95 protein-coding genes are annotated in these 101,458 nt (G+C 69.4%); 38 read left to right on the top strand and 57 right to left on the bottom strand.

Annotated features, from left to right (window positions below):
- Window positions 1-1,586 (top strand): acyl-CoA dehydrogenase family protein (locus ACRC20_RS16365; protein WP_438687454.1); only part of this gene is annotated, 1,586 nt, incomplete at its 5' end.
- 1 nt (window position 1,587) lies between these two features.
- Here the strand turns inward: ACRC20_RS16365 and ACRC20_RS16370 are convergent.
- From ACRC20_RS16370 to steA, 7 genes are all read right to left on the bottom strand, one after another.
- On the bottom strand, window positions 1,588-2,034 hold the full coding sequence (locus ACRC20_RS16370) for a GNAT family N-acetyltransferase (protein ID WP_438687455.1): 447 nt from the start codon (window positions 2,032-2,034) through the stop codon (window positions 1,588-1,590).
- Window positions 2,035-2,047: 13 nt separating this feature from the next.
- Window positions 2,048-2,212, bottom strand: coding sequence for a hypothetical protein (locus tag ACRC20_RS16375; protein ID WP_438687456.1), 165 nt, complete (start codon window positions 2,210-2,212; stop codon window positions 2,048-2,050).
- Window positions 2,213-2,254: 42 nt separating this feature from the next.
- On the bottom strand, window positions 2,255-3,277 hold the full coding sequence (locus tag ACRC20_RS16380; RefSeq protein ID WP_438687457.1) for a site-specific tyrosine recombinase XerD: 1,023 nt from the start codon (window positions 3,275-3,277) through the stop codon (window positions 2,255-2,257).
- Window positions 3,232-3,861 (bottom strand): NUDIX domain-containing protein, encoded by a 630-nt coding sequence (locus ACRC20_RS16385; protein ID WP_438687458.1) that lies wholly within the window; start codon window positions 3,859-3,861, stop codon window positions 3,232-3,234. The genes ACRC20_RS16380 and ACRC20_RS16385 overlap by 46 nt, the downstream gene beginning before the upstream one ends.
- A complete protein-coding gene (locus ACRC20_RS16390; RefSeq protein ID WP_438687540.1) occupies window positions 3,854-5,506 on the bottom strand; it encodes a CTP synthase in 1,653 nt (550 codons plus the stop codon). The genes ACRC20_RS16385 and ACRC20_RS16390 overlap by 8 nt, the downstream gene beginning before the upstream one ends.
- A gap of 193 nt (window positions 5,507-5,699) precedes the next feature.
- A complete protein-coding gene (locus ACRC20_RS16395) occupies window positions 5,700-6,626 on the bottom strand; it encodes a copper transporter (RefSeq protein WP_438687459.1) in 927 nt (308 codons plus the stop codon).
- A gap of 9 nt (window positions 6,627-6,635) precedes the next feature.
- Window positions 6,636-7,817, bottom strand: coding sequence for a putative cytokinetic ring protein SteA (gene steA / locus ACRC20_RS16400; RefSeq protein ID WP_438687460.1), 1,182 nt, complete (start codon window positions 7,815-7,817; stop codon window positions 6,636-6,638).
- Between the two features lie 78 nt (window positions 7,818-7,895).
- Here steA and ACRC20_RS16405 point away from each other — a divergent pair, with 78 nt between their 5' ends.
- Window positions 7,896-8,372, top strand: coding sequence for a MarR family winged helix-turn-helix transcriptional regulator (locus tag ACRC20_RS16405; protein WP_438687461.1), 477 nt, complete (start codon window positions 7,896-7,898; stop codon window positions 8,370-8,372).
- An 85-nt stretch (window positions 8,373-8,457) separates the two neighbouring features.
- Here the strand turns inward: ACRC20_RS16405 and ACRC20_RS16410 are convergent, their stop codons facing one another.
- Window positions 8,458-8,985, bottom strand: coding sequence for a YceI family protein (locus tag ACRC20_RS16410; protein ID WP_438687462.1), 528 nt, complete (start codon window positions 8,983-8,985; stop codon window positions 8,458-8,460).
- 250 nt (window positions 8,986-9,235) lie between these two features.
- Window positions 9,236-10,399, bottom strand: coding sequence for an ABC transporter ATP-binding protein (locus ACRC20_RS16415; RefSeq protein WP_438687463.1), 1,164 nt, complete (start codon window positions 10,397-10,399; stop codon window positions 9,236-9,238).
- 217 nt (window positions 10,400-10,616) lie between these two features.
- Between ACRC20_RS16415 and ACRC20_RS16420 the strand changes: the two genes are divergently transcribed.
- The 3 genes from ACRC20_RS16420 (at window position 10,617) to ACRC20_RS16430 (ending at window position 14,181) form a co-directional block, all read left to right on the top strand.
- Window positions 10,617-12,041: a C2 family cysteine protease gene (locus ACRC20_RS16420; protein ID WP_438687464.1), complete on the top strand. Its 1,425-nt coding sequence runs from the start codon at window positions 10,617-10,619 to the stop codon at window positions 12,039-12,041.
- Between the two features lie 58 nt (window positions 12,042-12,099).
- Entirely contained in the window at window positions 12,100-12,726 is a 627-nt protein-coding gene (locus tag ACRC20_RS16425) for a LysE family translocator (protein ID WP_438687465.1), read from the top strand.
- An 81-nt stretch (window positions 12,727-12,807) separates the two neighbouring features.
- Window positions 12,808-14,181: a styrene monooxygenase/indole monooxygenase family protein gene (locus tag ACRC20_RS16430; RefSeq protein WP_438687466.1), complete on the top strand. Its 1,374-nt coding sequence runs from the start codon at window positions 12,808-12,810 to the stop codon at window positions 14,179-14,181.
- A 23-nt stretch (window positions 14,182-14,204) separates the two neighbouring features.
- Here ACRC20_RS16430 and ACRC20_RS16435 read toward each other — a convergent pair whose 3' ends face one another.
- Window positions 14,205-14,597, bottom strand: a complete 393-nt coding sequence (locus ACRC20_RS16435; protein ID WP_438687467.1) for a sterol carrier family protein — start codon at window positions 14,595-14,597, stop codon at window positions 14,205-14,207.
- Window positions 14,598-14,705: 108 nt separating this feature from the next.
- Here ACRC20_RS16435 and ACRC20_RS16440 point away from each other — a divergent pair, with 108 nt between their 5' ends.
- On the top strand, window positions 14,706-15,341 hold the full coding sequence (locus ACRC20_RS16440) for a TetR/AcrR family transcriptional regulator (RefSeq protein ID WP_438687468.1): 636 nt from the start codon (window positions 14,706-14,708) through the stop codon (window positions 15,339-15,341).
- Between the two features lie 3 nt (window positions 15,342-15,344).
- Here the strand turns inward: ACRC20_RS16440 and ACRC20_RS16445 are convergent, their stop codons facing one another.
- The gene (locus ACRC20_RS16445; RefSeq protein ID WP_438687469.1) at window positions 15,345-16,046 is read right to left on the bottom strand and encodes a hypothetical protein; all 702 of its coding nucleotides are present in this window, start codon (window positions 16,044-16,046) and stop codon (window positions 15,345-15,347) included.
- Here ACRC20_RS16445 and ACRC20_RS16450 point away from each other — a divergent pair.
- Both ACRC20_RS16450 and ACRC20_RS16455 read left to right on the top strand, forming a co-directional pair.
- Window positions 16,036-17,448, top strand: a complete 1,413-nt coding sequence (locus ACRC20_RS16450) for a GntP family permease (protein ID WP_438687470.1) — start codon at window positions 16,036-16,038, stop codon at window positions 17,446-17,448. The two genes, ACRC20_RS16445 and ACRC20_RS16450, sit on opposite strands and share 11 nt — an antisense overlap.
- 11 nt (window positions 17,449-17,459) lie before the next feature.
- On the top strand, window positions 17,460-17,990 hold the full coding sequence (locus tag ACRC20_RS16455; RefSeq protein WP_438687471.1) for a gluconokinase: 531 nt from the start codon (window positions 17,460-17,462) through the stop codon (window positions 17,988-17,990).
- Between the two features lie 27 nt (window positions 17,991-18,017).
- Here ACRC20_RS16455 and ACRC20_RS16460 read toward each other — a convergent pair whose 3' ends face one another.
- The 4 genes from ACRC20_RS16460 to ACRC20_RS16475 all read right to left on the bottom strand — a co-directional run bounded on the left by ACRC20_RS16460 (window position 18,018) and on the right by ACRC20_RS16475 (window position 26,687).
- Window positions 18,018-20,873 (bottom strand): beta strand repeat-containing protein, encoded by a 2,856-nt coding sequence (locus tag ACRC20_RS16460; protein ID WP_438687472.1) that lies wholly within the window; start codon window positions 20,871-20,873, stop codon window positions 18,018-18,020.
- A 251-nt stretch (window positions 20,874-21,124) separates the two neighbouring features.
- On the bottom strand, window positions 21,125-23,419 hold the full coding sequence (purL, locus tag ACRC20_RS16465) for a phosphoribosylformylglycinamidine synthase subunit PurL (RefSeq protein ID WP_438687473.1): 2,295 nt from the start codon (window positions 23,417-23,419) through the stop codon (window positions 21,125-21,127).
- A gap of 56 nt (window positions 23,420-23,475) precedes the next feature.
- Window positions 23,476-25,437 (bottom strand): ArnT family glycosyltransferase, encoded by a 1,962-nt coding sequence (locus ACRC20_RS16470; RefSeq protein WP_438687474.1) that lies wholly within the window; start codon window positions 25,435-25,437, stop codon window positions 23,476-23,478.
- On the bottom strand, window positions 25,434-26,687 hold the full coding sequence (locus ACRC20_RS16475) for a glycosyltransferase (protein ID WP_438687475.1): 1,254 nt from the start codon (window positions 26,685-26,687) through the stop codon (window positions 25,434-25,436). The genes ACRC20_RS16470 and ACRC20_RS16475 overlap by 4 nt, the downstream gene beginning before the upstream one ends.
- A 299-nt stretch (window positions 26,688-26,986) precedes the next feature.
- Between ACRC20_RS16475 and ACRC20_RS16480 the strand changes: the two genes are divergently transcribed.
- A complete protein-coding gene (locus ACRC20_RS16480; RefSeq protein ID WP_438687476.1) occupies window positions 26,987-27,688 on the top strand; it encodes a sensor domain-containing protein in 702 nt (233 codons plus the stop codon).
- An 18-nt stretch (window positions 27,689-27,706) separates the two neighbouring features.
- Here the strand turns inward: ACRC20_RS16480 and ACRC20_RS16485 are convergent, their stop codons facing one another.
- The 5 genes from ACRC20_RS16485 to ACRC20_RS16505 form a co-directional block, all read right to left on the bottom strand.
- Window positions 27,707-29,329, bottom strand: coding sequence for an alkaline phosphatase D family protein (locus tag ACRC20_RS16485; protein WP_438687477.1), 1,623 nt, complete (start codon window positions 29,327-29,329; stop codon window positions 27,707-27,709).
- Between the two features lie 44 nt (window positions 29,330-29,373).
- Complete coding sequence (locus ACRC20_RS16490) at window positions 29,374-30,372, bottom strand: bile acid:sodium symporter family protein (RefSeq protein WP_438687478.1); 999 nt, start codon at window positions 30,370-30,372, stop codon at window positions 29,374-29,376.
- An 83-nt stretch (window positions 30,373-30,455) separates the two neighbouring features.
- A complete protein-coding gene (locus ACRC20_RS16495; protein ID WP_438687479.1) occupies window positions 30,456-31,052 on the bottom strand; it encodes a cytochrome b in 597 nt (198 codons plus the stop codon).
- Window positions 31,049-32,080, bottom strand: a complete 1,032-nt coding sequence (locus tag ACRC20_RS16500) for a catalase family peroxidase (RefSeq protein ID WP_438687480.1) — start codon at window positions 32,078-32,080, stop codon at window positions 31,049-31,051. The genes ACRC20_RS16495 and ACRC20_RS16500 overlap by 4 nt, the downstream gene beginning before the upstream one ends.
- 9 nt (window positions 32,081-32,089) lie before the next feature.
- On the bottom strand, window positions 32,090-33,526 hold the full coding sequence (locus ACRC20_RS16505) for a DNA polymerase IV (RefSeq protein WP_438687481.1): 1,437 nt from the start codon (window positions 33,524-33,526) through the stop codon (window positions 32,090-32,092).
- A 71-nt stretch (window positions 33,527-33,597) separates the two neighbouring features.
- Between ACRC20_RS16505 and ACRC20_RS16510 the strand changes: the two genes are divergently transcribed.
- The gene (locus ACRC20_RS16510) at window positions 33,598-34,689 is read left to right on the top strand and encodes a DNA cytosine methyltransferase (protein WP_438687482.1); all 1,092 of its coding nucleotides are present in this window, start codon (window positions 33,598-33,600) and stop codon (window positions 34,687-34,689) included.
- Window positions 34,690-34,744: 55 nt separating this feature from the next.
- Window positions 34,745-35,182, top strand: coding sequence for a nitroreductase family deazaflavin-dependent oxidoreductase (locus ACRC20_RS16515; RefSeq protein WP_438687483.1), 438 nt, complete (start codon window positions 34,745-34,747; stop codon window positions 35,180-35,182).
- Here the strand turns inward: ACRC20_RS16515 and ileS are convergent.
- The 8 genes from ileS to ftsZ all read right to left on the bottom strand — a co-directional run bounded on the left by ileS (window position 35,179) and on the right by ftsZ (window position 43,485).
- Window positions 35,179-38,319, bottom strand: a complete 3,141-nt coding sequence (gene ileS, locus ACRC20_RS16520; protein WP_438687541.1) for an isoleucine--tRNA ligase — start codon at window positions 38,317-38,319, stop codon at window positions 35,179-35,181. The two genes, ACRC20_RS16515 and ileS, sit on opposite strands and share 4 nt — an antisense overlap.
- Window positions 38,320-38,559: 240 nt before the next feature.
- Complete coding sequence (gene wag31 / locus ACRC20_RS16525; RefSeq protein WP_438687484.1) at window positions 38,560-39,330, bottom strand: DivIVA-like cell division protein Wag31; 771 nt, start codon at window positions 39,328-39,330, stop codon at window positions 38,560-38,562.
- Between the two features lie 135 nt (window positions 39,331-39,465).
- Entirely contained in the window at window positions 39,466-39,876 is a 411-nt protein-coding gene (locus tag ACRC20_RS16530; protein WP_438687485.1) for a DivIVA domain-containing protein, read from the bottom strand.
- Between the two features lie 49 nt (window positions 39,877-39,925).
- Window positions 39,926-40,204, bottom strand: a complete 279-nt coding sequence (locus ACRC20_RS16535) for a YggT family protein (RefSeq protein WP_438687486.1) — start codon at window positions 40,202-40,204, stop codon at window positions 39,926-39,928.
- A 12-nt stretch (window positions 40,205-40,216) separates the two neighbouring features.
- The gene (locus ACRC20_RS16540) at window positions 40,217-40,795 is read right to left on the bottom strand and encodes a cell division protein SepF (RefSeq protein WP_438687487.1); all 579 of its coding nucleotides are present in this window, start codon (window positions 40,793-40,795) and stop codon (window positions 40,217-40,219) included.
- 26 nt (window positions 40,796-40,821) lie between these two features.
- Window positions 40,822-41,511 (bottom strand): YggS family pyridoxal phosphate-dependent enzyme, encoded by a 690-nt coding sequence (locus ACRC20_RS16545; protein ID WP_438687488.1) that lies wholly within the window; start codon window positions 41,509-41,511, stop codon window positions 40,822-40,824.
- Window positions 41,495-42,169, bottom strand: coding sequence for a peptidoglycan editing factor PgeF (pgeF, locus tag ACRC20_RS16550; RefSeq protein WP_438687489.1), 675 nt, complete (start codon window positions 42,167-42,169; stop codon window positions 41,495-41,497). The genes ACRC20_RS16545 and pgeF overlap by 17 nt, the downstream gene beginning before the upstream one ends.
- Window positions 42,170-42,321: 152 nt before the next feature.
- Window positions 42,322-43,485, bottom strand: coding sequence for a cell division protein FtsZ (gene ftsZ / locus ACRC20_RS16555; RefSeq protein ID WP_438687490.1), 1,164 nt, complete (start codon window positions 43,483-43,485; stop codon window positions 42,322-42,324).
- A gap of 269 nt (window positions 43,486-43,754) precedes the next feature.
- On the opposite strand from ftsZ, the gene ACRC20_RS16560 reads away from it, so the two are divergent.
- Window positions 43,755-44,702 (top strand): DMT family transporter, encoded by a 948-nt coding sequence (locus tag ACRC20_RS16560; protein ID WP_438687491.1) that lies wholly within the window; start codon window positions 43,755-43,757, stop codon window positions 44,700-44,702.
- A 3-nt stretch (window positions 44,703-44,705) separates the two neighbouring features.
- On the opposite strand, the gene ACRC20_RS16565 is transcribed toward ACRC20_RS16560, so the two are convergent.
- The 10 genes from ACRC20_RS16565 to ACRC20_RS16610 form a co-directional block, all read right to left on the bottom strand.
- The gene (locus tag ACRC20_RS16565) at window positions 44,706-45,206 is read right to left on the bottom strand and encodes a YybH family protein (RefSeq protein ID WP_438687492.1); all 501 of its coding nucleotides are present in this window, start codon (window positions 45,204-45,206) and stop codon (window positions 44,706-44,708) included.
- Between the two features lie 98 nt (window positions 45,207-45,304).
- Window positions 45,305-45,985: a cell division protein FtsQ/DivIB gene (locus tag ACRC20_RS16570; RefSeq protein WP_438687493.1), complete on the bottom strand. Its 681-nt coding sequence runs from the start codon at window positions 45,983-45,985 to the stop codon at window positions 45,305-45,307.
- A complete protein-coding gene (murC, locus tag ACRC20_RS16575; RefSeq protein ID WP_438687494.1) occupies window positions 45,982-47,433 on the bottom strand; it encodes a UDP-N-acetylmuramate--L-alanine ligase in 1,452 nt (483 codons plus the stop codon). The genes ACRC20_RS16570 and murC overlap by 4 nt, the downstream gene beginning before the upstream one ends.
- On the bottom strand, window positions 47,417-48,541 hold the full coding sequence (gene murG / locus ACRC20_RS16580) for an undecaprenyldiphospho-muramoylpentapeptide beta-N-acetylglucosaminyltransferase (RefSeq protein ID WP_438687495.1): 1,125 nt from the start codon (window positions 48,539-48,541) through the stop codon (window positions 47,417-47,419). Before murG ends, murC begins: the two co-directional genes overlap by 17 nt.
- Window positions 48,538-50,058, bottom strand: a complete 1,521-nt coding sequence (gene ftsW, locus ACRC20_RS16585; RefSeq protein ID WP_438687496.1) for a putative lipid II flippase FtsW — start codon at window positions 50,056-50,058, stop codon at window positions 48,538-48,540. Before ftsW ends, murG begins: the two co-directional genes overlap by 4 nt.
- Complete coding sequence (gene murD, locus ACRC20_RS16590) at window positions 50,055-51,428, bottom strand: UDP-N-acetylmuramoyl-L-alanine--D-glutamate ligase (RefSeq protein WP_438687542.1); 1,374 nt, start codon at window positions 51,426-51,428, stop codon at window positions 50,055-50,057. The genes ftsW and murD overlap by 4 nt, the downstream gene beginning before the upstream one ends.
- 55 nt (window positions 51,429-51,483) lie before the next feature.
- On the bottom strand, window positions 51,484-52,563 hold the full coding sequence (mraY, locus tag ACRC20_RS16595) for a phospho-N-acetylmuramoyl-pentapeptide-transferase (protein ID WP_438687497.1): 1,080 nt from the start codon (window positions 52,561-52,563) through the stop codon (window positions 51,484-51,486).
- Window positions 52,564-52,643: 80 nt separating this feature from the next.
- Complete coding sequence (locus ACRC20_RS16600) at window positions 52,644-54,107, bottom strand: UDP-N-acetylmuramoyl-tripeptide--D-alanyl-D-alanine ligase (RefSeq protein WP_438687498.1); 1,464 nt, start codon at window positions 54,105-54,107, stop codon at window positions 52,644-52,646.
- 94 nt (window positions 54,108-54,201) lie between these two features.
- A complete protein-coding gene (locus ACRC20_RS16605) occupies window positions 54,202-55,743 on the bottom strand; it encodes a UDP-N-acetylmuramoyl-L-alanyl-D-glutamate--2,6-diaminopimelate ligase (RefSeq protein WP_438687499.1) in 1,542 nt (513 codons plus the stop codon).
- A 60-nt stretch (window positions 55,744-55,803) separates the two neighbouring features.
- A complete protein-coding gene (locus ACRC20_RS16610) occupies window positions 55,804-56,613 on the bottom strand; it encodes a DUF3298 domain-containing protein (protein ID WP_438687500.1) in 810 nt (269 codons plus the stop codon).
- Between the two features lie 145 nt (window positions 56,614-56,758).
- Between ACRC20_RS16610 and ACRC20_RS16615 the strand changes: the two genes are divergently transcribed.
- Complete coding sequence (locus ACRC20_RS16615; RefSeq protein WP_438687501.1) at window positions 56,759-58,186, top strand: class II fumarate hydratase; 1,428 nt, start codon at window positions 56,759-56,761, stop codon at window positions 58,184-58,186.
- A gap of 27 nt (window positions 58,187-58,213) precedes the next feature.
- On the opposite strand, the gene ACRC20_RS16620 is transcribed toward ACRC20_RS16615, so the two are convergent.
- Window positions 58,214-59,542 (bottom strand): NAD(P)/FAD-dependent oxidoreductase, encoded by a 1,329-nt coding sequence (locus ACRC20_RS16620; RefSeq protein WP_438687502.1) that lies wholly within the window; start codon window positions 59,540-59,542, stop codon window positions 58,214-58,216.
- A gap of 178 nt (window positions 59,543-59,720) precedes the next feature.
- Here ACRC20_RS16620 and ACRC20_RS16625 point away from each other — a divergent pair, with 178 nt between their 5' ends.
- Window positions 59,721-61,166, top strand: a complete 1,446-nt coding sequence (locus ACRC20_RS16625) for an amidase (protein WP_438687503.1) — start codon at window positions 59,721-59,723, stop codon at window positions 61,164-61,166.
- Between the two features lie 106 nt (window positions 61,167-61,272).
- Window positions 61,273-62,346 carry an AraC family transcriptional regulator gene (locus ACRC20_RS16630; RefSeq protein WP_438687504.1) on the top strand — a complete coding sequence of 358 codons (1,074 nt, stop codon included), beginning with the start codon at window positions 61,273-61,275 and terminating at the stop codon, window positions 62,344-62,346.
- 176 nt (window positions 62,347-62,522) lie between these two features.
- On the opposite strand, the gene ACRC20_RS16635 is transcribed toward ACRC20_RS16630, so the two are convergent.
- From ACRC20_RS16635 to glyA, 5 genes are all read right to left on the bottom strand, one after another.
- Complete coding sequence (locus ACRC20_RS16635) at window positions 62,523-63,875, bottom strand: flavin-containing monooxygenase (protein WP_438687505.1); 1,353 nt, start codon at window positions 63,873-63,875, stop codon at window positions 62,523-62,525.
- Between the two features lie 94 nt (window positions 63,876-63,969).
- Window positions 63,970-64,785 (bottom strand): polysaccharide deacetylase family protein, encoded by an 816-nt coding sequence (locus ACRC20_RS16640; protein WP_438687506.1) that lies wholly within the window; start codon window positions 64,783-64,785, stop codon window positions 63,970-63,972.
- A complete protein-coding gene (locus tag ACRC20_RS16645) occupies window positions 64,772-66,088 on the bottom strand; it encodes a PhoH family protein (protein ID WP_438687507.1) in 1,317 nt (438 codons plus the stop codon). Before ACRC20_RS16645 ends, ACRC20_RS16640 begins: the two co-directional genes overlap by 14 nt.
- A gap of 25 nt (window positions 66,089-66,113) precedes the next feature.
- Window positions 66,114-67,001 carry an acyl-ACP desaturase gene (locus tag ACRC20_RS16650; protein WP_438687543.1) on the bottom strand — a complete coding sequence of 296 codons (888 nt, stop codon included), beginning with the start codon at window positions 66,999-67,001 and terminating at the stop codon, window positions 66,114-66,116.
- Window positions 67,002-67,192: 191 nt separating this feature from the next.
- The gene (glyA, locus tag ACRC20_RS16655) at window positions 67,193-68,503 is read right to left on the bottom strand and encodes a serine hydroxymethyltransferase (protein ID WP_438687508.1); all 1,311 of its coding nucleotides are present in this window, start codon (window positions 68,501-68,503) and stop codon (window positions 67,193-67,195) included.
- Window positions 68,504-68,643: 140 nt separating this feature from the next.
- Here glyA and coaA point away from each other — a divergent pair, with 140 nt between their 5' ends.
- From coaA to ACRC20_RS16710, 11 genes are all read left to right on the top strand, one after another.
- Window positions 68,644-69,567, top strand: a complete 924-nt coding sequence (coaA, locus tag ACRC20_RS16660; RefSeq protein WP_438687544.1) for a type I pantothenate kinase — start codon at window positions 68,644-68,646, stop codon at window positions 69,565-69,567.
- Window positions 69,568-69,919: 352 nt separating this feature from the next.
- Window positions 69,920-70,882: an MlaE family ABC transporter permease gene (locus ACRC20_RS16665; RefSeq protein WP_438687509.1), complete on the top strand. Its 963-nt coding sequence runs from the start codon at window positions 69,920-69,922 to the stop codon at window positions 70,880-70,882.
- Between the two features lie 38 nt (window positions 70,883-70,920).
- A complete protein-coding gene (locus tag ACRC20_RS16670; RefSeq protein ID WP_438687510.1) occupies window positions 70,921-71,823 on the top strand; it encodes an MlaE family ABC transporter permease in 903 nt (300 codons plus the stop codon).
- A gap of 2 nt (window positions 71,824-71,825) precedes the next feature.
- On the top strand, window positions 71,826-72,953 hold the full coding sequence (locus ACRC20_RS16675; protein WP_438687511.1) for an MlaD family protein: 1,128 nt from the start codon (window positions 71,826-71,828) through the stop codon (window positions 72,951-72,953).
- Window positions 72,950-73,966 carry an MlaD family protein gene (locus tag ACRC20_RS16680; protein ID WP_438687512.1) on the top strand — a complete coding sequence of 339 codons (1,017 nt, stop codon included), beginning with the start codon at window positions 72,950-72,952 and terminating at the stop codon, window positions 73,964-73,966. Before ACRC20_RS16675 ends, ACRC20_RS16680 begins: the two co-directional genes overlap by 4 nt.
- The gene (locus tag ACRC20_RS16685; RefSeq protein WP_438687545.1) at window positions 73,963-74,991 is read left to right on the top strand and encodes an MlaD family protein; all 1,029 of its coding nucleotides are present in this window, start codon (window positions 73,963-73,965) and stop codon (window positions 74,989-74,991) included. The genes ACRC20_RS16680 and ACRC20_RS16685 overlap by 4 nt, the downstream gene beginning before the upstream one ends.
- A gap of 1 nt (window position 74,992) precedes the next feature.
- The gene (locus ACRC20_RS16690) at window positions 74,993-76,225 is read left to right on the top strand and encodes an MlaD family protein (RefSeq protein WP_438687513.1); all 1,233 of its coding nucleotides are present in this window, start codon (window positions 74,993-74,995) and stop codon (window positions 76,223-76,225) included.
- Window positions 76,222-77,292, top strand: a complete 1,071-nt coding sequence (locus tag ACRC20_RS16695; RefSeq protein ID WP_438687514.1) for an MlaD family protein — start codon at window positions 76,222-76,224, stop codon at window positions 77,290-77,292. The genes ACRC20_RS16690 and ACRC20_RS16695 overlap by 4 nt, the downstream gene beginning before the upstream one ends.
- Window positions 77,289-78,326 (top strand): MlaD family protein, encoded by a 1,038-nt coding sequence (locus ACRC20_RS16700; protein ID WP_438687515.1) that lies wholly within the window; start codon window positions 77,289-77,291, stop codon window positions 78,324-78,326. Before ACRC20_RS16695 ends, ACRC20_RS16700 begins: the two co-directional genes overlap by 4 nt.
- Window positions 78,327-78,335: 9 nt before the next feature.
- On the top strand, window positions 78,336-79,151 hold the full coding sequence (locus ACRC20_RS16705) for a hypothetical protein (RefSeq protein ID WP_438687516.1): 816 nt from the start codon (window positions 78,336-78,338) through the stop codon (window positions 79,149-79,151).
- Between the two features lie 26 nt (window positions 79,152-79,177).
- Window positions 79,178-79,699, top strand: a complete 522-nt coding sequence (locus ACRC20_RS16710) for a hypothetical protein (protein ID WP_438687517.1) — start codon at window positions 79,178-79,180, stop codon at window positions 79,697-79,699.
- Between the two features lie 21 nt (window positions 79,700-79,720).
- On the opposite strand, the gene ACRC20_RS16715 is transcribed toward ACRC20_RS16710, so the two are convergent.
- Window positions 79,721-80,245 carry an Rv0361 family membrane protein gene (locus tag ACRC20_RS16715; protein ID WP_438687518.1) on the bottom strand — a complete coding sequence of 175 codons (525 nt, stop codon included), beginning with the start codon at window positions 80,243-80,245 and terminating at the stop codon, window positions 79,721-79,723.
- Between the two features lie 86 nt (window positions 80,246-80,331).
- The gene (locus ACRC20_RS16720; protein ID WP_438687519.1) at window positions 80,332-80,871 is read right to left on the bottom strand and encodes a hypothetical protein; all 540 of its coding nucleotides are present in this window, start codon (window positions 80,869-80,871) and stop codon (window positions 80,332-80,334) included.
- Window positions 80,872-81,151: 280 nt separating this feature from the next.
- Between ACRC20_RS16720 and ACRC20_RS16725 the strand changes: the two genes are divergently transcribed.
- Together ACRC20_RS16725 and ACRC20_RS16730 are read left to right on the top strand one after the other, a co-directional pair.
- Window positions 81,152-82,405, top strand: a complete 1,254-nt coding sequence (locus ACRC20_RS16725; RefSeq protein ID WP_438687520.1) for an acyl-CoA dehydrogenase family protein — start codon at window positions 81,152-81,154, stop codon at window positions 82,403-82,405.
- Complete coding sequence (locus ACRC20_RS16730; protein ID WP_438687521.1) at window positions 82,402-83,826, top strand: LLM class flavin-dependent oxidoreductase; 1,425 nt, start codon at window positions 82,402-82,404, stop codon at window positions 83,824-83,826. Before ACRC20_RS16725 ends, ACRC20_RS16730 begins: the two co-directional genes overlap by 4 nt.
- On the opposite strand, the gene ACRC20_RS16735 is transcribed toward ACRC20_RS16730, so the two are convergent.
- Together ACRC20_RS16735 and ACRC20_RS16740 are read right to left on the bottom strand one after the other, a co-directional pair.
- The gene (locus ACRC20_RS16735; protein WP_438687522.1) at window positions 83,823-84,272 is read right to left on the bottom strand and encodes a nitroreductase family deazaflavin-dependent oxidoreductase; all 450 of its coding nucleotides are present in this window, start codon (window positions 84,270-84,272) and stop codon (window positions 83,823-83,825) included. The genes ACRC20_RS16730 and ACRC20_RS16735 overlap by 4 nt on opposite strands.
- 90 nt (window positions 84,273-84,362) lie before the next feature.
- The gene (locus ACRC20_RS16740; RefSeq protein WP_438687523.1) at window positions 84,363-84,662 is read right to left on the bottom strand and encodes an MGMT family protein; all 300 of its coding nucleotides are present in this window, start codon (window positions 84,660-84,662) and stop codon (window positions 84,363-84,365) included.
- 194 nt (window positions 84,663-84,856) lie between these two features.
- Here ACRC20_RS16740 and ACRC20_RS16745 point away from each other — a divergent pair, with 194 nt between their 5' ends.
- A complete protein-coding gene (locus ACRC20_RS16745; RefSeq protein ID WP_438687524.1) occupies window positions 84,857-86,452 on the top strand; it encodes an adenylate/guanylate cyclase domain-containing protein in 1,596 nt (531 codons plus the stop codon).
- Here the strand turns inward: ACRC20_RS16745 and topA are convergent.
- Together topA and ACRC20_RS16755 are read right to left on the bottom strand one after the other, a co-directional pair.
- Window positions 86,400-89,216, bottom strand: a complete 2,817-nt coding sequence (gene topA, locus ACRC20_RS16750) for a type I DNA topoisomerase (RefSeq protein WP_438687525.1) — start codon at window positions 89,214-89,216, stop codon at window positions 86,400-86,402. The two genes, ACRC20_RS16745 and topA, sit on opposite strands and share 53 nt — an antisense overlap.
- A 120-nt stretch (window positions 89,217-89,336) precedes the next feature.
- On the bottom strand, window positions 89,337-89,570 hold the full coding sequence (locus ACRC20_RS16755) for a cold-shock protein (RefSeq protein WP_438687526.1): 234 nt from the start codon (window positions 89,568-89,570) through the stop codon (window positions 89,337-89,339).
- Here ACRC20_RS16755 and ACRC20_RS16760 point away from each other — a divergent pair.
- The 3 genes from ACRC20_RS16760 to ACRC20_RS16770 are packed head-to-tail and all read left to right on the top strand — an operon-like array spanning window position 89,564 to window position 91,625.
- Window positions 89,564-89,827 carry a hypothetical protein gene (locus ACRC20_RS16760; RefSeq protein WP_438687527.1) on the top strand — a complete coding sequence of 88 codons (264 nt, stop codon included), beginning with the start codon at window positions 89,564-89,566 and terminating at the stop codon, window positions 89,825-89,827. The genes ACRC20_RS16755 and ACRC20_RS16760 overlap by 7 nt on opposite strands.
- 49 nt (window positions 89,828-89,876) lie before the next feature.
- Window positions 89,877-90,842 carry an oxygenase MpaB family protein gene (locus ACRC20_RS16765; protein WP_438687528.1) on the top strand — a complete coding sequence of 322 codons (966 nt, stop codon included), beginning with the start codon at window positions 89,877-89,879 and terminating at the stop codon, window positions 90,840-90,842.
- Window positions 90,843-90,854: 12 nt separating this feature from the next.
- Window positions 90,855-91,625: a thioesterase family protein gene (locus tag ACRC20_RS16770; protein WP_438687529.1), complete on the top strand. Its 771-nt coding sequence runs from the start codon at window positions 90,855-90,857 to the stop codon at window positions 91,623-91,625.
- Here ACRC20_RS16770 and ACRC20_RS16775 read toward each other — a convergent pair.
- The 7 genes from ACRC20_RS16775 to ssd form a co-directional block, all read right to left on the bottom strand.
- On the bottom strand, window positions 91,603-91,947 hold the full coding sequence (locus tag ACRC20_RS16775; protein ID WP_438687530.1) for an Rv3654c family TadE-like protein: 345 nt from the start codon (window positions 91,945-91,947) through the stop codon (window positions 91,603-91,605). The genes ACRC20_RS16770 and ACRC20_RS16775 overlap by 23 nt on opposite strands.
- 56 nt (window positions 91,948-92,003) lie before the next feature.
- Window positions 92,004-92,321: a TadE family type IV pilus minor pilin gene (locus ACRC20_RS16780; RefSeq protein ID WP_438687546.1), complete on the bottom strand. Its 318-nt coding sequence runs from the start codon at window positions 92,319-92,321 to the stop codon at window positions 92,004-92,006.
- A gap of 23 nt (window positions 92,322-92,344) precedes the next feature.
- Entirely contained in the window at window positions 92,345-92,506 is a 162-nt protein-coding gene (locus tag ACRC20_RS16785; protein WP_438687547.1) for a DUF4244 domain-containing protein, read from the bottom strand.
- A 125-nt stretch (window positions 92,507-92,631) separates the two neighbouring features.
- Window positions 92,632-93,228: a type II secretion system F family protein gene (locus ACRC20_RS16790; protein ID WP_438687531.1), complete on the bottom strand. Its 597-nt coding sequence runs from the start codon at window positions 93,226-93,228 to the stop codon at window positions 92,632-92,634.
- Window positions 93,225-94,076 carry a type II secretion system F family protein gene (locus tag ACRC20_RS16795; RefSeq protein WP_438687532.1) on the bottom strand — a complete coding sequence of 284 codons (852 nt, stop codon included), beginning with the start codon at window positions 94,074-94,076 and terminating at the stop codon, window positions 93,225-93,227. The genes ACRC20_RS16790 and ACRC20_RS16795 overlap by 4 nt, the downstream gene beginning before the upstream one ends.
- A gap of 5 nt (window positions 94,077-94,081) precedes the next feature.
- Window positions 94,082-95,185, bottom strand: a complete 1,104-nt coding sequence (locus ACRC20_RS16800) for a TadA family conjugal transfer-associated ATPase (protein ID WP_438687548.1) — start codon at window positions 95,183-95,185, stop codon at window positions 94,082-94,084.
- A 5-nt stretch (window positions 95,186-95,190) separates the two neighbouring features.
- Window positions 95,191-96,252, bottom strand: coding sequence for a septum site-determining protein Ssd (ssd, locus tag ACRC20_RS16805; RefSeq protein ID WP_438687533.1), 1,062 nt, complete (start codon window positions 96,250-96,252; stop codon window positions 95,191-95,193).
- Window positions 96,253-96,707: 455 nt separating this feature from the next.
- Between ssd and ACRC20_RS16810 the strand changes: the two genes are divergently transcribed.
- The 6 genes from ACRC20_RS16810 to ACRC20_RS16835 all read left to right on the top strand — a co-directional run bounded on the left by ACRC20_RS16810 (window position 96,708) and on the right by ACRC20_RS16835 (window position 101,406).
- Complete coding sequence (locus ACRC20_RS16810) at window positions 96,708-97,652, top strand: ABC transporter substrate-binding protein (RefSeq protein ID WP_438687534.1); 945 nt, start codon at window positions 96,708-96,710, stop codon at window positions 97,650-97,652.
- 34 nt (window positions 97,653-97,686) lie between these two features.
- Window positions 97,687-98,853 (top strand): ABC transporter ATP-binding protein, encoded by a 1,167-nt coding sequence (locus ACRC20_RS16815; protein WP_438687535.1) that lies wholly within the window; start codon window positions 97,687-97,689, stop codon window positions 98,851-98,853.
- Between the two features lie 8 nt (window positions 98,854-98,861).
- Window positions 98,862-99,626, top strand: a complete 765-nt coding sequence (locus ACRC20_RS16820; RefSeq protein WP_438687536.1) for an ABC transporter permease — start codon at window positions 98,862-98,864, stop codon at window positions 99,624-99,626.
- Window positions 99,627-99,629: 3 nt separating this feature from the next.
- Entirely contained in the window at window positions 99,630-100,316 is a 687-nt protein-coding gene (locus ACRC20_RS16825; RefSeq protein ID WP_438687537.1) for an ABC transporter permease, read from the top strand.
- An 11-nt stretch (window positions 100,317-100,327) separates the two neighbouring features.
- Window positions 100,328-100,921 carry a putative glycolipid-binding domain-containing protein gene (locus ACRC20_RS16830; RefSeq protein ID WP_438687538.1) on the top strand — a complete coding sequence of 198 codons (594 nt, stop codon included), beginning with the start codon at window positions 100,328-100,330 and terminating at the stop codon, window positions 100,919-100,921.
- A gap of 95 nt (window positions 100,922-101,016) precedes the next feature.
- A complete protein-coding gene (locus tag ACRC20_RS16835; RefSeq protein ID WP_438687539.1) occupies window positions 101,017-101,406 on the top strand; it encodes a CD225/dispanin family protein in 390 nt (129 codons plus the stop codon).
- The last annotated feature ends 52 nt before the right edge of the window (window positions 101,407-101,458 follow it).

Consider the following 101,458-nt stretch of genomic DNA (forward strand, 5'->3'; position numbering starts at 1 on the left):
TCGCCGAGCACCCCGTGCTCGGCGAGGCCCTGCACCGTGAGAACGCGCAGGCCGCGCAGGCCGAGATCCACCGTCTCGGCGAGCTGGCGGGCAGCCCCGAGGCCCAGGAGTGGGGCGATCTCGCCGAAGCGCATCCGCCACAGCTGAAGAACTACGACCGATACGGCAACCGGGTCGACGAGGTGGTGTACGACCCGAGCTACCACCGGCTCATGGACGTCGCCGTCACGAACGGGATACACGGAGCGCCGTGGGCGGATCCGAGGCCCTTCGCGCACCTCGCGCGGGCCGCGAAGATGGTCGTGTGGGGCCAGGCGGACCCTGGCCACCTGTGCCCTGTCTCCATGACGTACGCCGTCGTCCCCGCCCTGCGGGCGAACCCCGAGATCTCCGCGGCGCACGAGCCGAAGCTCGCCGCGCGGGTCTACGACCCCTCCTCGCGCCCGGCCGCCCAGAAAGACGGCCTCATCGCGGGCATGTCGATGACGGAGAAGCAGGGCGGCTCCGACGTGCGCGCGAACACCACGCAGGCAGTCCCGCAGTCGGACGGCAGCTACCGGATCACCGGCCACAAATGGTTCACGTCCGCGCCGATGTCCGACCTCCTCCTCGTCCTCGCGCACGCGCCGGGCGGGCTGTCCTGCTTCTACTTGCCGAGGATCCTGCCGGACGGCAGCCGCAACAACATGTCCGTGCAGCGGCTCAAGGACAAGCTCGGCAACAAGTCCAACGCTTCGAGCGAGGTGGAGTACGACGAGGCGACCGCCTGGCTCGTCGGCGAGGAGGGCAAGGGGGTCAAGACCATTGTCGAGATGGTCAATATGACCCGCCTCGACTGCACGCTCGCCACCTCCACCGCGATGTCCCTCGCGACCGCGCAAGCCGCACACCACGCCACGTACCGCAGCGCGTTCGGCTCGCACCTGGTGGACCAGCCGCTGATGCGCAACGTGCTCGCGGATCTCGCAGTCGAGGCGGAGGCCTCGCTGACCACGGCCCTCTGGCTCGCGGCCCTGGTGGACAAGTCCGTCGCCGGGGACGAGCAGAAGAAAACCCTCCTCCGGATCGGCCTCGCGGTCAGCAAGTACTTCATCTGCAAACGCGGACCCGCCCATGCGGCGGAAGCCTTGGAATGCCTCGGCGGCAACGGCTACGCCGAGGAGTCCCGGATGCCCCGCATCTACCGGGAGGTCCCGCTGCTGTCGATCTGGGAGGGCTCGGGCAACGTCGCAGCACTCGACGCGCTGCGCGCCATGGCCAAGCAGCCGGAGTCCGTTGCGCTGCTCTTCGCCGAGTTCGACGCGGCGCGTGGCGCGGACGCCCGGTACGACAGCGCCGTCGCGGCCCTCAAAGCCGAGTTCTCCGACGGAGGCTTCGACACGATCCAGCACCGGGCCCGCAGAATCGTGGGCGGCCTGGCGCTCGCGCTGCAAGGGTCGCTCCTGATCCGCCACGGGCACCCGGCCGTCGCGGACGCGTTCGCGGCGAGCCGTTTCTCGCAGGACGGCTTCGGCTGGACTTTCGGGGCGCTCCCCGCAGGAGTCGACCTCGCGCCGATCCTGGAGCGCGCCGTCCCGAAGGCGTGAGTTACGGCCGCCACATCATCAGGCCACGATCCGCCCTGAACCCAGAGCGCTCATACAGCGGTATGGACTCCTCGGTCGGCGACAGCACGACCTTGGAGTAGTTCCGAGACCGCGCCTCCGCCAACACTGCCGCCACCAACTGCGCGCCCATTCCCCTGTCTCGGAACTCCGCACGCACATAGAGATGGCCGAGATAACCCCAGCAACCGCTCGCCATCGGAACAGGGCTCGGCATCCGCCGAAACTCCGTGAGACAGACCATGCCCGCCACACGGCCATCCGTCTGGACGGTCCAGACGGCGCGGGCATCGGACGACATCCACCTCGCCACATCAGCGATAAAGGCTTGATCGGGCTCAGTCTGCGCCACCTCCTCGCCCGCTCGCTCCAAGGCCCAAGCCCAGCGAAGCACAGCGACATCCGCTGGATCCCCGAATCCGATCATCATGCGACGAGAGTACTCAAGAACACCACTTCCAACAGGCCCGCGTCTCGGGGTCGATCAGGCCGGTGAGCGCGCTCGTCTTGTCCACGCCCCGCAACCCCAACCGGACGAAGGACTTCCTGCGCCGGTCCCGTTCGTCCTCCGACGACCCGCCCGGGTCCACACAGGACAGCAGCCGCACCGCAAGGGGCCGTGGCCGATCGGGCCGCAAGCTCGTCAGGAACTACGCCCTCGGATGCGCCGTCGCATAGACCTCGCGCAGCGTCGTCGCGGAGACCATCGTGTAGATCTGCGTCGTCACGACGCTCGCATGGCCGAGCAGCTCCTGCACCACACGCACATCCGCGCCGCCTTCGAGGAGATGGGTGGCGCAGGAGTGGCGCAGCGTGTGCGGGGAGATCTCCGCCTTCACTCCCGCTTTCGCCGCAGCGCTGCGCAGCGAGGCCCATGTGCTTTGTCGGGAGAACCGCTCTCCCCTCGCGTTGAGGAACAGCGCGTTCGTCGCTTTGCCTGGGGGTACCTCCCGCGGATACGATCGGCTTGCCGATCCGCGGGGGATGCGCGCGGCGAGCAGCGCGGGCCTTCCCCGCACGAGGTACGCCTCCAGTGCCGACACGGCAGGGCCGCCGAGCGGCACGAGCCGTTCCTTGTCGCCTTTGCCGAGCACTCGCGCCGAGCGGACCTGGAAGTCCGCGTCGGGGACGTTGAGGCCGACCGCCTCGCTCACCCGGCACCCCGTGCAGTACATGAGCTCCAACAGCGCCTGGTCGCGCAGCGCCCGAGGGATGTCTGCCTCGGAGTCCGCCGCCCCCGAAGCCTCGATGATCGCGATCACCTGGTCCACCGGCAGCGCTTTCGGCAGCCTGCGCCCAGGCTGCGGGGGCTTCACCCCATGCGCCGCGTCTTGTTGCGTCATTCCTTCGAGCGCCGCGAATTTGTGCAGCCCGCGCACAGCGGAGAGGCCTCGTGCGGCGCTGGACTGGGCGAGGCCCATCCCCTCGGGGTCGCGGGACCAGGCGAGGAACTCGGCGACCTGGGCGCTGGTCACATGCCCGAGGTCGGACACCGAACGCCCGCGAAGGAAGTCCATGTACCGATGCAAGTCCCGCCGGTACGAGGAGATCGTGTGCTTCGAGGCTCCTCGTTCGACAGTCAGATGGTCGAGGTACGACTTGACCTGCTCGGAAAGCTTGTCGCTCGTCAGTGGCCCTTCCGCTGCGCGAACGCGGTGGGCTGCTGCGGCCACGGGGCGTCGCCGGGGCGCGGCGTCCCCTCCCCGCTGAGCGCGAGCTTTGCCGCGAGGATCCCCGTCGCCGAGGTGGCGTTCTCGATGTCGCCGGAGAAGACCCGCGCGACCGCCTCGTCCAGCGGGACCCACGCCAGGACTACGTCGAGCTCCTCGTCGTGCGCGGGCGGGCGCTCCCCTGGCGCGATGCCGGTCGCGAGGAACACGCGGACGACCTCGTCGGTGAACCCCGGCGAGAGCGCCACGTCGGCGAGCACGGACCATGTCGCGGCGGTGAACCCGGTCTCCTCCAGCAGCTCCCGCGCGGCGGCGGGCTGCGCGGGCTCGCCCGCGAGGTCCATGAGCCCGGCGGGCAGCTCCCACAGCCTGCGGCCCATCGGATGGCGGTACTGGTGGATCAGCGCGACCCGGCCTTCCGCGTCCACGGCGGCCACGGCGACGGCGGCATGGTGCTCGACGACCTCGCGCGGCGCCACGTTGCCGCCGGGCATCCGGACCTTGTCCTTGCGCAGCGCGATGATGGCGCCCTCGAACACGAGCTCGGAGGACACCAGCTCGAAATCGTGCGTGCCGGGCTCAGTCATCGGAGCCCGCCTCGGCCTGGACCGGTCCGGACCGGTGCGCCAACGCCGCCTCGACGAGCGCCGCGAAGAGCGGGTGCGGCCGGGTCGGCCTCGACTTCAGCTCGGGGTGCGCCTGCGTGGCGACGAGGAACGGGTGGTCCGAGGCGCGGTACTCCACGAACTCGACGAGCGAGCCGTCTGGCGACGTCCCGCTGAACACCAGGCCCGCCTCGGCGATCTTGTCGCGGTAGGCGTTGTTCACCTCGTAGCGGTGGCGGTGGCGCTCGTCGACGCGGGTGGCGCCGTACGCCTTCGCGACCAGGGACCCGTCGGCGAGCACCGCCGGGTACGACCCCAGCCGCATCGTGCCGCCGAGGTCGGCCTCGCCGGAGACCGCTTTCACCTGGTCCGCCATCGTCGCGATGACCGGGTCCGGGGTGTCCGGGTCGAACTCCGCCGAGCTCGCCTGCGACAGGCCCGCGGAACGGGCCGCCTCGATGACCACGCATTGCAGCCCGAGGCACAGGCCCAAGAGCGGCAGGCCGTGCGCCCTGGCGTATCGGATCGCCCCGATCTTGCCCTCGATGCCCCGGATGCCGAACCCGCCGGGGATCACCACGCCGTCCACGTCGGCGAGCGCCGTGGCCGCGCCCTCGTCCGTCTCGCAGTCGTCGGAGGCGACCCAGCGCACCAGCACTTTGGACCGGTTCGCGAAACCGCCCGCGCGCAACGCCTCGGTCACCGAGAGGTACGCGTCGGGCAGGTCGATGTACTTGCCGACGATCGCGATCGCCACCTCGCTCTTCGGGTGGTGGACCCGGTCGAGCAGCTGGCCCCATTCGGTCCAGTCCACGTCGCGGAACGGCAGGCCGAGCTTGCGGATCACGAACGCGTCGAGGTGCTGGCCGTGGATCACCTTCGGGATGTCGTAGATCGACGGCGCGTCCGGGCAGGCCACCACGCCGTCGGACTCCACGTCGCACATCATCGCGATCTTGTGCTTGACCGACTCGGGCAGCTCGCGGTCGCAACGCAGCACCAACGCGTCCGGAGTGATGCCGATGGCCCGCAGCGCGGCCACGGAGTGCTGCGTCGGCTTGGTCTTGAGCTCGCCGGACGGCGCGAGGTACGGGACGAGCGAGACATGCAGGAAGAACACGTTCTCCCTGCCCACCTCGCGGCGCAACTGCCGCGCCGCCTCGAGGAAGGGCTGGGACTCGATGTCGCCGACGGTGCCGCCGATCTCGACCACCACCACGTCGGGGTTCTCCGACTGCGTCTTGCCGTGCGACATGCCGACGATCCGGCGCTTGATCTCGTCGGTGATGTGCGGGATGACCTGCACCGTGTCGCCGAGGTACTCGCCACGGCGCTCCTTGGCGATCACCGTCGAGTAGACCTGGCCCGTCGTGACGTTCGCGAATCCGGGCAGGTCGCGGTCCAGGAAGCGCTCGTAATGCCCGATGTCGAGGTCGCACTCCGCGCCGTCCTCGGTGACGAAGACCTCGCCGTGCTGGAACGGGTTCATCGTGCCAGGGTCGACGTTGAGGTACGGGTCGAGCTTGGTCATCGTGACCCGCAGGCCGCGCCGGGTGAGCAATTGCCCGAGGCTCGACGCGGTCAGGCCCTTGCCCAAGGAAGAAGCCACCCCGCCGGTGACGATGATGTATTTCGCCGGAGACCGGCCTGAAGATCGAGACCCGCTCGCAGAGGCAGAGGGGGAGGAAAAGGCACCGGTCACGGATCTTCACTGTAACAGGGGCTGGGGGCTGCGGCGCGACATACCGGGCCCCAAGCTCCGTGGCGCGGGAAAACAGCAGCTCAGGACCGTAGCGCGCGGAGCGTCCACGGCACGGCGTTCACCCCACAGCGGGGACGATGGCGGACGCGCCCGCGCCAGTCCCGTACTGGCCCGCGTGGCCCTGCGTCTGCTCGACGAGCGCGAGGGCGGCGGCGATTTGGCCGACCGGGCTGCCCACGTTGTCGATCGTGCTCAACTGCGTCCCTTTGTCCGCGCGGACGAGCGCCACCGGCGCGGAGCCGTCCGCCGATCCGGATCGGCCCGCGAGCACCGCACCGCCGAGGCGGGCCCGAAGCGCCTTGGCGAACCTGGCGGTCGCAGGCCCTTGGTCGCCAGAGTCGGCGGGGAGCGCGCCACCGGTCACAAGCACAACCGCTGTGGCCGGAGCGGGCTCCTGCGCGACCGAGAGGTACCCGTTCTCACGGAGCAGGTTGACCGCGTTGGCCCGCTCCTCGGGCTTGACCTTGTCCTGCGCCTGTTGCGAGAGGACCGCGCCGAGGAGGTCGCCGACCCGGCTCTGCTGGTCGAAGTTCTTCGGGTCGAGCGGAGCGCCCGCAGGGATGATGTTGTCCACGACAGTGCGCAACTTCTCCTCGTTCGCAGTGCTCACGAACGCGTCCGTCACGCCGATGTGCCCGGCCAGTTGCGCCCCCGCCTTGCCGAGGTACTCCTTCACCGCGTCCACATCGCCCTGGTCTGCCCCCGGAACCGTGACCACGACGACGCTCTGGCCGGTGAGGATCCCCGCCACCGCACGGCCGCCGACCGCTCGGGCGAACGCGTCCACCTCCCCTTGCCCAGCCGCCGCTTTCTCGCCCGTCCGAGCCGCGGGGGCGGTCGCGCCTGCCGTCCCGATCGCTTTCGGCGAATCGCCGGACAGCCGAAGGGGCGAGCCGACGAGGACGCCCGAGCCCAGCACCGCCCCAATGATCACAGCGATCAGGACGGCGAGCAGCGATGCGGCGAAATTCCGGAAGGAGACCATGCGAGACGCCTACGTGAGCCAGCCCTGAATCGACTGCGCCACGGAGTGCCACAGCGACTCGACGCCCTCAACAAGGTGGAACTGCTGGCCGAAGGCCATGAAGAGCACCACGCCCGCGACGATCAGCATCATCACCAGGAAGGCGACGAGGCCGCCGGTGTGCTTGGTCGCGTAGAGCGAGGCGAGCGCTTTCGCGTCGACCAGCTTCTGCCCCACTTTCAACCGGGTGAGGAAGATCGACGGGCTCGAGCCGCGCTGCGCCGGGTCGAAGAAGTCGCCGAGCGACGCGGTGTGGCCCGCCGTGACGAGGATCGACGCGCCGTGGTGGTGCGCGAGGATGAGCGCGAGGTCGGCGGGCTCGAGCGAGGCGGGGAATGTCACCGCGCCGATGCCGAGGTCCTGGATGCGCTCAAGGCCGGGGGCGGTGCCGTCGAACTCGGCGGGCAGGATCACCTGCGCGCCGCTCTTGAGCGCCTCGGCGGAGATGAGCTCCGGGTTGCCCACGATGAGGTCGGGGCGCAGCTTCTGCCGGACGATCGTCTCCGCGCCCTTGCCGACGCCGATGAGCACCGGGAGGAACTCCCGGATGAACGGACGCAGCGCCTTGAGGTCCTCCTCGTGGTCCTCGCCGTCCGCGACGACCACGACGTGGCGGCCTTCGATCCGCACGTCCACGTCGGGGATGCCGACCGAGTCGATGAGGAGGGGGCTCTCGGCCCTGATGAACTCGATGGTGTTGCCGGAGAACGCCTCGAGGTGGTTGATCAGGCTCGTCTTCGCGCCGGAGATGAGCTCGCCGATCTGCGCCTCGTCGCGCTCGACCCCTTCGGCGAGCAGCTTCTCGCCGTTGTAGACGCCGCCCTCGTAGAGCCGGACCTTCGAGCCGTCGCGCACCTTGCTGAAAACGTCGTCGCCGACTGTGTCCACCAATGCGATGTTGTTGCTGACCAACACCTCGGGCCCCATGTTCGGGTAGCGGCCGGAGATGGAGGGGGCGGCGTTGATCACCGCCGCGACGCCCTTCTCCACGAAGGCGTCCGCGGTGACCTGGTCGAGGTCGGGCTCGTCGATGACGACGACATCGCCCTCCTTGACCTTGCGCAGGAGTTTGGCGGTGTCCCGGCCCACCCGAGCGGTGGCCAGGACGCCGGGCAGCGACTCGGACTTGCGGGAAAGGAGAGAGACCTTCATGCGCAGTATCATCACGCGCCACATCAGCCACAGGGCTGAGGCGCGCCGCCCGCGGCGAAGAATCAGTAGGATCAGAACATGGTTTCCCCCGACGAGCAGCCTCCGCGCTGGCTCAGCCCGGCCGATCTGGAGGCTTGGCTCGCGGTGGTGGCGCTCGTGATGCGGCTGCCCGGCGTGCTGGACTCTCAGCTGACGCGCGACAGCGGGCTCTCGCATCTCGAATACAGCGTGCTCGCCATGCTGTCCGAGAACGAAGAGCACACCCGCAGGCTCTCCGAGCTCGCGATGATCACAAATTCGTCCCTCTCCCGGCTGTCGCATCTGATCTCCCGGATCGAGGAGCGCGGGCTCGTGCGGCGGGAGGCCGACCCCCACGACGGGCGGTACACCAACGCGGTGCTCACAGACGAGGGCTACGAGCTGCTCAAAACCAGCGCGCCCGGCCATGTGGAGCGCGTGCGGTCGGCCGTCCTCGACGCGGTCGGCCCGGAGGAGTTCCATCATTTCGGGCGCACCGCGGCCCGCATCGTCAAACGCCTCGAAGAGCTGAACTAGCCGGGAAGGGCCCGCCTGCCCGCTCCCGGAGACGGCGACAGCCCCGGCCGGGGGCCGGGGCTGCCGCGTCGCGCGCACGCCGCGATCAGGCCAGCGAGGCCTCGATCTCAAGCGCGATGGCGACCTTCTCGCCGACGAGCCCTTGGGCCGCGTTGACGCCGAAGTCGCTGCGCTCGATGGTCGTGGTCGCCGAGAAGCCCGCGACCGGGGCTCCGCTCTGCGGGTTCTGCGCCACGCCGCCGACTTCGAGGCGCAGCTCGACAGGCTGAGTCACGCCGTGCAGGGTGAAGTCCCCGCCGACCAGGTAGCCGTCGCCGTCCTGGCGGACGCTCGTGGAGCGGAAGGTCGCCGTCGGATACGTGGCGACGTCGAAGAAGTCTGCGGACTTGAGGTGGTTGTCGCGCGCCTCGTTCTTGGTGTCGATCGAGGCGACCGCGATGTCGGCGGAGACAGAGGGGGTCCCGTCCTCCGCGACGGTGATCGTGCCGGAGAATTCGGCGAAGTTGGCGCGGACCTTGGCCACGCCGAGGTGCCGGACGGTGGCAGTCACTTCGGAGTGCACGGGGTCGATCGTCCACGTGCCCTGGGCAAGACCGGGAATAGTCGCTGTCATGAGATCTCCTTCGTTGTAGATTGAACGTTCAAGTAATACTTGAACGTTCAAGTAAACGCAAGAGCGGCAAAGGCTATTCCCGATTGCTCATTCCCGGGGAGTCTTGCAGGGATGAGGCCCAAGGCGGCAGGCGGCGGCGTGTACGGAAAAGAGCGAGGGACGAGCCCTGGGGGCACCTCCCACGAGCCCTGCGAGTGGGGGAGACACGAGGAGCCGACAACGCCGGAGGTCGCCCTGCGGGCCCCGGGAATCAGAGAGAGAGGTTGTCGCCCGACACCGGGTCGAAGACGAGCGCTTTCGCCGGGTCGAAGCTCAGCGGGCAGCTCGTGCCCGCCTTCGCGGCCGAATGCGCGGGCACGCGCGCGACAAGCTGTTTGCCCTCGCTGTCGCCCGTCCGGGCCGCTCCCCCGTCCGGGAGGGAGAAATAGAGGTAGCGGTGCGAGCCGACCGACTCGACGAGGTCGACGCCGGCCTCGAAGCGCGCCGCCCCGGCCCGGCCTTCCTCGCCGCGCACGTCCTCCTCGCCGCGCACGTCCTCAAAGAAGTGCTCCGGCCGCAGTCCGAGCAGCACGTCCTTGCCCAGCCCTTTTTGCTGCGCGCTCGCGGTCGTCTTCGCGAAAACCTCGGCGGGCAGGACAGCCAGCCCGAACGGGGTTCGCACCCCGTCTGCCGTGAGCTCGCCGGGGATGAAGTTCATCGACGGGGAGCCGATGAACTCGGCGACGAACCGGTTCTTCGGCCGGTCGTAGAGGTCCTGCGGGGCGTCGATCTGCTGCACCACCCCGCCCTTCATGACGACGACGCGGTCGCCGAGCGTCATCGCCTCGGTCTGGTCGTGGGTGACATAGACCGTGGTGGTCTGCAGCCGTTGGCGCAATCGCAGAATCTCGGCCCGCATCTGCACCCGAAGCTTCGCGTCGAGGTTGGAGAGCGGCTCGTCCATGAGGAACGCTTTGGGGTGGCGGACGATGGCCCGGCCCATCGCGACGCGTTGGCGCTGCCCGCCGGAGAGCTGGCCGGGCTTCCGGTCCAAGAGCGCGTCGAGGTCGAGGATCTTCGCGACGTCCTCGACCTTCGCGGCGATCTCCGCCTTCGAGACCTTGCGCAGCGTCAACGGGAACGCGATGTTCTGCCGCACGGTCATATGCGGGTAGAGGGCGTAGGACTGGAAGACCATCGCGATGTCCCGGTCCTTCGGGGCGACCTCGTTGACCCGCTTGCCGCCGATGCGCAATTCGCCCGAGGAGATCGACTCGAGCCCCGCGATCATGTGCAGCGTGGTGGACTTCCCGCAGCCGGAGGGGCCGACGAGGACCACGAACTCCCCGTCCGCGATGGCGAGGTCCACGTCCTCGACGGCGACTGCGCCGTTCGCGTACCGCTTGCCCACATGGTCGAGCACGATCTCTGCCATGCGGACCATCCTTCCACACCGGCGGGCCGCCGCCGGGCCAACAGCCTTGGTAACTGGAAATTTACCCGGTTCGCCAGGCGAAATCCCGTCCGAGGCCGTAAGCTCGACCGCAATGATCGCGGCGGGGCGAGCACGAGGTCTGTGGCGAGATCTCCACTCGCGCCGACGCGCCGCACACCGACGGGCTGACGGGCCCGCGCATTTTTGGGAGCTGACGATGTCTTCTTTTGCCGACCTTCTGCATTCTGATCTCGCCAACTTGGCAGCAGGCGTGACAGCCTTCGGCAAGCGCGCCGAGGGCCTCGCCGAGTACAGCGGCTCCGTCACGGGCAGTCCCGCCTTCTCGACCTGGACCGGCGGCGCGGCCGCCCAAGCCCGAGCCTTCGCAGGCTCCCACGCCGACCACTCGGACCGCATCGCCGCGCAGGCCCGCGCGCTCGCGGCGCCGCTCGGCGACTACGCGACGAGCAGCGCGGCGCTCAAGGCCTCGGCCCAGCAGCTCGTCCAGGAGGCCGCCGCCCACGGTTTCGCCATCGGCGCGGACGGCAGCGTGCAGCCTTCGGGCGCCGCCTCGAAGGGCCTGTACGCCCAGAACGTCGCGCGGCAGCTCGCGGACAAGGCGGGCCAGCTGGTCGCGCAGGACGCCCAGCTGCAGCAGAGCCTCGCCGCCGCCATCCAGAAAGCCATGGGCGGCGACAAGGCCGCGACCCCGACGACCAGCCTGGCAGGCCCCGACCTCACGATCGACAAAAAGGCCGTCGACGCCCTGGACTTCACGGACGAGAACCTCTACGGGGCGTCCGGGGATCCTTCGCAGAACGACATCTTCCAGAAAGGCGGCATCGGCTTCGGCGACTGCTGGTTCGCCTCGGCCATGGGCGCCACCGCCATGCAGGAGCCCGGCGTCATCAAGAACGCCATCCAATACGACCCGAAGACGAAGAGCTTCAACGTCTCCCTCTACGACGTGCCCCAGGATTTCGCCTCGCCGACGGACAGCGCCGCCCTCGCCTCCTCGAAGCGGACGATCAACATCAGCCAAGACGAGCTGAAATACGACATCGGCCAGGCGGGCGGCAGCGGATTCGTCTACTCGAAGCCCGACGGCTCGTTCGGGGTGAACCCCAAGGCCCCCGTGTGGCCCGCCGTCATGGAGGCCGCATACGGCAAGATGCGCTACGGCAGCGTCCAGGCCGGGGTCGGCGAGTTCTACTCGGGCGGGATCGCGGGCGGCACGCCAGACGCGGGGCTCAAATCCATCACCGGCCACTCCGGCACAGAGCGCACGGCGCAGCAGGCGACCTACAACGACCTGGCGACGGCCCTCGCGAACCACCGGCCGGTCGAGATGGGCACCACGAGCTCGTCGGGGCCGAACATCGAGGACGACTTCAAGGACGGCCTCTGCCACAACCACGCCTACATGGTCACCGGGGTGAGCCAGGCCGCGAACGGCGACACGATGGTCACCGTCCGCAACCCGTGGGGAACCAACTACGTCTACGACTCCGCGGGCTCCCACGCCTACATCCCCGTCGCCGGGGACCCCAACCCCCGGGACGCCTACTACACCTTCGACCTCCAACAGGCGAACAAGGACTCCGTTGTCGACGGCTTCTCCCTCGGGGCCTCGTCGCAATAGCCGAGACGTCGCGATAACCTGTGGCGGCGCGCAACCCCCTTCCCTACAATCTTCTCGCATGAACAACTACCTGGGGTTTTTGATGTTCGCGACGCTCGTCGCCGCTGCCCCCGGCCCGGACATGCTGCTCACGATCCAGGCCACCGTGCTGGGCGGACGGCCCCGTGGTTTCGCCACTATCGCGGGCATCGTCGTGGCGGCGACCATGCAGGGGCTGCTCGTCGTGTGGGGTTTGGCCGCCGTGCTGACCCGTTCCCAGCCGCTTTTCCTCGCACTGCGCGTCATCGGAGTCCTGTATCTGCTGTACATGGGCGCGGGCGCGATCCGCGCCGCGATCAAGGGCGAGCTCGCCCCGTCGGACGAGGCCGCCGAGCCGAGCCCGTCGAGGCGGCGGCTCTGGTCCAACGTGCGTCAGGGCTTCCTCTGCAACATCACGAACCCGAAGGTCTTGATGTTCAACCTGGCCGTCCTCCCCCAGTTCGTCTCAAACGACGCGCCCGCAGCGAAGCTGCTGGTGTACTGCCTCACCCTGGTCACCGTCGGCACCGCCGTCCTGGTGGCCGTTGCGCTCACGGCGAACGCCGCGCGCCGGGCGCTCGCGAAGCCCCGCGCCCGCCGTTGTGTGAACGCCGCGACCGGGACTGTGATGGTCGGATTCGCCGCCGCGCTCGCCGCAGAGGCATAGGGAGCAGTCCAGCTTCAGCCCCCCAAATTCAGGCTGAGCGCAGACCTTCCTTCGAGGCGGCTCCGATGGGAGGATCTCCGGATGCCTCAGCACACCCGCACCGCCCTTGTCATCGGGGCAGGCCAGACCGGAGCCACTGCCGCCTACGGCCTGCAGCGCGCCGGATTCGACACCACGCTCGTCAGCGAGCGCGACCAGCGCTCGCTGCGAGACGACGTGCCTGCCTCCGGCACCGCCGCGCTCTTCGGGCAGTCCATCGAGGCGGAGGCGGAGCTCGGCCTCGACAGCTACTTGGACAAAGCGCCGGTCATCACGGGGCAGAGCGTGCGACTGGTCGACGGGACCCAGCCGGACAGGCCGGAGCAGCTCGCCTTCGACGCGCAGTTCCCCGGATTCGTCGCGGTCGCCGTGGACACCCGGCTCAAGGCCGACGACCGGATCACCTCGTTCCTCGACATCGGCGGCGAGCTGCGCGTGGAAAAGGCGGACCCCGCCCGGTTGGACGAGCTCGCGGGCGACTACGACCTCGTCCTCGTCGCCACCGGGCGAGACGGGCTCTCCAGCCTCTTCCCTGTCGACTCCGGCCGCACCGCGTACGACCGCCCGCAACGGCGGGTGTTCACGGTCACGCTGACCGGGCTCGGCCACGGGCCGGAGGTCTTCGCGCACCGCAGCCCGGCGGGCGGGCAGCACAGCTCGTTCTCCTTCGTCACCGATCAAGGCGAAGCCTGGTGGGGCCCCTACCTCCACAAAGACGCGGGCCCGTCGTGGGCGTTCCTCGCCTGGGGCAAACCGGGCAGCGACTGGGAGCGGCGCTTCGCGGCGCCGACCAACCTCGCCGAGGCCCACCAGGCCGTGCTCGACCTGCATCGCGACTATCTGGATTGGGATCTGGCGGAGGCCGAGGCGCTGCGGACCATCGAGGACGACCCGCGCTCCTGGCTCTCGGGGGCCATCACCCCGCTCGTGCGCCACGGCGTCGGCCGCACCGCGAGCGGGCACGCGGTCGCGGCGCTCGGCGACTCCGCCGTCGCGTACGACCCGATCGCGGGCCAAGGCGCGCAGACCGGCCTCTTGCAGGCGGCGTTCCTGGTGCGGGAGGCCGCCAAACACGACGGCCCGTTCGACGGGGAGTGGCTCGCGGCCAAATTCGAGGCGTTCTACGCCGACCGGATCAAGGCCGCGTACGAGGTGACCCGGCTCTACCTCGGCGATCCCGACTACGCCGAAGCCAGCGAGCTGATCTTCGGCACCGCCCAGGTGCAGCCCGCCGTCGCGGGCGCGGCGTTCGGGCTGCTCTCCGACCCCCGTCCGGCCCTCGCGTTCGACCAGCCGGACGGCTGGCGCGGATTCGTCGCGCGAGCGGCGGGCGAAGACCCCGACGACCTCCTCGCGCGATTCACGCCCGCAGGCCGGTTCCAACGCTCCGCGTACCGGTCGCTGAGCGCCCAGTAGCGCCGAGCTCGTCGGACATCGGGTCAGCCGCCGAGCCCCGCGAGCGGGAACCATCGCTCCACCTCGCGCGCCCGATGCCCGGAGGCCGACACCAGACGGGCTTCGTGCGCGTCCGACGGATCGAGGAGGCCTGCCGCGAGCCGCAGCCACGTCCGAGCGTCGGTCTCGTAGACGTTCGGCGGCGTGCCCCGCGTGTGCCTCGGCCCCGCCACGCATTGCACGGCGACGAAGGGGGCCACCCGCACTTCCACGGAGTTGCCGGGGGCGAGCGCCGCGAGCGTCCGGGCGGTGAGCCGCACCGCCGAGGCCACAGCGGCTCGGTCCGGTTTGGCCGCCGCCTCGTCCCGCAGCCATGCGGCCACCGCGCCCAGCGCGGCCTGAAGCTCGTGCGGGTCGACCGCTCCTTGCCGCGCCACTCTCGCTCCTACCGCTCCTGGCCGACCGGCCGCGCCGATCGGACGACAGCGATCCTATCTGCGGCATCGTTCGACGGCCAACCGCAGCACACAGTAAGATCGTCGTTCGTGGTCGACTTCGACTCGATGCTGCCGCAAGCGCTCTCCGGAGAAGCAGCCATCGAGGATCCAGAGCAGAGCAGGATCCTCGACGCCGCACGGGCCGAGTTCGTGGCGCACGGGTTTCGCCGGGCAGCGGTGGCGGATATCGCCCGCCGCGCCAAAGTCTCCCGCCAGACGCTGCACCGGCGCTGCGGGGACAAGGACGCCATCATCTCGGCGGTCATCGTCCGGGAAGTGCTGCAGTTTTTCTTCGAGATCGAGAGCGGCGTCTCCGCCGAGCTCACCACGGAGGAGCGCAGCGTCGAGCTCTTTGTCACGGGAATGCGCGCCTGCCAGCAAAATCCGATCGTGGCCGCGATCAAAGAGTACGAGCCGGAGCGGTTCTCGTTCCACTCGTTCGGCGAGGAGCCGGAAGGCTACCCGGTGATCCGCACCCTCCTCGCCCTGCAAATCGCCCCCGGCCGGATGCAGGCCGCAGAGCGGGCCGTGGAGCTGATTATCCGGATCACCGCGACGCTGCTGCTCTCGCCCACCGCCATTTTCCCGATGGACACCGACGACGACACGCGCGCGTTCGCCCGCACGTACTTCCTCCCGATCATCGCCGCCACTTTCCAAGTGGACGACGAAGAGAACGCCTGAGCCTTAGGAGCCCTGGCCGACCGGCATGTCGTCGACGCTCTGGGAACGCCCTTCCGCTGTCGCGGCTTCGTGCGCGCGGCTGGCGCCACGGATCCTGCGGACGGCGAACACGACGATCAGGAACGTGGTGGCAGGCCCGCCGACCTCGATGAAGAGCTGGGCGACATCCGCCGAGCAGGTGAAGATGGCGGCGAGGACGACGAGGATCTGCGTCAGCTCCAAAAGCGCGCACACCAGGGTCGTGCGCGCATGCGCGCGGAGGTAGCCGTCGATGTCCGGAGCTTCCCATCCTCGCGCCCGCAACGCGGAGACGGAAAGATTCGGCCAATATTTTTCCGTGATGAACAAAGTCAACGGTTTGCTGGTGAACACGCTGGCCAGCGCGCACACGGAGACGACTGTCCCCGGCGGCAGGCTTGAGAGCTGGGCGTAGCGCACGTCGCGGGAGACGAACGAGACGAGCGCGCCCGTGCCGCCGAAGACGATCAACGCCAGCAGGAGCGGATCGGCGCCACGGCCTCGGACCATCTCGAAGACCAGATAGGACGCCGAGAACACGACCGTGACGCAGAGCGCGATATACGGGACCGCGCCGAACGCCCGCAACCCGAAATACACGGCCAGCGACGGGACAACGCCGCGCACAAGCTGCGACCCGAACGCTCGAAGACTGCTCGGAGCCGTATTGGGAGGCATGGCGCTCACATTACGGCTCTTCGCGCGGACGCGCAGGACGACGGCGAGCACGCCTGAGCCGCCGCACTATGCTCGACGTATCGACACGACAGCATTGATCCTCTCCGCCGTCGGTGGCGTCGTCGCCATCGTGCTGCTCATCTCCTGGGCGAAACTGCATCCGTTCCTCTCGCTCATGGTCGCCTCGCTCGGCGTCGGGCTCGGGGCCGGGCTCAGCGGCCAGGCCGCGCTCGACTCCTTCGCCAAGGGCTTCGGCTCCACCATGGCGGGCGTTGGCCTGCTCATCGGCCTCGGCGCGATGCTCGGCAAACTCCTCGCGGACTCGGGCGGCGCCGACTCCATCGTGGACGCGTTGCTCGCCCGCACCAGCCGAGGACAGGTGCCCTGGGTGATGAGCCTGGTCGGGGCGCTCTTGGGGTTGCCGATGTTCTTCGAGATCGGCGTCGTGCTGCTCATGCCTGTGGTGGTCCTCGTCGCCGAGCGCTCCCGACTGCGGCCCGTGGCCGTCGCGATCCCCGCTCTCGCGGGCCTCTCCGCGATGCACGGGCTCGTCCCTCCGCATCCGGGTCCGCTCATCGCTGTCGCGGCGTTGAACGCGAACGTCGGGACGACGCTCCTGCTCGGCCTCCTCGTCGCCGTGCCCTGCGTCGTCCTGGCCGGGCCCGTGTTCGGCAGGTTCGCCGCCTCGTGGGCGGGCGATGTGGCCCCGTCCATCGTGCCCCCCGCTCCCCCGTCCGAGCGGCAGCGGCGCCGTCCCTCGTTCGCCGCGGCCACAGCATGCGTGCTGCTCCCCGCCGCGCTGATGCTGTGCCGGGAGGCAGGCCAGCTCGTCGCGCCGAAATCGCACAGCCTCCCTGCCGCCTGCCTTGATTTCCTCGGCTCGCCGCCCGCCGCGCTCGCCATCGGGGTGTTCGGGGCGATGTTGCTGCTGCGCATGCCTCGCGAGGAGGTGTCGAAAAGCCTGGAGGGATCGCTCGGCCCGATCGCAGGCGTGCTGTTCATCGTCGGCGGAGGCGGCGGCTTCAAGCAGGTGCTGATCGACACGGGCGTCGCCAACTGGATCGCGACGGTCGTCCCGCACTCCAGCTCGTCGATCCTGCTCGTGGCGTGGGCCATTGCCGCGTTGATCCGAGTCGCGACCGGATCGGCGACGGTCGCGACGACCACCGCCGCAGGCGTGCTCGCCCCGGTCGTCGCCGGTCTCCCGCCGACGCTTGTCGCGCTCGCCGTCCTCGCGATAGGCTCCGGGTCGCTCTTCCTCTCCCATGTCAACGACGCGGGCTTCTGGCTGGTCAAGGGGTACCTCGGCACCGATGTCCGGCAAACATTCCAGACCTGGTCCGCGATGGAATGCGTGCTCTCGGCCACGGGGCTCGTCCTCGTGCTCTCGCTCGCGGCAGTGCTCGGATGAGGCCGGTTCGCATGAGTTCCATCGTGGTGGTGATGGGGGTTTCCGGTTGCGGCAAGAGCACCATCGCGGGCCTGCTCGCCGAGGAGACCGGGTGGGACCTGCTCGAAGGCGACGAGCTGCATCCGCCCGCGAACATCGCGAAGATGTCGGCGGGCGTCCCGCTCTCCGACGAGGACCGCTGGCCCTGGCTCGCCACCATCGCCGCTTGGATCCACGAGCGGGCCAGCCTCGGGCGGGGCGCGGTGGTGTCCTGTTCCGCGCTCAAGCACGCCTACCGCGACCGATTGCGCGAAGGCGGCCCCGCGAACGCCGTTGTCTTCGCGCATCTCGACGGACCACGCGACGTGCTCGCCGAGCGCCTCGCCCACCGGACGCATTTCATGCCCGCGAGCCTGTTGGACTCGCAATTCGCCACGTTGGAGCGGCTCGGTCCCGACGAGCCTGGCCTTGTCGTCGATCTGCGCCTCCCCCAGCAGGGGCAAGCCGACGCAATTCTCGCCTGGCTCGGGCTCGACCGACAAAGCGGCGGGCAGGCCCGGTAAGACCTGCCCGCCGCGCCCTCGGCTCGTTCAGTTGGCGGAGCCGCTGCCCGAGGAACCAGAGCCAGTCTTGCCGCCCGCGCTGGAGCCGCCAGTCGAGCCACCGCTCGCGCTGGAGCTGCCCGATCCTGTAGCGCCACTGGCCGAGCCAGTCGTGGCGGAACCACTCGCAGTGCCCGCAGCCGAGCCAGTACTGCTTGCGCCCGTGCTGGAGCCGCCAGTCGAACCGCCGCTCGCGCTGGAGCTGCCCGATCCTGTAGCGCCACTGGCCGAGCCAGTCGTGGCGGAACCACTCGCAGTGCCCGCAGTCGAGCCAGTACTGCTTGCGCCCGTGCCCGTCGTGCCAGCCGAACCCGTGCCGGTCGTGCCTGTGGCCGTGGTGCCACCAGTCGTGGCCGAGCCAGTGGTGCTTGCGCCCGTGCCGGCCGTCGCCGTGCCGGTTGTCCCAGAACCAGTCGTGCCTGTGGCCGTGGTGCCACCAGTCGTGGCCGTGCCCGTCGTGCCCGTCGTGGCCGTCGTGGCCGAGCCAGTGGTGCTTGCGCCCGCGCCGGTCGTGCCTGTGCCGGTTGTGCCCGTCGCCGCCCCGCCGGTTGCGGCGCTCAAAGCGCCACCCGTCAGAGAGCTAAAGGCCTTCGCCGCGTCCGAGACAATGCCGCCTGCCGCAGGTGTCGCCGCGCTGGTCCCGGTCGCCGCGGGAGCCGACTCGTTGGTCGCGGGCTTCGTCGCGCCAGCCGCCGTGATCGCGCTCGTGCCAGCAGCTGTGCTCGTGCCAGTCGTCGCCCCGACACTGGTCGCAGTCGTGCCAGCCGCCGACGGAGCAGGACCGCCTGCCGCAAGGCTCGTGCCGGTTGTCGCCGCGCTCGCGGTGGACGGCGCGGTGAAACTGACCCCGCCGAGATCGAAGCCGACGGTCGGAGCGGTGAACGTGCCATTGCTCATGCTCGGCCCCGTGACGTTGAAGCTCGGCGTGGTGAGAGTCGCGACGGTGCCGTTCGGGCCGGTGAGGGTCAGATTCACGGCGTTCACGGCAAGACTGCCCGTGGTGAGGCCGACGAGCTGGCCCTGCGAGTTGAACGTGGCGCTCGGGCCGGTGAGCGCGCCGCCTGCCACGTCGACGCCGATACCGAGCCCGAACGGGCCGCCGATCGCGAGTTTCGGGCCGACGACGCTGTCGCTGAAGGAATGGAGCGTGACATCGCCGCCGCCGCTGAGCGCGGTGAGCATTTGGCCGAGGTTGGTCAACAATGCGCCAGGATTGCCCGCCAGCGCGCTCGGATCGGTCAACAATGCGCCCGTATTGGTGAGGCCCGTGACGAAGGGGGCCACCTGGAGGGGCTTGTTCGTGCTGATCCAAGGCCCGTTCAGCGTGTTGCTCCCGGTTTGGACGGCGAGGCCGAGGCCTGCGGGCCCGGCGAGACTCGCCGCCGGTCCGGTGATCGTGTCGCTGAAGGAGCTGACCGTGGTGCCCTGGGGCGTGAGGGTCACGACGGGGCCGGTGAGCGAGTTGGCCCCGGTGGCCAGCGCCGCGCTGGTCCCGGCCGGACCAGTGAGCCCGAGCGTGGGACCTGTCGTGGTGTTGTTGAAGGACGTGATCGTGGTCGTGAAGTTGTCGATAAGCACCTGGCCGAGGCTGCTGAGCACATTGCCCGAGCTGTTCAGCGCGTCGCCGAGCGTGTCGAAACCGACCGAGCCGGTGATATGGACCGAAGGCCCGGTCAGCGTGTTGCCGAAGGTCGTGGCCGCCGCGCTGACCCCGGCCGGTCCGGCGAACCCGAGCTTCGGGCCGTTCACCGTGTCGTTGAACAGGTTGGCGGCGAGGTCGACGTTGAGCGGGCCGCCGAGCGCGGAGCCCAGTTTGACGAGGTCGCCGAAGACCGGGCCGAGATTGACGAGATCGCCCGGCGAGCTGATCATGCTCAACGCGTTCGCGATATTGGCGAGATCGCCAAGCGAACTCGCCAGAGTGGTCAGGTTCTCCAGCGCGGTGCCGTTCGGGCCGATCGGCATCGACGCGGCAAGCTGCGCGTTCGGCCCGTTGAACGTGTTGTCGAAGCTGCTCAAGGCTGCGGCGAGCCCACCAGGACCGGTGAACCCGACCTGGGGCCCGGCGAATGTGTCGTGCAAGACCGTGACGGCGGCCTCAAGGGTCGCGCTCATCCCGGCTCCCGAGCCCGCGGCGGTGAGCTGGCTGATCGCGGAGACCAGATTGACGAGGTTGGCGAGCGTGACGCCGCCCTGGGCGACTTGCCCCAAATCCGAGGCCAGCTGGCCCGCTTGGCCGAGGTCGACGCCCGCGACCGCCGTGGCCGCGACTCCGGTGAAGGTGTTTTGGAAGAGGCTCTGGGTGCTGCCGAGCCCGAACGGCCCGGTGATGGCGTTGCTCGGGCCCTGGGTGACATTGTTGAACAGGGCGGCGTTGCCGGTGAGCTGCAGCGGGTTGTTCAACCCGGAGGCCAATTGCCCGATCTGCGTGATCGCCGAGGTCAGCGCGCCAAGCGTGCTGGGCGAAAGGCCGGTCTGGGAGATCTGGCCCAACGCGTCGGCGAGATTGGCGAGCGGGACGAGGTTGGACGACGGGACCAACGTCGCGTCCAACGCGGTGAACGTGTTGTGGTACGCGCTGAACGCGTCGCTGAAGCCGAGCACGCTCGGGGTGGTGAAACCGGGACCGGCGGAGACCACCGGAGCAGTTGAGGCCTCCAGCCCCGTGGCGAGCGAGCCGGTGATGTTGATGGGCATGCCGAGGATGTCCGCAGCCTGCGCTTGCGGGACGGCAGGCCCCGCGAAGGTCATGCTCACGCCGACGACCGCCGCGAACAGAGCTGTCGTCGACCGGCGGACGAGCCGGGACAAGGCCGTCTGAGAAAAGGGGGTGGATCTGGCCATGGGGCTCTCCGATCTGCCGGAGGAGCAACGCTGGTCTTCCGGCCGTTGAGCGTCAGGACGAGGACATATGACCGATATTATTCATATCGGGCAACACGATCCGCCCTGGCGCGGATCCTATATTTTTTTCGCGTATTACCACCCTCGCCTTAGGTGCTTTCGCCCTTCACGTCGTGGTGACTCAAATCATACACACCCGTGAAAGCGCTGTGAAACAGGGCACACTTTTGGGAGCGTGCGCTCCGGGGAGGTCAGGCGAAGAGCGCGGGGAGGGTGCCTTCGTGCGCTTCGCGCAGCTCCGCGACACCAACTGTGAACAGGCCTTGGACTTCCAGCTCCGCACTGCCTGGGACGACGACTCCTACGCGGGCGAGCGGCACGCCGCGCGAGCCGACCAGCGCCTCGAAGGCTCCTGCCTGGGTGTGGGTGACCGCGACCAGCGCCCGGCCCGAGGACTCGGAGAACAGCGAAACGAACGGGTCGGCCCCGGCGGGCAAGGTCACGCGGACGCCCGTGCCTGCGGCGAGGACCGACTCCGCGAGCGCCTGCGCGAGACCGCCCTCCGACAAGTCGTGCGCGCCGGTCGGCAGGCCCTGCCTGCCCGCGGCGTGCAGCACTTCCGCGAGGCGGCGCTCCGCTTCGAGGTCGACGACGGGCGGCTCCCCGCCGAGGTGGCCGTGGACCACGTGCGCCCATGCCGAGCCGTCCAGCTCGTCACGGGTCTCGCCGAGCAGGAACAGCACCTGCCCGTGGTCGGGCGCGAACCCGACCTTCACCGCGCGGGCGACGTCGTCCACGACTCCGAGCACCCCGACCACCGGGGTCGGGTTGATCGCCACGTCTGCGGTCTGGTTGTAGAAGCTCACGTTCCCGCCGGTGACGGGGATGCCGAGCACGGCGCAGCCGTCCGCGAGGCCGCGCACCGCCTGGGCGAACTGCCACATCACGCCGGGGTCCTGCGGGGAGCCGAAGTTCAGGCAGTTCGTGACGGCCCTCGGCACGGCGCCCGCGACGGCAACGTTGCGGTACGCCTCGGCAAGCGCGAGCTGCGCGCCCCGGTACGGGTCGAGCTTCGCGTACCTGCCGTTCGCGTCGGTCGCAATCGCGACGCCGAGGCCCGACTCCTCGTCCACCCGGACCAGCCCGGCGTCCGCGCCGGGGATCAGCACCGAGTTGCCGCGCACCAGCGAGTCGTACTGCTGGGTGATGAACCGTTTCGAGCACAGCCCGGGGGAGGCGAGCAGCGCGAGCAGCGCCTCCTGCAGCCCCGCTCCGTCCGCAGGCCGCGCCAGCGCGGCGGCGGAGTCGGCGACCAGCGCGTCCTGGAATGCGGGGCGCTCGATCGGACGGTGGTACACCGGGCCCTCGTCGGCCAAGGTCCGCGCGACGACGTCGACGATGCGCTCCCCGTGCCAGTCGACCTGCAGGCGGCCGGTGTCGGTGACCTCGCCGATGACGGTGGCGGTCACCTCCCAACGCGCGCAGATGGCGAGGAACTCGTCCAGTTTGTCCGGGGCGACGATGGCGCACATCCGCTCCTGGGACTCGCTGCACAGCGTTTCCGTCGGCGTCATGTCGGCGGCCCGAAGCGGCACCCGGTCGAGCGTCACGTGCATCCCGCCGTCGCCTGCGGCGGCGAGCTCCGAGATCGCGCAGGACAGGCCCGCTCCGCCCAGGTCCTGGATGCCCTCGACAAGCCCGGCGGCGAAAATCTCAAGGCTCGACTCGATGAGCAGCTTCTCCATGAACGGGTCGCCCACCTGCACGGCGGGGAGCTTCTTGCCACCGCCCGCCGATTCGCCCTCGAACGTCTCGGACGCGAGCACCGACACCCCGCCGATGCCGTCCCGGCCCGTGCGGGCTCCGTAGAGCACGACGAGGTTCCCGACGCCGCTGGCTTTCGCCTCATGCACCGCGTCCGCACGAAGGACGCCGAGGCACAGCGCGTTCACCAGCGGGTTTCCGGCGTAGCAGGCGTCGAAAAGAGTCTGTCCGCCGATGTTCGGCAGGCCGAGGCAGTTGCCGTAGCCGCCGACCCCGGCGACCACGCCGGGCAGCACGCGATGGGTGTCGGGCGCGTCGGCTTCGCCGAAGCAGAGCTGGTCCATCACCGCGACCGGCCGGGCCCCCATCGCCAGGATGTCGCGGACGATGCCGCCCACGCCGGTGGCAGCGCCCTGGTACGGCTCGATGAACGAGGGGTGGTTGTGCGACTCGGCCTTGAACGTGACCGCCCAGCCCTGGCCGACGTCCACCACGCCCGCGTTCGCGCCGATGCCCGCGAGCAGGCCCGCCCGCATCGCCTCGGTCGTGGTCTCGCCGAAGTACTTGAGGTGGACTTTCGAAGACTTGTAGGAGCAGTGCTCGCTCCACATCACCGAGTACATGCCGAGCTCGGGATCCGTCGGGCGCCTGCCCAGCAGCTCCCTGATCCGCTCGTACTCGTCCTCGGTGAGGCCCAGCTCCCGGAACGGCTGCGGATGGTCGGGGGTCTGGTTCGCGATCTCGACGGTGTCAACATGCTGAGTGGGAACGCTGCCTGGCACGAGACGACTTTACGCCATCGCGCATCCCCGCGTCGCAAGCGGATGAGAAGCCTCGGCTAGCCCTTCGGCTTGGTGAGGTCGTAGAGCTTCTCGTCGCCGAATGTCTGCGGCTCGAAACGCCCCTCGGCCCAAGCGGCGATCTTGCCCGACTCCGTCTCGTCGTCCTTGTCCGCCGGGTCCGAGTCGGCGGGCGCGAGGAAGTAGTGGATCTTCCCCTCGGCGACCAGCTGCTGGAACACGGCGAGCGTCGGCCACGGGTCGCGCCCGCTGAAGCCGCCGACCGGCATCACGGGGAGGCCGGAGTCGAGCTGGTACTGGGCCGTGCCCATCGCGCTCACGCCCGCCGCGGCCCACGTGTACCGGCCAGCGTCCTGGCGCAAGGCCGCGATGAGCGCGGGGTCGGTGCGCTCGTCGAACGGCGAGCGCCCGCCCTCTCGGCGCTTGGGTCCGCAACTGCTCCCCTCCGCGCTCCCGGCGCCCTGCCCAGGACTTTGCCCAGCGCCTTCGCCCATGCCCGCGAACAGCCCGGACATGGGATCGCTCGGGCCTGCCGACGGCATCCCGCCCGCGATGGGACGGGAGAGGTCCGGGAACGCGTACGCCACCGGGCCCGCCAGTCCGACGACGGCGAGGCCCGCCGCCGCCGCGAACCACACGGCGGGTTTGGTCCGCTCGGAGAGCGGCAGGAGGCCGACCGCGACCACCGCGCCCGCCACGAGCAGCGCCCAGCGCAACCACGGCAGCCAGTCCGGGGTGTGTCCGAGGATCGTCCATCCCGCCGCCGCCGTGGCCAGCGCGGCGAGCGCGAGCGCGAGCCGGACCCGCAGCGAGTCCCGCCGCTCCCAGGCGAGCACGAGCCCGGCTCCGACCAGAGCCGCGATCGCCGGGGCGAGCGCCACCGAGTAGTAGGGGTGGAAGGTGTCTTTCATGTAGCTGAACACCAGCAAGGTGACGACGAACCAGCCGCCCCACGCGATGAGGCCCGCCTTCCGCGCGTCGGTCCGAGGCGAGCGCCAGACGAGCGCCCAGCCCAACACGAGCAGGACGGCCGCTGCGGGGATGAGCCAGCCGATCTGTCCGCCGACCCAGTCGGAGAACATCCGGTCCAAACCCGGCGGGAGGCCGAACGGTCCTTTCTTGGCGAAGCCGCCGCCGCACTCCTCGCCGCCGGGCTCCCCTCGGCCGAAGTTGTGGAAGGCGTCGCCGGTGAGCCTGCCGATCCCGTTGTAGCCGAAAGTGAGGTCGAGGAACGAGTTCACCTCGGACCCGCCGACCCAGGGCCGGGAGTCTTTCGGGCGCCACAGCTCCACCAGCGCCACCCACCAGCCCGCCGAGACGACGAGGCCCGCGAGCGCGACGAAGGAGAGCCCTGCCCGCTTGAGGAGCCCCGGCTTGGCGCTCACCAGCCACACGAGCGCCAGCCCGGGCAGGATGAGGAAGGCCGCGAGCTGTTTGGTGAGGAAGGCGAAGCCCATGAGCGAGCCGCAGGCCAGGAGCCACCACGCGGACCGGGACGCGCGCTCGGCGCGAACCGCCTCGAGCATGGCCCCGGTGGCGGCGATCTCCAGCAGCACCAGCATCGCGTCCGGGTTGTTGTGCCGGAACATCACCATGGCGATGGGCGTGAGGGCGAGGACCAGCCCGGCGACCAGCCCCGCGTCCGAGCCGAACGAGCGCCGCACCACCAGGTAGAGCAGGCCGACCGAGGCCGTCCCGATCAGCGCCTGCGGGACCAGGAGGCTCCAGGACGACAGCCCGAACAGCTTGACGGACAGCGCCATCGGCCACAGCGCGAAGGGCGGCTTGTCCACGGTGATCGTCCCCGGCGCGTCCGAGGCTCCGAAGAGGAACGCCGTCCAGGACTGCGAACCGGCCTGCGCGGCCGCCGCGTAGAACGCGTTGGACCAGCCGTTCCGTCCGAGATTGACCAGATATGTCCCGAACGTGCCGAGCAAAAGCGCCACCAACAGCCAGGCCCGCCGGTCGATTCGGCGGACCTGGTTCCCCGCCCCGCTCACGCGGCGGAAGCGGGGTTCTGGCGCGCGTGGTGGTGGCGGAAGACCAGCCGGAGGCCGATGAACCGGACCAACGTGGCGACCAGGTTCGCGACGATGAGCACCATCAGCTCGATGTGATGGCCTGGGTCGCTGCTGGCCAAGGTGTGCAAGGCGTAGAGCGACCCCGAGGTGAGGCTCCAGCCGATCAGGAAGATGACCAGGCCTTGCAGGTGGTGCAGGCCCGCGCCCGCGCGGCCCCGGACCCCGAAGGTGAACGCCCGGTTGGCGGCCGTGTTCGCGACGGCGGTGGTCAAGAGGGCCACCAGGTTCGCGACCTGCGCGCCGAACTCGGGGCGCAGCGCCAAGTACAGCAGGGCGAAGGCGAGGGTGGAGAGGACGCCGATGATGCCGAACCGGACCATCTGGCCCACCAGCCCTCGCTGCACGCCCTGCACCAACGGCTCGCGGCCGACGGCTTTGCGCAGCTCGGCGATCGGCAGCTCCCCGGTCGCGAGCGCCCGGCCGACCCGCCACACGCCTTTGAGGTCCTCGACGGCGGTGTGGACGATGTCCACCCGGCTGTCCGGGTCGTCGACCCAGTCCACCGGGACCTCGTGGATCCGCAGGCCCGCGGATTCGGCGATCACCAAAAGCTCGGTGTCGAAGAACCAGCCCTTGTCCTGGACCAGCGGGAGCAGCTCGCGGGCGACATCGGCGCGCATCGCTTTGAACCCGCATTGCGCGTCGGAGAAGCTCGCGCCGAGCGTGCTGCGCAGGATCAGGTTGTAGCAGCGGGAGATGAACTCGCGCTTCGGGCCGCGCACCACCCGTGAGCCTTTGGCGAGGCGCGAGCCGATGGCGACGTCGGAGTGGCCGGAGACCAGGGGCGCGACGAGCGGGGGGAGCGCCTTGAGGTCGGTGGAGAGGTCCACGTCCATGTAGGACACGACCTGGGCTTCGGACTCGCTCCAGACGGTGTGCAGCGCGCGGCCCCGGCCTTTGAGGTCGAGATGGCGCACGACCACGTTCTCGTACTGCGCGGCGAGCTGCTGCGCCACTTCCAGCGTGGCGTCGGTGCTCGCGTTGTCCGCGATGACGATGCGGGCCGGGAACGGCATGTGCTCGTCCAGATAGGCATGCAGGCGGTGCACGCACGTGGGGAGGTCTTTCTCCTCGTTGTACACGGGGACCACCACGTCGAGGACGGTGGCCTGAAGCCGCCCTCCAGAGGCTGATCCTTCTTGCGCCGCCAGCACGCCTGTGTTCGTCATGCTTTGGACCCTATGCCCCGCGCCTGAGACGAGCTTTAGTCCTGCCTGTCATGTCGCTGTGTCCAATCTGTGCGTCGGCTGTCAACGAGGACGTACGAGTTGAGCTGGCACGACGCCCCGTCACGCCGCCCGTCGGCGGCCCGCCCGACCGGGCTTCCGCCTCGACCAATATAGCCTCGAAAAGCCGCTTGCGCCCACGTGACGCCCGACACGCAATCGTCCGGGCCGTTCGGAATGCCGGGGTTTCTGATCCGTTATGATCGAAAATCGGAATTCGCTTCGCCTGGAGGGAGACACGGATGGGCCGTCCGTCGGCGACGAGCGCCGCCGTCCTCGCCTGTGCCGTCCTCGCCTGCGCGCTGGCGGGCTGCGGCGGCGCAGACCGCCCGGCGCCCTCTGCCACAGTCCGGACGGCCCCCGCCCAAGCCGCCGACTCCCTGCTGCTCGGCCAGGCCGAGATCAGCGGGATCGTCGGCAAACCGCTCACCGTGCGCGGCGAGTTCCGCAAACCGGACGACGAGAACAGCCACAGCAGGCCGGGCTACTGCGAAGCCGTCTCCGGGGCAGGCAGGTCCGCCGCGCTCGGCACGGCGTGGACGGCGTACCACGAGCTGGCCTTCGACGAGAACGTCACCGAGCAGTCCCAGCGCGAGCATTACGCCAACGGGCTGGGCGTGGACGAGGCGGTCGTCTCGTACCCCGAAGCCGCGAGCGCCGCCGCCGCGCAGCGCACGGTGGCGGAGGCCGCCCGGCGTTGCGCGGGCCAGACGGTCGTCATCGACTACGACGGCGTGCCCCAGTCGCAGTGGGAGCTCGCGCTCGTCGGCCTCGACCCGATGTCCACAAGCTGGGAGTCCCGCCAGGTCAATTCGACGTGGACCTGCTCCACCATCAGCAAACGGCGCGAAGCCGTCCTCGTCCACGTCATGGTGTGCTGGTCCGCGAGCACGCGGGACGCCGCCGCGAAGATCATGGACCGCATTCTCGAAGACCGGGCCTGACCCTGTTCCCTGGCGAGATCAGGCTTCGCGAATCCCCGCGCTGCCCGCCTCGACCACGAAACTGCGCAACGTGTTGATCGGCGAGCCGGGGCGCTGCACGTAGTCGAGCGCGCGGTAATCGGTCTGGAACCGCTCGGCGGTGATCTCGCAGCGCACGTAGCCCCGTTGGTCGTTGAAGAATTTCAAATGCGGATTGTTCCGCATCAGCTTCGCCTCCGTCTCGGCCACGTCCTGCCCGTCGCCGTTGGAAGAGATCGAGGTGCCGACGAACTCGCTGGCGACGACCGGGGAGGCGGGGTCGTTGAAATCCGGCCTGAGATCGCCCGCGTAGTTCTTATGCGTGTCCCCGGTGACCACGACGAAATCCCGCACCCCGCGCTCGGCGACGCCGCCGAGGAGTTTCGCGCGCTCCGCCGGGTAGCCGTCCCAGCAGTCGTTGTTGTAGCCCGTCTTCGGCGGATCGTCCAACTGGATCTGCATGAGCTGCACCTGGTTGAGCGCCACTTTCCACCTGGCCCCGCTCGACGCGAGCCCGTCGAGGAACCACGCGCGCTCCCGGTCCCCCATCATCGCCCGGTTCGGGGCGGTCCGCTCCGGACAGTCGGTGTCGTACTGGTCGCCGCAGGGCTGCGGGTCCCGGTATTGGCGGGTGTCGAGCGCGAAGAACTCCGCGAGCCGCCCGTAGCCGAGCCTGCGGTAGTCCAGCGTGCTCGCGCCGCGCGGACGCTGCGCCGCCCGCAGCGGCAAGTGCTCGTAGCGCGCTTGGAAGGCGGCGGCGCGTTGCGCCACGAACTGCGCGCGGGGAGTCTTGTACCGCCACCCCGAGTGGTCGCCCGCCCAGTCGTCCTCCACCTCGTGGTCGTCGAAGACGACGACCCAGGGGAAGGCCGCGTGCGCCCGCTGGATGGGCTCGTCGAGCTTGTGGAGCGCGTATTGCGAGCGGTACCGGGGCAGGTCGGTGGGGCGGGTGTTGAACAGCGCGGGCACCTCGGCCTCGCGGAGGTTGTTCTCGCTGGTGAACGGGATCTCGTAGATATAGTCGCCGAGGTGCGCCACCAGGTCGAGGTCCTCGTCCGCCATGTGCTCGTACGCGGTGTAGTAGCCGTGGTCCCAGCGCTGGCAGGAGGCGAACGCGAAACGGAGGCTGTCGCGCCTGGCCCCCGGCGCGGGCGCGGTGCGGGTCCGCCCGACCGGCGAGATCGCCGTCCCCGCCCGGAACCGGTAGTAATAGACCCGATCCGGTTCGAGCCCGCCGACCTCCGGGTGCGCGGAATGCGCGAGCTCCCGCGTGGCCGTCACCGAGCCTTCGCGCACGACGCGGCGGAAGCTCTCGTCCGAGGCGACTTGCCACTGCACCGTGGCCGGAGCAGGCCCCATGCCGCCGAAGCCGTCTGCGGCGAGGGGGTCTGGGGCGAGCCGGGTCCAGAGCACCACCCCGTCGGGCAGCGGGTCGCCGGACGCGACGCCGAGCGCGAAGGGGTCCGCGGCGGGAGCCGCCGAGGACGGGCGGGCGGAGAGCCGCCCCGTGCCGAGGAGCACGGCGGTCCCGAGGGCTCCGAGCAGCGCGCCGCGCCGCGAGAGGGGGACGGCGCCCCGCTCGGAGCCGTCGGAGAAGCGCGGGAACGGTTCGGAGCTGCCCATGCGGGCCACGCTATCAAGCAGACCGGCGCCCCGCAGGGCAAGGCTCAGCCCGCAGGCGAGACCTGTGTCCGCGCGTGATGCTTGCGCCCCATCCTGCCTGCGACAACCGTGCAGACCAACAGCTGGATCTGGTGGAACAGCATGAGCGGCAACGAGACGAGGCCGAGCTGGCCCGGCCCGAACAGCACGCCTGCGATCGGCAGGCCCGCCGCGAGGCTTTTCTTCGAGCCGCAGAAGAGCAGCACCACGCGCTCTTCGTACGACAGCCGCAGAGCCTTGCCCGCGAGGGCCGTGCAGCCGAGCACGAGGGCGAGCAGCAGGGTGCAGTCGAGGGCGAGGACGGCCATGTCGGCCAGCCGCACGCGCCGCCACACGCCTTCGGTCATGCCGAGGCTGAACGCGCTGTAGACCACGAGCAGGATCGATCCTTGGTCCACGAATTTGAGCTGGCGGGCGTGCGCTTTGACCCATTCCCCGATCCACCGCCGGGCCGCCTGCCCGGCGAGGAACGGCACGAGGAGCTGCAGCACCACGTCGAGGGCCGAAGCCCAGCTGATGGCCACGTCGTGGGCGCCGAAGAGCAGCATCACCAACGCCGGGGTCAGAAAGACGCCGAGCAGGCTCGACAGCGAGGCCGCGACCACTGCGGCCGCCACGTCGCCGCCCGCGATGGCGCAGAACGCGATCGAGGACTGCACTGTGGAGGGGGTGAGCGTGAGATAGAGGAACCCTTGGCGCAGCGCATGGGGCAGGGCCGCGTCGGGAAGCAGCTGGGAGCACAGGCCCAGCGCGGGGAAGAGGACGAAGGTGAAGACGAGGACCGCGAGGTGCAGCTTCCAGTTCTTCAGCCCGGCCCAGGCCTGCGCCGGGGACAAGCGGGCCCCGTAGAGGAAGAAAAGCAGGGCGATGGCGACTTTGGTCGCCTGCTCCAGGACGTCGGCGGCAAGCCCCGAGGCGGGGAGCACGCTCGCGAGGACGACGACGGCGAGGATCGCGATGACGAAGTTGTCCAGGGGGATCCATCGGCGCAGACGTGAAGACACGCTTCTAGATGTACCCGATGCGGCGGGGTTGCGCGAGTCCCTCAAGACCTGCCAGGCCCTTGGGCCATCGCCGTGCCGATCCGCTAGGAAGCCTTCGGCCCGAGTTCGGTCGTGCTGCCCGGCAGCATCCGCCGCAACAGCCCGTTGCGCAATCCGACCGTGTGGAAGAGCACCGCGCCGATGTGCGCGGTGACGAGCAGCAGGAGCAGCCAAGCCGCTTTGGCGTGGAGGCCGTGGAGCTGCAGGTACAGGCCGGGGTCCGCCGGGACGATCTGCGGCAGCCGGACCGCTCCGAAGAGGAACTCCGCGTCCCCCGCGCTGTTGACGGTCGCCCAGCCAAGGAGCGGCTCCACGACGAAAAGGACGTACATCGCCACGTCGGCGGCAGACGCGAGCGCCCGCTCCCAACGCGGGACGCCCGCGATCTGCGGCGGGGCGCGGTGAAGGATCCGGTGCGGGATCCGGATCGCCGCCAGCGCCAGCACGACGAGGCCGACCAGCTTGTGCCAGGCCAGCACCTGGTGGTAGCCGCCGAGACTCCAGGAAAGCAGGGCCCCGAGGACCAACGCTGCATAGATGGCCGCCGCCATCGACCAATGCAGCAGCTGCGAGAGGAGCCCGTACCGAGTGCGCGCGGGCAGCGGGAGCTCCGCCGCAGCCGTCAGCTCCGCCGCCGTCACGCGCCCGCCTCCGGGCCCGGCGCGGTCCCGGCGCGGCGGCGGTACGAGACCCCGTACACCGCCGAACGCGCGGAGGGGATCGGATCGTCGGAGAGGCCGATCCCTCGTGGCAGCACGGTCGGGTCGAAGTTCACGCCCCGCGCGGCGCTGGAGCGCGCCGTCGCGATTTCGGCGAGCACGACGGTCCCCACGTCGAGCTCGCGCCTGCCCGAGGGCCAGGCCCGGGTGGAGTCGTGGGTCGGGTCGCCCGGCTCGCCGAGCACCAGGACCAGCCGCCAACGCGCCGGGCCGCTCCTGATCCGTTGGAGCAGCTGCTCGAAGAGGGCGTTCGGGCCCTCCCCCGCCTGCGGGGCCGCCGCCTCCTCGGGGACGAGTTTCCAGCGCACCGGGGTGCTGCTCCCCCGCCCGTCGTCGCACACGTACGCGGAGAGCCCGTTATAGGTCGCGGTCAGAAAACTCGGAGCCTGCGGCGCGGCTTTGATGGCCGCAAGCGCGCTGGCGCTCTCCGGATGGGCGGCCAAGAAACGCTGTAGAAGCGCCGGGTCGGGCTTGCCGGTGGCGGGATCGGGCGTATTCGCCAAGGTGTACTCGTAGAACGCCTCGGGAGTCGCGACGTGGAAGACCGGCGCGCTCACCATGGCGGTGCGCCACTGCTCCCCCTCGGGGAGCGAGAACTGCAGCGCCAGGCCTTTTGCCGCCGCCGCCGAGTCCGCGACGTGCGGGTTCTGCCCTGGCAACGAGAACCGTCCGAGCAGCTCGTACTCCCCTTTGCGGAACACCGAGGCCTGCGACACCGCCTCGCCCGCGCCGTTGCTCTCGAACCTGCCGTAGACCCCGACGCCCTTCGCGTGGTTGCTCCGGTAGCCGGGGAACTTCCCGCCAAGCGACTGCAACGCCTGGACGATCTTGCCCGCGCTCAGCCGCTGCGGGCCGAGCTTGCCCTGCAGGACGGAGAAGCCGCCGATATTGAGCGCGCCGAATCCGCCCGCCACGAGAAGGCCGAGAAAAACGCGCCGCGTTGCCGTCACCGCCGAATCTTAACCCGGCTCGCCGACGCTGTCCGGCAACACTAGCCCGCCGAGACTGCCCATTGGATCTGCGGGCAACAACACGGGGTCGCCCACCGGGAAGGACTTCACCGGCCCCGGCCTGGTCGTCGCGGTCTCGAAGCGAACGGTGGCCACGCCCACCCCGACCCCCTGCACCCAGCCATGGCCGAGTTCGGGGTGGAACACGTCCTGCCCCGGCCGAGGCCCTGGCGCCGCGACGAGCGCTCCGGCAGGCGCGTCCTCGCCCGCGTCCCAGGACTCCTCCTCCGGTCCGCCCTCCCCGTGCTCGCCAGAAAAACCGTGCTCGCCAGAAAAACCGTGCTCGCCAGAAAAACCGTGCTCGCTAGAAAAGAAGAGCGCCAGCTGCTCCTCCTCGGTCAGGCTCCCGAACCCGACGCCGAGCAGCCGGATCGAGCCGATGCCCGAGGGATCGGGCGACAGCGAGAGCGCCATGCCGACCAGCGCCTGCTTGTCGAGGGTGCCCTGCGGCAGGGTCGCGGAGCGGGTCATCGTGCGCCAATCGCCGGTGCGGATCTTCACCGTCACCCGCCGCGCCGCCTTGCCCGAGGCCACGAGCCTCGTGATCGCCCGCTCGGCGAGCAACTGCACCTCGCGGCGCACCGCCGACTCGGCAACGAGGTCCGTCTCGTACGTCGTCTCCACGCTGATCTGTTTGGCCGGAGCCCGCGGGGCGACGTGGCGGTGGTCGATCCCCTGGGAGAGCTGCCACAGGCCGTGCCCGATGGTCCAGGTCAGCTCGGCCCGCTCGAACACCGCCCTGGCCGAGTCCATCGAGAGCTCGGCCAGCTCGCCGATCCGGGTGACGCCCTGCTCGGCGAGTTTGCCGCGCAGCACCCGCCCGACGCCCCACAGCTTGCCGACCGGCAGCTCGGCGAGAAACGCGCGCTCCTCCCCTGCGGCGACCACAAGTTGGCCTGCGGGCTTCGCGAGGCCGGACGCGATTTTCGCGAGCTGTTTGCCCGATCCTGCCCCGACAGACAAGGTCAGGCCCGTCTGCTCGAGCACAGCCGCCCGCAACGCCGCGCAGAACTCGACGACGTCGGCCTGCGCCGCCCCGGCCAGCGACTCCGGCTCGCCGAACGCCTCGTCGAAGGAGAGCTGCTCCACGACCGGCAAGAATCGTTCCACCGCCGCGAACACCGCCTCGGAGAACTGCCGGTACAGGCCGAACCTCGGCGGCAAGACCACCGCCCGCGCGCCGATCAGACGCTTCGCCTCGCCCATCGGCATCGCCGAGCGGGCGCCGAACTCCCTCGCCTCGTAGCTCGCGCCCGCGACGACCCCTCGGGTCCCGACCCCGCCGACGAGCACCGGCCTGCCGCGCAGCGTCGGGCGGGTCAACTGCTCGACCGAGGTGAAGAACGCGTCGAGGTCGACGTGCAGCACCCACCGCGCTCGACTCATACGACGAGGATAAATGCGAGGTCTGACATCTTTTGCGCGCATCGGGGACCGCGCCCCGCTACACTGCGAATATGCCCTCGTTGATCGACCTTTTCGCCGGTTGCGGGGGGATGACCAGCGGCTTCGCGGCCGAAGGGTTCACGTCGAGGCTCGCGGTCGAGTTCGACCTGCACGCGGCGGCGACCTACGCCGCCAACTTCGGCGAGGACCACGTCCTTTGGCGCGACATCGCGGACGTGCGCGACGACGAGATCCCCGTTGCCGACGTCGTGATCGGCGGGCCGCCCTGCCAGGGGTTCTCCAATCTCGGCTCGAAAGACGCCCGAGACCCCCGCAACCAGCTCTGGCGGGAGTACCTGCGGGTGGTGCGCGCCGCCAAACCGAGCGTCTTCGTCATCGAGAACGTCGACCAGTTCCTGCGCTCGGCCGAGTTCGAGTCGCTGCGCGCCGAGGCGGACAACGGATCGCTGCGCGGGTACGAGCTGTCCTACGGCGTGCTCAACGCCGCCGACTTCGGCGTCGCCCAACGGCGCAAACGGACGATCGTCATCGGATCGAGGGTCGGACGCGTCGCCCTGCCCGAGCCGACGCACGCCCGCGTGCCCGGCCCGAAGGCGGCGCTGCCCTGGGCGGGAGTCCGGTCCAGGATCGGCGCCGCCCCGGAGCGCCCCGCCACGACGGCGCTGCCGGACTCGGCCGCGCAGTTCTTCGGCCAGGCCGTGCCCGGAGTGTTCAAGGGGCTGGACGTCCATGTCGGACGCACGCCGACCCCGCTCTCCCTCGAGCGCTACGACCATGTGCCGCCGGGCGGCGGACGGTTCGACCTGCCGGAGCGCCTGCTGCCCCGCTGCTGGCGCGAGAAGGCGACGGGCACGACGGACGTCATGGGCCGGATGCGCTGGGAGGAGCCATCGCACACGATCCGGACGGAGTTCTTCAAACCGGAGAAGGGCGCGTACCTGCATCCGCAATGGGACGCGGACGGGACGCACCGGGTGAACCGCCCCATCACGCATTTCGAGGCGGCCCTGTTGCAGGACTTCCCGCAGGACTATCTCTGGTGCGGCACGAAGACCACCGTCGCCAAGCAGATCGGCAACGCCGTGCCCGTCGGCCTCGCACGGGCGATCGCGGCGCATGTCCGCGAGTTCGCTTTCGCATGACCGCTGCCCTGTACTGTGGGGGCCGAACCGCCGAAAGCGCCAGGAAGGGCCCCTCATGAGCGACGACACCAGCGATCTGCGACAAGAGCGATCGTTCAACGAGCAGAACATCACCGAATTCCGGGCCAACGGCGGGAAAGTCGGCGGAGCGTTCGAGGGATTCCCGCTCCTGCTGCTGATCAGCGTCGGGGCCAAAACCGGGGCGGAGCGGACCAACCCGGTCGCGTACTTCGACATCGACGGCAAGATCTATGTCGTCGGCTCGGCCGCGGGGCGCGACGCGAATCCGGCCTGGGTCGCCAACCTCCGCGCGAACCCGCAGGTCCGCGTCGAGATCGGCGCAGAACCGCAGACCGGGGCCGTCGCCGTGGAACTCCCGCGCGAGGAGCGCGACCGGATCTACGAGACCGTCGTGCAGCGCGCGCCGGGCTTCGCCGAGTACCAGACGAAGACCGACCGGCTCATCCCCGTCTTCGAGCTCCAGCGCGGCTAAATTTTCGTCATCTCCGAGTGCACCCGCTCGCCTGACTTCACGTCGAACGCCACGGCGAGGATCTCCCTCGCGATCCAGTCCTGGTGCCGCAGCGCCCACGCGTGCGCGTCCTCGGGCGCGGTGAAGACCACCTCGACCCGGTCGGAGACGTCCAAGCCCAATTCTTTGCGCTGGTTCTGCAGCTCGCGGATGCGGTCGGCGGCCCAGCCTCGGGATTCGAGGGACTCGTCCAACTCGGTGTCGAGCACCACGAGCCCCTGGGCCTGTCCTTCGCCGATGGCTTGGGTCCGGTCCGGGGCGACGGGCACGAGGGTCCGGGTGAACTCGCCGGGCAACAGCTCGACGCCGCCCGCGACGACGTTCTCGCCCTCGGCGCGCCAGTCTCCGGCCTTGACCGACTTGATCGCCTGCTGGACCGCGCCGCCGAGCCTTGGGCCCGCCGCGCGCGCGTTGACCACGACCTCCCATCGGCCGGAGTCGGCGATATCCGACAGCAGCACGACCTCGTCGACGTTCACTTCGGCCTTCACCAGGTCGGCGTAGGGCTCAAGAGCCCCGGCGCCCGGCCCTGCGACGGTGAGCGAGTTGAGCGGCAGGCGCACCCGGAGGCCGGTGGCTTTGCGGAGCGAGAGGCCCGCCGCGCAGACTTCGCGGGCCCGCTCCATCGCGGCGACGAGGCCCGGGTCGTGCGGCAGGCTCTCGGCGGTCGGCCAGTCGGCAAGATGCACCGAGCGCTCTCCGGTGAGGCCCTTCCAGATCACCTCGCTGACCAGCGGCAAGAGCGGAGCAGCAAGACGGCAGACGGTCTCCAGCACGGTGTGCAGGGTGTCGATCGCGTCCTGGTCCTCCGCCCAGAAGCGCTCCCGAGAGCGGCGCACGTACCAGTTCGTGAGCACCTCGCAGAAGTCGCGCAGCTGCTCGCAGGCGTCCGCGACGTCCAAGCCTTCGAGCTCCTCGGTCATCGCCTCGACGGTCTGGCGCAGCCTGGCGAGGATGTAGCGGTCCAGGACGTGCGGCGAGTCGGCGCGCCACACGCCGGGGCGCAGCGCGTACAGCCGAAGGAAGCTGTAGGTGTTCCACAGCGGCAGGAGCGCCTGGCGCACGCCGTCGCGGATGCCCTGCTCGGTGACCACGAGGTTGCCGCCGCGCAGGATCGGCGAGGCCATGAGGTACCAGCGCATGGCGTCGGCCCCGTCGCGGTCGAAGACCTCTTGGATGTCCGGGTAGTTGCCCTTGGACTTGCTCATCTTCTGGCCGTCGTCGCCGAGGATGATGCCGTGGGCGATGCCGCTCTTGAACGCGGGCGAGTCGAACAGGGCCGTCGAGAGCACGTGCAGGCTGTAGAACCAGCCCCTGGTCTGGCCGTTGTACTCGACGAGGAAGTCCGCCGGGAAATGCGACGCGAACCAGTCCTGGCTCTCGAACGGGTAATGCGCCTGGGCGTACGGCATCGAGCCGGACTCGAACCAGCAGTCCAGCACCTCGGGCACCCTGCGCATTGTCGACTTGCCCGTCGGGTCGTCCGGGTTCGGGCGGGTCAGCCCGTCGATCATCGGGCGGTGCAGGTCGGTCGGACGCACCCCGAAGTCGCGCTCCAGCTCGTCGAGCGAGCCGTACACGTCCGTCCTCGGGTAGGCCGGGTCGTCGGAGACCCACACCGGCACCGGGGAGCCCCAGTAGCGGTTGCGGCTGATGTTCCAGTCCCTCGCGCCTTCGAGCCATTTGCCGAACTGGCCGTCCCGGATGTGCTCCGGGTACCAGGCGATCGACTTGTTCAGCTCGACCATCCGGTCGCGGAACTCGGAGACCTTGACGTACCAGGCGTCCACCGCCATGTAGATGAGCGGCTTCCCCGAGCGCCACGAGTGCGGATAGGAGTGCTCGATCGTCTCGTGCCGCAGCAGGAGGCCCGCCGCCTTGAGGTCCTTGATGATGACCGGGTTCGCGTCGAAGACCTGCAAGCCCTCGTACGTCGGGACCGCCGAGGTGAACTTCCCGCCGGGGTCGAGCGGTTGGACCACGTCGAGGCCGTTCGCCTTCGCGAGCTCGAAGTCCTCCTCGCCGAACGCGGGCGCGAGGTGCACCGCGCCCGTTCCGGAGTCGTCCGTGGCGTAGTCCGCGCCGAGCACGCGGAACGCGTTCGGATGGTCCGCGAAGAAGTCGAACGGCGGCGTGTACTGCGATCCCACCAGTTCGGAGCCCGCATGCGTGGACAGCGTCTCGGGCTCGTCGCCGAGCTCGCGCGCGTAGCTCGCGACCCTCGCCTCGGCGAGCACGTACCGTTCGCCGTCCCGGCCGCGCACCTGCGCGTAGCGCAGCTTCGGGTTGACGGCGACGGCGAGGTTCGACGGCAATGTCCACGGCGTGGTGGTCCAGATCAAGAGCCGCGCGCCCGCGAGGGGGCCGTCGGCCAACGGCATCGCCACCGTGACCGCCGGGTCCTGGCGCATCCGGTACGAGTCGTCGAGCCGGGCCTCCAGCGCGGAGAGCGGCGTCTGCTCGTACCAGCTGTACGGCCCGACGCGGTAGCCCTTGTACACCAGCCCCTTGTCGTGGAGCTGCTTGAACGCCCACATCACCGACTCCATGTAGGTGAGGTCGAGCGTGCGGTAGTCCTGCTCGAAGTCCACCCAGCGGGCTTGGCGGCGCACATAGCGGCGCCACTCGTGGGAGTACTTGAACACCGAGCTGCGGCAGAAGTCGTTGAACTTGTCGAGCCCCATCGCCTCGATCTGGCTCTTGTCGGTGATGCCGAGCTGCTTCTCCGCCTCCATCTCGGCGGGCAGCCCGTGGCAGTCCCAGCCGAACCTGCGGTCCACCCGTTTGCCCCGCATCGTCTGGAACCGAGGGATCAAGTCTTTGACGTACCCGGTGAGCAGGTGTCCGTAATGCGGCAGGCCGTTGGCGAACGGCGGCCCCTCGTAGAACACGTACTCGGGGGCGCCTTCGCGCTGCGCCATCGCCGCCGCGAAGGTGCCGTCCTGGTCCCAGAAATCGAGAACCGACTGTTCGAACGCGGGGAAATTCGCGCTGCTCGCCCCGTTCGCCACATCCGCCCTCGGGTACGCGGGCGCCCGCTCGTCCCCCGCCAGCTGTTGGGGCTGCGCGCCCTGCGCCGACGATTCTGTCTCTGCCATTGCTTCATTATCCTTTTGGGCGCCAGGGGATTTTTGGCCGAGGGACTCCTCAGGCCGAGGCCGCCGCGACCGGACGAGCTGCACGGCCTCCACCGCCAACGCCAGAACTCCGAGCGCGCTGAAGAGCACGACCGCCCCGGCCCACCAGACGCTTTTCGTCCTCGCCGCCATCCCCAGCGCGATGAACGCCAGCAGGGCAAGCGGCGCGACCGCGAAGAGCAGCTTGTTCAACTGCCCCTACTACTGGGACGGCTGCTGCGGCTGCTGCGCGGGGTCTTCCTCGCCCTCGGAGCCCGAGCTGCGCGAGCCGAGGTCGCCCAGCATGGACTCCAAGTGGCCGCGCAGCCTGCCCCGGTAGTCCTTCTCGAAGGTCCGCAGCTCTTCGACGCGGCCCTCCAGGTGCGCTTTGGTCTGGCTGATCTGCCCGATCTTCTCCGCGTGCGTCCGCTCGGCCTCCGCCCGGAGGTTCTCGGCGTGCTCGTGCGCCTGCTGCAGCTTCGAATCGGCCTGCGCCTGCGCGTCCGTGAGCAAAGCCTCGTGCTTCGAGCGGCCCTCGCTCAGGATGCTCTCGGCGGTCGCGCTCGCCTGGGAGACCAGCTGCTCGTGCTTCTCGTTCGCCTCGGACAGCAGGCGCTCGCGCTCGGCCTTGGCCTCCGAGAGCAGACGGTCGCGCTCGGCCTTGGCCTCGGCGAGGATCTGGTCGGCGGTCTCCTGCGCGCGCACCAAGACGCGGCCCGCCTGGTTCGCGAGGTCCTCGGAGGAGGTCTCGCCGACGGCGGGCGCGCCGACGAAGCCCGACACCGGGGCCCCGTTCTGCGACTGGAAGGACTCGACCTGCGTCTCAAGCTCGGTGACCCGAGTCTTGAGGGCGGTGTTCTCCTCGACGTTCGCCGCGAGGGTCACCTCGACGAGGTCGAGGAAGGTGTCGACCTCCTCCTCGCTGTAACCGCGCTGCGGGAACGCGGGACGGGTGAAAGCCACATTGTGCACATCGGCTGGTGTCAGCTGCATCGGAACGCCGGTCCTCGAATCTTGCTCAGGTTATCAACTGCCAGGTGGCAGATATCTTGTCACATCAGTGGCAAGCTGCACAGGGCAGCATAGCCGTATTGCCATTCCGTGTCACTTTTGTGACGCCCCGAACCGCTATTCGCCTGCGACGAAGATCGCCACGGCCGGGCGGAGCGAGCCCGCCTCGCCGCCTTGCGCCGTCTGCGCCGTGAATTCGCCGAGCAGGCGGTCCGACTCGCCCTGTGCCTGCGCGAGCAGCTGCTGCACCACCTGGCGCGGCAGCAACAGCAGCGCCACCGGGCCTCCCCCCGGCTCTGCGGTCGGGAACGCGGCCGCAGACGCGGGCTTCTCGCCCGGCTCCGCCTTCTGCTGCGCCTCGAGCTCGGCGACCCGCGCTTCGAGCTTCGTGATGTCGTCCCGGTACAACCGCACCGACTCCTCCAGGAGGTCGACGAAGACGTCCACGTCCTCGGGGTTGTAGCCCTTGAAGCCCTCCGGCGGGGCCCCGAAGGCTATGTTGTGCACGTCCTCGGGGGTCAACCGCATGTCCGCATTCCTTTTCTTCTCTCAGCGCCGTTCATCCGGGCATTGCCCTTCACGACACCACCCGTAAGGCGATAAGCACCACAAACATCAACACCATCAGCGAAATATCCAGCCGGACCGCCCCGATCGTCGTGTCCGGGATGATCCTGCGGAACAACCGCACCGGAGGATCGGTCACCATGAACACCAGCTCCAAGACGACCACCAACACCCCTCGGGGCCGCCAATCGGGCGAGAAGCTCTGCACCAGCTCCACGACGCTGCGGACGAGAAGCAAGAACCAGAACGCAGCTAGCAGCGTTCGGACGACCACCAGCACCAAATCCATGGCACCAACCTATCAGCGGTGGTTGTAGAACCCCGCCTCAGCGATCCGCCTGCGCTCCTCCGGGCTCACGTCCACATCCGCCGGGGACAGCAGGAACACCTTGGTCGCGACCTTGTCGAAAGAGCCGCGCAGCGCGAACGCGAGGCCTGCGGCGAAGTCGACGAGCCGCTTGGCGTCGGCGTTGTCCATCTGCACCAAGTCCATGATCACCGGCGAGCCGTCGCGGAACCGCTCCCCGATCGTGCGGGCCTCGCTGTAGTCTTTCGGGCGCAGCGTCGTGATCTTCGAGAGCGCCCCCGCCTCCTCGTAGCCTGCGGGGCGGCGGTAATCCACGTCATAACGATCGTGGCCGCGACGGGCGGTCAGCGTGCCGACGACGGCGCGGGAGGCGCCCCGGCCGGGGATCGGCGGCTCGTACTCGCCCGCCTGCGGGAGGTGCCCCCACTCGTACCCCGTCTCGTAGTCGGCGTATTCCTCGCGGTAACGACGAGTCCTCGCACCCGGCTGGCGGTCGTCCTCCAGATACTCGTCCTCGTACGCGTCAGCCGGCATCATGCCGAAGTAGGCCTTAACCTTTTGGAGCGCGCTCATACCTTGCCTTCCGATTGGAATACTTGCTAGGGCGAGGGTATCGGGCGCTGGCCCAAAATTGCGGTACCGACACGCACACATGACGATCCGGCAGCTATCGCCGCCTCGAAGTCGCCCGACATCCCCGCCGACAACATCGTCGCCGAGGGATGGGCCGCCTTGAGCTCGTCGTGCAGCCGCGCCAGCCTCGCGTACGCCTGCGCCGGGTCCGCCGCGACCGGCGGAATCGCCATCAGCCCCCGAAGACGCAGATTCTCCGTCGCCGCGATTTGCCCGGCGAGGCCGAGGACGTGCTCGGGGAGCGCGCCGCTCCTGAGCTCGTCGCCGTCCAGGCTCACCTGCACGAGGACGTCGAGCGGTTGGCCCGCCTTCTCGAACGCGGCGACCAGCCGAGGACCGTCCACGGACTGCACCACCTGCGCCCACGAGGCGATGCTCCTCGCCTTGTTGCGCTGGATCTGGCCGATCATGTGCCAGCGCGCCTCGCGGACGGACTCCCCAAGCTCGGCGGCCTTCGACTTCGCCTCCTGGTCGCGGGATTCGCCGAATTCGCGGCAGCCCAGCTCGTAGAGCAGCGCGACATCGCTCGCCGGGAAGAACTTCGTGACTACCAGGAGCGTCACCTCCGAGGGGTCGCGGCCCGCCCTCGCGCAGGCGCCTGCCACCTGCTCGCGCACCTGCGCGAGACGCTCGGCGAGCTCAGCCCTGCGGCTCATCCGACATCCAGATCAACGTGGCGAAGCGCCAGGGATCCCCCCGGCGGTGGCTGAAGTGCGCGGCCTCGCCGATCGTGCACACGCCGCTCGACTCCACTTTTTCGACGCCGAGCCCCCGGAGCTGGCGGGCCAGCCCGGCGCGCAGATCGAGGCCCGGAGTGCCCCGCTCGGTGACGCACGCGCTGCCCGGCAGGTCCGCCTCGACTTCCTCCCGCATCTGCGCAGGGACTTCGTAATGGGCGCCGCTCGCGCACGGGCCGAGGAAGGCCTCGATCCGGGACGGCTCCGCCCCCAGCCCGACCATCTTCGCCACCAGCTCGCGGACGACGCCGTCCTGCGCGCCGCGCCTGCCCGCGTGGGCGGCCCCGACGACGCCCGCGCGCTCGTCGTGCGCGACCACGGGGACGCAGTCCGCCGTGAGGATCGACAGAACGACGCCGGGAAGGTTTGTCACCACGCCGTCCGTCTCGGGAACGACGAGCGGGCCGTCCGACTCGGGCCACAGCGCGTCGACCACGGCGACATCGGCGCTATGGACCTGCTTGAGCCACACAAAGCGCTCGGCGGGCACGCCGATCCGTTTCGCGCAGAGCTCCCGGTTGGCCGAGTCGCGCATATCCCCGTCGACGGCAGTCGTGGCGAGGGTGCGGATCAGCATGGGTCCAGCCTAGTAGAGGCGACCCGCATTCCCGGGGATTCATGCGTGGATGAGATCCAAGGCGCAGCGGGTCGACGCGTGTTGGGGAGGCGGAGCACACACGAGACCCGCTGCAACGCAGGAGATCGCCGCGCAGGCCCCGGGAATGGAGGCTAGCGGCGCATGAAGGGGGGCACATCCACGTCGTCCTCGCCCTCGTCCGTCACCACGCGGTGCCCGTTGGACGCGCTGACCGCCGCGGGCGCGAGCACCTCTTCGGCAGCAGGGGCGAAGTCGTCGCCGAAGACGTTCGACGGTTTCGGCTGTTGCTTCTGCTGCTGCTGCGCGTTCGGGCGGAAGCGCGAGGAGTCGACGGTCCGGGCCTTCGGGGAGCCCCCGTCGAACCCTGCCGCGATGACCGTGACCCTGACCTCGTCGCCGAGCGAGTCGTCGATCACCGTGCCGAAGATGATGTTCGCGTCGACGTGCGCGGCCTCTTGGACGAGCGAGGCCGCCTCGTTGATCTCGAACAGCCCCACGTCGGAGCCGCCCGCGATGGAGATGAGCACGCCGTGCGCGCCCTCCATGGAAGCCTCGAGCAGCGGCGAGTTGATCGCGAGCTCGGCCGCCTTGAGCGCCCGGCCCTCGCCCCGCGCCGAGCCGATGCCCATCAGCGCGCTGCCCGCCCCGGACATCACGCCGCGCACATCGGCGAAGTCCACGTTGATCAGACCGGGGGTGGTGATCAGGTCGGTGATGCCCTGGACGCCGTTGAGCAGCACTTCGTCCGCGCTGCGGAACGCGTCCATGAGGCTCACGCCCATGTCGCCGATCTGCAGCAGGCGGTCGTTCGGGATGACGACGAGGGTGTCGCAGGACTCGCGCAGGGCCGCGATGCCGTTCTCGGCCTGCGTGCCGCGCCGCTTGCCCTCGAAGGAGAACGGGCGGGTCACGACGCCGACGGTGAGCGCGCCCAGCTTCCGGGCGAGGCTCGCGACGACCGGAGCGGCCCCGGTGCCGGTGCCGCCGCCCTCGCCCGCGGTCACGAACACCATGTCGGCTCCGCGCAGGAGCTCTTCGATCTCTTCTTTCGCGTCTTCCGCGGCACGACGGCCCATCTCGGGGTCCGCGCCTGCGCCGAGGCCCCGGGTGGACTCGCGGCCGATGTCGAGCTTCACATCGGCGTCGCTCATCAACAGCGCTTGCGCGTCCGTGTTGATCGCGATGAACTCCACTCCCTTGAGCCCTTGCTCGATCATCCGGTTCACGGCGTTGACCCCGCCGCCGCCGATGCCGACGACCTTCAGCACGGCGAGGTAATTGTGCTGCGATGTCATGAGCTCTCCATTTTCGTGTGCGTTCTGTTTGTGAAACATCAAGTCCGAGTACTGCTGACGCTAAGCGCCGCCCTCGGCAATTACGCTCAGGCGCGCCGTCATGTCTCGCTTTTATCACTGCCCGGCATGGCATTTTCGCAACATGAGCCACAGAAGTGAACATGCGAATCACGACCGCCTCGGCGCCCTGTCCGAAAAGCGCCCTGTCCGACGAACGCCCTGTCCGAAAAGCGCGCGACAGTGTCGGCCCGTCTTCGTAGAGTGTCAGCATGACCGAATGCGCGACACGAGGGCCCGACTGCGAATCGCCCGAGGCTGTGGCGGAGCCTGCCGGACGGACGGACCTCCGCGTCGTGTCGGCGGTGGCCGTCTCCGTCGTCTTCTGGGCTTCCGCCTTCGTGGCCATCCGAGGCGGCGCGAAATGGTTCGACCCCGGGGCCCTGGCCTTCGGACGGCTCGCGACAGGCGCGCTGGTGCTCGTGGCGATCTGGCTCCTGCGCCGCGAAGGACTGCCGCCGAGGGCGGCCTGGCCGGGGATCGTCGGCAGCGGCCTGCTGTGGTTCGCCCTGTACATGGTGGTGCTGAACTGGGGCGAGCGACTGGTGGACGCGGGCACGGCAGCCATGTTGGTGAACGTCGGCCCGGTGCTGACGGTGCTGCTCGGCGGATGGCTCCTGCGGGAAGGCTTCCCGCCGAGGCTCCTCGCCGGGCTCGCCGTCGCGTTCCTCGGCGCGGTCGTGGTCGGGCTCGCTTCGCGGGGGAGCTCCCCCGGCTCCACCTCCTGGCTCGGCGTGGGGCTGTGCCTGGTCGCCGCGTTGTGCTACGCGCTCGGGATCGTGCTGCAAAAACCTGCGCTCCGGCACGCGTCGTCGCTGCAGACCATGACCTTCAGCTGCCTCATCGGCGCGCTGGCCTGCGCGCCGTTCGCCGGGCGGCTGTGGTCCCAGGCCGCCGCCGCCCCGCCCGCCGCGAGCGGCTATTTCGTCTACCTCGGCGTGTTCCCCACCGCGCTCGGCTATTTGACCTGGGGGTACGCGCTCGCCCGGATGCCAGCGGGCAGGCTCGGCATCACCACGTACGCCGTCCCCGCCATCGTGGTCCTCATGAGCTGGGCCATCCTCGGCGAAGTCCCCGGAATCGTCGCGATCCTCGGCGGGGCGCTGTGCCTCGCGGGAGTCGCCGTCGCCAGGTCGAAGCCGAAGGCCGGTCCGGCCTGAGGCTCACCGCGCGACAGCCGCCTGGTACGCCGACAACGCCGCCGGGTCGTCGATGCTGCCGTGGTGGTGCAGCTGGCGCCAAAAACCGGTCTCCGACGAGGCCCCGCTTGGGGCCTCCACGACGAAATACCGCGATGTCCGAATAGCCAGCGGCGTTCGCGAGCCGGTCGCGAGGTCGATGTACTCGCCGATCTCGCGGCCCGCGAACACCGCGTGCCGCTCGTCGGAGTACTCCACGATGTCGGTCAACTCGACTTGGAGCCGGATGCTGCCCTCGAACACCCTGCGATAGAGGTCGACGATCTGCTCGCCCCCTCTGAGCAAGCCGCCGAGCGGATTATTGAGCTGGGCGAGCGGGTCCGGGGCCCATACTTTGGCGAGCACGTCGAGGTCCTGGTTGTTCAGGGCGAAATAAAACGACTCCAGCGCCGCGTAACGCCCCGGCTCGTCGATCCGGTTCCACGCGTCCGGCCCGAACGTCTGCTCCAACAACTGCGCCGCCATCGCACAAAGCCTCCTGCCGCAAGGTCGCCTCCTGTCGCAAGGCCCTCATGCCTCAGAGGAACACCGGCCGGCCGTCTGCTCTTCCGCGCCGGGCCTGCCTAGTTCGACAGAACCGGCGTGTTCGGGCTCGACACGTTGTACGTCTGCGCCGGCTGGCTGAGCAGCGCGAGCGCGACCTGCGCTTTATGTGGGACGTCCTGGCTGGAGCCGAACACGACGACCCGCCCGTCCCCCAGCGTCGCCGACACTTCGATCTCGCTCTTCGCGTCGACCTCGGCGACCTGCCCGCGCAGCTCGTCGGGGAGCTGGGAGAGCACCGCCAGCGCCGCCGTCGTCGCCGGATCCCCGGGGACGACGCGCGCGACGGCGAGTTTGGGCAGCCCGTCCGGCGGAGCCGGGACCGTCGAGAAGTCCGTCCCCGTCTTGTCGACGAGATGCGCGCCGCCGGGGCGCTCGACGTACGCGATCGGGGCCCGTTCGACAACTTCGACGCGCAGCGTGTGCGGGAAGTCCCTGCTGACCTGCGCGCTCGCCACCACACGAATCCCCTCCACCCGTGCCTTCTGGTCGTCCAGATCCACCCGGAGGAGCGGCTCGCCCGCAGAGACGTCGAGACGGCGGACCACCTCTTCTTTCGTGATGGTCGTATTGCCGCTCACGACGATCGACCGCAGCGCGAACCAATGGCTGAAATACCCGGCCCACACCCCGAAGCCCGCCGCGACCACGAGGAGGATCACCACGGCGGTGAAGCCCCACGCCCGCAGCCACCTGATCACTCGTCCCTGCCCTCCACGGCGTCGAGGATCTCGCTGCCGAGCAGAGTCACATCGCCCGCGCCCATCGTGATCACGACGTCGCCCGGCCGGGCGAGGGACGCGGCCTGCTGCGCCGCGGCGGAGAACATCGGGACGAAACGCGCCGGGACGGCGCGCACCTGGTCCGCGATCAGCGCGCCGGTGACCCCCGCCTCTGGAGTCTCCCGCGCCCCGTAGACATCGAGGACCACGACCTCGTCAGCGGCTTCGAGCGCGGCCGCGAACTCCGTGGCGAACAGGCGCGTTCGCGAGTACATATGCGGCTGGAACACCACGACCAGCCTACCCCGCCTCGATCTCTCCTGCCCGGAGCCGCCGTCCCCCTCGACCAGCGCCCGTGCCCCGGCGAGGGTGGCCGCCACTTCCGTCGGGTGGTGGGCGTAGTCGTCGAAGACCCGCACTCCCCTCGCGACGCCCTTCAATTGGAACCGCCTGCGGACCCCGGTGAACGAGGACACCCCGCTGACCGCCGCGTCGAGGCCTGCGCCCGCGAACACGGCGGCGAGCACCGCGCCGAGCGCGTTGCGCGCCATATGCCTGCCCGGCACGGCGAGCGAGAACACGCGCTCCCCGCCCGGTTCGAAGTCGACGACGAGCCGCGCGCTCTCGCCCTGCGGCTTCCAGTCCACGAGCCGCGCCGCGAGGCGGACCCCCGGCGGGGCTTCGCCGGACCCGTAGCCGAGCACACGCGTGCCTGCGGCTGCCGCGCGAGCGCCCAACGCAGCGGCTCCTTGGTCGTCGAGGTCCACGATGAGCACGCCGTCCGGCGAGATCTGCCGGACGAACTGGTCGAAGACGGCGATGTACGCCTCTGCGGTGCCGAAGTGGTCGAGATGGTCCGCCTCGACGTTCGTCACCACAGCGGCGTCCGGCTGGTACCGCAGCAGCGAGCCGTCGCTCTCGTCCGCCTCCGCGACGAAAGCGTCCCCGCTGCCCTGGTGCGCGTTCGTGCCCGCCTCGCCCAGCTCGCCGCCCACCGCGAACGAGGGGTCCAGGCCCGCGTGCTGGAGCGCGGTGACCGTCATCGAGGTCGTCGTCGTCTTGCCGTGGGTGCCCGAGATCAGGATCCGCTTGCTGCCCTCCATGAGCTCGGCGAGCACTTCGGGCCGGTACCGGACGGGCACGCCCCGCTTGCGCGCCTCGGCGAGCTCCGGGTTGTCCGCCGGGATCGCGGCTTGGCTCACCACCACGGCTGTCGGCCCGCCGTCGAGCAGGTCCAACGCGGCGGCGGCATGTCCGACGAGCACCTTCGCCCCCCGCGCCCGCAGATCGGTGATCGTCCTGCTGTCCTTGAGGTCCGATCCGGAGACCTGCGCCCCCCTGGCCAGAAGGATCCGGGCGACGGCGGACATGCCCGCGCCGCCGATCCCAACAAAGTGGACTCGGCTCAAATCATGCACCAGGCGCACCTTCCGCTAATTCCAGCACCGCGCGCACGATCACGTCCGCCGTGTCGTGGCTGCCCGCCCTTCGCGCGGCCGCCGCCATCTTCGCGAGCCTGCCGTCCTCCGCGAAGAGGCAGGCGACGAGTTCGCCGAGGCGCTCGGCGGTCAGCTCCGCCTCGGGGACCAAGAGCCCGCCGCCAGCCGCCACCAGGTCCAAGGCGTTCAACGCCTGCTCGCCGTTGCCGTGCTGCAGCGGCACGAAGATCGCGGGCAGCCCGACGGCGGAGACCTCGGCAACCGTCATCGCGCCGGACCGGCACAACGCGAGGTCGGCTGCGGCATACGCGAGGTCCATCTGCGCGAGATAGTCGACGACCACATGCCGAGCCCGCCCCTCGGAGCCCTTGGCGGGCTCCGCGGAGAGCGTCTGCTTCGGGCCTTTGGCGTGCAGGATCTGCACCCCGGCCGCCGTGATCCGCTCGGAGGCCGCGACGACGGCCTCGTTCAACACGCGAGCCCCTTGCGAACCGCCGAACACCAGCAGGGTGGGAGCTTTCGGGTCCAAGCCGAAATGCTCGCGCGCCTCGGCGCGGCCCTCGGCCCGGTCGAGCCGGACGATCTGCTGGCGCACCGGGACGCCGACCGGGACGGAGCCCCGGAGCTTGGTCTGCGCCGACGCGGTGAACACCCGCTCGGCCAGCCTCGCCCCGACCTTGTTCGCGATGCCCGCCTTGGCGTTCGCCTCGTGCACGACGATCGGGATCTTGCGCCGCCGCGCGGCGAGATAGGCAGGAAGCGCGACGTATCCGCCGAAGCCGACCAGGACGTCCGCCTCGACCCGGTCCAGGATGGCGGCCGCCTCCCGGACCGCGCCCGCGAGCCTGGACGGCACGGTCACGAGGTCCTTTGACAGCTTCCTTGGCAATGGCACGGCGGGGACGAGCTCGAGCGGATAGCCCCGAGCCGGGACGAGCGCGCCCTCCAGCCCCCTCGGCGTGCCGAGCGCGGTGACGACCGCCTGCGGCCGGGCCGCTCGCAACGCGTCGGCAACGGCGAGCGCGGGTTCGATGTGCCCCGCCGTCCCGCCGCCAGCGACGACGACGCTCAACCGGCGATCAGATCTGTCGGTCATCGCCCAGAGCTCCGGGGCCGTCGGGGCGGCGGCGCGGGCCTGCGCTGCTCGGGAGCGCGTTGCACGGACGGCCTGCCCGGTTGCCTGGCGCGCTCGGCCTCACCCGTCGCGGGAGCGTCCCAACGCCGCGCCCGAGCCCGTCGTCCCGCCGCGGGCGACTGCGCGGGACGCGCTTTCGCGCTGCCGGTCGGCCGCTCTTGGGGGCCCCTGCCCCGTCCCGTGGACTGGGCGCGGGAGCCCTGCTCGCGCAGCAGCTTCGCCTGGTACGGACGGACCGGCTCCGGCAACGGCAGCCGCAAGAAGCGCGAGACGCGCCCCGGCGGCGAGGCGCGCAGCGCGCTCACCGCGTCCGGCTCGTGGCGGGCCGCGTTCGCCAGGACGCCGAGCATCATGAGCGTCACGGCTGTGGAGGAGCCGCCTGCGGAGACCAGCGGCAGCTGCACGCCGGTGACCGGCAGCAGCCCGGTCACGTAGCCGACGTTGATGAGCATCTGGCCGAGGAGGAGCGTGGTGACGCTGGCCGAGTAGAGCCGCAAAAAGGGGTCGAGGGAGCGCTGCGCGATCCGCAGCCCGACGTAGGCGAACGCCCCGAAGAGCGCGAGGACCATGAGGCAGCCGATCAGTCCGAGCTCTTCGCCGATAATCGCGAAGATGAAGTCGTTGTGCGCGTTCGGCACGTACTGGTACTTCTGCCTGCTCTGCCCGAGGCCCTTGCCGACGAACTCGCCAGCCGCGAGCGACAGCCGCGCCTGCCTCGGCTGGTAGTCGGAGCCGAGCGGGTCCGAGGATTTGCCGAGGAAGGTGAACAGGCGCGCGGCGCGGTAGCTCGCCGAGACGGCCAAGATCGCCGCCGACACGACGCCGACGACGGCCACCGCCCCGAAGACCTTGTACGACAAGCCCGAGTACCACAGCAGCGCGGCCACGATGAGCGCGAGCGACACCGCGGTGGACAAGTTCGGCTCGAGCACGATGAGCACGCAGATCAAGGTGGAGACCGGGACGAGCGGGACGAGGTAGTCGCGCAGCACGGCGGTCTCCCGCCGCCGGGTGGCGAGCACATGCGCGCCCCACAGCGCCAACGCGAGCTTCGCGATCTCGGACGGCTGCACCGAGAACCCCGCGATCTCGAACCAGCGCCGCGCGCCCATGATCTTCACCCCGACGCCCGGCACGAGGACCAAGGCGAGGGAGACGACCGCGAGCACGATGCCGGGGAACGCGAGGTTGCGCAGCATGCGGGGCGGGACGCGCAGCGCGAGGGCGAAGAGCACCGCGCCCAACGCCACATAGGCCAGCTGCTTCCAGAACATGGAGTACGGGTCTTTGCCCTCGGCGACCGCTTCGGGCGCGGAGGCGGAGAGCACCATGATCAGGCCGAAGGCCGAGAGCAGGATCGTGATGGTCACGACGAGGTGGTACGAGGCCAACGGACGGGACAGCCAGGCGCCCATCCCGATCGCCGTCGCGGCCCGTTTCGGGGCGGCGGCGGGCCCCGTCGCGAGGGTGGCGGTCATCCGGAGAGCACCCCCCTGGCCGCTTCCGCGAAGAGCTTCCCCCGGTTGGCGTAGCCGGAGAACTGGTCGAGCGAGGCCGCGGCGGGAGCCAGCAGCACAACGTCGCCGGAGCGCGCGCGACGGGCGGCGTGCGCCACGGCGGCGCGCATCAGTTCCGCAGAGTCGTCAAACATGCTCCCATCGTCCCTGGTTTCGAGGACAACGACGGGGACCTGCGGGGCGTGTCGCCGCAAAGCGTCGGCCAACACAGCGCGATCTTGGCCGAAGAGCACTGCCGCGCGCAGCCGGGGGGCGACGCGCACGACCAGGTCGTCGACCTGCGCGCCTTTCAGCTGGCCGCCCGCGAGCCACACGACGCTCCGGTGCGCCTCGATGGCGTTGAGCGCGGCATGGGGGTTCGTCGCCTTCGAGTCGTCCCGGTACACCACGCCGCCGTGCTCGGCGACGGCTTCGCCGCGATGCGCCCCTGGGGCGAAGCCGCGCAGCCCTGCCGCGACCGCCTCGGCGCCCGCCCCCCACGCGCGGGCGAGGGCGGCGGCGGCCAGCGCGTCCATGACCCCCGCAGGACCAGAGGGCCTGATGTCGGACACGGGGAGGAGCTCGACGGGACCGGCAGAAGCCCCGTCCGCCCAGTCGACGCGGTCAACGAGCACGCCGCCGGAGACCCCGAGCTCCCCCGGCCCCGGTTCGCCGAGGCGGAATCCGACCCTGCGCCCTTGGACGGGGAGCGCGGCGCAGACCGCGTCGTCGAGGTTCACCACCCCGACGCCCCCGCCGAGCGCCCTCGTCTTCGCCTCGGTGTACGCGGCCATGCTGCCGTGCCAGTCGATGTGGTCTTCGGCGATGTTGAGCACCACGCCTGCCAGCGGCCGGAGCGAGGGCGCCCGGCTGAGCTGGAAGGAGGACAGCTCGACCGCCAGGGTCCGGGCCGGGCCGAGCACCGCCTTCGCGACCGCGTGCCCGATGTTCCCGCACGCCACCGCGGCCTCGCCCGCCGCGAGGAGTATCGATTCGAGCATCGAGGTCGTGGTGGTCTTCCCGTTCGTCCCGGTGACCACGAGCCAGCGCCGGGCGCCGTCGTCGATCCGCCACGCCAGCTCGGCGTCTCCCCAGACCGGGACGCCTGCGGCGGAGGCGGCTCGCGGAATCGGGGCCGAATCCGGCACGCCTGGACTGACGACGACGAGGTCCTGCTCCGGGACGAGCGAGAGCGCCGCCGCCTCGCCGATGTCTGCGATCTCGGTGTTCCGGTCGCTCACCAGCACCTGCGCGCCGACCGAGCGGAGCGCCTCGGCGCAGGCCGCGCCCGCGACCCCGGCGCCGGCGACCAGCACGCGCTTGCCTGCCAGCTGCGCGGGGCCCCCGCCCAGCCCGTCGGCGCTTGAGACAGAGCCCAGCCTGTCGGCGCTTGAGACAGAGCCCAGCTCAGACATGGGCTCGGGAGGCCCACTCGGCGTAGAAGAGCGCGACACCCGCCGCGCTGCTCAACGCGGCCAAAATCCAGAACCGGACGATGACTGTGGTCTCCCGCCAACCGGCGAGCTCGAAATGATGATGGAACGGGGCCATTCGGAACGCCCGCCTGCCGGTGGTCCGGAACACCGCGATCTGGATCACCACGGAAGCCGCCTCGGCGACGAAGAGCGCGCCGACGACCACCATGAGCAGCTCGGTCTGGGTGGTGACGGAGAGGCCCGCGAGCAAACCGCCGAGCGGCAACGAGCCCGTGTCCCCCATGAAGATCTTGGCCGGAGCCGTGTTCCACCACAAGAACCCGATGCAAGCCCCGGCCCCAGCCGCCGCGAGGACCGCCAGATCCAGCGGATCGCGCACGTCGTAGCAGCCCCGCGCGGCGACCCTGCCGCAGGCGTTCTGGTACTGCCAGACGGAGATGAACGTGTAGGTGCCCAGTGCGATGGCCATGCTGCCTGCGGCGAGCCCGTCCAGCCCGTCGGTGAAGTTCACCGCGTTCGACCAGGCAGAGACCAGCAGGAAGCAGAACACCACGAACGCGAGGGCGCTGAAGCTGATCGTGCTGAAGTCCCGCACATAGGACAGGTTCGTCGAGCCCGGGGTGCGGCCGAGGTGGTCCTTGAACTGCAGCACGAGCCAGCTGAATGTCAAGGACGCGACGAGCTGGCCGACGAGCTTCGCCGACTTCGTCAGGCCGAGGTTGCGGCGCTTGCGCAGTTTGATGAAGTCGTCGAGGAAGCCGACGATGGCGAGCACGCTCACCAGGAAGAGCACGATCAGCGGGGAGACCGACATCGACGGCTGGTCGAAGAGCGAGCCGATCGCATGCGAGCCGAGATACCCCAGCCAGATGGCGGAGATGATCGCCACCCCGCCCATGGACGGGGTGCCTCGCTTGGCCTGGTGGCTCTGCGGCCCGTCCACACGGATTTCCTGCCCGAAACCTTGCCGGGAGAACACCCGGACCAGCCAAGGGGTCAACAGAATGCTCACAGCCATCGAAATAGCCGCGGCGAAAATAATCTCGCTCATGAGGGGTCAGATCCTCTCATATCCCGGCAACACAGCGCCGCCGCATCCGAACAGCAGCCGCACAGAAATACCAAACTCGCTCATGACAGCCCAGATCCTGCCACATCTGTGAGCGCTTCGGCGACTTTCCAGAGCCCTTCGGCCTGTGAGGCCTTCACAAGCACCACGTCGCGCGGCCCGAGCTCGTCCGCGACGACCCGCGCGGCCTCCTGCCAATCGGGGACCAAGACAGCCTCGCCGCTCCACGACCCTTCGAGCACCGCGCCGGTGTGCAAGGCCCTCGCCGCCCTGGAGTCGCCGACCACGACGAGCCGGTCGACGGACAGCCGGACCACGTACCTGCCGAGCTGGTCGTGCAGCACGACGGCGTCCTCGCCCAGCTCGCCCATCGGGCCGAGCACGGCCCAGCTGACGCCGCCCGAGGTGTCCGCCATGTCGACCAGCGCCCGCAAGCCAGCGCGCATCGACTCCGGGTTCGCGTTGTACGAGTCGTTGATCACAACCGCGCCGTCCGCCCGCTGCCCCACCTGCATCCGCCTCGGCGAAGCGGCCCGTGCCCGCGAGAGCGCCTCGGCCGCCTGCGCCGCCGTCATGCCGCATTCCAGCGCCACCGCGACCGCCGCCAACGCGTTGTGCGCTTGGTGCTCCCCGTGCACCTGGAGCTCGACCGGGGCTTCGCCCTGCGGGGTGACCAGCGTGAACCGGGCGCGGGCCAGCGCGTCGAGCCGGATGTCGACAGCGCGGATGTCGGCGCTTTCGGACATCCCGTAGCGCACCACCCTCGCCCGCGTCCGCGAGGCCATGGCCGACACCAGGAGGTCGTCCGCGTTGAGCACCGCGACTCCGCCATCCTCCGCGGACGGCAGCGCCTCGACGAGCTCGCCCTTCGCGAGCGCGATGTTCTCGCGGGAGCCGAACTCCCCGAGGTGGGCGGAGCCGACGCCGAGGACGACGCCGATCCTCGGCCGCGCGATCCGCGCGAGCTCGGCGATATGCCCGACTCCCCGCGCCGCGAGCTCGAGGACGAGGAACTGCGTGTCGAGATCGGCCCGCAGCACCGTCCACGGGTGGCCGATCTCGTTGTTGAAGCTGCCGGGGGGGCCGACTGTCGCGCCCCGCTCGGCGAGGACTTGCGCGACGAGGTCCTTGGTCGAGGTCTTCCCGCTCGACCCGGTGATCCCGACAATGGTGAGCCCCTTCGCCGCAAGCGCCTCGGCGTTCTCCTTGGCCAACGCCGCGAGGGCGGCCAGCGCGAGGCGTTTGGACTCCTCCGGCTCCGTCGGGTAGGGCCCCTCGCCGAGGACGACGGTCGGCACGTCGAGCGGATCGCTGGCGAGCGTCGCGACCGCGCCCGCGGCATGCGCCGACGCGGCGTGCAACCGGCCGTCGGTGCGCTCGCCGGGGACGGCGAGGAACAGCCCGCCGGGGACGACGTTGCGCGAGTCGTGCTCGGGCGGAGCCGTGGCGATCAGGTCGGGGTCGGCGACCGCGTGCAGCTTCCCGCCCACGACTTCGGCGATCCGGCGCAGAGTCATCGGGATCATGCGCGCTCCTTTTCTTCCCGAGAAGCACCGATGGCCTGCGCGAGGACTTCGCGGTCGTCGCGGCGCTGGTTCTCTTCGACTCCCGACTCGACCATCATGCGCGCTCCTTTTCTTCCCGAGAAGCACCGATGGCCTGCGCGAGGACTTCGCGGTCGTCGAAATGGCTCTTCACGCCGTTGACCTCCTGATACGTCTCGTGTCCTTTGCCCGCGACAAGCACCGTGTCCCCAGGCCGCGCCCAGGAGACCGCGCGCGCGATGGCCTCGGCCCGGCCGCCGACCTCCCACACCTCGGCGGAGCCGCCACGCGTTCCAGCCAGCACCTGCGCCCGAATGGCGGCGGGGTCCTCCGAGCGCGGGTTGTCGTCGGTGACGACGACCAGCTCGGCTCCGCGCGCGCACGCCTCGCCCATGATCGGACGCTTGCCCTGGTCGCGGTCCCCGCCCGCGCCGACAACGACGGCGATCCGCCCCTCGGTGTGCTCGCGCAGCGCGTGGAGCACCTTCACCAGAGCTTCTGGCTTGTGCGCGTAGTCGACAACGGCGAGGAAGTCTTGGCCCGCGTCCACTCGCTCCAGCCTGCCCGGCACCGCGATGTCCGCCCAGCCGCGCAGCAGCTCGGGAGTCGGCTCAAGACCGCACGCGACGCCAAGGCCGAGGGCCACCAGCGCGTTCGCGGCGTTGTGGCGGCCGAGGAGGCCGAGCCGGAAAGAGAACTCGTTCCCCTGCGGTCCCCGGACGACGACCTCTTGGGCGCCGAGGTCGTCCTCCTGCCTGCCGACCACAGTCCAGTCGGCCTCGGCTCCGCCGGTCGCGACCGTGGCGCTGTCCCGCGCCGCCTTGCTCATCCGCTCCCCCCACGTGTCGTCCACGCAGACCACGGCCCGCTGGGCGGCGACCGGCGAGCCCGGCTCGAACAATTTGGCCTTCGCCAGGAAGTACGACTCCATATCGCCGTGGTAGTCCAGATGGTCTTGGGAGAGGTTCGTGAAGCCTGCCGCGGCGAACCGGACTCCGTCGACCCGCCCGAAGTCCAAGGCGTGGCTGGAGACCTCCATGAGCACCACGTCCACGCCCGCTTCCGCCATCACCGCGAGCAGCGCCTGCGTCGCAGGGGCCTCCGGGGTGGTGAACGAGCTCGCGACGCTCGCGCTGCCGATCCGGGTCTCCACCGTGCCGATCACGCCGGTCGTCCGGCCAGCAGCGTGGAAGAGCGACTCCAACAGGTAGGTCGTCGTGGTCTTCCCGGCAGTGCCGGTCACCCCGACGACCGTCAAACGCGCAGAGGGGTCGCCGTAGACCAGCGCGGAGAGGGCGCCGAGGCTGGAGCGCGGCGAGTCGGCGGTCAGCACCGCGATCCCCCCCACGTCGCCGAGGAGCAGGGCCCCTGCCTCGTCGGTGAGCACCGCGACAGCGCCGTTCGCCCTGGCGAGCGGCGCGAATTTCGCCCCGTGCGTCTTCGTCCCCGGCAGCGCCACGAACAGATCGCCCGCGCGCACGGCCTGCGCCGATTGGGAGATCCCGGAGACCCGCGCGGCCGGATCGCCCGACCGGACGGCCGCTTTGGCCAGCGCCGCGATCTCGCCGAGCGCGGCGCCCCGGGTGCTGCTGGGACGCGGTTCGACAGACGGGCTCACCCTTCGCAGGGTATCAGCCGTGCGAGCGAATTCCGCCCATCGTCGCCCTTCGCCCGACCGTTAGCGGTACTCGGGTTTCAAGAGGGAGCCGAGGTCGGACAGCCGGACGTGCGCCTCGATCATCGTGGAGCCCGGCTCGCCGCTGCGCACCTGCGGCAGATAGAGCACCAGTTCGTCGGCGGACACCACGAACACCGGGTAGCTGTTCGGGTTCAGCGTTCCGCCCGGGTCGAAATCGCCCGCCTTCAGCAAAGGCTGGTTCTCCCTGGCGCGGATCGCGTTGACCGGGTCCAGCTGGCTCTGCACCGTCGGGCGGGCGGCGTCCGCGAGGTCGGGGAACGCTTTCGCGCCCGCCTGGAAGAGGTCCGCGAGGACGACCTGCCGCCCCTTGTTCGAGTCGAACGTGAAACTGGTGAGCTCTTCGACCGGGTACTTCGCGTTGCCCGTGTAGTAGATGTTCGAGAACAGCACGGACTTGAGCGCGGACGGATGCTCGAACTGCCGGTACCGCAGGCTCGCGCCGCCGTCCAGCGCCCTCGGGTCGTCGGTGACTTTCGAGAACCTGACGATGAAGTCTTTGAGGAATTTCTGCAGCGCCGGGCTCGAAGACCCGCCCTCAACGAGATCCGCCGGGTAGCGCGCCTCGAGCACGGTGTTCGTCTGGTTGGGGTTCGCGACGACTTTCCCGCAGAACTGCTCCCCCGCGCTCCACTTCCCGCCGAGCTGGGCGCAGACGTCGGCCGGAGCCGCGCCCGCGCCCGGGCACAACGACGCGACGGCTGCCGAGCCGAGCAGAAAGCTCGGCAAAAACCCCGCGCGCCAGGAAAATCGGGCTACCCACACGCCCAACAGCGTAACCCGGAACGTCAAGCACGCACACGCCTCGTTGATTTTTCACAGCATATGGGCCGGCTTTTCACAGCAAACGCCAAAGGCGAAGCCGCCGTCTCCGCCTTTGACAGAGAATTAGGATGCGCTTGGTTGACAGTGCGCGGCATATGGCAAAGTGAAAGCCGTGACCAACACAGCCGACCCCGCGAGCAGCAACACTTCTGAATTCCGCGTCGAGCACGACACCATGGGCGAAGTCCTGGTGCCGAAGGCAGCGCTGTGGCGCGCGCAAACCCAGCGCGCCGTCGAGAACTTCCCGATTTCCGGCATCACGCTCGAACGGGCCCAGATCCGCGCCCTTGGCCTGCTCAAGGCCGCGTGCGCGAAGGCGAACCTCGACCTCGGCGTGTTGGCCGAGGACCTCGCCCGGCCGATCATCGCCGCGGCCGAGGAGATCGCCGAGGGCAAGCACGACGACCAGTTCCCCATCGACGTGTTCCAGACCGGCTCGGGCACCAGCTCGAACATGAACGCCAACGAGGTCATCGCCTCCCTGGTCGCCGAGGCCGGGACGACCGTGCACCCCAACGACCACGTGAACGCCTCGCAGTCCTCGAACGACACGTTCCCGACCGCGACGCACCTCGCCGCGTCCGAGGTCGCGGTCCGCGACCTCCTGCCCGCGCTGGAGCACCTGCACGAGGCGCTGAACGCGAAGGCCGACGAGTGGGCGCACGAGGTCAAATCCGGGCGCACCCACCTCATGGACGCCGTGCCGGTCACCCTGGGCCAGGAGTTCTCGGGCTACGCGCGCCAGATCGAGAACGCCGTCAAGCGCGTCGCCGACACGCTCCCCCGGCTCGGCGAGCTCGCCATCGGCGGCACCGCCGTCGGCACGGGCTTGAACGCCCCGGGCGGCTTCGGCGGCAAGGTGGTCGAGGAGCTTCGCGAGCGCACCGGCCTCACCTCGCTGTCCGAAGCGGTGAACCACTTCGAGGCGCAGGCCGCCCGCGACGCGCTGGTGGAGACCTCCGGCGCGCTGCGCACCGTCGCCGTGTCCCTCACCAAGATCGCGAACGACATCCGCTGGCTCGGCTCCGGCCCGCTCACCGGGCTCGGCGAGATCCAGCTGCCGGACTTGCAGCCGGGCAGCTCGATCATGCCGGGCAAGGTGAACCCCGTGATCCCCGAGGCCGTGCTGCAGGTCGCCTCCCAGGTCGTCGGCAACGACGCGGCCATCGCGTGGGCGGGCTCGCAAGGCTCCTTCGAGCTCAACGTGTCGATCCCGGTCATGGCGCACAACCTGTTGGAGAGCCTGCACCTGCTCAGCAGCGTCTCGCGCATCTTCGCCGACAAGTGCGTCTCCGGCCTGATCGCGAACACCGAGCGGCTCCGCCACCTCGCGGAGGCTTCGCCGTCGATCGTCACCCCGCTCAACAGCGCGATCGGCTACGAAGAGGCGGCGGCTGTGGCCAAGGAGGCCCTCAAGCAGGGCAAGACCATCCGTCAGACGGTGATCGACCGCGGCCTCGTGCCGGGGAAGATCACCGAGGAGGAGCTGGACAAGCGCCTCGACGTGCTCGCGATGGCGAAGGTCCAGCCGAAGGGCTGAGCGCCCGCGCTCGGCTCGTCGGGCCGCTCATCTGGTCCTCGGGCTCGCCCGGCGGTCGGTGACTTTGTCGGCGAGCGCCAGGCCCCGGTCGATAGCGCTCACGCAGAGCCAGCGGATCGGTTCCGGGGGGACCGGGACACGCCAGCGCTCCGCCAGCGCTTTCGGCGGATCTCCTATGCCGAGGGCCACCTCGGCGGCGTTCGCCCCCAGCAGGGAGGCCATGCCCACGCCATGCCCGTTGAACCCGACCGCCGCGACGACGCGCCGCTTCGGGCTCACGTGCCCCACCCAGGGCAAGAAGGAGAGGTTCATATCGATATGGCCTCCCCAACACCCGTCGATCCGCACGTCGGCGAGCTCTGGGAACCGGAGCCGGAACAGGCGGACGATTTTCTCGAAGACAGCCTGCGAGTGCGTCGGCGGGAGCGATCCCCCGTAGCTGTGGCGGATATAGCGAGAGCCCCCGAGTATCCGCCCGTCGGCTGTGGTGCGGAAGTTCTCCAATGCCTGATGCGCGGTGTAGACGCCTTCGTCGAACGTCCATCCGACCCGTTGGCGCTGCTCGGCGGTCAACGGCTCGGTGACGAACATCGAGACGGCGACGGGGAGCAGGCCGCCGCCCGGCTGGAAGCCGAGCCTGCCGGTCCACGTGTTGGCGGCGAGGACGGCGGACTGCGCGAGGATCGTCCCGTGCGCGGTCGTCACGGTCACGCCCCGCCGGTGCTCCTCCACCGCGAGCGCTCGTGATTGCTCGAAGATCCGCACCCCCCTCGTGACTGCCGCGTCCCGCAGGCCGAGGAGGTACTTGCCTGGGTCGAGGACGCCGCCCCGCGCCTCATGGACCCCGCACGCGACGAATCGGGGCACTCCTCGTTCGGCGAGCTCCGGGCCGGAGAGGAACACGCTCGGCATCCCCGCCCTTGCCGCCGCTTCCGCCGTCGCGCGCAGCATCTTCTCCTGGCCGTTGTGCAGTCCCGCGAGGATGTTCCCGTTCGGGACGTAGTCGCACGCGATCCGATGGGCTCCGATGAGCGCTTGGGCGAATTCCACCGATTCGTCGCCAAGCCGGACCAGCGCCCCGCCTGCCTCCTTCCCGTAGACCCGCAGGACAGTCGCGATGTCCTTGCCGATCGTGGGCGTGAGGTGCCCGGCGTTCCGGCCGCTGGCGCCGAACCCGACGTGCTCGCTCTCCAAAACCACGACGTCCGCGCCTGCCTCGGCCGACCTCAGCGCCGCGCACAGGCCCGCGTAGCCGCCCCCGATCACGACGACGCCGCAATCGAGGTCGCCGCGCAGCGCCGCGCCAGGCTCGGAGACAGGGCCGAGCCACACGCTCGGATGGAAAACCCGCAACACAACTCGGATGCTACGAGGCGCCGGGCGATTGGCGGCCCCTGCGCGCAAAGATGTCGGGAAACCCCCCGCCATTGTCCGATGAAGCGCCGTGAACTGCCCTTTTGTCTTGCCTGTGCCCCATGGTTGTGCTGTAATCGCCGATCAGCATCCCCTATCCAATCTTGCTCAGGAGGAAAATGTGGCGCTTCTGCACACATTCACCGACGACGCCCTCGGCGACCTGGACGCCACGGCGCTCGGCGAACGCATCCGCAGCCGGGAGATCAGCGCCCTCGAAGCGGTCGAAGCCGCGATCACGCGGGTGGAGCAGGCCGATTCGGCCCTCAACGCGGTCGAGCACGCGGACTTCGCCCGCGCCCGCGAACGCGCACGGGCGCTGGACCGCGCGCACGCGCCGCGCTCGCACGAGAAGCCGTTCGAGGGGGTGCCCACCTTCGTCAAGGACAATGTCCCCGTCGCCGGGCTCCCGACAACGTACGGATCGGCCGCTTTCTCGCCCCGGCCTGCGCGCGCGAGCATCGCTGTCGCAGACCAGTATCTCGCCGCGGGCTGCATTGTGCTGGGCAAGAGCACGATGCCTGAGTTCGGCCTCACCGCGAGCACAGAGTGGACCGGTCGTCCGCCGACCGCGAACCCGTGGAACACACGTTATTCCACCGGTGCCTCGTCCGGGGGAAGCGCCGCGCTCACCGCGGCCGGGGCAGTGCCGCTCGCGCATGCGAACGACGGCGGGGGGTCGATCAGGATCCCCGCCGCCGCGACCGGCTTGGTCGGCCTGAAACCGTCCGTGGGACGGATGCTCTCCCAGCCCGGAGCCGAGCTCCTCCCGATCAATATCGACGCCGAGGGCGTCGTGACGAGGACAGTCCGAGACTCCGCCCGGCACTACCGCGCGGCCGAGCTGTTCCGTCCGTCCAAGCGCTACCCGCAGATCGGCCTGGTGGAGGGGCCGAACTCGTGCAGGCGGCGGATCGGCGTGCTGTTCGAGACGGCGACCGGCGCCCCGCTCTCGCCTGCGGTCGAGCAGGCGGTCCGCGCGGCTGCGGAGTTTTTCGCCGACGAGGGGCACGAGGTCGTCGAGATCCCTTCGCCCGTGCCGTCCTCGTTGTCCGAGGACTTCATCGTCTACTGGGAGTTCTTCGCCTTCGCGCTCAGCGTCAACGCGAAGATCAGCAGCCCGCGTCGCTTCTCCTGGCACAAACGCGAGCCGTTCACCGTCGAGATGGCCGCGAAGTTCGGCCGCCATGCCCACAAAGTCCCGACCGCGATCTATCGGCTGCGGCAGGCGGGACACCGCATGCGAGCGGTCTTCACACGCGTCGACGCGATTCTCACACCGGTGCTCGCCCATGAAATACCCCGGTTAGGGCACCTCGACCCCGCTTTGGGCTCTGCTGCGCTGATGGAGCGGCTGGCCCGCTACGCGGCGATCACGCCGACGCAGAACATCACCGGCCAACCCGCGATCTCCCTCCCGTTCGCCGTCGACGGCGACGGGCTCCCTATCGGGATCCAGCTCGCCGGAGACCTCGGCGCAGAGCGCGTACTGCTCGAACTCGGCTACGAGCTTGAGGCGCTCCGCCCGTTCCCCCGCATCCAGGACGTGGCCGTCGACGCGCGTTGAGCGGCAGACCACGCCGGGGCGCGGCCCGTGAGCTCGCGATTGCCCGCTCCATCGGGTTCTGCTGTGCAGTACGCTGGCAGCACAGTTCATGACAGGAGCACCGCGCATGGGCAACTCTCGGCTCGAACAAGCGACTATCCCCGGCAATATGATCGTCGGGCTGCTCGATCTGGGCGAGAAGCACCGCGCGGCCACCGAGCGGTGGTTCGACGGGACCGGCCTCTCGCCGAGGGGCATGCGCGAGGGCTCTCAATTGTTGTCGTACCGACAGGCGCGATCCATCGTCCGGCACGCGCTCCGCGCCCTCCCCGCCGGGCCGTGGGGCTTGGCCGTCGGATCGAGGGACGTGCACGAGGTCTGGGGGCTGCTCGGGTTCGCATTGCGCTCGTGCAGGACCATCGGCGACACGCTCGCGGTCGGGCTTCGCCACCACCAGACGACGGGGACCCTCACCGATTACGCGTCCGAGTCTTCCCCGGACGAGATCGCCATCCGGGTCGACATGCGCCAGCGCGACCCCGAGCTCGAGCCGTTCCTCGTCGAAGAGTCGCTCGCGAGCGTCGTCACCTTGATGCGCTCGTCGTTCTCACCGGCGTTCGCGCCGACACGGGTCGAGTTCGCGTATCCGCCGCCACCGTATGTCGAGGACTATCGAAAGTTCTTCAAATGTCCCCTGCGGTTCAACGCCGCCGTCAACCGAGGCTACCTAGCCCAGTCGCTCATGTCGTCCCCGATCGAGACTTCGAACGCGATGCAGCTCGCGCTGGCCCTTCGCGCGCTCGGGGAGGACGGCCAACGGCCCGATCCGGTCCCTGACACGCTTGCCGTCGTCCGCGAGCAGCTGCGGCAGAGCCTGCCGGGCGCTGTGACCATGGCGGAGATCGCCAAACGGCTCCACACGACCGAGCGGACTCTGCACCGTCACCTCGCCGCAGGCGGCTACCGGTTCTCCGAGCTGCGCGACGAGGTCCGCAAGGAGCGCGCGCTCTCGCTGCTGGCGCGGACGTCCAACCCGGTCAAGGCCATCGCCGCCGAGGTCGGCTACCGGGACGACCGCGAGTTCCGACGCGCGTTCCACCGGTGGACCGGAGGATCGCCGAACGACTTCCGCGGCGGGCGGCAGCCATCCGCCGAAAGGCGTGCTCCCGACTCTCCGCGCCAGCCCGCCCGCTTCGGCTGAGGCGGGCGGGAGTTCGGACAAAAGGACGGCGCGTTGCCCGGTCGGTCTCAGCGGCAGACTGCTCACGTGGAGCTCCGCGACGACCCCCACCAGAATCCTCGACTCCGTGCTCGCGGCGGCAACCCGCCAGACTCGGTCGGCATGAGGTCCTGATCGGAGCAGGAAGCCGCGGCCTGCTATGCCCGCTGGCGAGGCGAGCCGCTCCTGGCTTGCAACGGGGCGAACATCCCCGGCGTGAGATTCTGCCACCCGGCGCGCAGGGCGACCTCGGCGATGCGGCGGCGGAAAGCCCCCGCGTCCACATACGAGCTGTGGCGCGCCGAGTCGAGAAAAGCGATCCCTCCCGACAGATCCGGCTTGTCGCGGGCGATCAGCTCGTCGAGCACAGCCGCTTTCCTCGGAGCCTCGACCTGGTCGCGCAGGTATTGCGCGACCAGGTTGCTGATGGTGTCGAACAATGTGTACGCGCTGGAGTTCACTTCGACATACCCCAATCCGAACAAGTTCCGATGCTCGCGGCTGAACGTGTTCAGATACAGCTGCGGCCGATTGCCGCGCCAGACGAAATAGTCCTCGTCGAGGTACGGGATCGTCCAGTCGTAGCCGGTCGCGTAGAGCACCAAGTCGATCCGCTCGCTGCTGCCGTCCACGAATCGAACCCGGTCCCCGTCGAACCCCGCGACATCCGGTTTGATCGCGACGTCGCCGTGCTGGAGATGGTGCAGCAGTTGGCTGTTGAGCAGCGGGTGCGACTCGAAGAGCTTGTGGTCGGGCTTTGGCATCCCGTACTTGGACAGATCTCCCTGCAGCGCTCGCAGCAGTCCAGCGGTCAGCAGCCTTTCCAGCCAGACCGGCAACGCCGGGCTCTGTTCTTTGATCAGGTCGGCGGGGAGGCCCAAGATGTGCTTGGGAATCAGGTGGTAGCCGCGGCGCACACTGACGAACGCGGCGTCTGCGGCCTGCGCGGCGTCACAGGCGATGTCGGCCCCAGAGTTCCCCAGTCCGACGACCAGCACCCGCTTGCCCCGGAACTCGAGGAGGTCGCGATAGCTGCCGGAATGGCGCGCTTCGCCGTCGAACCGACCGGGATAGCACGGTGTGCGCGGGGCCCACGTGGTGCCGGTCGCGCACACCACGGCGCCGTAGACCTCCCTGCTGCCGTCAGCCAGTCGGACATGCCAGTCGTCGCCGCTGCGCGTGACATCCGAGACCTCCGTGCCGAGGCGGATGCGATCGAGCAGCCCGTACGCCTCGGCGAACGAGCGGGTGTACGCCAGGATCTGCCGATTGCCCGGATAGTCAGGGAAATGCTCCGGCATGGGGAAGTCGAAGAACCCCGAGGTCTGTCTGGACGAGATGAAATGCGCAGACTCGTACATCGGGGTCCCGGGATTGTCCAGGTCCCAGATCCCGCCGACATCGTTATGCCGCTCGTACTGGTCGTACTCGACCCCGACGAGCCGTAACGCCCGCGCCAAAGACAATCCAGCAGGCCCGGCTCCGATGACACATACTCTGCGATTTCCCATAGCGAGTAGTGAACCTCGCCCGACTGCCCACGGGGAAGGGCAGGAGCGGCCAGAAGACCAGCAGGACCGGACAACTCGGCGCGGCGGGGCGCGATTACTGCGCAGGAGCGGGCGGCGCGGGGTCGAGCTGGTTCTCGCTCCGATCCCAGTAGCGCACGCCCGGCTTCGGGCCGCCGCCGGGCTGCGCCCGGATGAGCCGGTCCACCGTGACGATCGCATACCCTTGCTTCTTCAACCACGGCACCGCGTCCGCCATCGCCTGGACCGTGCCCTCGTGCACGTCGTGCAGCAGGAACACCGCGCCCGGCTGCGCGTATTTGCGCACCGCGTCGACGGTCAGCTCCGGCTGGTCGCTGTGCTCCCAGTCGTACGCCACCACGTTCCAGAGGATCTCGGAGAGGCCGAGCCCTTCTTCGATCTTGAGAATGTCCGGGGTCGAGAGACCGGCGGGCGGGCGGTAGATGTTCGTGCGCAGGCCCGTCGCCTTCTGCAGCGCGTCCACGGCCTTGACCAGCTGTTGCCGCGCGTCGGGAAGCGACTGCCAGGTCATGTACGGGTGGTTCCACGAGTGGACGCCCACCTGCATCCCGGCCTCGACCACGTTCTTCGACCAGTCCGGGTGCGCGGCGATACGCTCGCCGAGCTGGAAGAACGTGGCTTTCGCGTGGTAGGACCGCAGGATCCACAGCAGCCTCGACGTGTACGGGCCGGGGCCGTCGTCGAAGGTGAGCGCGACGCACCGCGCCTTGGCGCAGTCCACGGTGTCGGGGTCTGGGTCGTTCGACGCGGACCGCGCCGCGTTGCCCGCGTCGGGCAACGTCAGGACCAGCGCGATCAGGCCGACCGGCAACACCCAACGCAGCGCCCGTGTCGCGCGCGCGGCGAACGAGGCGTGGTTAACCGATCCCATCGTCCAGGAGTCGGGTAGCGAGCGCGGCCACCGGGCTGCGCTCCGAGCGGGTCAACGTCATGTGGGCGAACAGCTCTTCGCCCTTGAGCCGCTCGACCACCGCCGCGATGCCGTCGCGGCGCCCGACCCGCAGGGAGTCGCGCTGCGCAACGTCGTGCAGGAGGAAGATGCGGCTGCCTTCGCCGAGCCGGGTGATCGCGGTGAGGATCGTGGAGCGCTCCAAGTTCTGCGCCTCGTCGAGCAGGACGATGGTCTGCGGGCCGAGGGTGCGGCCTCGGATGTGCGTGAGCGGCAGGATCTCCAAGAGGCCGCGCGAGCGGACCTCGTCGATCACTTCTTCCGAGGTGATGGACCGCAACGCGTCGATCACGGCCGCGCTCCACGGGTTCATCTTCTCCTCCTCGTTGCCGGGGAGGTAGCCGAGGTCCTGGCCGCCGACCGCGATGATCGGGCGGAACACGATGATCCGCTTCGCGGTGCGCCGCTCCAGCACGGCCTCCAGCGCGGCGGCGAGCGCCAACACGGATTTGCCGGTGCCCGCGGGCCCGCCGAGCGAGACGATGCCGATCTCGTTGTCCAACAGGTGCGAGAGCGCGATCCGCTGCTCGGCGGATCGCCCGTGCAGGCCGAAAGCCTCGACGTCGCCGCGGACCAGGTGGATCTCCTTGTCCCGTCCGACCCTGCCGAGCGCGGTGGCGCGCGAGGCGGTGAGCACGACGCCGGTGTTCACGAGCAGGTCGTGGGTGACCGCGACGGCGCCGTTCTTGTACAGGTGGTCGAGCTCCTCGTCGCTGATCGCGAGTTCGGTGAGGCCCGTGAAGCCGCTGTCCGGCACCTGCTCGTGCAGGTACTCCTGCGCCGGGATCCCGAGCCCGCCGTGCGCCAGCAGGCGCAGCGGCAAGTCTTTGGAGACCACCGCGACGTCCTCGCCCGCACGGCGCAGCGCGTCGGCAACGGACAGGATCCTGGTGTCGTTGGAGCGCTCCGCGCGGATCGCGTCCGGCAAGGCGGACGTGTCGACGTGGTTGATCTCGATGCGGACCGTCCCGCCCTCGTCGTTGACCTGGACACCTTGGCGCAGGTCGGCTCCGGGCTTGCCGCGCAGCGCCTCAAGCGCGCGCAGGACGGTGCGGGCGTTGTGCCCGAGCACCGGATCGTGGCGTTTCGCCTCGAGCTCTTTGATGACCACGATCGGCAGCACCACCGAGTGCTCCGCGAAACGGGTGAGCGCACCCGGATCGGAGAGCAACACACTGGTGTCGATCACATAGGTCTTGCGCGATCCGGGCTCGCTGTGGCTCATATAGCTCCTTATGTCTTGAGCCTGGTTATTGCTGTGCGGCGTACTCCCGCAAGGCGGCTGCCGCTTCGAGGCCTGCTTCGCTCAGGCCGGTCGTGATGTCGAGGACTCCCCAGTCGGCGAGCGCCGAGGCGACCGACGCGTGCTGGGTGGCCTCGCTGTGCAAGCCCGCCTCGGCGAGCAGGGCCAGCTGGCCGCCGAAGTCGTCGATGTCGCTGCCGAGGATCTCGGAGGCCGTCTCCCGCAGATGCGCGGCGAGGGCGATGAGGATCTGGTCCGGCGTGACCTCGAGGCCCCGGCGGACGACCTTCGCGTAGAAGCCCGCGTGCAGCTCCTCGTCCTCGGCGATCCGCTCCAAGAGCTGCCTGACCACGGGCTCCTCGGCCGAGGCCGCGATGACCGCGCGGACGAGGTCCAGGGTGACCTTCTCGTGCAACGCCGCGAACACCAGGGTCTGCAGCGGCGTGCCGCCCGCGTAGTTGACGCCCTTCCAGACGTGGCCGAGGCGCCGTTTCTCCAAAAGGACCGGATCGCTCGCCCCGGTCACGACGAGGTAGTCGCGCAGCGCGATCGCGTGCGCGCCCTCCTCGGCGGTCCACTGGCCGAGCCATTTGTCCCAGCCCTCGCGCAGATGCATGTGGTTGGCGAAGATCCGGTTGTACGAGGGGAGGTTGTCCTTGTCCAGGAGCAGCAGGTCGAGCGCGGCGGCGATCGGCGCGGCGAGCTTGGAGCGGGACGGGTCCCAGTCCTTCCCGCCGAGGAAGGCGAAGGTCTGGCCCTCTTCCCACGGGATGTAGTCGTGGAAGAACCACTCCCGCATAGCCTCGAGGTGCTCGCGGTAAGCGTCGGGAAGAACGTCTCGCAGTTCCCGCAGCAGCTTGCGCTCTTGCAGGTCTGTCGTCGTGGTCGTAGTCAGTGCCGTGTTCTCCGTCGTGCAATCGTCCGTCTGGTCGCTTCGGCCTTCGGCCTTCGCTCTTGTCCTTGCGAGCTCAGCTTAACTCTCGAAACCCTGCCCGCAGGGCCCGACTCGCTGGTTGTTCTGCCGCAATCGCCGACAGAGGTTGTTCTGTCCCAATCGCCGACAGGCTGGGGCGAGTCTACCAGCTTTCAGTCGCCGAACTTCCAATTCTCCAGATCGGAGTACAGCGGGAAGTCGCTCGCGAGGCGCTTGACCCGCGCGGACAGCGCCGCCACGTCCGCCGATCCGGTGAGCGCGCCCGCGATGATGTCGGCCACCTCCGCGAACTCTGTCGAGCCGAAGCCGCGGGTGGCCAGCGCGGGGGTGCCGATCCGGACGCCGGAGGGGTTGAGCGGCGGGCGGGGGTCGAACGGCACCGCGTTGCGGTTGACGGTGATGCCGATCTCGTGCAGCTTGTCCTCCGCGTCCTGGCCGGACAGCTGCGAGTCGCGCAGGTCGACGAGCACCAAATGCACATCGGTGCCACCGGTCAAGACCGAGACGCCTGCCGTTTTCGCGTCCGGGGCGGTGAGCCGCTCGGCGATGATCCGGGCGCCGTCGATGGTGCGCTGCTGGCGCTCGGCGAACTCAGGGGTGCCCGCGACCTTCAACGCGACGGCCTTGGCCGCGATCACGTGCATGAGCGGACCGCCCTGCTGGCCTGGGAAGACCGAGGAGTTGAGCGACTTCGCGTACTCGGACTTGGCGAGGATGAGCCCCGAGCGCGGGCCGCCGAGCGTCTTGTGGACTGTGGTGGAGACCACTTCCGCATGCGGCACCGGCGAGGGGTGCAGGCCTGCGGCGACGAGTCCGGCGAAGTGGGCCATGTCCACCCACAGGTGCGCGCCGACCTCTTTGGCGATCTCGGCGAACGCCGCGAAGTCCTGGTGGCGGGGATACGCGGACCAGCCTGCGACGATCACCTTCGGACGGACCTCGAGCGCGCGGGCGCGCACCTGGTCCATATCGATCCGGTGGGTCGCCGGGTCCACGCCGTAGAAGTTCGCCCGGTAGAGCTTCCCGGAGAAGTTGAGGCGCATGCCGTGCGTGAGGTGCCCGCCGTGCGCGAGGTCGAGGCCGAGGATCGCGTCGCCAGGTGTGGCCAAAGTCATAAGGACTGCGGCGTTGGCTTGCGCGCCGGAGTGCGGCTGCACGTTCGCGAACTCCGCTCCGAACAGCGCTTTCGCCCGGTCGCGCGCGAGCTCCTCGACGACGTCGACGTGCTCGCAGCCGCCGTAGTAGCGCCGCCCCGGGTACCCCTCGGCGTATTTGTTGGTGAGCACCGAGCCCTGCGCCTGGAGCACCGCCCGGGGCACGAAGTTCTCCGAGGCGATCATTTCGAGCGTGTCGCGCTGGCGGGCCAGCTCGCCGCCGACAGCGGCCGCGACCTCGGGGTCCAGCTCGGTGAGCGAGGCCGTGAATGCGTTCGCGCCTTTTTCGGGCCCAACCGGGATGCTCATGTCTCTACTCCTTTGTTCGGCCCCTCGCAGTGGCCCGGACAGTGTACGCCCCGAGTGCATCGGCCCAGTACGGGAGGAGCAAACTGGACAATGTGATCGCGCGAACCGCGGAGCCCCGGCCCAAGCCCCTCCCCAAGGGAGTGTCTCAAGCCGGGCCGTTCGTCGAGTTCGACCGGACGGCGTGGCGGGCGCTGCGGCAGGCGACCCCCCAGGTGCTCACCAAAGAAGACCTGACCAGCCTCCGGGGCATCCGCGAGCACCTGGACCTCGAGGAGGTCGAAGAGGTCTACCTGCCGCTCACCCGGCTCATCCATCTGCGGGTGGCTTCGAGCGCGCAGCATTTCGCCGCGATGTCCACCTTCCTCGGCGAGCAGGCCTCGCTCCAGAAGGTGCCGTTCGTCATCGGGGTCGCGGGCTCGGTCGCGGTCGGCAAGTCCACGACGGCGCGCGTGCTCGCCACCCTGCTCGCCCGCTCCGAGGGCAACCCGAAGGTCGACCTGGTGACCACCGACGGGTTCCTCCACCCGAACGCCGAGCTCTCCCGGCGCGGCCTCATGTCCCGCAAGGGATTCCCCGAGAGCTACGACCGGCGCGCCCTGCTGCGGTTCGTGGTGGACGTGAAGTCCGGCGTGCCCGAGGTCTCCGTCCCGGTCTACTCGCATGTGCTCTACGACATCGTGCCCGGGGCCGCCCAGACAGTGCGCAGCCCGGACATCCTCGTCGTCGAGGGGCTCAACGTGCTCCAGGCCGGGCATCGGCTCATGCTCTCGGACCTCTTCGACTTCTCCATCTATGTGGACGCCCGCACCACCGACATCGAGTCCTGGTACGTGGACCGCTTCCTCGCCCTGCGCGGCACGTCGTTCGCGGACCCGCGCTCGCATTTCCACCACTACGCCGGGCTCTCCGACTCCGAGGCGGTGGACGAGGCGCGGCGGGTCTGGCGGTCGATCAACGAGCCGAACCTCGTGAAGAACATCTTGCCCACCCGGCCGAGGGCCACCCTCGTGCTCCGCAAAGACGCGGACCACTCCGTCGACCGCGTCCTGCTCCGCAAGCTGTGACGTAGCCGGGGAACATCCCCGGACCCCCTCCCGCTCCGCGCCGACGACAGCCGCGAGAGCCCCTCCGCGCCCGCCCCCGCGCGCCCCTCTCGGCCCCCGGCTCGCGCCGGAACCGGCTTCCATCTCGCCAATCGCGCCTGTTTGACTCCGCCCACAAAGGCTGCTACTTTATGACGCGTACCACAGATGACACGGGTGTCGATAGAGCCGCCATGACTACGGCAGGCGCAAGCGGCGAAGTCGACGATTGAAGACATGGGAGTGCTATGGGCGCGTTCTCCGCGAGGCGGATCGTTTCCGTTTCCGGCTGCGCGCCAGCCGTGCCCCCGCCCGACGGGGGGCCTTCGTCCTCATGACCCTCACGAGCAGCGTCCTCTCCCCTGACGAAGAGGCGACAGGCCTGGCGCACGACGAGCCCCCTCGCAACGGCGCCCCCAAGAACGGACACGCCCCAAAGCCCTCGCCCGCGAAAGCGCCCCAAGACGAGGAACAGGGGCTGATCGGGTACGGCGTTTCGCTGGCCGTTGGCGCGCTGCGCCAGGCCGACGGGGCGTTGCAAACGATCGGCAGGCTTGCCGTCCTCGGCATGCACGCCTTCCGGTTCCTCGTGGCCGACCTGGTCCAGTTGCGCCACCCTTGGCGCGAGACGCTCAACCAAATCGCGTTCCTCATCAGGGTCACCGCGCTGCCCGCCCTGCTCATGTCGATCCCCTTCGGAGTCATCCTCTCCGTCCAGGTGAACAGCCTCATCAAGCAGGTCGGCGCGGTGTCGATGACAGGAGCCGTCGGCGGGCAGGGCGTGATGCAGCAAGCAGCCCCGATCGTCACGGCGCTGCTCCTCGGCGGAGCCGCCGGGTCTGCGGTCGCCACCGACCTCGGCGCGCGCAGCATCCGCGAGGAGATCGACGCCCTGCTCGTCATGGGGGTCAACCCGGTGCGCCGCCTCGTCGCCCCACGCCTGGCCGCCGTCCTCTTCGTCGCCCCGCTGCTCTGCGTCTTCGTCATCTTCATGGGGCTCGCCGCGAGCTATGTCATCGCCGTCGGCAAGCAGGGCGGCACCCCCGGCGGCTATATCGCGTCGTTCGCGTCGTTCGCCAGGATCGAGGACATGGCCGTTGCGATCGTCAAGAGCCTGCTCTTCGGCGTGACGGCGATCCTCATCGCCTGCCAGCGCGGCCTTGAGGCCAAGGGCGGGGCGCGCGCGGTCGCCGACGCGGCGAACGCGGCGGTCGTCCTCGGCGTCGCCTCCATCATCGTCATGAACGCCGTGCTCACCGAACTCACCACCATCATCCTGCCCACCAGGATCGGCTGACGGTGATCGAGGCCAAGGAAGAAAACAGACTGACCATGGTGACGCAACCCTCTCCCGCCATCGGGTACACCGCAGTCCCCGCGCGGTACGTGCCGCCCGGCTTCCGGACGCTCTACCGATTGCAGTCGTCCGCGCGCACGGCCCCCGTCGGAGCCGCCGCGAGCATCGGGCACCAGATCACCTTCCTCGGGCTCGTGCTCGCCGCCGTGCCGAGGACGATCCGGCATTACCGCCGCCAGATCGGCGCGCAACTGCTCGATGTGGTCTGGGGCAACGGCTCGATCATCGTCGGCGGCGGCTCGATCGGCATGCTGCTGCTCATGGGCGTGAGCATCGGCGCGTCCATGGGGGTCGTCGGCTTCGCCACGCTCGACCTCGTCGGTCTTGGGCCGCTGGTCGGGTTCGTGTCCGCCTACGGCAACACCCGCGAGATGGCCCCGCTGATCACTGCGCTCGGCTTCGCGGCGCAGACGGGCTGCCGCATCACCGCCGAAGTCGGGGCCATGCGCATCTCGGAGGAGATCGACGCGATCGAGGCGCAGGGCATCCAATCCATCCCGTTCGTCGTCACCACCCGCGTCATCGCAGGCGTCGTCTCCATCATCCCGCTGTTCGTGATGACGCTGCTCCTCGGCTATCTGTCCTGCGCGTTCGTGGTCAACGTGGTGCACGGCGAAGCCTCGGGCACGTACTACCACTACTTCGACGCGTTCGTCCATCCGATGGACGTGGTCTACGCCATCCTCAAGGCGGTCATCTTCGTCGTCGCCGTCATCGTGATCCACAGCTACCAGGGCTACTACGCCAGTGGCGGCCCCGAGGGGGTCGGCGTCGCGGCGGGCCGGGCGATCCGGACCAGTTTGATCGCCATCATCGTGCTGGACATGATCCTCACCCTGGTCCTGTGGGGAGACGACGGCGGCCTGAGGATCTCGGGGTAGCCATGGCCGTGTACCAAGACCTCTCCGGGCGCGCCGCGAGCGTCCGCGCCCTCTTCCTGCGGGGCGTGGCGACCCTCGTGGTGCTCGCTGTCGCAGGAATCTTCCTCTATCGGACCGCGACCGGCACGTACAAGGACACGTTCAAACTGACCCTGCTCACGAACTCGATCGGCGAAGGGCTGGTCACCGGGTCGGAAGTGAAGTACCACGGCTACTCCATCGGCTCCGTCGAGACGCTGGAGCCGCTCGGCGGTGGCAAGCAGAAGATGACGCTCGTCCTCGACACCCCCCAGGCCTCCTCGCTCACGGCGGACACCACGGCCAAATTCATCCCGGCGAACAGCTTCGGCACCACCGCGGTGGAGCTGGTCAGCGACGGGCGTGGCCAGCGGCTGGTTTCGGGGGCCGTGCTCCGGATCGACAAACAAACGGTCGCCACCTCGCTCACCGGCCTGCTCCGCAAGGCGAACGGGTTCAGCAAGTCGATCGACCAGTCGGCCCTCGAAGAGGCGCTGACGGTGCTCCGCAAGCACGCCGACCTCGTGGGCCCGGTCTCGCAGGCTGTCGTCGACACCGCCAAGATCGTGACGATCCTCGCCAGGAACCAGCGGCTCTCGCAGTCGATGTCCGTCGCCGCCACGGTCCTCAACGGCGTCACCAGCATCCTGCCGGTCATCGCGGGAGCCGATCCGGCGATGAAATCCTTCGCGCAGACGCTCTCGCCCGACATCGCCGAATCGGGCAACACCCAATTCGGCTATTTCGCCGACTGGTTCGCCGAGCTCGACAACGACTTCGCCCGGAACATGGACTGGGTCTCCCCGCTCGCCAACGGCCTGGTGAACATCCTCGCGCCCGCCTCGTACGCCGCGGGCAGCATCGCCCCCGAGTTCAGCCGCCTGCCGAGCCTCATCGACCGGACCGGCGAGGTCATCCGAAAGGCGCACGGCGGCCAGGTGAACCTGGATGTCACGCTGGACGAGATGCCAGGGCTGCGGAACGCGATGGGCGGCGGCCAGCCGCAGGCACGGGAACCGCACGAGCGCGCCGCCAAGCAATCCGCGACGCAGCTCCCGAACACCGGGGCGGACGACGGCTCCGACTCTGAAGCCGACGGCGGTGGACGTTGAAGAAAATCGCCGTCCCGGTCGTGATCACGGCCGTCTTCACCGCTGTCGCCCTGGTCTTCGCCTCGATCGTGACGAACGCGCTGCGCAGCCCGGTCTCCGGCGAGACCGTCGGGTACACCGCGACCTTCAGCGACGTGGCCGGGCTCTTCGTCGGCAACGACGTGCGCATCGCGGGGGTCCAGGTGGGGAAGGTCGAGACGATCCGGCTCAACGGGCGCAACGCGGACGTCGGGTTCACCGTCCTGAAAGACCAGCCGCTCTACACGGACACCGTTGTCGCCGTGCGCTACCAGAACCTCCTCGGCCAGCGATACGTCGAGCTCGCCCAGCCCCACACGCCGGGGGCGCTCATCGCGGCGGGGACCGCCATCCCGCTCGAACGGACGATCGCGTCCTTCGACATCTCGAAAATGTTCAACGGATTCCGCCCGCTCTTCCAAACCCTCGACCCCGCCCAGTTCAACCAGTTCGGCGAAGACATGCTGCGGCTGATCCAGGGCGACGGGGACGGCTCGGGGATCGGGCCGGTGCTGCGCGACCTCGACGCCGTTTCGAAGCTCGCGGTGAACCGCCAGGCGGTCTTCGTCCAGCTCATGCGCAATCTCGGGGAAGTGTCCGCCGAGCTCGGCGGCCAGTCGAAACAGATCATCGCGACCATCGAAGCCGTGCAAGAGCTCCTCGCGACCCTCAACCCGGAGTTCGACCAGATCGGCGCGGCGAGCGACGACATCCAGCATTTCGCGCAGCAACTCATCCCCTCGATGCACTACCTCGAGGACATGATCGACGTCATGACCATCCCCTATTACGACTTCCTGATGCGCGTGCTGCCGCACACGCCCGCCATCATCGGGGCCATGAACATGCTCCCCTCGCTGCTGCAGGGGGCCCGCGACCAGATCCTGGACGGCCCGACCTCGAAGCCGAATTTCCAGTGCTCCAACGGACTCGCCGAGCTGCCCGGCGTCGGCGAAGTGCCCTTCGGCGACCAGAACCTGGTGCTGTGCCGATGAGACTCTTCCGCAAGCCCTCCGTCGCCCTCGACGACCGCGCCGCCGTCAAACGGCATCGCTGGATCGGCGTCGCGAGCATTCTCGTCGTCGGCGTCCTCCTCGTCGCGACCGGATGGATCTTCCTCAGCCCGTTCGGGGGGCGCCTGTACACCGCCCATATGACGGCGGCGGGCGGAGTCCGCGCGGGCGACGACATCCGCGTCGCGGGAGTCTCGGTCGGCAAAGTCGTCAACATGCGGCTGGACCGGACCGAGGTGAAGATGACGTTCACCGTGACGCCATCGGTTTTCGTCGGATCGGATTCGACGTTAGAGGTCAAACTGCTCACGCCGCTCGGCGGGCGCTACGTGGCGCTGCGCCCGGACGGGAACTCGCCCCTGGGGAACAAGACGATCGCCGCTAGCAAAGTCGAGCTGCCGTTCACCATCACCGACATCCTCCGAGCGGCAGAGCCGATCGTCAAACAGGTCGACGGGCAAGTCATCCACGACACCTTCACCGAGGTGGCGGGCGCGATGAACAAATACCCCGACGCGCTCCGCGACGTGCTCAAGGCCTCCAACACGTTGACCGCCTCGATGACCCGGATGGGCGGCGACTACCGCAAAGTCCTCGACGTCGCCAAGGAGTACTCGAGCACGTTCGTCACGGGCCGCAAACAACTGCAGGCGATCGCCGGGCAGCTCGTCATCACCCTGCGCTTCTTCGAGTCCAAAGGGGTCGAGGTCGCTTACGTCCTCACACAAGCCGCCGAGTTCGTCCGCGTCCTCAAACGCATCGCCGTCTTCTACGGCAACGCGCTGGAGCCCATCATCAACAGCATCGACGACCTCTTCGACATCACCTACGCCCACCCCGAGCGCGTCGGCCAGGCGCTCGACGGCGTCGGCCAGCTCCTGCGGATCGTGATGCCCATGCTCCACGGCGAAGGCATCGTGCTCAACGACAAGAACCGCATCATGGACGAGAACCACGTCGAACCCCGTCCGGACATCTGCGTCCCGAACATCTTCAGGCAGTGCTGATATGAGAAAACTCGCTTCGCTCGTCCTCGCCGACATCAAAAGGGTCTTCCGGCTCGTCCGCAAGCATCGGGCGCGAGGTGTCGCCCTGTTGGCCGTCGGCGCGACCCTCGTCGCCGCCGTCGCCGTCGCAGGCGTCAAGCTCTGGCCCGGTGTCTACGGCTACGCGAAGCAGACCTGGCCCGAGCTCCTCGCCAGCAGCCGGACGATCTGCGCCGACTTCACCGACGCCACCGGGCTCTACACCGGCAACAAAGTCAAGCTGCTCGACCTCGAAGTCGGCACGGTCACCGCCATCACCAACATGCCGGACTCCGTCCGAGTCGAGTTCACCGTGCCCCACGACCTCGACCTGCCCTCGGACGAGGGGGTCGTCACCATGAGCGACTCCATCGTGACCGACCGTCACATCGAACTTGTCAAACCGTACGGCGACGGCCCCAAACTCACCGGCTCGGGCTGCATCGGCCTGCAGTCCACCCAAACCCCGGTCGGCCTCAGCGATTCGCTCAGCTCCATCGACAAACTGGCCGACACCATCCTGGGCCGGAAGGAGGGCGACGACGCGCCGGACGGCGCGCAAGCCCCGGGGGCCGCCGCGATCAACGACAGCATCAAAGCCATGGCGCGCTCGCTGGACGGGATGGGGCAGCCGATCAAACAAAGCTTGGAGAACCTCGTCGCCGCGTTCGGGGACCCCTACCAGGCCGAAGCGGACTACCGCCTGCTGCTCGCGAACGGCACGGCCCTCACCTCCGGCCTGGTCCAGAACTGGAGCACCGTCGTCGACATCCTGAAGACCGCTCCCGCCTTGACCACATTCCTCCACGACGCGATGCGCCCTTTCACAAAATTCATCGAACACCTCGTCGCATTCCTGCCGATCCTGGTCGAGACGCTTGAGCGCTACGCCCCCCGGATCTACAACCTCGCGGACAAGATCGTCCCTTGGATCTCTGGCGTCATCAGCTGGCTCACCCCCCAGATCCTCTGGGTCATCAACCAGCTGCCGCCGGTCATGAACTGGCTGACCAACAGCTACCAGCCTGGCTGGGGCGCGTTCGACATCACATACGACCAGGCGCAGGGCGGCATGTCCAAGCCGATGGCCACCGCGCTCTGCGACGCGCTGCGGGCCCGCGACGTGCCGGGCATCGAGACCACCTGCGCCCCCGGCACGCCCCGAGGCGACGGTGTGGGCCTCGCGGACCTCTTGATGGGAGCGGCGCTGCGATGAAGCTGTCGGACACGAAGACCGCTCGCGTCCTGCTGGCGCTCGTCGGGGCGTTGGCTATGGGGCTGGCCTCGGCGTGCTCGCTCGACCCAACCGAGATACCGCTGCCCGGCACGCGCATCGGGGACGCCTCCTACCCGATCAACATCGAGTTCGCCAGCGTGCTGAGCCTCAATGCGAAGGCGAGGGTGGACTCGGACGGCGTCCAGATCGGCACGTTGGACCACGTCAAACTCGTCGGCAACACGGCGGTGGCCGTCGTGGACATCTTTTCCAACGTCAAGCTGCCGCAGAACACGCACGCGGAAATCCGGCAGTCCACCATCCTCGGCGACCTGTACATCGCGTTGACCCCACCGAACGCCCCTTCCCCGACCCTGTTGCGAACCGGCGACACCATCCCGCTCGCGAACACCGCCCCGCCGGACAGCATCGAAGACCTCCTCCGATCCGTCTCCTCCCTGGTCAACGGGACGAGTCTGACCGGCTTGTCCGACGCCTTCGCCAGCTTTCACAAGGTCTTCGGGGAGAACCCCGAGGAGATCGCGGAACTGCAGAAACAGCTGGCCGACATGCTGCACGACGTGGCGGACAACCAAGCCGTCCTCGACCGGCTCCTCGCCAGCGCGGACGCCTACGCCAGCACGGCTGCGGCCGACATGCCCGCCATCCTCGACATGCAAGCCAATCTGCGGTCCGGATCCCGCGTATTCAGCAAGATCATCGTGAACGTCGCGAGAACCTACATCGAGCTCGGGAACTTCTTCGGGACGCTCAATCCACTCGTCGACCGCAACGTCGCGGGCCTGGACCAGGCGCTCATCTTCATGACGCCGCTCGTCGCCGCCATCTCCACCTCCGACACGAATCTCTCGGTCCTCCTCAACCGAGGTTTAGGCCTGTTCCGCGACGCGGTGGTCGCATACTTCTGGAAAGACGGCGGGCCGCGCGTCACGGTCAACGCGGTGAACGTCCCGGACAAGGTGCTCGTCCTCGGCGGCGAGGACCCACAGGACCGCGCCGACGAGATGATCACGACGATGCAGACGATGGGGTTGCTGCCGCAATGAAACTCAGGCTCAACGTCGGCACAACGCTCCTGCTCCTCCTCGCGATCGCCCTGCTCGGAGCCGGATACATGTCGGTCGGCGTGCTCCACATGGGCGCGGTCAAAAAGACCACCCACGTCACGCTGCTGCTCAAAAAATCCGGCGGGCTCATGCCGACGTCCGACGTGACCATGCGCGGCATCAGGGTGGGGCAGGTCGCGAGCGTCCGGACCACCGCGGCGGGCCTCTCTGTCACGTTGGAGCTCGACAGCAGCCAGCGCGTGCCGCAGAACAGCGCGGTCGGCGTCGAGACGCTGTCCATCGCGGGCGAGCAGTACATCGACTTCAAACCCCTGAAGATCGCGCCGCCCTATCTGGAGGAGGGCGCGGTGATCCCGGCGAGCCAGGCGATCTACCACGCCACGGTCGGCGAAATGCTCGAACGGAGCAACGAGCTGTTCTCGGCGTTCGACCCCAAGGACCTGAAGACCATCCTCGACAACATCGCCGCGATCTTCCACGGCAGCGACAAGATGTTCGACCAATTGGCCTCAGACTCCGCCGTGTACGCCAGGATGATCCAGGAGAACAAGCAGCTCTTCGAGGTGCTGTTCGGCAATGTCGACTTCATCAACACGAACCTGGGGAAGATCAACGCGGGCGGCGTCCTCACCGGGATGAGCAAGCAGCTTTCCCCCGACGTGCTCGACTCCCTCGACCGATGGTTCCAACAGGTCCACCTCCTGCGCGACTACGTCATCGCCCACGAGGTCTTCACCCCGGACAATACCCTGGAGACGCTCGCCGCCAAGCTCGGCGAGTACCTCGACCTTCTGTCCGGCCCGATGGCCACGTTCGCGCCCGCCCTGGAGTCTGCGACCGCGCCCCTGTACAACGACAGGATCGATGTCGGCGGGTGGATCGGGCAATGGGGGTCCGCGATGGAGGACAACGGCGGCATCAAGGTGCGCGTGCACGTCAAAGGCCAGCCGCAACCGCAGGACCGACAGGCACATGACGAGCCGCAAACCCAAGAGGACCAGCCGCATTCCTAGGAAGGAACCATGAGCACAGACGACAAAGACGAGACGACTTCGGCAGAAGACACCGCTGCGGAGAAGACCGGCGAGAAATCCGAGGACGAGACGGTCTCGGCACGCGGCCCGGAAATCACTGTGCGAGACGCTTCCAAGAAGAAACCTGCAGGCGAGGACGCGAGCGCCTCCCGAGAGGAACAACGGGCCTTGTCGAGCTTCCCGTGGCCCTTGGTCGCCGCCCTGGCCGTGGTCGTCGCGCTCTGCGGGGCGCTCGTGTTCGGCTATCTCAAATACCGCGAAGCCGGGCAGCAGCTCGCGCAGCTCCACCAGACCGAGGCCGACCGGAGCACGGCGGAGAAACTGGCGAAGGACTACGCCCACAAATCGCTCACCTACACCTACCAAGACCCCGAGGGCTTCTTCAAGTCGGTCGAGGAGGGGGTCGCCCCGGCGCTCAAAGACAAATGGACCAGCGGGGCCGAGCTGCTCACCGAAATCATGCGGCAGGCGAAAGTCGAGTCGAGCGGCGAGATTCTCGCGGCCGAGGCGACCCCCCAGCCCGGGGGCGCCTACAAAGTCGTGGTGTCCACGAGCCAGACGACCAAGAACCTGCAGAACCCGCAGCCCCGGGTGTCTCCCCTCATCTTGCGGGTCATTGTCACCAAGATCGGCGACACCTGGCAGATCTCCGAGATCGGACCGGAGTCCGGCAGCAAGCCGCCCCTCCCGGGCGAGCAAGCCCCGCCCGGAGCCGCTCTTCCGCCTGTGGCGCCTACCAACCCCGTCCCGCCCATGCCTGCGAACCCGGGCGCCGCCGTGCCGCCCGTTCCCAGGGCTCGCTAAACGGAGCCAAGCAACGAAGGAGATCCATGCGCTTCCAACGATCCGCCGTCCCCGGAGCCGCCCTCTTGCTCAGCGTCTTCGGCGGGGCGGTCCCGCCCGCCGTGGCCGTCCCCGAACAGACGGCGCCGGACTGCGCGCTCCTCGACCAGATGTCCGCTGCCCTGCAGAACGAGGTCGGGCCGGGGGTCGGCGGCCTGCGCAGCGTCCTGAAACAGCCCTATGGGCTTTTCGAGGTGCAGCAGAACGACGCGAACACGAAAATGGACATACTCGAAGGCGGGGCCGCCCACCTGCGCGACCTCGACCGGGGCGGGGCGGTGCCGGGGCTCGCGCCGTTGCTTGGCCAGCTGGACGCCGCCGCAGCCGACATCCGGACGAGCACGGACGACATCTTCTACTTCCGCGTGATGAACAAGTTCTCGCAAATCGAGGTGCTCAGCAGGCGCCCGCTCCGGCCCGCGTACTGGGCGAAGCTCGACCACGCCGACGAGCTCTCCGACCAGATCGACGGCGTCCTCGGCAACGCTCGGAGCCGAGGCTGCAGCTGACCCCCCTGTCGGGGCGGGCGCTCATTCGCCGTCGCGCTCATTCGTCGTCGTGTTCGCTGCTTTGAAGGCGTCCCTCGACGAGGGGCACACCTTCCACTTGCCGTCTTCCTTGTGGAAGTAGAGCGTCCAGGCCGCCCCCTTCGCATCCGTGAAGGCGGCCATGCCGAGATCGTTGATCGTGGCGGAGCTCTTCACATCGATATCGCCCCGCGCGACCTTCGCGTCGCCGCGAAGGACAGCTTCGGCTTGCGCCGAGTCCGCCGAGCAGAGCAAACCGGCCAACGCGGCCGCGTCGTTCGCGTCCTCGGCGCGCTTGTAGTCCTTCGCCACAGACTTGACCTGCTGCGGGCCGCTGTCCGGGCTCAACGCCATCTTCCAGATGAACAGCGCGAAACCGCCGCCGCAGAGCAACAGCGCTCCGACGACCGAGAGCACGATCCACAGCACGGTGCGTTTCTTCTTCGGCGGCTGGGCCCCGTGCTGGGGCGGGAAATTCGGCGGCGGCCCGTACGGCTGCGAGAAAGGCGGCTGCTGCGGATACGTCATCGGGTCCTCCCGTGTCTCGCGATCGACATTGCGCACAAGACTACGCCCGGCCTTTCGCCCGACCGCAGTCTCGTCGGCGAATTCGATCAGCCCGAGACGCGCCGCTTGTACTGGGCGGAGCAGAGCCCCTTCATAGTCTGTTCCGCCACCACTTCGCCGTCCACGGTGATACGGCACGTGTAGGAGCTGCCGCGCGCGTCTCCTCCGGTCCACGCGTTCCACGCCTCGGGGCCCTGCAGTCGCCCGTTGCCGTCGACCAGCGCGTCGTCGCCGAGGGACGTTCCGTTGGCAATGCCGGTCAGCCCGAGATCCAGGCCTTTGAAAGGCTTGGAGTCCGGGGCGCGCCCCGCGCGGCCGAAGTCGGACTCGCCGATCTTGAGGTCGACGGTCCACGGCAGCTCGACCGCTTCCTCCACGAGATGCTTCTCGGTCGGATCAGCGTGGTCGCGCAGATCCCCGGTGTATCGGACGAGCAGGGAAGAGCCGCCCCCTGCCGCCTCGATCGAGTACTGCACGTCGTGGTAGACCACTTCGGCGGCGGCGGATTGCGCCACAACAGCCGACGACGCCCCCAGTCCGATGGAGGAGACCACGGCAAAAACCCGAGTACTGACGCGACCGAGCACGGCGGGCTCCCTTCGTCCAGAGAATTTCAGATGAATAAAGATACTCATGTAATAGTGGCATAGAACAGTTTCCGGCGCATCTTTTCACCATTAATATAATGAGTATCCGATATTAAAATAATATATCGAGACGTTGCGGGCTGGGCGGCCACGCGCTTTCGCTCACCCAGAGTCTCACCGCCGACATGCCGTCGCATGCGCTCGCGAACTGCGGCAACGCCCGATCCGCCGGGTGGCGGGCTCGCGCAGATCCCCGAAAGCCGTTCCCCGGCTTCCTAGCATGGCGCACATGCCCAGTGCTGTGCTCTCCCCAGCCCCGAGCGACGCGGAACTGCGTTCGCTCTTCCACCCGGTCTTCGCGGAAATCGCCAAAGGCGCGGTCGAACGCGAACGCGAACGACGGCTTCCCTTCGACGAGATCCGGCTCCTTCGCGAGGCGGGCTTCACCCGCCTGCGCGTCCCGCAGGAGTTCGGGGGCTTCGGCGCGAGCCTGCCGCAGGTGTACCGCCTGCTCATCGACCTCGCCGAGGCCGAGTCGAACCTGCCGCAGGCGCTTCGGGTGCACACCGGCCTCATCGAGGACCTCCGTTTGGACACAGACCCGGCGCGGCGCGAGCACTGGCTGCGCAAGGCAGGCGAAGGCGCCCTCTTCGGCAACGGGATCACCGAGCTCGGCGCGGGTTTCACCGACGGGTTCCAGACCAAGCTCGTCCAGGACGGCGAAACGTTCCGGCTCGACGGCGAGAAGTTCTACTCCACCGGCAGCCTCTTCGCGGACCACATCCTCGTCGCGGCGCAATACGGCGACCAGCGGGTCGGCGTGCTCGTCGACGCCGACCAGCCGGGGGTCTCGCAGCAAGACGACTGGGACGGCTTCGGGCAGCGGCTCACCGCGAGCGGCACCTCCCGGTACGAGGGCGTGCAGGTCTCCGCCGACCGGATCTTCGAGCGCGGCTACGGCACCCCCGGCCCTGGCCATCAGACCGCCCTGTTCCAGCTCGTCCAGCTGTCCGTGCTCGCGGGCATCGCCAAGCGCGCGGTGGCCGACATCGTCGCGGTCACCCAGAGCCGCACCCGGACCTACAACCACGCGCTCGCCGACCTGCCGAAGGACGACCCGCTCGTGCAGCAGGTGATCGGCCGGGGCGAGGCCGCCGCGTTCGCCGCACGGGCGACCGTGCTCGCGGTCGCCGACCTGCTCGGCGCGGTCCTGGACCAGTTGAACGCTGGCGAGGAGGTCTCGTCCGAGGCGTACGACGAGGTGGAGCTCGCCGCCGCGAAGGCGCAAAGCTCCGTGATCCCGCTCGTCCTGCGCGCGGTCACCGACCTCTTCGAGGTGGGCGGGGCTTCGATCACCCGCTCCGACAAGGCGCTCGACCGGCACTGGCGCAACGCGCGCACGATCTCGCTGCACAACCCGGTGATCTACAAGGAGCAGCGCATCGGAGACAACCTGCTCAACGGCGCCGCGCCGCCGTACGCGTGGACTGTCGGAGAACGACAGGGCCCGTCGAACCAAGGAGTCAGCAAGTGACCGAGCCCCGGAAGATCCGTTTCAACGCGTTCGACATGAACTGTGTGGCCCACCAGTCGCCGGGCATGTGGCGCCACCCGAACGACCAGGCCTGGCGGTACAAGGACCTGGCCTATTGGACCGAGCTCTCGAAGCTGCTCGAACGCGGCAGATTCGACGGGTTGTTCATCGCCGACGTCCTCGGCACCTACGACGTCTACGGCGGCTCGGACGAGACCGCCATCCGCGAGGCGGCGCAGATCCCGGTGAACGACCCGATCCTGCTGACCTCCGCGATGGCCCTGGTGACCGAGCACCTCGGCTTCGGGATCACTGCGGGCACCGCTTTCGAGCACCCCTACCCGTTCGCCCGCCGCCTCTCCACGCTCGACCACCTCACGGGCGGGCGGATCGGGTGGAACGTCGTCACCGGCTATCTGCCCTCGGCGGCCCGGAACATGGGGCAGGACCACACCGAGCACGACGCCCGCTACGACCACGCGGACGAGTACCTCGAAGTGCTCTACAAGCTGTGGGAAGGCTCCTGGGAGGACGACGCGGTCATCCGCGACCGCGAGCGCGGCGTGTTCACCGACCCCGACAAGGTGCACCACATCGGCCACGAGGGCACGTACTTCTCGGTGCCGGGCATCCACCTGTCCGAGCCCTCGCCGCAGCGCAGCCCGGTGATCTACCAAGCGGGCGCCTCCTCGCGAGGGGTCAATTTCGCCGCCAAGCACGCCGAGTCGATCTTCATCTCCGCCCCGGCGAAGCACGTGCTCAAGGAGCGCGTCGCGGCGATCCGCTCCGCGCTCGTGAAGGCGGGCCGCGACCCGTACTCGGCGCGGATCTATACCCTCCTCACCGTCGTCACCGACGAGACCGAGGCGCTCGCGCAGGCCAAGCACGACGACTTCCTCAAGTACGCGAGCCCGGAGGGCGGTTTGACGTTCATGTCCGGCTGGACCGGCGTGGACTTGTCCAAGTACCACCCCGACGAGCCGATCGGCAATGTGAAGTCCAACGCGATCCACTCCGCCCTCGCCGCGCTCCAGGCCCCCGACGACGAGGGCCGCGAGTGGAAAGTCGGCGACATCGGCCGAGCCGCCGCCATCGGAGGCCTCGGCCCGAGGCTCGTCGGCTCGCCGCAGCGCGTCGCCGACCAGTTGCAGGACTGGGTCGCGGAGACCGATGTGGACGGCTTCAACCTCGCATACGCCGTCACTCCTGGAACCTTCGAGGACATCGTCGAATTCATCATCCCCGAGCTTCGCAAACGCGGCCTCTACCAGGAGGAGTACACGCCCGGCACACTGCGCCACAAGCTCTTCGGGAAAGGCGACCGGCTGCCCGAGGAGCACATCGGCAGCCAGTACCGGATCGGCGGGCCGCGCTCAACGGCGCTCCCCCGCCGCAGGGCGGGCGAGCCGGTCGCGGTCTAATCCGCGGGCGTGAGGGTGAAGAGCGGGAACACCCGCTCCGTGCGGGTCGTGTACTCGGCGTAGGGCGGGAAAGCGGCCACCGCGCGCTCCCACCAGAGCTCGCGCTCCTGCGGGTCCTCGACCTCCTCGGCGCGCACCGTGCGCACCTGCTCCTTGTCGCGCAGCTCGAACACCGGGTTCGCGCGCAGGTTCGCGACCCACGCCGGGTCCTTCGGAGCGCCGCCGATCGAGCCGACCGCGAGGTACACCCCGTCGTGCTCGACCCGCATGAGCGGCGTCTTGCGGATCTCGCCGGACTTCGCCCCCTTGGGATACAAGATCACCACGGGCATGCCCTCGATGTCTGCGGCCTTGGCCCCGCCGCTCGCCTCGTATGCCTCGATTTGCTCGTTGACCCATGTCTTCGGGTTCTGCGCGATGTAGTCGAAGGTGAAGTTCTCAGCCACATTCATCCGAACGCCGCGCCCCGCGCCGGTATTCCCGGCAGCGCGCCACGACAGCGGCCGGGAGAACAGCGCCCCCTGGAGAACAGCGCCTTAGAGAAACGTGTGCCGCCGCTCGCGCAACGGCACCCGTCCGTCCACGGACAGCACCCCCTCGGCCCGCAGCCGGGCGAGCTGCTCGGCAGCGATGTGCGCCGCTGGGCGGCCCGACGCGCCGATGACCCGGTGCCACGGCAGATCGGCGGAGTCCTCGCGCATGATCCACCCGACCTGCCGCGCGTTCGTGAGCCCGGCGGCTTTCGCGATGTCGCCGTATGTGGCGACCCGCCCGGCGGGGATCGACGCGACGAGCGCGCGCACCCGCTCGAAATCGGCGTCGGTCACGGACGGCATGGAAGCAGTCTAAAGAAGGCCCGGCTCGTCGGCGCGCAGGAACCCGGCGAGCATGTCGGGCGGGCGCGCGGATCGTCCGCGACGTGTTTTCGCGACATCGCCCAGGTCTGACCCGTTCCCCGCAGGCCCGACCGCATGATCATGCGACGATCATCGGCTACTGTGGTCGAATGCGCCGGAGCAGACTCGCTGAGTTGGGACTCACCCCGCGCGAGATCGCCAAGCTCGCGCGCTGGCTGCCTCGGACGCGCTGGCCGCTGGTCATCCTCTACGTCGTCTACGCGAATCTGCTCGGAGCCATCATCGTCTTCGGCTTCCTGAAGTTCGCGCTGCCGCCGGAAGACTCCGTCTCGTACACCGACATCGGCGACCGCAGCTCGCAGCTGCTCTTCCTCGCGGTGCTCGCGCTCGGGGTCTTCGTCTCCACCGCGCTGGGCCTGCGCCACGCCCTGCCGACGCTCTTGTGGAACCAGCGCAGCGGGAACGTGGCGAACCCGCAGGCCGCCAAGGACCGGGCGCTGCGCCTCCCCGCCGCGCAGATGTGGGCCTCGGCCTCCGTATGGTTCTTCGGCTCCATCGTCTTCGTCGGGTTCATCGCCCGCCACTCGCTCCGGCTCGCCCTCATCGGCGGCTACGGGGCGCTCATCGGCGGCTCGGTGATCTGCATGATCATCTATTTGCGCTCCGAGCAGGTGCTGCGCCCCATCATCAGCGAGGCGATCGCCGCCGGGGCCGAGACCAAACGGGCCAGCCGGGTCTCCCGGCGGGTCCGTGTCGTGTGGCTCCTCTGCTCCGGGGTGCCCGTCGGCGCCATCTTCGGCATCGTCGCGGGGCACGAGATCGGCGTCCTGCACGGCAGCACGGACCAGCTCCTCCTGCCCATCCTCGTCACCTCGGCCATCGTGATCGGCGTTGGCCTGCTCGCGGCGGGCTCGCTGGCCAACGGCATCGGCGGGCCGGTCCGCCAGCTGCGCGACGCGATGCGCCAAGTGGAGCAGGGCGACCTGACGGCGCAGGTCGAGGTGAACACCACGACCGAGCTCGGGCTCCTGCAGTCCGGGTTCAACAGCATGCTCCGCCAGATCCGCGAGCGCGAGCGGTTGCGCGCCTTGTTCGGCCAGTTCGTCGGGGCCGACGTCGCGCAGCGCGCGGTCGAGCGAGGAGTCCAGCTCGGCGGCGAGGAGCGGTTCGTCGCCGTCCTGTTCGTCGACTTGGTCGGCTCGACACGGCTCGCCTTCCACCTCGGCGCCCCCCGCGTGGTGAAACTGCTCAACGAGTTCTTCCACGCCGTGGTGGACGTGGTCGGGGCCGAGGGCGGCTACGTGAACAAGTTCCAGGGCGACGCCGCCCTTGTCGTCTTCGGCGCCCCGCTCGAACTGGAGAACTTCGCCGGGCACGCGCTCCGGGCGGCGCGGGTCCTGCAGGAGGTGCTCGCCGGGCCGCTGCACGAGACGAACGTCGGCATCGGAGTCTCCGCAGGCCCCGTCGTCGCCGGGCATATCGGCGCGGACGAGCGGCTGGAGTACACCGTCATCGGGGACGCGGTCAACGCGGCCGCGCGGCTCTGCGAGCTCGCGAAGTCGGAGCCGGGCCACCTGCTCGCCTCGGCGGAAGCCGTCGCGCTCGCCGACCCGGACGAGGCCCGGCATTGGATCCTCGGCGAGGAGGTCCCGCTGCGCGGGCGCGACGCGCTCACCCAGCTGGCCCGCGCACGAGACCCGGACCCGGAACCTCCGATCAGCTCGTCGGCTTCTTCGCCGCAGGCTTCCGAGCAGCAGGCTTCTTCGTAGCGGCAGTGGTCTTCGGCGCGGCCCGCCGCGCGGCGGGCTTCTTCGCCGGACCGGCCGCCCGACGGTCCGCGAGCAGCTCCGAGGCCCGCTCGTCGGTCAGCGTCTCCACCTCGTCGCCCTTGCGCAGGCTCGCGTTCGTCGTCCCGTCCGTGACGTACGGGCCGAACCGGCCGCTCTTGACCACCATCACGACGCCGCTGACCGGGTCCGTGCCGAGCTCGCGCAGCGGCCCCGCGGCCGCCTGGGCTCCCCGGCGTTTGGGCTCCGCGTAGAGCGCGAGCGCCTCCTCAAGGGTGACGTTGAACAGCTGGTCCTCGTTCGCGAGGGAGCGCGAATCCGTGCCGCGCTTGAGGTACGGCCCGAACTTCCCGTTCTGCGCGGTGATCTCCTCGCCGGTATTCGGGTCGACGCCGACAGCGCGGGGCAGGGACAGCAGCCGCAGGGCGTCGTCGAGCGTCACCTGCTCCGGGTCCATGGACTTGAAGAGCGAGGCCGTGCGCGGCTTGGGCGCGGCGGCCTTCTTCGTCTTGGCCTTCTCTTCTTGCTGCGCTTGGACCGCCGAGGGCAGCAACTCGGTCACATACGGCCCGAACCTGCCCTCTTTCACGACGAGCTCATGGCCGGACTGCGGGTCCAAGCCCAGCACCCTCCCCTCGCTCGGGGTGGCGAACAGCTGCTCCGCGACCTCGGGGGTGAGCTCGTCCGGCGTGAGGTCCTGATGCAGGTTCGCGCGCTGCGAGACCAGCTCGCCTTGGTCGTCTTTGACCATCCGCTCCAAGTACGGCCCGAATTTGCCCACCCGGACCCAGATCTGACGGGCCTCGGAGTCCTCGAACACCGGGATGGAGTTGACCTCCCGCGCGTCGATGGTCTCCGCGTTCGCGCCGACGAGGCGTTTGAGCCCGCCCGCGCGGGCCACCGAGCGGGCCGGGCCGTTCTCGTCGCCGTAGTAGAACCGGTTGAGCCACGGGGTGCGGTGCTCCCGGCCTGCCGCGATGGCGTCGAGCTCGTCCTCCATGTGCGCGGTGAACTCGTAGTCGACGAGCGGGTCGAAGTAGGCCTCCAACAGGCCGACGACCGCGAACGCCACCCAGGCAGGCACCAGCGCCGCGCCCTTGCGATAGACGTAGCCGCGCTCCTGGATCGTGTCGATGATGGCGGCGTAGGTGGACGGGCGGCCGATGCCGAGGTCTTCGAGCGCCTTCACCAGCGAGGCCTCGGTGTACCGGGCGGGCGGCGAGGTGGCGTGCTCGGCGGGCGCGGCTTCGCGGGCCGCGACGTTCTGCCCCTTGGCCAGCTGCGGAAGACGGCTCTCGGCGTCGTCGGCCTGGCCGCCCGCGAGCTCGTCCACCGTCTCCACGTACGCCCGGAGGAAGCCCTGCGTCGTGATGACCAGGCCCGAGGCCGCGAACACGCAATCGCGAGCCGCGCCCGCCGCCGTCGTGGTCGTCGTCAGCCGCAGGCTCGTGCTCGTGCCCCGCGCGTCCACCATCTGCGAGGCGACAGTCCGCCGCCAGATCAGCTCGTACAACCGCAGCTCGTCGCCGTCGAGCGTCCCCGCGAGCTGCTCCGGGCGCGCGAAGGACTCGCCTGCCGGGCGGATCGCCTCGTGCGCCTCCTGGGCGTTCTTCGCCTTGCTCGCGTACTGCCGGGGGGCCTTCGGGATCGCGTCCGCCCCGTAGAGCGCCGTCGCCTGCGCCCGCGCGGCCTCGGTCGCCTGCTGCGAGAGCGTGACCGAGTCGGTCCGCATATACGTGATGTGGCCGTTCTCGTACAGCCGCTGCGCGAGCCGCATGGTCCGGTCGGTGGAGAACCGGAGCTTCCGGCTCGCCTCCTGCTGCAGCGTCGACGTCATGAACGGCGGGTACGGCCTGCGCGAGTACGGCTTCTCGGCCACATCCGCGACGTCCAGCTGCGCGCCGACGAGCGCCTCGGCGAGCGAGCGCGCCTCGGCCTCCCCCACGATGCGCACCCGGTCGGGGTTCGTCGGCTCGCCCTGCGGCGTGAAGTCGCGGCCCGAGGCCACGCGCAGCCCGTCGAGCTCCACCAGCTTCGCGGAGAACTCCGGGCTCGAGGCCACTGTGACCGACAGGTCCCAGTACGAGGCCGAGCGGAACGCCATCCGCTCGCGCTCGCGCTGCACGATGATGCGGGTGGCCACCGACTGCACCCGCCCCGCGGACAGCCTCGGCATCACCTTCTTCCACAGCACCGGGCTCACCTCGTAGCCGTAGAGGCGGTCGAGGATGCGCCGGGTCTCCTGGGCGTCCACGAGGTCGGTGTCCAGGTCGCGGGGGTTCGCCGCGGCGGCAAGGATGGCGGACTCGGTGATCTCGTGGAACACCATCCGCCGCACCGGGACCTTGGGCTTGAGGGTCTCCAGGAGGTGCCAGGCAATCGCCTCGCCCTCCCGGTCGCCGTCGGTCGCGAGATAGAGCTCGTCGACCGACTTCAACTTGTCCTTCAGATCGGTGACCGTGGACTTCTTCTCCGGGCTCACCACGTAGAGCGGGTCGAAGTCCGCCTCGACGTTGACCCCGAGCCTGGCCCATGGCTCCGACTTGTACTTCGCCGGGATGTCCGCCGTGCCACGGGGCAGGTCGCGGATGTGGCCTCGGGACGACTCCACGACATAATTGCCGCCGAGGAAGGAGGCGAGCTTGCGGGCCTTCGTCGGGGATTCGACGATCACCAGCCGTCGAAGCCCGTCGCCGCCTGAGCCGCGTGTGTCGTCCGCACTGCGCCGTGCTGCCACCGTTGCCATACCTTCCCGGTTGTTCGTTCGCGAGCCAGCCGAGCGCCGCGAGTCGTCACACTCTATTTACCTCAAACCCGAGAAGACGCGGATCTGAGGCGCCTCCGGCGTGTCCGACCCGCCGGACGATCACTGCCCCTGATTGGGGAGCGGAACCTCGTCCGCCGCGCGCACAGCGGTGGCGTGCAGGTCCTTTCCGACCAATGCCGTCTCGAACTCCACCCTCTGGCGCTCGACCAGTTTCCGAAAGCCTCTGCCTTCGATGGCGGTGTATCGGACGAACACCTCGGCGGAACCGTCGTCAGGAGCAATGAACCCGAAACCCTTCTCAGGGTCGAACCACTGCACAGTTCCCAATGCCATTGGCCGGAGTTCCTCCTTGTGACACCTCGGGCGAGCTCGTTCTCGTCCAAGTAGTAGAGCACATCCTGCAAGCTGCGCACCACTTCGAGCGCCGATCGGCGGCCAGCCCGGGCGCGCCGCGCCTGCAACGCGCCCCGAACGGCATGGCCGCGCGGGCGTTGCCCCGCTGGGCGTTGTGGCCGCTCCCGCAGTGGCGAGGATGCGCTCCGCCGCGCCTGCAGGCATTCCCCGAGTTCTCGCGCGCCCGCCAGATGTGAACATGTTAGTGTACGACTATATTTCTAACAAAATGCTTCAGGAGGCCCCATGAGCGCTCGTACCACCCAGCCCGCGCCGTCTGAGCTTTCCGACGGCAGCCGTTTCCAGCTGTATTTCGGAAGCCTCCTCTTCGCCCTGTTCGGCGCAGCCGTCTTCGACCAGGTCATGCTGCCGGAAGTGGCGGCCGGGGTGGAATGGACCGGGCGGGTGCGCAACACCCCGTTCGAGCGGGCGGCGCGCACAGCCGCGGCGGACCAGGTGGTGTTCGGGGGCTCCGCCGCCGACAACGAGGCCACCGGCCGCTGGTTGCGCGAGGCGCACCGAGCGGTCAAGGGCGTCGGCTTCAACGGCGTGCGGTTCAGCGCGCTCAACCCGGAATCCTGGAACTGGATCATGGCGAGCACGATCCTCGCCTACCAGGGCGCGTACACCCCGATCACCGGCGACAAGCTCGACGACGCGGGCCGGCAGAGGCTCTACGAGGTGATGCTGGGCAAATTCGAGCATGTGCAGCTGCCAGGGAAGCACGCCCGCCTCCCCGCCCAGTACTCCGATCTGCTCGATTGGTACGAATCGGTCCTCGAAGCCAAGGGCGAGCACAACATCGCCCTCGGCAAAGCCGTCGACACCTTGCTGCGCGCCCCGTTCCCCCCGTTCCTCCCTCCCTTCCTGAAACCGCTGTGGCCGCCCCTCGCGACGGCGGTCGGGCACATCGCGGCCGTCTGCTCGTTCGGAGCCATGCACCCCAAAGCCCGCGCCCTCACCGGCTTCCGGTGGACGAAGCGGCACGACTTCGAGTTCCGGATCGTCAGCCGGGTCCTGCCGGTCCTCTACGCCCGGCTGCCCAAACGGCTCACCATGTCCCCGCTCGCGTACCACCATTGGCGCTATACTCAACTTGTGGAGCAGTACATGGCCATGCAACTGGGCTCTTTCGCGCCCGGCTGCCCGATGTCTGGGACATCGCGGACGCAGGGCCAATCTGCAGGCTCTCCCCAGCCACAACCAGCTTGAGATAGCGAGACGATGACTGAGCCGTACTACCGCCGCGCCGACAACGGCTTCCGCGCGACCGAGTCGACAACGGGGTACTGGACCCCAGGGGCGCAAGCGGGCCTGCCGCCCATCATGCTGGCCGCTTCGCGTCTGGAAGAGTTCGGTTCCACGCTCGGCGAAGGCAGGATCGCGCGCCTGACGTTCGATTTCCTCCGACCCGTTCCCGTCGGCCTGTTGCACGTCATCACCAAGGTGGCGCATGCCGGGCGGTCGACGACGCTCCTCGAAGCAGACATCGTCGTCGACGACAGCGTCGTCGCCCGAGCCTCGGCGTGGTGGCTCAGCGCGGCGGACACCGCACGGCTCGCGACAGACCGGTACGAGCCCCTTCCCGACACTCCAGCCGTCGGCGAAGCCTTTTGGCATGGCCACTCCGGCATGCCGTCCACGCTCGCCACCCGCACGCAGGAGGGGATCGGCGACGACAACGTCATGTGGCTCTCCCCGACTGTCCCGCTCGTGGACGACGAGCCGCCCACCCCCCTCGCGGCGCTGTGCGGGATCGCGGACATGGTCAACGGCGTCGGCATGGTCACCGACTACCGGCGGGTCGCCGCCATCAACGTCGACCTCGGCGTCCACATCCACCGCCAGCCCGCCTCCACCGAGATCGGCGTGCGCGGCAAGACGTCCATCGGCCCCGACGGCATCGGGGTCAGCTCGGGCCTGCTCTACGACGCGCACGGGTTCGTCGCGACCGCCTCCATGGCCGTGCTCATCAGGGAGAAAGGGCCGAGGTGACCGGCGCAGGCCCCGCACGGGCCGTCGCCCGCGCCGGGCCTGACGCGAAACCGGGCGCCGCAGTGTCGACCTCCACGACGACGAGCACGTCCAAATCGACCGTCTGGCAGGAGACGAGCCGCCCGGCGGACCGCCCGGCAAAGGCGCGGGCGGCGGCGCACGCCGCCGCCTCGCCGTCCAACGCCCGGTAGGCTCCCGCCAAAGCCGCGAGATCCGCCGCCGCCTGCGCCCGATGCCTGGCCGAGACGGCCGCTCCTGCCCAGCTGAGCAATACCGTGAACGCCACGAGCGTCGCGATGACGAACGCGCTGGCCACCGTCATCGAGCCTTGCTCGTCGCGCAGCGACGCAGGAGATCGCCGCCTGGACGGCGGGGAACTCATGGACCGGCCACCGGTTCCATGGCCGCGACGGCTTTCGCGCCAAGGTCGAGCGAGGCGAGCCACTGCGCTTTGAACGTCACCGTGGCGACAACCTCTCCCGGTCCCTCCTCGATCCTGATGTCCGCGCCGCGCGGCCCGACTCGTTCGGCCGCAGAGCTCGCATGCCCCAGATCTCCCCTCGAAGCCAACCTGGCGGCCTCGCGCGCGGCGTCCACACATCGCACGTGGTCGCCGACCGCGAGCAATGCGACCGCAGAGCCGAAGAGCACGAAAAGAATCGAGGCAACGCCTATGGCGCTCTCCACCGTCACCATGCCCGCTTCGCCGCCGGGCCCGCTCACACGCTCGTCGACAGCGCCCTCTCGATGATCTTCTGCAGAAACGAAGCCACCGAGCCGCCGGTGACCACCGTGTACAAAACAGCGCCGAACGCGGCTGCGGCAATCGTCCCGATCGCGTACTCGACCGTGCTCATGCCTTCCTCGCGCCCCCCGAACATGATAATTCTGCTGGCGAGCAGGACTCCCTGCCGCTTCCATGTCGACCACCACATGTGGCCCCCTTTCTCTTCATTCGTCCGACTCTCGGACGAAAGCCCTTTCGGCCGCTTCTGGCTCGCCACGCTCACAGGACGCGCCCGCCGTCCCCGAAGACCTCTGAGCCCAGGCCGATGATCACCGGGATCACGCCAAGGCAGAGAAAAGCGGGCAAGAAGCACAGGCCGAGCGGCCCGGCGAGCAGCACCCCGGCGCGGCCCGCTCCCGCAGTCGCTTGGTCGAGCGCATCGGCCCGGACCGCCGCTGCGAGCTCGACGAGCCCGTCGGCCAATGCGGCGCCGCTGCGCGCCGACCGCTTGGCCATCCGGGCGAGCGGAGCTGTGGCGGGCAGTTCCGCCGCGTCTTCCCAAGCCGCCTGGGGATCCGCGCCGAGCTGGAGCGCATGCGCCGCTTTGACCAGCACGGCGGAGAGCGGCGGCGGGGCTGATCTCGCAACCGCCCGCAGCGCGACCGGGGTCGGCAGGCCTGCTTGCAGGCTGACTGCGAAAAGGTCGTAGCTCGCGGCCAGTGCGAGCGGATCCAGGCGGGCGGCCTCCGCCCCGGAACGCAAAGGGGCCGCAGCCCGCGATCTGATTCGCGACAACCACAGCTGCGGGCTCGGCGCGACGAGCAGCGCCAACGCCAGGCTCGCCGCCGCGCCTGCCCACGAGAGCGCCCACGTCATCTGCCCGCCCCTGCCGTGATACGCCTCGACCAGGCGGCCCCGGCGCACACGAACCCGCACCCGGCCGCAAGGAGGAGGGATCCGGATCCGGACAGCAGCACCCGCAGCGGCTGGGCTCCAATCGCTTGCCCGAGCAGCACGCACAGCGCGGGCAAGGCCGAGAGGATCTTCGCCGTGGACCGCGCGCCCGCCAGCGCCGCGTCCGTCCGCTCGCCGAACCGGATCTGCTCCACCACATCGGCCCGGAGCGCGCCCAACACCTGTGCCATCGGCACCCCCTCCCGATGCGACAGCTCCCAACAGGACGCGAGCCGTTCCCACAATGCCCCGCCTGCTCCCAGCCCAGCGCGCCGGGCAGCCCGAGCCCGTCTGCGCAGCCCCTCGCCGACGTCCCCTCCGAGCCGAGCCCGTGCGGCCACCTCGCGCATGGTCTGCGCGGCCTCGTTCGCCCCAGAGTCCGCCGTCGAGGCGCATTCCGCCGCCGCCGCGGCGAACGCGTGCGCGGGGTGCGCGCCGACACGGAGCTCGTCCACCACTGCCATGAGCGCCGCCTGGACCGCAGCCGCATGCTCTCGTTCTCGGACACGGGCGCGGCGCGCCCGCCACGCGGCCCGCGCACTGGCCGAGACCAGGAGCACGGCCACGCCGAGCCCTGGCCGCACGAGAAGCAGCACGCCTCCCGGCGCCCACCACGCCTGTTCGAAAAGACTCGCCACAAGGCCCATGCGCCGGCTGGCGCAGATCCGGCCCGCCCGCCTCGCGCCCCGAGGACGAAGGCCGCGCACCCGGCTCGTCGCGACGGCCGACGGCCAGATCCAGAGCGCGCACGCGCCAAGCAGGGCAGCCATGGCAATCATCGGGCCGACCACACCGCCCGGACGGCGACGAAGCCGTCGTGCAGGTCGAGCCGGGCAATCTCCGCGAGCGTCCTCGCGCCAGACGGGTCTCTGCGCATATGGAAGACGAGACGCACAGCGGCGCCGAGCTGCCCGTGCAATCCCCGACGATCCAAACCGCCCGTCGCCGCGAGCGCCTCCAATCTCGCGGGAAGCTCGTTCGGCGAATTGCAGTGCACGGTCCCCGCACCGCCGTCGTGGCCGGTGTTGAGGGCCGAGAGCAAGTCCACGACCTCCGCGCCCCGCACCTCGCCGATCACCACCCGGTCTGGGCGCATCCGCAGGGTCTGCCGCACCAACTCGCGGACCGTGACCTCGCCTGCGCCTTCCACATTCGGCTTGCGGGCCACGAGCGACACCACGTGTGGATGCGCCGGGGCCAGCTCCGGCGAGTCTTCGACCAAGACGATCCGCTCCCTCGGGCACACCTGCGCCAAAAGCGCAGAGAGGAGCGTCGTCTTGCCAGATCCGGTGCTGCCCGTCACCAGGAAGGAATGCCGTTCCGCGATCGCGCGCCGCATGAGCGCTGCCGCCGCCGGATGCGCAGAGCCTCGCGCGACGAGCTCGGCGAGGCTCTGCGTGGCGGGCCGGAGCACGCGCAACGCGATCGACGTGCCCCGGACCGCGAGCGGCGGAAGCACGGCGTGCAGCCGGATGTCGCAACCTCGATGCCCGAAGCCCGGCAGCCTGCCGTCCACGAACGGCTGCGCCTCGTCGAGGCGGCGGCCTGCGGAAAGCGCCAATCGGCAGGCCAGCCTGCGCACCGTCGCCTCGTCCGCGAAGGACACCGATGACCTGGCCAGCCCTTGGCCACGGTCCACCCAGACCTGGTCGGGGCCATTGACGAGGATGTCGCACAAATCCGGTTCGGCGAGCAGCTCCTCCAACGGCCCGGCGCCGAGGAACTCGACACGCAATGCGCGCAACGCGTCGAGGACGTCGGTGTCGCCAAGCAGGCCGCCCGCCTCTGCCCGAACCGCCTGGGCCAGCACTTCATGGGTGATCGCGCCGCCTCGTCGCGCAAGACGCTCGCGCACCCGCTCGACCACCGGGGCAGTCATCGTCCTCATCGTCGGGCCGTCTTCTCTCGGCATCGCCCGAGCACGGCTTCGGCGGCGCGCAGCACGCTCGAACGGCCGCGCAGGACCAAGCCGCCGCGCTCGGCGCTGACTGCGATCTGATGCTCGTGGTGCATCACTCCGAGCAGTGGCAGGCCTGCCTCCGCTGCCGCTCGCGCAAGACGCAGACCGCCGGGCGACGGACCCCGCGCCACCGCGCCCACGCTCGCGCAAAGGCGGGAGAGCGCTGCCGAGAGCACGCGCCCCGCCGCGATCGCCCGCAGCTCCGCGGGCAGGACCACGACTGCGCAGTCCGCAGCCTCCACCACCGCTTGCTGCAGATCTCCCCACTGACGAGGGAGGTCGACGACGACCGTGTCCCCGGCAGAGCGCGCGCTGTCGACCACCGCGAGCGCGGCCTCCGTCTCGATCTTCCCCAGCTCGCCGCACCCTGCGGCGAGCACGGAGAGACTGCTTCCCCGCCTCGGCAACGCCTCATGCAGCGCCGTCGCCGACACCCTCCCCCCGGAGAGCGAGAGGTCTGCCCAGCGCAGCCCCGGCTCCCGCTCCATGCCGAGCACCACGTCGAGCCCCCCGCCGAGCGGATCGAGGTCCACAGCGAGCGACCTCGCGCCCGACCTGGCCGCGACAAGGGCTGTCGCCGCTGCCAGCGTGGACGCTCCCGCGCCCCCTCTGGCCCCGACAACTGCGATGACCCGCCCTCCGCCGACACGGCTTTCGACCGCTTCGCCGACCAATCGCACCAGTTCGCGCTCCTGCTGGGGAAGCGAGAGGACGTGGCCCGCTTTGGCGTGCACAGCGAGCCGCCACCCTTCTTGCGGCGCGGCTGCCGCGTAGACGAGCACGGTCGCGCCGTCCCTCGCCGGGCGTTCGGCCACGCACCACCGCGCGACGTGCTCGTCCATCACCACGACCCCAGCCGTCCGCCATTGCCGCCGGTCGATCCGTGGCGGCGACTCGACGCAGCCCCGCTGCTCGACCAGGCCGCGCCCCGCAGCCGCGACCACCTGCCTGACCTGCTCCGCGAGCGCAGGATCGGCGACAGCCATCAGAACTTCTGGAGCCGCAGGCTTCCGAGCGGGACGGCTCGGCTTGGCGGGGGCTTCGGATTCTCGGAACAACCTCATGCGGTCCATAGTTCCGGCGCTCCGAGGCCGCAGACGGCGGTTTCGGGGAATTGTGGACAAGTATTTCCGCCATCCACAAATGGCTCGTGCCACAAACGATCATCGCGAGCGAAATCGCGTCAATGCCAAAAAACCGAACATTCAAAGAGAAAAGTGACACACAAAAACAACCCTCGACCGAAAAAAGATAGGGGACGGCCCCAGTGTGTTCGTGGGGGGAGGGATACTAGGGCCGTCGCGCTCAGCCCCGGGGGGTCAGGCTGAGCACCCCCGGAAACGAGTCCGGGGTGCTTATATACTACACACCCACACGCAATCCGCAAACGTTGAGGTGCATCGCTCACCGGCCTCGGCGGCAGACCAGGAAGGACACCGCCATGCGATCGTGGACGCGCCTGACGGCGACCGCTTTGGCCCTCGGGCTCCTCACCGCCTCGTGCGGATCATCGGACCCGTTCTCGTCCGATTCCAACACGGATCCAGACCCGAACACGATCACCGTCGGCTCGGCTGCGAGCCCGGAGTCGGAGGCGGTCGCAGACATCTACATCCTCGCCCTGCGCGCCAACGGCTTCCACGCGGGCGGCAAGCAAGGCGTCGGCCAGCGCGAGGGCTACATCCCGGCCCTGAGCTCGGGCGAGATCAGCGTCATCCCCGAATACACCGGCAACCTCCTGCACTACCTGAACAAGGAGGCCAAGGCCGCCACGGCGGAGCAGATCAAGGCCGAGCTGGACCAGGCGCTCGCCGCCGTCAAGCTCGTCGCCTACGCACCGGCTCCCGCGTCCAACACGGACAGCATCGCCGTCACCAAGAAACTCGCCCAGGCCTGGGGCCTGGCCTCGATCGCCGACCTCGCCCCGCACGCCGCAGAGCTCAAGGTGGCAGCAAACGCGGAATTCCAGCAGCGCGCGCAAGGCCTCGCGGGCCTGCGGGAGATCTACGGCATCGACGTCCCGCCGGACCATTTCGTCGCGATCAACGACTCGAGCGGGCCCGCGACCATCAAAGCGCTGCGCGACGGCCAGGTCCAGGGCGCCAACATCTACACCACCACCCCGGCCCTGGCCGAGGGGGACCTCCTGGTGCTCGCCGATCCCAAGGGGCTGTTCCCGCCGAACAACGTCGTGCCCGTGGTGAGCTCGCGCAAAGACACTCCCAAGCTGCACCGCGTCCTCGACGCGGTATCGGCCCAGCTCACCACCGACGACCTCGCCCAACTGAACCGGGCGATCTCCGGAGACGGCAAGCAGGAGCCAGAGGACGCGGCCGCCGCATGGCTCAAAGCGCACGGCCTCGACCGCCCGCTGGCGCAAAACTGAATCCGGAGAACGAGCAGTGAGGAACCGCACGGATATGCCCGAGCCCAGCGCACACCAGCCCAGCGCGATCGAATTCGAGTCCGTGTCGGTCCGCTTCCCCGACGGCACCCAGGCCGTGCAGGACCTCGACCTCGCCATTCCCGAGGGCTCGTTCACCGTGTTCGTCGGCCCGTCCGGATGCGGGAAGACCACGTCGATGCGGATGATCAACCGACTGGTGGAGCCCACCGGCGGGCATGTGCAGGTCGGCGGGAAGGACGTGCGCGAGCTGGACCCGGTGAAGCTGCGCCGGGGCATCGGCTACGTCCTCCAGCACGCGGGCCTGCTGCCGCACAAGACCGTGGCGGACAACATCGCGACCGTCCCCATCCTCAACGGGACCCCGAAACGCGACGCGCGCTCGGCCGCGCTGGAGCTTCTGGACCGGGTCGGCCTGGACCAGAGCCTCGCGACCCGCTACCCCGGCCAGCTCTCGGGCGGGCAGGCCCAGCGGGTCGGCGTGGCCCGCGCGCTCGCCGCCGACCCGCCGGTCATGCTCATGGACGAGCCGTTCTCCGCCGTGGACCCGATGGTGCGCGACAGCCTGCAGGCGCAGATGAAGACGCTCCAGTCGGAGCTGAAGAAAACAATCGTGTTCGTCACCCACGACATCGACGAGGCGCTCCTGCTCGGCGACCGGATCGCCGTGTTCGGCCCCGGCGGCAAGCTCCGCCAGTACGCCACCCCCGACCTGCTGCTGACCTCCCCCGCCGACGAGTTCGTCGAATCGTTCATCGGGCGGGACCGGGGGTACCGGGCGCTCGGCTTCGACGAGGCGCGCGGAGTCGAGCTCGTCCCGATCGAGACCTCGACGGAGGCGGAGCTCGCAGGCCTCAGCCTCAAACACGAGGCGTGGCGGCTGGTGGTCGACCAATCCAGAGAACCGCTCGGCTGGATCAACGACCACGGCCTCCGGGCCCTGGCGGGCGGCGCGAGCCTGGACGACAGCCTCACGGCGGGCGGCTCGCTCTTCCGCCCCCAAGACAGCCTGCGCCAGGCGCTCGACGCCGCCCTGTCCTCCCCCTCCGGCCTCGGCGTCGCCGTGGACGAGGCGGGCTCGCTCCTCGGAGCCGTCGACCCCCGCCAAGTGCTCGACCTCGCGGAGGCCGGACGGCAGGAATACGAGGACCACCGCTGGGCCGGCAACGGCTCCAAGGCGTAAAGGCTGCGATGAACTGGCTCGTGCACCATTGGGGGAAGGCGTGGCCCATGGCGTGGGAGCACGCCTGGCTCTCCCTCCTGCCGATCGTCGTCGGCGTCGCGATCGCCCTCCCGATCGGCGTCGCGGTCGCCCGCAGGCCTTGGGCCAGGCGGATCTCCGACGTGCTCAGCAACATCGTGTACACCATTCCGTCGCTGGCGCTTTTCGCCGTGCTGCCCGGCGTGCTCGGCTTCGGCTTCCTCAGCCCGCTCAACGTCGTCGTCGCGCTCACCTTGTACACGGTCGCCATGCAGGTCAAGAGCATCCCTGAGGCATTGGCCGCAGTGGACGCGAACGTGCTCGAAGCCGCCGACGCGATCGGCTGGTCCCCCGTGGCGAGGCTTGTGAAAGTGGACCTCCCGCTCGCCGCCCCGGTGCTCATCGCCAATCTCCGGGTGATCGCCGCCGCGAACATCTCCATGGTGGCGATCGGCTCGGTCATCGGGGTCGGCGGGCTCGGCCAGCTGTTCCTGAGCGGCTACCAGCGCGATTACCCCGACCTCATCGTGGCGGGGATCCTCGCGGTCCTCGTCCTCGCGCTCGCCGTCGACCTGGCCCTCGTGCTGCTGGGCCGCGCCCTCACCCCCTGGACGCGCCCAACACGCCCGTCGGCCCAGAAGGATGGGATCCAAGGCGGCAGGCGACGTGGCGTACAGAGACAGGCGAGGAACGAGCCCGGTACGCGAGGAGCCGACAACGCAGGAGACCGCCTTCTGGGCGGCGGGAAGCGGTAGCCGATGTCGCATTGGATCTCTCTAGCGTGGCAGTACCTGTCCGCGCCGCAGCGCTGGCAGCTCCCGCAGGACTGGTGGGCCGGGGCCAGCATTCCCGCGCTGCTCTTCCAGCACCTCGCGTACACCGTGCTCGCCGTGGTGCTCGCCTCCCTCGTCGCAGTGCCGTTGGGCCTCGTGGTGGGGCACACCGGCAAAGGCGGCGCGCTCGTCGTCGGCGCCGTGAACACGCTGCGCTCCATTCCGACGCTGGGCGTGCTGCTGCTCGCCCTCTTGGTCCTCGGCATCGGCTACACGCCGCCGATCCTGGCGTTGACCCTGCTGGCCGCCGCCCCCGTGCTCGCGGGAACCTACGCGGGGATCTCGAACGTCGACCCGAGGATCGTCGACGCGGCGCACGCGATCGGCATGCCCCGCCGCGACGTGTTGCTGCGCGTGCAGCTGCCGTTGGCGCTGCCGCTCGTCCTCGACGGCGTGCGCGGCGCGACCATGCAGGTGGTGGCCACCGCGACCGTCGCCGCGTACGCAGGCCTCGGCGGCCTTGGCTCCATCCTCATCGAAGGAGTCCAGTTGCGCCGCTACGACCAAGTCCTCGCCGGGGCAGTCCTGGTCACGGCGTTGACGCTGCTGCTCGACGGCGTGCTTTCCTGGGCAGTGCGGGCCAGCGCCGCCAAAAGGCGGCAACCCCGCTAAAGTGAGGGGATATGAGCGTCCCCGACCTGACCGCCAGCCCGAACTCGTGGCCTGCGATGTTGACCTGGAACGGCCACGAGGCCACGCAGCTGGAGTCTGCCAGGGTCAACCTCTCAGGCAACCGTATCCGCGCGTACGGGCGGATCATCTCGGCCACGAACGCCAAGCACGAGGCTTTTTCCGCCTCGTACGACGTCGTCACCGACGAAGAGGGGATCACTCAGCGCCTTTCCGTGAGCGTCCTGCGCGCGGGCGGCGACCGCCAGGTGTCGATCACCAGAGACACCCAGGGCAACTGGCTCGTGCACACGCTCGGCAGCGTGGTCAAGTCCGGCTTCAACGGGGCGCTCGACGTGGACATGGAGCTCTCGTCCTTCTTCAACACGCTGCTGCTGCGCCGCGCCGGGCTGCACCGGCAGGCCCAGGACGTCGACGTGCCGGTGATGTACCTGCGCCTGCCCGAGCTCGAAGTCTCCGAGGTCACGCTGCGCTACCGCGTCGACCCCGGCGGCATCCGCGTCGTCTCGCCGGTCTCGGAGAGCGTGATCACGATCGATTCGGACGGCTTCATCCTCGACTACCCCGGGCTCGCGCACCGCGTCTGAACGCCGTGTCCGCCCGCGCAAATGATCATGCGTGTAGGGTGGAGAGCACCATAGCGGCGCTGCTCACGCGGCAGGAACGAAAGGCGGATCTTCCCATGACGTACCCACCCGGTCAACAGTTCCCCGGCTCCGACCCGAACCAGCCGAGCCTCTCCCCGTACGCGGCCTCGGGCCCTGTGGGGGGCCCGGCCGGCCTGCCCTCCGCCGCAGGCCCGGCGAACGTCCCGCCGCCGAGCAACATCGGCTGGGCGATCGCCGGAGCGTTTTTCCTGCTGCCGCTCGCGCTCGCCGCGTTCTTCGCCTCGTCCAAGGTCGAGGTCCTCTGGCGCCTTGGCGATTTCGCGGGCGCGGAGAAGGCCTCGGCAGACGCCAAGAAATGGGGCAGCCTCGCCCTGTGGATCGGCCTTGGGCTGCTCGCGCTCGGCTGCATCAGCTACGTCGGCCTGATCGCCGCGGCGGTGTCCTCGATCCCCTCCACCTCGTAGCAGGCCCCGTCCCCGTGTTCGGCCTCGTCGGGCTGCGCGCACCGCAGCCCGA

This window comes from Segniliparus sp. (assembly GCF_051660745.1).
GTDB lineage: Bacteria > Actinomycetota > Actinomycetes > Mycobacteriales > Mycobacteriaceae > Segniliparus.

Bases quoted from the DNA above. Each gene is read 5' to 3' on its own strand.
- ACRC20_RS16370 (WP_438687455.1), bottom strand. From the start codon at position 2,034: ATGATGATCGGATTCGGGGATCCAGCGGATGTCGCTGTGCTTCGCTGG.
- ACRC20_RS16385 (WP_438687458.1), bottom strand. From the start codon at position 3,861: ATGACTGAGCCCGGCACGCACGATTTCGAGCTGGTGTCCTCCGAGCTC.
- ACRC20_RS16395 (WP_438687459.1), bottom strand. From the start codon at position 6,626: ATGGTCTCCTTCCGGAATTTCGCCGCATCGCTGCTCGCCGTCCTGATC.
- steA (WP_438687460.1), bottom strand. From the start codon at position 7,817: ATGAAGGTCTCTCTCCTTTCCCGCAAGTCCGAGTCGCTGCCCGGCGTC.
- ACRC20_RS16405 (WP_438687461.1), top strand. From the start codon at position 7,896: ATGGTTTCCCCCGACGAGCAGCCTCCGCGCTGGCTCAGCCCGGCCGAT.
- ACRC20_RS16410 (WP_438687462.1), bottom strand. From the start codon at position 8,985: ATGACAGCGACTATTCCCGGTCTTGCCCAGGGCACGTGGACGATCGAC.
- ACRC20_RS16415 (WP_438687463.1), bottom strand. From the start codon at position 10,399: ATGGCAGAGATCGTGCTCGACCATGTGGGCAAGCGGTACGCGAACGGC.
- ACRC20_RS16420 (WP_438687464.1), top strand. From the start codon at position 10,617: ATGTCTTCTTTTGCCGACCTTCTGCATTCTGATCTCGCCAACTTGGCA.
- ACRC20_RS16425 (WP_438687465.1), top strand. From the start codon at position 12,100: ATGAACAACTACCTGGGGTTTTTGATGTTCGCGACGCTCGTCGCCGCT.
- ACRC20_RS16430 (WP_438687466.1), top strand. From the start codon at position 12,808: ATGCCTCAGCACACCCGCACCGCCCTTGTCATCGGGGCAGGCCAGACC.
- ACRC20_RS16450 (WP_438687470.1), top strand. From the start codon at position 16,036: ATGGCGCTCACATTACGGCTCTTCGCGCGGACGCGCAGGACGACGGCG.
- ACRC20_RS16455 (WP_438687471.1), top strand. From the start codon at position 17,460: ATGAGTTCCATCGTGGTGGTGATGGGGGTTTCCGGTTGCGGCAAGAGC.
- ACRC20_RS16460 (WP_438687472.1), bottom strand. From the start codon at position 20,873: ATGGCCAGATCCACCCCCTTTTCTCAGACGGCCTTGTCCCGGCTCGTC.
- ACRC20_RS16475 (WP_438687475.1), bottom strand. From the start codon at position 26,687: ATGACGAACACAGGCGTGCTGGCGGCGCAAGAAGGATCAGCCTCTGGA.
- ACRC20_RS16480 (WP_438687476.1), top strand. From the start codon at position 26,987: ATGGGCCGTCCGTCGGCGACGAGCGCCGCCGTCCTCGCCTGTGCCGTC.
- ACRC20_RS16485 (WP_438687477.1), bottom strand. From the start codon at position 29,329: ATGGGCAGCTCCGAACCGTTCCCGCGCTTCTCCGACGGCTCCGAGCGG.
- ACRC20_RS16505 (WP_438687481.1), bottom strand. From the start codon at position 33,526: ATGAGTCGAGCGCGGTGGGTGCTGCACGTCGACCTCGACGCGTTCTTC.
- ACRC20_RS16510 (WP_438687482.1), top strand. From the start codon at position 33,598: ATGCCCTCGTTGATCGACCTTTTCGCCGGTTGCGGGGGGATGACCAGC.
- ACRC20_RS16515 (WP_438687483.1), top strand. From the start codon at position 34,745: ATGAGCGACGACACCAGCGATCTGCGACAAGAGCGATCGTTCAACGAG.
- ileS (WP_438687541.1), bottom strand. From the start codon at position 38,319: ATGGCAGAGACAGAATCGTCGGCGCAGGGCGCGCAGCCCCAACAGCTG.
- wag31 (WP_438687484.1), bottom strand. From the start codon at position 39,330: ATGCAGCTGACACCAGCCGATGTGCACAATGTGGCTTTCACCCGTCCC.
- ACRC20_RS16530 (WP_438687485.1), bottom strand. From the start codon at position 39,876: ATGCGGTTGACCCCCGAGGACGTGCACAACATAGCCTTCGGGGCCCCG.
- ACRC20_RS16535 (WP_438687486.1), bottom strand. From the start codon at position 40,204: ATGGATTTGGTGCTGGTGGTCGTCCGAACGCTGCTAGCTGCGTTCTGG.
- ACRC20_RS16540 (WP_438687487.1), bottom strand. From the start codon at position 40,795: ATGAGCGCGCTCCAAAAGGTTAAGGCCTACTTCGGCATGATGCCGGCT.
- ACRC20_RS16545 (WP_438687488.1), bottom strand. From the start codon at position 41,511: ATGAGCCGCAGGGCTGAGCTCGCCGAGCGTCTCGCGCAGGTGCGCGAG.
- pgeF (WP_438687489.1), bottom strand. From the start codon at position 42,169: ATGCTGATCCGCACCCTCGCCACGACTGCCGTCGACGGGGATATGCGC.
- ftsZ (WP_438687490.1), bottom strand. From the start codon at position 43,485: ATGACATCGCAGCACAATTACCTCGCCGTGCTGAAGGTCGTCGGCATC.
- ACRC20_RS16560 (WP_438687491.1), top strand. From the start codon at position 43,755: ATGACCGAATGCGCGACACGAGGGCCCGACTGCGAATCGCCCGAGGCT.
- ACRC20_RS16565 (WP_438687492.1), bottom strand. From the start codon at position 45,206: ATGGCGGCGCAGTTGTTGGAGCAGACGTTCGGGCCGGACGCGTGGAAC.
- murG (WP_438687495.1), bottom strand. From the start codon at position 48,541: ATGACCGACAGATCTGATCGCCGGTTGAGCGTCGTCGTCGCTGGCGGC.
- ftsW (WP_438687496.1), bottom strand. From the start codon at position 50,058: ATGACCGCCACCCTCGCGACGGGGCCCGCCGCCGCCCCGAAACGGGCC.
- mraY (WP_438687497.1), bottom strand. From the start codon at position 52,563: ATGAGCGAGATTATTTTCGCCGCGGCTATTTCGATGGCTGTGAGCATT.
- ACRC20_RS16600 (WP_438687498.1), bottom strand. From the start codon at position 54,107: ATGATCCCGATGACTCTGCGCCGGATCGCCGAAGTCGTGGGCGGGAAG.
- ACRC20_RS16630 (WP_438687504.1), top strand. From the start codon at position 61,273: ATGGGCAACTCTCGGCTCGAACAAGCGACTATCCCCGGCAATATGATC.
- ACRC20_RS16635 (WP_438687505.1), bottom strand. From the start codon at position 63,875: ATGGGAAATCGCAGAGTATGTGTCATCGGAGCCGGGCCTGCTGGATTG.
- ACRC20_RS16640 (WP_438687506.1), bottom strand. From the start codon at position 64,785: ATGGGATCGGTTAACCACGCCTCGTTCGCCGCGCGCGCGACACGGGCG.
- ACRC20_RS16645 (WP_438687507.1), bottom strand. From the start codon at position 66,088: ATGAGCCACAGCGAGCCCGGATCGCGCAAGACCTATGTGATCGACACC.
- glyA (WP_438687508.1), bottom strand. From the start codon at position 68,503: ATGAGCATCCCGGTTGGGCCCGAAAAAGGCGCGAACGCATTCACGGCC.
- ACRC20_RS16665 (WP_438687509.1), top strand. From the start codon at position 69,920: ATGACCCTCACGAGCAGCGTCCTCTCCCCTGACGAAGAGGCGACAGGC.
- ACRC20_RS16675 (WP_438687511.1), top strand. From the start codon at position 71,826: ATGGCCGTGTACCAAGACCTCTCCGGGCGCGCCGCGAGCGTCCGCGCC.
- ACRC20_RS16685 (WP_438687545.1), top strand. From the start codon at position 73,963: ATGAGACTCTTCCGCAAGCCCTCCGTCGCCCTCGACGACCGCGCCGCC.
- ACRC20_RS16690 (WP_438687513.1), top strand. From the start codon at position 74,993: ATGAGAAAACTCGCTTCGCTCGTCCTCGCCGACATCAAAAGGGTCTTC.
- ACRC20_RS16695 (WP_438687514.1), top strand. From the start codon at position 76,222: ATGAAGCTGTCGGACACGAAGACCGCTCGCGTCCTGCTGGCGCTCGTC.
- ACRC20_RS16700 (WP_438687515.1), top strand. From the start codon at position 77,289: ATGAAACTCAGGCTCAACGTCGGCACAACGCTCCTGCTCCTCCTCGCG.
- ACRC20_RS16705 (WP_438687516.1), top strand. From the start codon at position 78,336: ATGAGCACAGACGACAAAGACGAGACGACTTCGGCAGAAGACACCGCT.
- ACRC20_RS16710 (WP_438687517.1), top strand. From the start codon at position 79,178: ATGCGCTTCCAACGATCCGCCGTCCCCGGAGCCGCCCTCTTGCTCAGC.
- ACRC20_RS16715 (WP_438687518.1), bottom strand. From the start codon at position 80,245: ATGACGTATCCGCAGCAGCCGCCTTTCTCGCAGCCGTACGGGCCGCCG.
- ACRC20_RS16725 (WP_438687520.1), top strand. From the start codon at position 81,152: ATGGCGCACATGCCCAGTGCTGTGCTCTCCCCAGCCCCGAGCGACGCG.
- ACRC20_RS16740 (WP_438687523.1), bottom strand. From the start codon at position 84,662: ATGCCGTCCGTGACCGACGCCGATTTCGAGCGGGTGCGCGCGCTCGTC.
- topA (WP_438687525.1), bottom strand. From the start codon at position 89,216: ATGGCAACGGTGGCAGCACGGCGCAGTGCGGACGACACACGCGGCTCA.
- ACRC20_RS16760 (WP_438687527.1), top strand. From the start codon at position 89,564: ATGCCATTGGCCGGAGTTCCTCCTTGTGACACCTCGGGCGAGCTCGTT.
- ACRC20_RS16755 (WP_438687526.1), bottom strand. From the start codon at position 89,570: ATGGCATTGGGAACTGTGCAGTGGTTCGACCCTGAGAAGGGTTTCGGG.
- ACRC20_RS16765 (WP_438687528.1), top strand. From the start codon at position 89,877: ATGAGCGCTCGTACCACCCAGCCCGCGCCGTCTGAGCTTTCCGACGGC.
- ACRC20_RS16770 (WP_438687529.1), top strand. From the start codon at position 90,855: ATGACTGAGCCGTACTACCGCCGCGCCGACAACGGCTTCCGCGCGACC.
- ACRC20_RS16775 (WP_438687530.1), bottom strand. From the start codon at position 91,947: ATGACGGTGGCCAGCGCGTTCGTCATCGCGACGCTCGTGGCGTTCACG.
- ACRC20_RS16780 (WP_438687546.1), bottom strand. From the start codon at position 92,321: ATGGTGACGGTGGAGAGCGCCATAGGCGTTGCCTCGATTCTTTTCGTG.
- ACRC20_RS16785 (WP_438687547.1), bottom strand. From the start codon at position 92,506: ATGTTCGGGGGGCGCGAGGAAGGCATGAGCACGGTCGAGTACGCGATC.
- ACRC20_RS16790 (WP_438687531.1), bottom strand. From the start codon at position 93,228: ATGACGTGGGCGCTCTCGTGGGCAGGCGCGGCGGCGAGCCTGGCGTTG.
- ACRC20_RS16795 (WP_438687532.1), bottom strand. From the start codon at position 94,076: ATGGCTGCCCTGCTTGGCGCGTGCGCGCTCTGGATCTGGCCGTCGGCC.
- ACRC20_RS16800 (WP_438687548.1), bottom strand. From the start codon at position 95,185: ATGACTGCCCCGGTGGTCGAGCGGGTGCGCGAGCGTCTTGCGCGACGA.
- ssd (WP_438687533.1), bottom strand. From the start codon at position 96,252: ATGGCTGTCGCCGATCCTGCGCTCGCGGAGCAGGTCAGGCAGGTGGTC.
- ACRC20_RS16810 (WP_438687534.1), top strand. From the start codon at position 96,708: ATGCGATCGTGGACGCGCCTGACGGCGACCGCTTTGGCCCTCGGGCTC.
- ACRC20_RS16815 (WP_438687535.1), top strand. From the start codon at position 97,687: ATGCCCGAGCCCAGCGCACACCAGCCCAGCGCGATCGAATTCGAGTCC.
- ACRC20_RS16820 (WP_438687536.1), top strand. From the start codon at position 98,862: ATGAACTGGCTCGTGCACCATTGGGGGAAGGCGTGGCCCATGGCGTGG.
- ACRC20_RS16825 (WP_438687537.1), top strand. From the start codon at position 99,630: ATGTCGCATTGGATCTCTCTAGCGTGGCAGTACCTGTCCGCGCCGCAG.
- ACRC20_RS16830 (WP_438687538.1), top strand. From the start codon at position 100,328: ATGAGCGTCCCCGACCTGACCGCCAGCCCGAACTCGTGGCCTGCGATG.
- ACRC20_RS16835 (WP_438687539.1), top strand. From the start codon at position 101,017: ATGACGTACCCACCCGGTCAACAGTTCCCCGGCTCCGACCCGAACCAG.